98 protein-coding genes, 1 tRNA gene, 2 pseudogenes and 1 riboswitch (1 of these 102 running past the window's edge) are annotated in these 114,375 nt (G+C 72.6%); of the genes and pseudogenes, 59 read left to right on the forward strand and 42 right to left on the reverse strand.

Annotated features, from left to right (window positions below; genetic code table 11):
* Window positions 1-43: 43 nt before the first annotated feature.
* The 4 genes from IEY71_RS02680 to IEY71_RS02695 are packed head-to-tail and all read right to left on the reverse strand — an operon-like array spanning window position 44 to window position 3,916.
* Window positions 44-817: an ABC transporter ATP-binding protein gene (locus tag IEY71_RS02680; protein ID WP_189083750.1), complete on the reverse strand. Its 774-nt coding sequence runs from the start codon at window positions 815-817 to the stop codon at window positions 44-46.
* Window positions 804-1,718: an ABC transporter ATP-binding protein gene (locus IEY71_RS02685; RefSeq protein WP_189083751.1), complete on the reverse strand. Its 915-nt coding sequence runs from the start codon at window positions 1,716-1,718 to the stop codon at window positions 804-806. The genes IEY71_RS02680 and IEY71_RS02685 overlap by 14 nt, the downstream gene beginning before the upstream one ends.
* Window positions 1,708-2,688 carry a branched-chain amino acid ABC transporter permease gene (locus IEY71_RS02690; RefSeq protein ID WP_229781625.1) on the reverse strand — a complete coding sequence of 327 codons (981 nt, stop codon included), beginning with the start codon at window positions 2,686-2,688 and terminating at the stop codon, window positions 1,708-1,710. The genes IEY71_RS02685 and IEY71_RS02690 overlap by 11 nt, the downstream gene beginning before the upstream one ends.
* A 13-nt stretch (window positions 2,689-2,701) precedes the next feature.
* Window positions 2,702-3,916: a branched-chain amino acid ABC transporter permease gene (locus IEY71_RS02695; protein ID WP_229781495.1), complete on the reverse strand. Its 1,215-nt coding sequence runs from the start codon at window positions 3,914-3,916 to the stop codon at window positions 2,702-2,704.
* A 415-nt stretch (window positions 3,917-4,331) separates the two neighbouring features.
* On the opposite strand from IEY71_RS02695, the gene guaB reads away from it, so the two are divergent.
* Window positions 4,332-5,834 carry an IMP dehydrogenase gene (gene guaB, locus IEY71_RS02700; protein ID WP_189083754.1) on the forward strand — a complete coding sequence of 501 codons (1,503 nt, stop codon included), beginning with the start codon at window positions 4,332-4,334 and terminating at the stop codon, window positions 5,832-5,834.
* Window positions 5,835-5,985: 151 nt separating this feature from the next.
* On the opposite strand, the gene IEY71_RS02705 is transcribed toward guaB, so the two are convergent.
* Complete coding sequence (locus tag IEY71_RS02705) at window positions 5,986-7,137, reverse strand: MalY/PatB family protein (RefSeq protein ID WP_189083755.1); 1,152 nt, start codon at window positions 7,135-7,137, stop codon at window positions 5,986-5,988.
* Between the two features lie 153 nt (window positions 7,138-7,290).
* Between IEY71_RS02705 and IEY71_RS02710 the strand changes: the two genes are divergently transcribed.
* From IEY71_RS02710 to IEY71_RS02750, 9 genes are all read left to right on the forward strand, one after another.
* Window positions 7,291-8,991, forward strand: a complete 1,701-nt coding sequence (locus IEY71_RS02710) for an ABC-F family ATP-binding cassette domain-containing protein (protein ID WP_189083756.1) — start codon at window positions 7,291-7,293, stop codon at window positions 8,989-8,991.
* Window positions 8,992-9,013: 22 nt separating this feature from the next.
* Window positions 9,014-10,138, forward strand: a complete 1,125-nt coding sequence (locus IEY71_RS02715; protein WP_189083757.1) for a GuaB3 family IMP dehydrogenase-related protein — start codon at window positions 9,014-9,016, stop codon at window positions 10,136-10,138.
* A gap of 129 nt (window positions 10,139-10,267) precedes the next feature.
* Complete coding sequence (locus tag IEY71_RS02720) at window positions 10,268-11,998, forward strand: glycerol-3-phosphate dehydrogenase/oxidase (protein ID WP_189083758.1); 1,731 nt, start codon at window positions 10,268-10,270, stop codon at window positions 11,996-11,998.
* 87 nt (window positions 11,999-12,085) lie between these two features.
* A complete protein-coding gene (locus IEY71_RS02725) occupies window positions 12,086-12,883 on the forward strand; it encodes an SURF1 family protein (protein WP_189083759.1) in 798 nt (265 codons plus the stop codon).
* A 9-nt stretch (window positions 12,884-12,892) separates the two neighbouring features.
* Window positions 12,893-13,369, forward strand: a complete 477-nt coding sequence (locus IEY71_RS02730; RefSeq protein WP_189083760.1) for a DUF3817 domain-containing protein — start codon at window positions 12,893-12,895, stop codon at window positions 13,367-13,369.
* Entirely contained in the window at window positions 13,366-14,943 is a 1,578-nt protein-coding gene (gene guaA / locus IEY71_RS02735; protein WP_189083761.1) for a glutamine-hydrolyzing GMP synthase, read from the forward strand. The genes IEY71_RS02730 and guaA overlap by 4 nt, the downstream gene beginning before the upstream one ends.
* A gap of 114 nt (window positions 14,944-15,057) precedes the next feature.
* A complete protein-coding gene (locus IEY71_RS02740) occupies window positions 15,058-15,996 on the forward strand; it encodes an L-lactate dehydrogenase (RefSeq protein WP_189083762.1) in 939 nt (312 codons plus the stop codon).
* A 119-nt stretch (window positions 15,997-16,115) separates the two neighbouring features.
* Window positions 16,116-16,547 (forward strand): YciI family protein, encoded by a 432-nt coding sequence (locus IEY71_RS02745; protein ID WP_229781496.1) that lies wholly within the window; start codon window positions 16,116-16,118, stop codon window positions 16,545-16,547.
* 82 nt (window positions 16,548-16,629) lie between these two features.
* Window positions 16,630-17,907, forward strand: coding sequence for an RNA polymerase sigma factor (locus tag IEY71_RS02750; protein WP_189085042.1), 1,278 nt, complete (start codon window positions 16,630-16,632; stop codon window positions 17,905-17,907).
* Window positions 17,908-18,018: 111 nt separating this feature from the next.
* On the opposite strand, the gene IEY71_RS02755 is transcribed toward IEY71_RS02750, so the two are convergent.
* Window positions 18,019-18,822: a Bax inhibitor-1/YccA family protein gene (locus IEY71_RS02755; RefSeq protein ID WP_189083763.1), complete on the reverse strand. Its 804-nt coding sequence runs from the start codon at window positions 18,820-18,822 to the stop codon at window positions 18,019-18,021.
* Window positions 18,823-18,977: 155 nt separating this feature from the next.
* Between IEY71_RS02755 and IEY71_RS02760 the strand changes: the two genes are divergently transcribed.
* The 5 genes from IEY71_RS02760 to IEY71_RS02780 all read left to right on the forward strand — a co-directional run bounded on the left by IEY71_RS02760 (window position 18,978) and on the right by IEY71_RS02780 (window position 25,293).
* Window positions 18,978-20,003 carry a glycerophosphodiester phosphodiesterase family protein gene (locus IEY71_RS02760; protein WP_189083764.1) on the forward strand — a complete coding sequence of 342 codons (1,026 nt, stop codon included), beginning with the start codon at window positions 18,978-18,980 and terminating at the stop codon, window positions 20,001-20,003.
* 116 nt (window positions 20,004-20,119) lie between these two features.
* A complete protein-coding gene (locus IEY71_RS02765; RefSeq protein WP_189083765.1) occupies window positions 20,120-21,124 on the forward strand; it encodes a hypothetical protein in 1,005 nt (334 codons plus the stop codon).
* A gap of 46 nt (window positions 21,125-21,170) precedes the next feature.
* Window positions 21,171-23,639 (forward strand): ATP-dependent helicase, encoded by a 2,469-nt coding sequence (locus IEY71_RS02770; protein WP_189083766.1) that lies wholly within the window; start codon window positions 21,171-21,173, stop codon window positions 23,637-23,639.
* Window positions 23,636-24,181 carry an NUDIX domain-containing protein gene (locus IEY71_RS02775; RefSeq protein ID WP_189083767.1) on the forward strand — a complete coding sequence of 182 codons (546 nt, stop codon included), beginning with the start codon at window positions 23,636-23,638 and terminating at the stop codon, window positions 24,179-24,181. The genes IEY71_RS02770 and IEY71_RS02775 overlap by 4 nt, the downstream gene beginning before the upstream one ends.
* Entirely contained in the window at window positions 24,178-25,293 is a 1,116-nt protein-coding gene (locus IEY71_RS02780) for an FUSC family protein (protein ID WP_229781497.1), read from the forward strand. The genes IEY71_RS02775 and IEY71_RS02780 overlap by 4 nt, the downstream gene beginning before the upstream one ends.
* Here the strand turns inward: IEY71_RS02780 and IEY71_RS02785 are convergent.
* Together IEY71_RS02785 and IEY71_RS02790 are read right to left on the reverse strand one after the other, a co-directional pair.
* Window positions 25,290-26,012, reverse strand: coding sequence for a VIT1/CCC1 transporter family protein (locus IEY71_RS02785; protein WP_189083768.1), 723 nt, complete (start codon window positions 26,010-26,012; stop codon window positions 25,290-25,292). The two genes, IEY71_RS02780 and IEY71_RS02785, sit on opposite strands and share 4 nt — an antisense overlap.
* A gap of 52 nt (window positions 26,013-26,064) precedes the next feature.
* Window positions 26,065-26,904 (reverse strand): DUF72 domain-containing protein, encoded by an 840-nt coding sequence (locus IEY71_RS02790; protein WP_189083769.1) that lies wholly within the window; start codon window positions 26,902-26,904, stop codon window positions 26,065-26,067.
* Window positions 26,905-27,045: 141 nt separating this feature from the next.
* Here IEY71_RS02790 and IEY71_RS02795 point away from each other — a divergent pair, with 141 nt between their 5' ends.
* The 11 genes from IEY71_RS02795 to ddaH all read left to right on the forward strand — a co-directional run bounded on the left by IEY71_RS02795 (window position 27,046) and on the right by ddaH (window position 39,134).
* Window positions 27,046-27,927 carry an ABC transporter ATP-binding protein gene (locus IEY71_RS02795; RefSeq protein ID WP_189083770.1) on the forward strand — a complete coding sequence of 294 codons (882 nt, stop codon included), beginning with the start codon at window positions 27,046-27,048 and terminating at the stop codon, window positions 27,925-27,927.
* Entirely contained in the window at window positions 27,924-28,763 is an 840-nt protein-coding gene (locus IEY71_RS02800) for an ABC transporter permease (RefSeq protein WP_189083771.1), read from the forward strand. Before IEY71_RS02795 ends, IEY71_RS02800 begins: the two co-directional genes overlap by 4 nt.
* Window positions 28,760-29,029: a helix-turn-helix transcriptional regulator gene (locus tag IEY71_RS02805; protein WP_189083772.1), complete on the forward strand. Its 270-nt coding sequence runs from the start codon at window positions 28,760-28,762 to the stop codon at window positions 29,027-29,029. Before IEY71_RS02800 ends, IEY71_RS02805 begins: the two co-directional genes overlap by 4 nt.
* A 219-nt stretch (window positions 29,030-29,248) precedes the next feature.
* Window positions 29,249-30,412, forward strand: a complete 1,164-nt coding sequence (sucC, locus tag IEY71_RS02810; RefSeq protein WP_189083773.1) for an ADP-forming succinate--CoA ligase subunit beta — start codon at window positions 29,249-29,251, stop codon at window positions 30,410-30,412.
* Window positions 30,413-30,425: 13 nt separating this feature from the next.
* Window positions 30,426-31,328, forward strand: a complete 903-nt coding sequence (sucD, locus tag IEY71_RS02815; protein ID WP_189083774.1) for a succinate--CoA ligase subunit alpha — start codon at window positions 30,426-30,428, stop codon at window positions 31,326-31,328.
* A 132-nt stretch (window positions 31,329-31,460) separates the two neighbouring features.
* Complete coding sequence (locus IEY71_RS02820; RefSeq protein WP_189083775.1) at window positions 31,461-32,942, forward strand: hypothetical protein; 1,482 nt, start codon at window positions 31,461-31,463, stop codon at window positions 32,940-32,942.
* A 58-nt stretch (window positions 32,943-33,000) separates the two neighbouring features.
* On the forward strand, window positions 33,001-34,332 hold the full coding sequence (locus IEY71_RS02825) for a cell division protein PerM (protein WP_189083776.1): 1,332 nt from the start codon (window positions 33,001-33,003) through the stop codon (window positions 34,330-34,332).
* A 2-nt stretch (window positions 34,333-34,334) separates the two neighbouring features.
* Complete coding sequence (gene purN / locus IEY71_RS02830) at window positions 34,335-34,928, forward strand: phosphoribosylglycinamide formyltransferase (protein ID WP_189083777.1); 594 nt, start codon at window positions 34,335-34,337, stop codon at window positions 34,926-34,928.
* Window positions 34,925-36,535 (forward strand): bifunctional phosphoribosylaminoimidazolecarboxamide formyltransferase/IMP cyclohydrolase, encoded by a 1,611-nt coding sequence (gene purH / locus IEY71_RS02835; protein WP_189083778.1) that lies wholly within the window; start codon window positions 34,925-34,927, stop codon window positions 36,533-36,535. Before purN ends, purH begins: the two co-directional genes overlap by 4 nt.
* 124 nt (window positions 36,536-36,659) lie before the next feature.
* On the forward strand, window positions 36,660-37,754 hold the full coding sequence (locus IEY71_RS02840; RefSeq protein WP_189083779.1) for a Glu/Leu/Phe/Val dehydrogenase family protein: 1,095 nt from the start codon (window positions 36,660-36,662) through the stop codon (window positions 37,752-37,754).
* A gap of 90 nt (window positions 37,755-37,844) precedes the next feature.
* Window positions 37,845-39,134: a dimethylargininase gene (ddaH, locus tag IEY71_RS18575; protein ID WP_271202693.1), complete on the forward strand. Its 1,290-nt coding sequence runs from the start codon at window positions 37,845-37,847 to the stop codon at window positions 39,132-39,134.
* Here the strand turns inward: ddaH and IEY71_RS02850 are convergent.
* The 4 genes and pseudogenes from IEY71_RS02850 to IEY71_RS02865 form a co-directional block, all read right to left on the reverse strand.
* A pseudogene (locus IEY71_RS02850) lies at window positions 39,106-39,741 on the reverse strand (ABC transporter ATP-binding protein); the annotation flags it as partial. The gene ddaH and the pseudogene IEY71_RS02850 overlap by 29 nt on opposite strands.
* Before the next feature lie 299 nt (window positions 39,742-40,040).
* Window positions 40,041-40,946 (reverse strand): annotated as a pseudogene (locus IEY71_RS02855) (ABC transporter ATP-binding protein); the annotation flags it as partial.
* Window positions 40,943-43,690: an FtsX-like permease family protein gene (locus tag IEY71_RS02860; RefSeq protein ID WP_189083782.1), complete on the reverse strand. Its 2,748-nt coding sequence runs from the start codon at window positions 43,688-43,690 to the stop codon at window positions 40,943-40,945. The pseudogene IEY71_RS02855 and the gene IEY71_RS02860, both read right to left, overlap by 4 nt.
* A complete protein-coding gene (locus IEY71_RS02865) occupies window positions 43,687-46,362 on the reverse strand; it encodes a hypothetical protein (RefSeq protein WP_189083783.1) in 2,676 nt (891 codons plus the stop codon). The genes IEY71_RS02860 and IEY71_RS02865 overlap by 4 nt, the downstream gene beginning before the upstream one ends.
* 675 nt (window positions 46,363-47,037) lie before the next feature.
* On the opposite strand from IEY71_RS02865, the gene IEY71_RS02870 reads away from it, so the two are divergent.
* Together IEY71_RS02870 and IEY71_RS02875 are read left to right on the forward strand one after the other, a co-directional pair.
* Window positions 47,038-48,813 (forward strand): ABC transporter ATP-binding protein, encoded by a 1,776-nt coding sequence (locus IEY71_RS02870; protein WP_189085045.1) that lies wholly within the window; start codon window positions 47,038-47,040, stop codon window positions 48,811-48,813.
* Complete coding sequence (locus IEY71_RS02875) at window positions 48,810-50,615, forward strand: ABC transporter ATP-binding protein (protein WP_189083784.1); 1,806 nt, start codon at window positions 48,810-48,812, stop codon at window positions 50,613-50,615. The genes IEY71_RS02870 and IEY71_RS02875 overlap by 4 nt, the downstream gene beginning before the upstream one ends.
* A 112-nt stretch (window positions 50,616-50,727) precedes the next feature.
* Here IEY71_RS02875 and IEY71_RS02880 read toward each other — a convergent pair whose 3' ends face one another.
* Window positions 50,728-51,126, reverse strand: coding sequence for a peptidoglycan-binding domain-containing protein (locus IEY71_RS02880; RefSeq protein ID WP_189083785.1), 399 nt, complete (start codon window positions 51,124-51,126; stop codon window positions 50,728-50,730).
* Window positions 51,127-51,343: 217 nt separating this feature from the next.
* On the opposite strand from IEY71_RS02880, the gene IEY71_RS02885 reads away from it, so the two are divergent.
* A complete protein-coding gene (locus tag IEY71_RS02885; RefSeq protein ID WP_189083786.1) occupies window positions 51,344-52,009 on the forward strand; it encodes a response regulator transcription factor in 666 nt (221 codons plus the stop codon).
* 376 nt (window positions 52,010-52,385) lie between these two features.
* Window positions 52,386-53,831: a sensor histidine kinase gene (locus IEY71_RS02890; RefSeq protein ID WP_189083787.1), complete on the forward strand. Its 1,446-nt coding sequence runs from the start codon at window positions 52,386-52,388 to the stop codon at window positions 53,829-53,831.
* A 252-nt stretch (window positions 53,832-54,083) separates the two neighbouring features.
* Here IEY71_RS02890 and IEY71_RS02895 read toward each other — a convergent pair whose 3' ends face one another.
* The 3 genes from IEY71_RS02895 to IEY71_RS02905 form a co-directional block, all read right to left on the reverse strand.
* Window positions 54,084-55,586 (reverse strand): HNH endonuclease, encoded by a 1,503-nt coding sequence (locus IEY71_RS02895; RefSeq protein ID WP_189083788.1) that lies wholly within the window; start codon window positions 55,584-55,586, stop codon window positions 54,084-54,086.
* A 94-nt stretch (window positions 55,587-55,680) separates the two neighbouring features.
* Window positions 55,681-56,067: an MGMT family protein gene (locus IEY71_RS02900; protein ID WP_189083789.1), complete on the reverse strand. Its 387-nt coding sequence runs from the start codon at window positions 56,065-56,067 to the stop codon at window positions 55,681-55,683.
* Between the two features lie 47 nt (window positions 56,068-56,114).
* The gene (locus tag IEY71_RS02905) at window positions 56,115-56,567 is read right to left on the reverse strand and encodes a GNAT family N-acetyltransferase (protein WP_189083790.1); all 453 of its coding nucleotides are present in this window, start codon (window positions 56,565-56,567) and stop codon (window positions 56,115-56,117) included.
* 218 nt (window positions 56,568-56,785) lie between these two features.
* Between IEY71_RS02905 and IEY71_RS02910 the strand changes: the two genes are divergently transcribed.
* The 9 genes from IEY71_RS02910 (at window position 56,786) to nagB (ending at window position 68,071) form a co-directional block, all read left to right on the forward strand.
* Window positions 56,786-58,003 (forward strand): NADP-dependent isocitrate dehydrogenase, encoded by a 1,218-nt coding sequence (locus IEY71_RS02910; protein ID WP_189083791.1) that lies wholly within the window; start codon window positions 56,786-56,788, stop codon window positions 58,001-58,003.
* A 260-nt stretch (window positions 58,004-58,263) separates the two neighbouring features.
* Window positions 58,264-60,156, forward strand: a complete 1,893-nt coding sequence (locus tag IEY71_RS02915; protein WP_229781498.1) for a heavy metal translocating P-type ATPase — start codon at window positions 58,264-58,266, stop codon at window positions 60,154-60,156.
* A gap of 82 nt (window positions 60,157-60,238) precedes the next feature.
* On the forward strand, window positions 60,239-61,462 hold the full coding sequence (locus IEY71_RS02920) for an ROK family transcriptional regulator (protein WP_373292243.1): 1,224 nt from the start codon (window positions 60,239-60,241) through the stop codon (window positions 61,460-61,462).
* Window positions 61,463-61,527: 65 nt separating this feature from the next.
* Window positions 61,528-62,793 (forward strand): extracellular solute-binding protein, encoded by a 1,266-nt coding sequence (locus IEY71_RS02925; RefSeq protein WP_189083792.1) that lies wholly within the window; start codon window positions 61,528-61,530, stop codon window positions 62,791-62,793.
* Between the two features lie 182 nt (window positions 62,794-62,975).
* Entirely contained in the window at window positions 62,976-63,968 is a 993-nt protein-coding gene (locus tag IEY71_RS02930) for a carbohydrate ABC transporter permease (protein WP_189083793.1), read from the forward strand.
* A complete protein-coding gene (locus IEY71_RS02935) occupies window positions 63,965-64,879 on the forward strand; it encodes a carbohydrate ABC transporter permease (protein WP_189083794.1) in 915 nt (304 codons plus the stop codon). The genes IEY71_RS02930 and IEY71_RS02935 overlap by 4 nt, the downstream gene beginning before the upstream one ends.
* On the forward strand, window positions 64,876-66,381 hold the full coding sequence (locus IEY71_RS02940) for a glycoside hydrolase family 3 protein (protein WP_189083795.1): 1,506 nt from the start codon (window positions 64,876-64,878) through the stop codon (window positions 66,379-66,381). Before IEY71_RS02935 ends, IEY71_RS02940 begins: the two co-directional genes overlap by 4 nt.
* Entirely contained in the window at window positions 66,378-67,301 is a 924-nt protein-coding gene (locus IEY71_RS02945) for an ROK family protein (RefSeq protein ID WP_189083796.1), read from the forward strand. The genes IEY71_RS02940 and IEY71_RS02945 overlap by 4 nt, the downstream gene beginning before the upstream one ends.
* The gene (gene nagB, locus IEY71_RS02950) at window positions 67,286-68,071 is read left to right on the forward strand and encodes a glucosamine-6-phosphate deaminase (RefSeq protein ID WP_189083797.1); all 786 of its coding nucleotides are present in this window, start codon (window positions 67,286-67,288) and stop codon (window positions 68,069-68,071) included. The genes IEY71_RS02945 and nagB overlap by 16 nt, the downstream gene beginning before the upstream one ends.
* Before the next feature lie 46 nt (window positions 68,072-68,117).
* On the opposite strand, the gene IEY71_RS02955 is transcribed toward nagB, so the two are convergent.
* A complete protein-coding gene (locus IEY71_RS02955; protein WP_189083798.1) occupies window positions 68,118-68,708 on the reverse strand; it encodes a TetR/AcrR family transcriptional regulator in 591 nt (196 codons plus the stop codon).
* A gap of 134 nt (window positions 68,709-68,842) precedes the next feature.
* Here IEY71_RS02955 and IEY71_RS02960 point away from each other — a divergent pair, with 134 nt between their 5' ends.
* Complete coding sequence (locus IEY71_RS02960) at window positions 68,843-69,925, forward strand: hypothetical protein (RefSeq protein ID WP_189083799.1); 1,083 nt, start codon at window positions 68,843-68,845, stop codon at window positions 69,923-69,925.
* 33 nt (window positions 69,926-69,958) lie between these two features.
* On the opposite strand, the gene IEY71_RS02965 is transcribed toward IEY71_RS02960, so the two are convergent.
* The 9 genes from IEY71_RS02965 to IEY71_RS03005 form a co-directional block, all read right to left on the reverse strand.
* Window positions 69,959-70,321, reverse strand: a complete 363-nt coding sequence (locus IEY71_RS02965; protein ID WP_229781499.1) for a YrdB family protein — start codon at window positions 70,319-70,321, stop codon at window positions 69,959-69,961.
* A gap of 77 nt (window positions 70,322-70,398) precedes the next feature.
* Entirely contained in the window at window positions 70,399-71,277 is an 879-nt protein-coding gene (gene purU, locus IEY71_RS02970) for a formyltetrahydrofolate deformylase (RefSeq protein WP_189083800.1), read from the reverse strand.
* Window positions 71,274-73,202 carry a sigma-70 family RNA polymerase sigma factor gene (locus tag IEY71_RS02975; RefSeq protein ID WP_189083801.1) on the reverse strand — a complete coding sequence of 643 codons (1,929 nt, stop codon included), beginning with the start codon at window positions 73,200-73,202 and terminating at the stop codon, window positions 71,274-71,276. Before IEY71_RS02975 ends, purU begins: the two co-directional genes overlap by 4 nt.
* 608 nt (window positions 73,203-73,810) lie before the next feature.
* Window positions 73,811-74,980 (reverse strand): N-acetylglucosamine-6-phosphate deacetylase, encoded by a 1,170-nt coding sequence (nagA, locus tag IEY71_RS02980; protein ID WP_189083802.1) that lies wholly within the window; start codon window positions 74,978-74,980, stop codon window positions 73,811-73,813.
* 31 nt (window positions 74,981-75,011) lie between these two features.
* Window positions 75,012-75,800, reverse strand: a complete 789-nt coding sequence (locus IEY71_RS02985; protein ID WP_189083803.1) for a DeoR/GlpR family DNA-binding transcription regulator — start codon at window positions 75,798-75,800, stop codon at window positions 75,012-75,014.
* Window positions 75,801-75,802: 2 nt separating this feature from the next.
* A complete protein-coding gene (locus IEY71_RS02990) occupies window positions 75,803-76,645 on the reverse strand; it encodes a class II fructose-bisphosphate aldolase (protein ID WP_189083804.1) in 843 nt (280 codons plus the stop codon).
* A gap of 31 nt (window positions 76,646-76,676) precedes the next feature.
* Window positions 76,677-77,606 (reverse strand): 1-phosphofructokinase family hexose kinase, encoded by a 930-nt coding sequence (locus tag IEY71_RS02995; RefSeq protein ID WP_189083805.1) that lies wholly within the window; start codon window positions 77,604-77,606, stop codon window positions 76,677-76,679.
* Window positions 77,603-78,616: an ROK family protein gene (locus tag IEY71_RS03000; protein ID WP_229781500.1), complete on the reverse strand. Its 1,014-nt coding sequence runs from the start codon at window positions 78,614-78,616 to the stop codon at window positions 77,603-77,605. Before IEY71_RS03000 ends, IEY71_RS02995 begins: the two co-directional genes overlap by 4 nt.
* Entirely contained in the window at window positions 78,613-79,482 is an 870-nt protein-coding gene (locus tag IEY71_RS03005; protein WP_189085050.1) for an SIS domain-containing protein, read from the reverse strand. The genes IEY71_RS03000 and IEY71_RS03005 overlap by 4 nt, the downstream gene beginning before the upstream one ends.
* A gap of 396 nt (window positions 79,483-79,878) precedes the next feature.
* Between IEY71_RS03005 and IEY71_RS03010 the strand changes: the two genes are divergently transcribed.
* Genes IEY71_RS03010 through IEY71_RS03020 form a run of 3 tightly spaced genes read left to right on the forward strand, consistent with a single transcriptional unit; the run spans window position 79,879 to window position 83,095 of the window.
* The gene (locus IEY71_RS03010; RefSeq protein WP_189083806.1) at window positions 79,879-81,123 is read left to right on the forward strand and encodes an extracellular solute-binding protein; all 1,245 of its coding nucleotides are present in this window, start codon (window positions 79,879-79,881) and stop codon (window positions 81,121-81,123) included.
* A 40-nt stretch (window positions 81,124-81,163) separates the two neighbouring features.
* The gene (locus tag IEY71_RS03015; RefSeq protein WP_189083807.1) at window positions 81,164-82,159 is read left to right on the forward strand and encodes a carbohydrate ABC transporter permease; all 996 of its coding nucleotides are present in this window, start codon (window positions 81,164-81,166) and stop codon (window positions 82,157-82,159) included.
* Window positions 82,160-82,162: 3 nt separating this feature from the next.
* Window positions 82,163-83,095, forward strand: coding sequence for a carbohydrate ABC transporter permease (locus IEY71_RS03020; protein WP_229781501.1), 933 nt, complete (start codon window positions 82,163-82,165; stop codon window positions 83,093-83,095).
* A 107-nt stretch (window positions 83,096-83,202) separates the two neighbouring features.
* On the opposite strand, the gene IEY71_RS03025 is transcribed toward IEY71_RS03020, so the two are convergent.
* Together IEY71_RS03025 and IEY71_RS03030 are read right to left on the reverse strand one after the other, a co-directional pair.
* Entirely contained in the window at window positions 83,203-84,033 is an 831-nt protein-coding gene (locus IEY71_RS03025) for a DUF559 domain-containing protein (RefSeq protein ID WP_189083808.1), read from the reverse strand.
* Window positions 84,034-84,322: 289 nt separating this feature from the next.
* Window positions 84,323-85,999, reverse strand: a complete 1,677-nt coding sequence (locus IEY71_RS03030) for a beta-N-acetylhexosaminidase (RefSeq protein ID WP_189083809.1) — start codon at window positions 85,997-85,999, stop codon at window positions 84,323-84,325.
* A 125-nt stretch (window positions 86,000-86,124) separates the two neighbouring features.
* A riboswitch (ZMP/ZTP riboswitch) is annotated at window positions 86,125-86,205 on the forward strand.
* A gap of 56 nt (window positions 86,206-86,261) precedes the next feature.
* Here IEY71_RS03030 and glyA point away from each other — a divergent pair.
* Both glyA and IEY71_RS03040 read left to right on the forward strand, forming a co-directional pair.
* A complete protein-coding gene (gene glyA, locus IEY71_RS03035; RefSeq protein ID WP_189083810.1) occupies window positions 86,262-87,551 on the forward strand; it encodes a serine hydroxymethyltransferase in 1,290 nt (429 codons plus the stop codon).
* A gap of 12 nt (window positions 87,552-87,563) precedes the next feature.
* Window positions 87,564-88,448 (forward strand): bifunctional methylenetetrahydrofolate dehydrogenase/methenyltetrahydrofolate cyclohydrolase, encoded by an 885-nt coding sequence (locus IEY71_RS03040; protein WP_189083811.1) that lies wholly within the window; start codon window positions 87,564-87,566, stop codon window positions 88,446-88,448.
* A 159-nt stretch (window positions 88,449-88,607) separates the two neighbouring features.
* Here IEY71_RS03040 and IEY71_RS03045 read toward each other — a convergent pair whose 3' ends face one another.
* Complete coding sequence (locus IEY71_RS03045; RefSeq protein ID WP_189083812.1) at window positions 88,608-89,102, reverse strand: DUF4188 domain-containing protein; 495 nt, start codon at window positions 89,100-89,102, stop codon at window positions 88,608-88,610.
* A 52-nt stretch (window positions 89,103-89,154) separates the two neighbouring features.
* Between IEY71_RS03045 and IEY71_RS03050 the strand changes: the two genes are divergently transcribed.
* The 4 genes from IEY71_RS03050 to IEY71_RS03065 all read left to right on the forward strand — a co-directional run bounded on the left by IEY71_RS03050 (window position 89,155) and on the right by IEY71_RS03065 (window position 93,472).
* On the forward strand, window positions 89,155-89,715 hold the full coding sequence (locus IEY71_RS03050) for a TetR/AcrR family transcriptional regulator (RefSeq protein ID WP_189083813.1): 561 nt from the start codon (window positions 89,155-89,157) through the stop codon (window positions 89,713-89,715).
* A gap of 282 nt (window positions 89,716-89,997) precedes the next feature.
* Window positions 89,998-91,293: an acylneuraminate cytidylyltransferase gene (locus IEY71_RS03055; protein WP_189083814.1), complete on the forward strand. Its 1,296-nt coding sequence runs from the start codon at window positions 89,998-90,000 to the stop codon at window positions 91,291-91,293.
* On the forward strand, window positions 91,290-92,159 hold the full coding sequence (locus IEY71_RS03060) for an N-acetylneuraminate synthase family protein (RefSeq protein ID WP_189083815.1): 870 nt from the start codon (window positions 91,290-91,292) through the stop codon (window positions 92,157-92,159). The genes IEY71_RS03055 and IEY71_RS03060 overlap by 4 nt, the downstream gene beginning before the upstream one ends.
* On the forward strand, window positions 92,156-93,472 hold the full coding sequence (locus IEY71_RS03065; protein WP_189083816.1) for a DUF6716 putative glycosyltransferase: 1,317 nt from the start codon (window positions 92,156-92,158) through the stop codon (window positions 93,470-93,472). The genes IEY71_RS03060 and IEY71_RS03065 overlap by 4 nt, the downstream gene beginning before the upstream one ends.
* Here IEY71_RS03065 and IEY71_RS03070 read toward each other — a convergent pair.
* On the reverse strand, window positions 93,435-93,971 hold the full coding sequence (locus IEY71_RS03070; protein WP_189083817.1) for a gamma carbonic anhydrase family protein: 537 nt from the start codon (window positions 93,969-93,971) through the stop codon (window positions 93,435-93,437). The genes IEY71_RS03065 and IEY71_RS03070 overlap by 38 nt on opposite strands.
* Before the next feature lie 9 nt (window positions 93,972-93,980).
* Window positions 93,981-95,270 (reverse strand): APC family permease, encoded by a 1,290-nt coding sequence (locus IEY71_RS03075; protein WP_189083818.1) that lies wholly within the window; start codon window positions 95,268-95,270, stop codon window positions 93,981-93,983.
* Between the two features lie 60 nt (window positions 95,271-95,330).
* Here IEY71_RS03075 and IEY71_RS03080 point away from each other — a divergent pair, with 60 nt between their 5' ends.
* On the forward strand, window positions 95,331-95,816 hold the full coding sequence (locus IEY71_RS03080; RefSeq protein WP_189083819.1) for a YbaK/EbsC family protein: 486 nt from the start codon (window positions 95,331-95,333) through the stop codon (window positions 95,814-95,816).
* A 12-nt stretch (window positions 95,817-95,828) separates the two neighbouring features.
* On the opposite strand, the gene galK is transcribed toward IEY71_RS03080, so the two are convergent.
* Both galK and galT read right to left on the reverse strand, forming a co-directional pair.
* A complete protein-coding gene (gene galK, locus IEY71_RS03085) occupies window positions 95,829-96,995 on the reverse strand; it encodes a galactokinase (RefSeq protein ID WP_189083820.1) in 1,167 nt (388 codons plus the stop codon).
* The gene (gene galT, locus IEY71_RS03090) at window positions 96,992-98,128 is read right to left on the reverse strand and encodes a galactose-1-phosphate uridylyltransferase (RefSeq protein ID WP_189083821.1); all 1,137 of its coding nucleotides are present in this window, start codon (window positions 98,126-98,128) and stop codon (window positions 96,992-96,994) included. The genes galK and galT overlap by 4 nt, the downstream gene beginning before the upstream one ends.
* A gap of 83 nt (window positions 98,129-98,211) precedes the next feature.
* On the opposite strand from galT, the gene IEY71_RS03095 reads away from it, so the two are divergent.
* Both IEY71_RS03095 and IEY71_RS03100 read left to right on the forward strand, forming a co-directional pair.
* The gene (locus IEY71_RS03095) at window positions 98,212-99,030 is read left to right on the forward strand and encodes a DeoR/GlpR family DNA-binding transcription regulator (protein WP_189083822.1); all 819 of its coding nucleotides are present in this window, start codon (window positions 98,212-98,214) and stop codon (window positions 99,028-99,030) included.
* A 64-nt stretch (window positions 99,031-99,094) separates the two neighbouring features.
* Window positions 99,095-100,024 (forward strand): aldose 1-epimerase family protein, encoded by a 930-nt coding sequence (locus IEY71_RS03100; RefSeq protein ID WP_189083823.1) that lies wholly within the window; start codon window positions 99,095-99,097, stop codon window positions 100,022-100,024.
* Between the two features lie 54 nt (window positions 100,025-100,078).
* Here IEY71_RS03100 and IEY71_RS03105 read toward each other — a convergent pair whose 3' ends face one another.
* The gene (locus IEY71_RS03105; protein WP_189083824.1) at window positions 100,079-101,257 is read right to left on the reverse strand and encodes a MarP family serine protease; all 1,179 of its coding nucleotides are present in this window, start codon (window positions 101,255-101,257) and stop codon (window positions 100,079-100,081) included.
* A gap of 194 nt (window positions 101,258-101,451) precedes the next feature.
* Here IEY71_RS03105 and IEY71_RS03110 point away from each other — a divergent pair, with 194 nt between their 5' ends.
* The gene (locus IEY71_RS03110; RefSeq protein WP_189083825.1) at window positions 101,452-102,492 is read left to right on the forward strand and encodes an LLM class F420-dependent oxidoreductase; all 1,041 of its coding nucleotides are present in this window, start codon (window positions 101,452-101,454) and stop codon (window positions 102,490-102,492) included.
* 124 nt (window positions 102,493-102,616) lie between these two features.
* Here IEY71_RS03110 and IEY71_RS03115 read toward each other — a convergent pair.
* Window positions 102,617-102,688, reverse strand: a tRNA-Lys gene (locus IEY71_RS03115).
* Between the two features lie 6 nt (window positions 102,689-102,694).
* Between IEY71_RS03115 and IEY71_RS03120 the strand changes: the two genes are divergently transcribed.
* From IEY71_RS03120 to IEY71_RS03130, 3 genes are all read left to right on the forward strand, one after another.
* Window positions 102,695-103,231, forward strand: a complete 537-nt coding sequence (locus tag IEY71_RS03120) for a hypothetical protein (protein WP_189083826.1) — start codon at window positions 102,695-102,697, stop codon at window positions 103,229-103,231.
* A 31-nt stretch (window positions 103,232-103,262) separates the two neighbouring features.
* Entirely contained in the window at window positions 103,263-103,901 is a 639-nt protein-coding gene (locus tag IEY71_RS03125; RefSeq protein ID WP_189083827.1) for a DNA-directed RNA polymerase subunit beta, read from the forward strand.
* A 240-nt stretch (window positions 103,902-104,141) separates the two neighbouring features.
* Window positions 104,142-105,029, forward strand: a complete 888-nt coding sequence (locus IEY71_RS03130; RefSeq protein WP_189083828.1) for an aminodeoxychorismate lyase — start codon at window positions 104,142-104,144, stop codon at window positions 105,027-105,029.
* 104 nt (window positions 105,030-105,133) lie between these two features.
* On the opposite strand, the gene pstB is transcribed toward IEY71_RS03130, so the two are convergent.
* The 7 genes from pstB to IEY71_RS03165 form a co-directional block, all read right to left on the reverse strand.
* Entirely contained in the window at window positions 105,134-105,913 is a 780-nt protein-coding gene (gene pstB / locus IEY71_RS03135) for a phosphate ABC transporter ATP-binding protein PstB (protein ID WP_189083829.1), read from the reverse strand.
* Window positions 105,914-105,963: 50 nt separating this feature from the next.
* Window positions 105,964-107,073, reverse strand: a complete 1,110-nt coding sequence (gene pstA / locus IEY71_RS03140) for a phosphate ABC transporter permease PstA (protein WP_189083830.1) — start codon at window positions 107,071-107,073, stop codon at window positions 105,964-105,966.
* A complete protein-coding gene (gene pstC / locus IEY71_RS03145) occupies window positions 107,073-108,017 on the reverse strand; it encodes a phosphate ABC transporter permease subunit PstC (RefSeq protein WP_189083831.1) in 945 nt (314 codons plus the stop codon). Before pstC ends, pstA begins: the two co-directional genes overlap by 1 nt.
* Window positions 108,018-108,119: 102 nt before the next feature.
* The gene (pstS, locus tag IEY71_RS03150) at window positions 108,120-109,211 is read right to left on the reverse strand and encodes a phosphate ABC transporter substrate-binding protein PstS (RefSeq protein WP_189083832.1); all 1,092 of its coding nucleotides are present in this window, start codon (window positions 109,209-109,211) and stop codon (window positions 108,120-108,122) included.
* 139 nt (window positions 109,212-109,350) lie between these two features.
* On the reverse strand, window positions 109,351-110,298 hold the full coding sequence (locus IEY71_RS03155; RefSeq protein WP_229781502.1) for an NUDIX hydrolase: 948 nt from the start codon (window positions 110,296-110,298) through the stop codon (window positions 109,351-109,353).
* Complete coding sequence (locus IEY71_RS03160; protein ID WP_189083833.1) at window positions 110,295-112,466, reverse strand: RNA degradosome polyphosphate kinase; 2,172 nt, start codon at window positions 112,464-112,466, stop codon at window positions 110,295-110,297. The genes IEY71_RS03155 and IEY71_RS03160 overlap by 4 nt, the downstream gene beginning before the upstream one ends.
* Window positions 112,467-112,511: 45 nt before the next feature.
* Window positions 112,512-113,204, reverse strand: a complete 693-nt coding sequence (locus IEY71_RS03165) for a winged helix-turn-helix domain-containing protein (RefSeq protein WP_229781503.1) — start codon at window positions 113,202-113,204, stop codon at window positions 112,512-112,514.
* A 79-nt stretch (window positions 113,205-113,283) separates the two neighbouring features.
* Here IEY71_RS03165 and IEY71_RS03170 point away from each other — a divergent pair, with 79 nt between their 5' ends.
* From IEY71_RS03170 to ygfZ, 3 genes are all read left to right on the forward strand, one after another.
* Window positions 113,284-113,604, forward strand: a complete 321-nt coding sequence (locus tag IEY71_RS03170) for a hypothetical protein (protein WP_189083835.1) — start codon at window positions 113,284-113,286, stop codon at window positions 113,602-113,604.
* 142 nt (window positions 113,605-113,746) lie between these two features.
* Complete coding sequence (locus tag IEY71_RS03175) at window positions 113,747-114,355, forward strand: nitrobindin family protein (RefSeq protein ID WP_189083836.1); 609 nt, start codon at window positions 113,747-113,749, stop codon at window positions 114,353-114,355.
* A protein-coding gene (gene ygfZ, locus IEY71_RS03180; protein WP_189083837.1) for a CAF17-like 4Fe-4S cluster assembly/insertion protein YgfZ crosses the window boundary here: on the forward strand, window positions 114,355-114,375 show its beginning. It continues 1,134 nt past the right edge of the window; the window shows 21 of its 1,155 coding nt (coding positions 1-21); its start codon is at window positions 114,355-114,357; its stop codon lies beyond the right edge, outside the window. The genes IEY71_RS03175 and ygfZ overlap by 1 nt, the downstream gene beginning before the upstream one ends.

Below are 114,375 nucleotides of genomic sequence, written 5' to 3' on the forward strand. Positions count from 1 at the left end.
GCCGAGGCATCCACCCGCCCGTCAGCGGCGCTGAGGCGGCCGCTCAGTCGTCCTGACCGAGGGTGCCGAGGTAGAGCCCGATCACCTTGGGATCGTTCAGCAGCTCGCGGCCGGTGCCCTCGTAGGCGTCGCGGCCCTGGTCGAGCACGTAGCCGCGGTCGCAGATCTGCAGGCAGCGCCGGGCGTTCTGCTCGACCATGATGGTCGTGACGCCCGCGCGGTTGATCTCCTTCACCCGCAGGAACGCCTCGTCCTGCTTCACGGGGGAGAGCCCGGCGCTCGGCTCGTCGAGGAGCAGCACGTGCGGCCCCATCATCAGGGCTCGGCTCATCGCGACCATCTGCCGTTCGCCGCCCGAGAGCGAGCCGGCCCGCTGGCCGAGCCGCTTGCCGATCTCGGGGAAGATCGCGGTCACGAACTCGAGCCGCTCCTTCAGCCCCTTGGGCTTCTGGTAGAGGCCCATCTCCAGGTTCTCCTGGATCGTGAGCGAGGGGAACACGTTGTTCGTCTGCGGCACGAAGCCGACGCCCTTGGCGACGAGCTTGTTCGCCTTCAGGTTCGTGATGTCCTCGCCGTTCAGCAGCACGGCGCCCTTGCGCACCTTCACGAGGCCGAAGATCGACTTCAGCAGCGTCGACTTGCCGGCGCCGTTCGGGCCGATGATGCCGATGAGCTCGCCCTGCCTCGCGACGAGCGAGCAGCCGTTCAGGATGTTCACGCCGGGCAGGTAGCCCGCGGTGACCTCGGCGACCTCGACGACGGTGTCGCCGGGGGCCTCGGTCACGGCCGTGGCGCCGGCCGGTTCACTGTTCGTCATCGATGAGCTCCTTCACTGCCTCGACGTTCGACGTGTGCGCCGCGCCGAGGTCCGTGTCGTGGTGGGCGCCGAGGTAGGCGTCGATCACGGCCTGGTCCTGCATGACGGAGTGCGGGTCGCCCTCCGCCACGATGCGTCCCTCCGCCATCACCACGACCCAGTCGGCGATGTGCCGGACCATGTGCATGTCGTGCTCGACGAAGAGCACGGTCATCCCCTGCGTCTTCAGGTCGAGGATGTGGTCGAGGAGGGACTGGGTGAGCGCCGGGTTCACGCCGGCCATCGGCTCGTCGAGCATGACGAGCGTCGGGTCGCTCATGAGGGCCCGCGCCATCTCGAGGAGCTTGCGCTGCCCGCCGGAGAGGCTCGCCGCGTAGTCGTGCTGCTTCGCGTCGAGCTTGAACCGGGTCAGCAGCTCGACGGCCTTCGCCTCGATCTGCTGCTCCTGCTTGCGCCAGAGGAACGGCAGCAACGAGCGGAACAGGTTCTCGCCCGTCTGGTCCTTGGCGCCCAGCTTCATGTTGTCGAGCACGCTCAGCAGGCCGAGCGACTTCGTCAGTTGGAAGGTGCGGATGAGCCCCATGCGCGCGACCCGGTAGGCGGGCACGTGCGCGAGGGAGCGGCCGTCGAACTGCCACGTGCCCGAGTCGGGCTTGTCGAAGCCGGTCAGCAGGTTGAAGAACGTCGTCTTGCCGGCGCCGTTCGGGCCGATGAGGGCCGTGATCGCGCCGCGCGGGATCTCGACGTGGGCGACGTCGACGGCCGTCAGGCCGCCGAAGGTGCGCGTCACGCCGTCGGCGACGAGGATCGGGTCGACCTTGCGGCAGCCGGGCTCGGCGTCGCCGAGGTGGAGGCCGGTCGACTTCACCGGCTTGGACGTGGGAGTGGTCTCACTTGACAAAAGACATCTCCTTCTTGTTTCCGAGCAGCCCCTGCGGTCTGAAGATCACGAGGAGCATGATCGCGACGCCGACGAGGATGAACCGGAGCTGTCCCGCCTGCACCTCGGAGATCGGGAACCAGCCGGCCTCGACCGCGCGGGCGATGAAGCCCGAGAAGAAGGACAGCAGCACCCAGAACACGATCGATCCGAGCACGGGGCCGAGGATCGTCGCGGCTCCGCCGAGGAGCAGGATCGCCCAGATGAAGAAGGTGAGCGAGGTCGCGTAGGCGGAGGGGATCACCGCGCGCGGCATGATGAAGATCATGCCCGCGAGGGTGCCGAAGACGCCGCCGATGATGAGGCTCTGCATCTTGTAGGAGTAGACGTTCTTGCCGAGGGCGCGCACGGCGTCCTCGTCCTCCCGGATGCCCTTGATGACGCGGCCCCAGGGGCTGCGCATGAGGAGCCAGGTGAAGAGCACCGCGAGGATCACGACGCTCCAGCCGACGATGATGTTCCACCAGTCGTTCGCGCTGAACATCCAGGGGCCGAAGCCGGCCTTGCCCTCGAAGCTCAGCGGGTTCAGCGCCCGGAATCCGCCCTTGTACTCGCTGAGGCCGTTCGCCGAGCCCGTCACCGCGACGAAGGTGTTCGTCGTGAACAGGAGGCGCACGATCTCGGCCGCCGCGATCGTGACGATCGCGAGGTAGTCGGCCCGCAGCCGCAGGGTCGGGATGCCGAGGATGAGGGCGAACACGATGGACGCCCCGATGCCGACGAGCACGGCGCCCCACACCGGGAACCCGAAGGTGAGCACCGAGATGGCGTAGCCGTAGGCGCCGATGGCCATGAAGCCCGCCTGGCCGAAGTTCAGCAGGCCGGTGTAGCCGAAGTGCACCGCGAGGCCGAGCGCCGCGAGGGCGTAGGCGGCCGTGGTCGGGCTGATGAGCTCGACCGCCGCGTTCGAGAAGATGCTTCCCCAATCGATCATCGTCGGCCTCCTACCCGATCCGCTCTCGTCGGCCGAGGATGCCCTGCGGCCGGAAGAGGAGCACCAGAATCAGCACGACGAGCGCGCTGACGAACTTCATGTCGGAGGGCAGCCAGAGCGTCGAGAGCTCGACGAAGATGCCCACGATGAGCGAACCGATCAGGGCGCCGAACGCCGTGCCGAGACCGCCCAGGGTGACCGCTGCGAAGACCAGCAGCAGGATCTGGAAGCCCATGTCCCAGCTGACGCCGGGGCGGTAGTACGCCCAGAGGATGCCGCTCAGACCGGCGAGGCCGGCGCCGAGCACCCAGACGATCCGGATCACCCGGTCGACGTCGATGCCGCTCGTGGCGGCGAGGCTCGCGTTGTCGGCGACCGCGCGGGTCGCCTTGCCGATCCGCGTGCGCATCAGCAGGAACGCGACGCCGAGGAGCACCACGACGCTGACGCCCATGCTGACGAGGTCGATCCACGAGAGCGAGATCGGCCCGAGCTGCAGGTCGGCGGGGGAGGCGCCGGGCAGCTGCCTGGTCGCGCCGCCGTAGAAGAACTGGTATGTGTACCGCATCGCGAGCGAGAGGCCGATGCTCACGATCATCAGCTGGATGACTCCGACCCCTCGTCTTCGGAGGGGTTTCCAGATCACCCCGTCGAGGGACCAGCCCAGGCCGAGGCTCAGCAGCAGCGCGATGATGATCGCGATCCAGACGGGGAAGCCGAGGTCGCTGGAGAAGGTCAGCAGCATGAGCGCGCCGAAGGTGATCATCTCGGAGTGCGCGAAGTTGCTGAGGCCCGTCGTGCCGTAGATCAGCGAGAGCCCGATCGCCGCGAGGGCGAGCAGCAGGCCGAAGTTCACGCCGTTCGCCAGCCGGTTCAGCAACTGGTCGAAGAACGAGACGGTCTGCCTGGTGCCCTCGCCGAGGAAGAAGTTCACCGACTTCGTGTTGGTGAGCCCGAACTCCGCGGTGCGCGGGTTCTCCTCGTCCTCCGCGACGATGACGCCCTTCGGCAGGGTGTCCTCGTCGAGGGTCACTTTGTAGCTGGCCTTCTCGGGCACGCCGATGCGCCATTTGCCGTCGGCATCCGTCTCGGCGCTGGCTTTGAAGCCACCGCCCTCGACCGTGATCTCGACACCTTCAAGCGGTTCGTCCTCGTACTGCACATTCCCGAGGAAGAAGTACTCGTACTCTTCGGAGTCTGTGCCCGTACTCCCAGCCTCCGCCATCGCAGGGGACGCTGCGATGCCGGACAGAGTGAGTGCGGACAGTAGGACTGCGAGGAGTACGAGCCATCTCCCTGGGGAATGCCGTCGGACTGTTCGCGTGGATTCCACTGCACCTCCAAGGGGTTCCGGAGGTCGTTGTGGACCTCCGGGACCGGTCCTTTCCCGTCGACAACGTCGTTGACGGTACGTGCCGATTATGTCCCAGGTGTTTCGCCCGTGACACAAACGGCCCTCGATTGTTATCCGAGCGACGGGTCCGGCGCAACGTTCGTGCGGGGCGCGGCCCGAATACGCAGCGACGATGGGAATTCGGCGGCCCCGCCGTCGCTTAACATTGATGCACCGCGTCGCGCGCATCCCGCGCGGGCGGCATCGATCCAGGCGGCGAAACCAGCGGCGGCAGCGAAGGGCAGACATGGACAGGAACGATCCGTTCGGATTCACGGGACTCACCTACGACGACGTGCTGCTCCTGCCCGGGCACACCGACGTCATCCCGAGCGAGGCCGACACGACCTCGCGGCTCACCCGACGGATCAGCGTGGCCACGCCGCTGCTCTCCGCCGCGATGGACACCGTCACCGAGAGCCGCATGGCGATCGCGATGGCGCGCCAGGGCGGCATCGGCATCCTGCACCGCAACCTCTCCATCCAGGACCAGGCCGAGATGGTCGACCGGGTGAAGCGCAGCGAGTCCGGCATGGTCACGAACCCCGTGACGACCACCCCCGACGCCTCCGTCGCCGACGTCGACGCGCTCTGCGGCACCTACCGGGTCAGCGGCCTGCCGGTCGTCGACGAGGCGGGCAAGCTCGTCGGCATCGTCACGAACCGCGACATGCGCTTCGTCTCCGACTTCGAGAAGCCGAGCACGAAGGTCTCCGAGGTGATGACGCGGATGCCGCTCATCACCGGCCACGTCGGCATGAACCCCGATGAGGCGCTCGCGATCTTCGCCGAGCACAAGATCGAGAAGCTGCCGCTGATCGACGACGAGGGCCGGCTCACCGGCCTCATCACCGTCAAGGACTTCGACAAGAGCGAGCAGTACCCGAACGCGACGAAGGACGCCGAGGGGCGCCTGCGCGTGGGCGCGGCGATGGGCTTCTTCGGCGACGCCTGGGAGCGCGCCGAGGCCCTTCGCGACGCCGGGGTCGACGTGCTCGTCGTCGACACCGCGAACGGCGAGTCCGCCGGCGTGCTCGACATCATCCGCCGCTTGAAGGCCGACCCCTCCTTCGCGGGCATCGACGTCATCGGCGGCAACGTCGCCACCTACGAGGGTGCGAAGGCGCTCGTCGAGGCCGGCGCCGACGCCGTGAAGGTCGGCGTGGGCCCGGGCTCGATCTGCACGACCCGCGTCGTCGCGGGCGTCGGCGTGCCGCAGATCACGGCCGTGTACGAGGCCTCGAAGGCGACGATGCCGGCCGGCGTGCCGCTCATCGCCGACGGCGGACTGCAGTACTCGGGCGACATCGCCAAGGCGCTCGTCGCCGGCGCCGACACGGTCATGCTCGGCTCGCTGCTCGCCGGCACCGCCGAGAGCCCCGGCGAGCTGGTCTTCCAGAACGGCAAGCAGTTCAAGACCTACCGCGGTATGGGCTCGCTCGGCGCGCTGCAGACCCGCGGCAAGAAGACCTCCTACTCGAAGGACCGCTACTTCCAGGCCGACGTGCCGAGCGACGACAAGCTGATCCCCGAGGGCATCGAGGGGCAGGTGCCCTACCGCGGCCCGCTGTCCGCCGTGGCGTACCAGCTCATCGGCGGCCTGCGCCAGTCGATGTTCTACGTCGGCGCGCGCACGATCGAGGAGCTGAAGACCAAGGGCCGTTTCGTGCGCATCACGCCGGCGGGGCTCAAGGAGTCGCACCCGCACGACGTCCAGATCGTCGTCGAGGCGCCGAACTACACGCGCTGAGGGTCGGCGCGGCGCGGCGAAGCCGCGACGCGCTTCCCTCAGCAGGCGGCAGCAGGAGCGCTCGCGGCGCGCCAGCGCCGCGAAGCGTGCCACGGCAGATCGCCGACGCGAGCTGCACGGGCCCGTCCCGTCCCGTCCCGCCCGCCCGGCCCTACCGCGCGTCGGCCAGCCGGGTGATCGCCTCGGCGAGCACCTCGGGCGTGCACGCGAAGTTCAGCCGCACGTGCCCGCGGCCGGCCGTCGCGCCGAACTGCGGCCCGACGCCGAGGGCGACCTTGGCGTGCTCGAGCGCGTACGCGGCGGGGTCGTCGCCCCAGCCGAGCGCGCTGAAGTCGAGCCAGGCGAGGTAGCTCGCCTGCGGCATCCGGTAGCGCACTCCCGGCAGCTCGTCGGCGAGGAGCTCGGCGAGCAGCCGCCGGTTGTCGTCGAGGCTCGCGAGCACGCCGTCGAGCCAGAAGCCGCCCTCGCGGAACGCGGCGATGCTCGCGATGGAGCCGAACTGGCTCATCCGCCACTCGACCTCGTACGGCATGCCCCGGCGCACGGCGTCGCCGCGCTCGGAGGCCGTCACGATCATCGCCGCCTTGAGCCCGGCGAGGTTGAACGCCTTCGTGCCCGCCGTCACGGTGACGCCGAACTCGCGGGCAGCGTCGGAGACGTTGAGGAAGGGCGTGTAGACCGAGTCCGGCTGCGAGAGCGGGCCGTGCACCTCGTCGGACACGATCGTGGCGCCGTGCCGGGCGGCGATCTCCGCGAGGGCGGCGAGCTCGTCGCGGCTCGGCACGAGGCCGATCGGGTTGTGCGGGTTGCAGAGCAGCATCGCCTTCGCCCCGGCGGCGAAGGCGCGGTCGATGCCGTCGAGGTCGAGCGCCCAGCCGGCGTCGATGCCGCCCGTCATGGGCACCTCGACGACCGCGGCCGACGCCTCCGTCACGATGTCGAAGAACGGCGGGTAGATCGGCGGGGTCACGACGACGCGGTCGCCGGGGCTCGTGACCCGGCGGAGCACCTCGACGAGCCCCATGGCGACGTCGCCCGTGCTCGTCACGCGGGCCGGGTCGACCTCCCAGCCGAAGCGCTCGAGGGCGAAGGGCGCGAAGGCCTCGGCGATGGGGCCGCTGCCGGCGGCGTAGCCGGTGTCCGAACGGTCGACCGCCGCGTGCAGCGCCGCCGCGACCGGCTCGGGGAGCGGGTAGTCCATCTCGGCGACCGGCAGCGGCAGGACATCGGCGGGGTAGAGCCGCCACTTGGCGCTCGTGCGGGTGCGGAGGACGTCGAGGGGCTGAGCGGCGATCCGATGCATGGCTCCAGCTTGCCGCAGACGGCCGGGCTCGGCATCCCTCCGCCGCGGTCGCGTTTGCCGATCGAGTCGTCGCTCGCTAGTCTGATCGGCTGCCCACGAGGCGGCGCGGCCCCGGAGCGTCCGGCGCGGCCGCATGCGAACGGATGTCTCGACATGGGATTCATCGACGTCAACGGCGTCTCCTACTCGCTGCCCGACGGGCGGCCGCTCCTCGCCGACCTCGCCTTCCGCGTCACGGAGGGCCGCACGACGGCGCTCATCGGCGCGAACGGCGCGGGCAAGTCCACACTGCTGCGGATCGTCCGCGGCGAGCTCGCCGCCGACGAAGGCAGTGTGCGGGTCGAGGGCGGCCTCGGGGTCATGGACCAGTTCATCGGCACGGGCCGCACCGCCGAGGGAGCCGCCGAGACCGTCGCGGGGCTCCTCGTCTCGGTCGCGCCCGAGCGGATCCGCGTGGCCGCGCTCGAGCTCGAGGCCGCCGAGAACGCGCTGATCGAGCACGAGGACACCGCCGCGCAGATGCGCTACGCCGCCGCGCTCGCCGAGTACGCCGAGGCCGGCGGCTACGAGCAGGAGGTCGTCTGGGACCACTGCACCGATGCCGCGCTCGGGGTGCCCTTCGAGCGCGCCCGCTGGCGGGAGCTCGCGACGCTGTCCGGCGGCGAGCAGAAGCGGCTCGCGCTCGAGGCGCTGCTGCGCGGGCCCGAGCAGGTGCTGCTGCTCGACGAGCCGGACAACTCGCTCGACGTCCCCGGCAAGCGCTGGCTCGAGGACCGGCTGCGGGAGACGTCGAAGACCGTCTTCCTCGTCTCGCACGATCGCGAGCTGCTGGCCAGGGCCGCCGACCGCATCGTGACGATCGAGCTCGGCGGCGGAGGGAACACCGCCTGGGTGCACGGCGGCGGCTTCGAGGGGTACCACGAGGCCCGCGAGGCGCGCTTCGCCCGGCTCGACGAGCTGCGTCGGCGCTGGGACGAGCAGCACGCGGCGCTGAAGCAGCTCGTGGCGACGCTCAAGGTGAAGGCGACGTACAACGACGGCATGGCCTCCCGGTACCAGGCGGCGGTCACCCGACTCCGCAAGTTCGAGGAGGCCGGGCCGCCGGAGGAGCGCCCGCCCGCCCGCGAGGTGGACATGCGCCTGCGCGGGGCGCGCACCGGCAAGCGCGCGCTCGTGTGCGAGGGGCTCGAGCTCACGGGCCTGATGCGGCCGTTCGAGCTCGAGGTCTGGTATGGCGACCGGGTCGCCGTGCTCGGCTCGAACGGCTCGGGCAAGTCGCACTTCCTGCGCCTGCTCGCGGGCGGCGGCAGCGACCCCGACCCGATGCAGGGCCACCGGACGGAGGCGACGGCGGGGCTCGCCCGGGTGCCGCACTCGGGTCGTGCCGTGCTCGGCGCCCGGGTCGTGCCCGGCTGGTTCGCGCAGAACCACGAGCACCCCGAGTTCACCGGGCGGACGCTGCTGGAGATCCTGTTCCGCGGCGACGCCGAGCGGCCGGGCCTGCCGCGCGAGCAGGCGAGCTCGGCGCTCGACCGCTACGGCCTCGCCCGGGAGGCGCAGCAGCGCTTCGAGCACCTGTCCGGCGGGCAGCAGGCCCGCCTGCAGATCCTCCTGCTCGAGCTCTCGGGTGCGACCATGCTGCTGCTCGACGAGCCGACGGACAACCTCGACCTCGTCTCGGCCGAGGCGCTCGAGGACGCGCTGTCGCGCTTCGACGGCACGGTGCTCGCCGTGACCCACGACCGCTGGTTCGCGCGCGGCTTCGACCGCTTCCTCGTGTTCCGCGAGGACGGCGAGGTCGTCGAGGCGGATGCCCCGGTCTGGGACGAGCGCCGCGTGGCGCGCGCCCGATGAGGCGCCCGGGTAGGCTGGGACGGTGAGCCAGGAGATCGAGATCGGCCGTTCCAAGCGGGGCCGCCGTGTCTACGCGTTCGACGACATCGCCATCGTGCCGAGCCGGCGCACGCGCGACCCGGAGGACGTCTCCGTCGCCTGGTCGATCGACGCGTACCAGTTCGAGCTGCCGTTCCTCGCGGCGCCGATGGACTCCGTGGTCTCGCCGAAGACGGCGATCATGATGGGCCAGCTCGGCGGCCTCGGCGTGCTCGACCTCGAGGGCCTGTGGACCCGCTACGAGAACCCCGAGCCGGTGCTCGCCGAGATCCGCAGCCTCCCGGCCGACAAGGCCACGGCGCGCATGCAGGAGCTGTACGCCGCGCCGATCCAGCCGGGCCTCGTGCGCGAGCGGCTCGCCGAGATCCGCGCCGCGGGCGTCACCGTCGCCGGCGCGCTCTCGCCGCAGCGCACGGCCGAGCTGCACTCGACCGTCGTCGAGGCCGGCGTCGACCTGTTCGTCATCCGCGGCACGACCGTCTCGGCCGAGCACGTCTCGAAGAACGTCGAGCCGCTGAACCTGAAGAAGTTCATCTACGAGCTCGATGTGCCCGTCATCGTCGGCGGCGCGGCCACGTACACCGCGGCCCTGCACCTCATGCGCACGGGCGCGGCGGGCGTGCTCGTGGGCTTCGGCGGCGGTGCCGCCTCCACGACGCGCGCCTCGCTCGGCATCCACGCGCCCATGGCGACCGCGGTGGCGGATGTCGCGGGCGCGCGCCGCGACTACCTCGACGAGTCGGGCGGCCGGTACGTGCACGTCATCGCCGACGGCGGCGTCGGGGCCTCCGGCGACATCGTGAAGGCGATCGCCTGCGGCGCCGACGCGGTCATGCTGGGCGCAGCCCTTGCGCGGGCGACCGATGCGCCGGGCGGCGGTTGGCACTGGGGCGCCGAGGCGCACCACCCGAAGCTGCCCCGCGGCAAGCGCGTGCAGGTCGGCCAGGTGGCTCCGCTCGAGGAGATCCTCTACGGCCCGGCGCCGAACGCCGAGGGCACCGCCAACCTCGTGGGCTCGCTGCGCAAGTCGATGGCGACGACCGGCTACTCCGACCTGAAGGAGTTCCAGCGGGTCGAGATCGTCGTCGCCCCCTACCAGGGCGCCTGAGCCCGGCCGGAGCCCGCCGACCGTACCGCGTTCCGGGCTCGCCGAACCGAGTCGTGATCGCCGGACCTCCCGCCCGAGTTGTCGGGTAGCGTGGAAGCAGCGCGGTATACGACGTCTGGGGAGGCGACGATGGCGAAGCTCAAGTCGGTGGCACGGTCGGACAAGCTCGGCCCTGAGGAGCGCGCGGCGGCGATCGCGCGACTGAAAGAGAAAGAGCTCGACGTCCTCGTCGTCGGCGGCGGCATCGTCGGCACCGGCTCCGCCCTCGACGCGGTCACCCGCGGGCTCTCGACCGGGCTCCTCGAGGCGCGCGACTGGGCGAGCGGCACCTCGAGCCGCTCCTCGAAGCTCGTGCACGGCGGCATCCGCTACCTCGAGCAGCTCGACTTCCGGCTGGTCCGCGAAGCGCTCATCGAGCGGGGCCTCCTGCTGCAGCGCATCGCCCCGCACCTCGTGAAGCCGGTGCGCTTCCTCTACCCGCTGAAGAAGCGGGTGTTCGAGCGCTTCTACATCGGCGCCGGCATGATGCTCTACGACATCTTCAGCTACACGGGCGGGCGCCCGCCGGGCGTCCCGCACCACCGGCACCTGTCGAAGCGCCAGGTCATGCGGGCCATCCCCTCGCTCTCGAAGGACGCCCTCGTGGGCGGCCTGACCTACTACGACGCCCAGGTCGACGACGCCCGCTACGTGGCCTCGCTCGCGCGCACGGCCAGCTTCTACGGCGCCCACGTCGCGAGCCGCGTGAACGTCGAGGGCTTCCTGAAGGTCGGCGAGCGGGTCGTGGGCGTGAAGGCGCACGACCTCGAGACCGACGAGCACTTCGAGATCCGCGCCAAGCAGGTCGTGAACGCGACCGGCGTGTGGACCGACGACACCCAGCGCATGGTGGGGGAGCGGGGCACCTTCAAGGTGCGCGCCTCGAAGGGCATCCACCTCGTCGTGCCGCGCGACCGCATCCAGTCCGCGATGGGCATGATCTTCCGCACCGAGAAGAGCGTGCTCTTCGTCATCCCCTGGGGCCGGCACTGGCTGATCGGCACGACCGACACCGACTGGAACCTCGACAAGGCGCACCCCGCGGCGACCGCGGCCGACATCGACTACCTGCTCGAGCACGTGAACGCCGTGCTCGCGGTGCCGCTCACCCGGGAGGACGTCGAGGGCGTGTACGCGGGCCTCCGCCCGCTCCTCGCGGGCGAGAGCGACCAGACCTCCAAGCTCTCCCGCGAGCACCTCGTCGCGCACACCGTGCCCGGGCTCGTCGTCATCGCGGGCGGCAAGTGGACCACCTATCGGGTGATGGCGAAGGACGCGATCGACGCGGCCGTCGACGCGCTCGACGGCAAGATCCCGCCGTCGGCCACGCAGGACATCGCGCTGCTCGGCGCCGAGGGCTATCAGGCCGCGTGGAACAAGCGCGGCAAGATCGCCCGCGCCTTCGGCGTGCACAAGGTGCGCATCGAGCACCTGCTGAACCGCTACGGCACGATGACCGACGACCTGCTCGACCTCATCCGCAACGACCCCGCGCTCGGCGAGCCGCTGCCCGGGGCCGACGACTACCTCGCCGCCGAGGTCGTGTACGCGGCCTCGCACGAGGGCGCCCTGCACCTCGACGACGTGCTCGCCCGGCGCACCCGCATCTCGATCGAGGCGTGGGACCGCGGCGTCTCGGCCGCGCCCGTCGCGGCGAAGCTCATGGGCGGCGTGCTCGGCTGGGACGAGGCCCGCGAGACCCTCGAGGTCGAGCGCTACCTGCAGCGCGTCGAGGCCGAGCGCGCCTCGCAGGAGCAGCCCGACGACGCCTCGGCCGACCGGGTGCGGCTGGAGGCGCCGGACATCGTCCGGGTCGACTGATCGGTCCGCCCGGCGCCCCGGCATCGTCGTGGGCGCCGGGCGGGCACCCACCGCTTCCCCAGCCGCGTCCGGGTAGGCTCGGTGATCGTGTCCGCTGACTCACGCCGCGCCGTGCTGCGCATGATGGTGCGCCCGCGGTGGCTGCTCGCCCTGCTCCTCGCCCTCGGCATCGCCGCCGCCTTCGCCCTGCTCGGGCAGTGGCAGGTCGAGCGGGCGGTGGAGCAGGCCACGGTCGAGGTGCGGCCGACGGAGGAGGTGCTGCCCTTCGCCGGGCTCGCCGCCCCCGACGCGCCCACCGAGCAGCGCGCGACCGGGCAGATGGTCGAGGTCACCGGGCGTTTCGTCCCCGGCGACACGGTGATCGTCGACGGCCGTCTGAACGACGGCGTCGCGGGCAGCTGGGTCGTCGCGCACCTCGAGGTCACCGACGGCGCGCCGGGCGGACTGCCCGTCGCGCTCGGCTGGGCGCCCGACCGCGAGGCGGCCGAGCGCGCGCTCGCCGAGTTCGAGCGCGATCTCGGCTCGGAGGACACCACCCTCGTCGGCCGGTTCCTGCCGAGCGAGGCCCCGATCGCGCCCGCGGACGACGCCGATCCCTTCGAGATGAAGACGGTCGCCGTCGCGCAGCTCGTGAACCTGTGGGCCGACTTCGACGACCGGCCGGCGTACTTCGGCTACGTCACGGCGAAGGACGCCTCGCCCGGACTCGAGGCGATCCACTCGCCGCCGCCCGAGCAGTCGGTGGAGCTGAACTGGCTGAACGTCTTCTACGCGGTCGAATGGGTGGTGTTCGCGGGCTTCGCGATCTACCTCTGGTACCGGCTCGTGCGGGACGCGGTCGAGCGCGAGCGCGACGAGGCGGAGGCGCTCAGCCAGTCCGCGTAGACTGGTGGCATGCCCCTCGAGCCCAAACTCGCCGATCTGCCGCGCATCCGCGGGGCGCTGAAGTTCTACCAGGTGGCGTCGGTCATCACGGGCGTGATGCTGCTGCTGCTCTGCGCCGAGATGCTGCTGAAGTACGTCTGGCACTTCGAGCTGTACGCCTTCGGCCCGAACGGCGTGCTCAGCTTCGAGCCCGTGCTCGAGACGGCGAGCGGTCTCGAGTCGACCGGCACCGGGGTGAACCTCTCCACCGGCATCCTGATCGCGCACGGCTGGTTCTACGTCGTGTACCTCTTCAGCGACTTCCGGCTGTGGAGCCTCATGCGCTGGCCGTTCACGCGCTTCATCCTCATCGCGCTCGGCGGCATCGTGCCGTTCCTCTCCTTCTTCCTCGAGGCCAAGATCGGCCGCGAGGTCCGCAGCTACCTCGACCGCCGCGAGGCCGAGGCCGCAGATTCCGACAACCAGCCCGTGGAGGCCGCCCAGTGAGCGAGACCGAACAGCGTCCCGTCCTCGTCGTCGACTTCGGCGCCCAGTACGCGCAGCTCATCGCGCGACGGGTGCGCGAGGCATCCGTCTACTCCGAGATCGTGCCGCACACGGTCACGGCCGAGGAGGTGCGCGCCAAGAACCCGATCGGCATCGTGCTCTCCGGCGGGCCGAGCTCGGTGTACGAGCAGGGCGCCCCGCAGCTCGACCCCGAGGTGCTCGAGCTCGGCGTGCCGACCCTCGGCATCTGCTACGGCTTCCAGGTCATGGCGCAGCACTTCGGCGGCGAGGTCGCGCAGACCGGCCAGCGCGAGTACGGCGCGACGCACGCGAACGTGGTGGATGCCGAGGGCAACGCGCTGCTCGTCGACCAGCCGGCCGGGCAGACCGTGTGGATGAGCCACGGCGACTCGGTCGCCCGAGCCCCCGAGGGCTTCGAGGTGCTCGCCTCCACCGAGTCGACCCCCGTCGCGGCGTTCGCGAACGACGAGCGCAAGCTCTACGGCGTGCAGTGGCACCCCGAGGTGAAGCACACGCCGTTCGGCCAGGGCATCATCGAGAACTTCCTGCACCGCGCCGCGGGCATCCCCGCCGACTGGAACTCGGGCAACGTCATCGCCGAGCAGGTCGCGCGCATCCGCGAGCAGGTCGGCGACGCCCGGGTCATCTCGGCCCTCTCCGGCGGCGTCGACTCGGCCGTGTCGACCGCGCTCGTGCAGCGCGCCGTGGGCGAGCAGCTCACCGCGGTGTTCGTCGACCACGGTCTGCTCCGCAAGGGCGAGCGCGAGCAGGTGCAGCAGGACTACGTCGCCGCGACCGGGGTGCGCCTCGTCACGGTCGACGCGGCAGACACCTTCCTCGACGCCCTCGCCGGGGTCACCGACCCGGAGGAGAAGCGCAAGATCATCGGGCGCGAGTTCATCCGCGCCTTCGAGGCCGCGGAGCGCGACCTCCTCGCCGAGGCGGCGGCCGACGGCACGCCCATCAAGTTCCTCGTGCAGGGCACGCTCTACCCCGACGTCGTCGAGTCGGGCGGCGGCGCGGGCACGGCGAACATCAAGAGCCACCACAACGTCGGCGGCCTGCCCGAAGACCTGCAGTTCGAGCTCGTCGAGCCGTTGCGCACCCTCTTCAAGGACGAGGTGCGCGCCATCGGCCGCGAGCTCGGCCTGCCCGAGGCGATCGTCGGCCGGCAGCCCTTTCCGGGGCCCGGCCTCGGCATCCGCATCGTGGGCGAGGTCACCCGTGATCGTCTCGATCTGCTCCGCGAGGCCGATGCCATCGCGCGCGAGGAGCTGAGCCGTGCGGGCCTCGACCAGGAGATCTGGCAGTGCCCCGTCGTGCTGCTCGCCGACGTGCGCTCGGTCGGCGTCCAGGGCGACGGCCGCACCTACGGGCACCCCATCGTGCTCCGCCCGGTCTCGAGCGAGGACGCGATGACCGCCGACTGGACGCGGCTGCCCTACGACGTGCTCGCGAAGATCTCGAACCGCATCACCAACGAGGTGCGCGAGGTGAACCGCGTCGTGCTCGACGTCACGTCGAAGCCGCCGGGCACCATCGAGTGGGAGTGAGCCGGGGCATCCGGCATCCGGAGGGCGCGGTCTGCTGACCGCGCCCTCCGTCGTTTCCGGCGACGCAGTGCGCACGCACTGGCCGTCGGCGCCCGGGGAGGGCAGGATGGCGCCATGGCGAATGCGCGCACGAAACTGACCGTCGTCGGCGCCGGCAGCGTCGGGGTGAGCCTCGCGTACGCCGCGCTCATCCGGGAGAGCGCCGCCGAGGTGGCGCTCTACGACATCGCCGCCGAGAAGGTCGAGGCCGAGGTGCTCGACCTCGCGCACGGCACCCAGTTCACCGGCTCCGCGGTGTCCGGCGGCGCGGACCCGGCCGTCGTCGAGGGCAGCGACGTGGTCGTCGTCACGGCGGGCGCGAAGCAGCAGCCCGGGCAGTCGCGCATGGAGCTCGCGGCGACGAACGCGGGCATCCTCGAGCGGCTCATGCCGACGCTCCTCGAGCGGGCGCCGGGCGCGGTGTTCGTGATCGTGACGAACCCGGCGGACGTGATGACGGTCGTGGCACGGCGGGTCACCGGCCTGCCGGCCGAGCGGGTGTTCGGCTCCGGCACGGTGCTCGACACCTCGAGGCTGCGCTGGCGGCTCGCCGAGCGCGCGGGCGTCGGCACCGCGAGCGTGCACGCCGACATCGTGGGCGAGCACGGGGACACCGAGTTCCCGCTCTGGTCGAACGCGCGCATCGGCCCGGTGCCGATCCTCGACTGGCGCGGCGGCGAGCCGTTCACGATGGACGAGCTCGACCGCGTCGCCCACGAGGTGCGCGACGCGGCGTACACGGTCATCCGCGGCAAGGGCGCGACGAACCTCGCGATCGGGCTCAGCGGGGCGCGCATCGTCGAGGCCGTGCTCCGCGACGAGCACGCCGTGCTGCCGGTGTCGACCGTGCTCGACGGCGTCCGCGGCATCCAGGGCGTGGCGCTCTCCCTGCCCTCGGTGGTCGGGGCGCACGGCGCCCGGGTCGTCGCCGAGACCCCGATGTCGGCGCATGAGGAGGCGCGCCTCCTGGCCTCCGCCGAGGCCATCCGCGCCGCTGTCGAGGCCCTCGGCTGAGACGCGAGAAGATTCTCGGAGAGTTTTTCGCACTCGTGTCGATCTGCGCGGTTCCCGTTCGACGCCATGAGTGAGAGGGTCGGAACCGGCCCCGATCGATCCGAACAGGAGACGGAATCATGACCAAGTACATGCTGATCATGCGTGCGGACGAGCGCGGCGTCGCCGCCTACGAGGAGATGGACTTCACCGAGGTCATCGCCGCGATGGGCCGCTACAACGAGTCGATGATGAAGGCCGGCGTGCTGCTCGCGGGCGAGGGCCTGTCCGACGCGAGCGAGGGCTTCGTCGTCGACTTCAGCGGCGAGACGCCGCTCGTCACCGACGGCCCCTACGGCGAGATCAAGGAGCTCTTCAACGGCTTCTGGATCATCGAGGTGGGCTCGAAGGCCGAGGCCGCCGAGTGGGCGAGCCGGGCGCCGCTCGGGCCGGGCGCGTTCCTCGAGGTGCGTCGGGTGACCGACGCCTCCGACTTCCCCGCCGACAACGAGTGGGTGCAGAAGGAGGAGGGCTGGCGCGAGGAGCAGGCCCAGCGGGCCGCACAGGCCTGAGCCGGGCGGCCGCGTGAGCCACGAGACCGAGGAGCGCCGCATCGACGAGGAGTCGGTGCGGCGCTCCGGCGCGCCCGGCGAGGTGTCCGCCCCTGCTCCGGCGGTCGACCCGGCCCTCGTCGCCGAGCGCGTCGCGGCGGTGTGGCGCATCGAGTCGCCGCGCATCGTCGGTGCACTCACCCGCTTCGTCGGCGACTTCGCCCAGGCGGAAGACCTGGCCCAGGAGGCGCTCGCCGAGGCGCTCGAGCAGTGGCCGGCCGAGGGCGTGCCGCGCAACCCCGGCGCGTGGCTCACCGCGGTCGCGAAGCGCCGCGCCATCGACGGGTGGCGCCGCAGGGAGCGCTACGAGGAGCGGGTGGCGGCGATCGCGCACGACCTCGAGGCCGAGCGCGCGGCCGAGGCGGAGGCGCCGCCCTACGACCCCGACCGGATCGACGACGACGTGCTGCGCCTCGTCTTCGTCGCGTGCCATCCGGTGCTCAGCCGGGAGGCGCGCGTCGCGCTCACCCTCCGCGTGGTCGGCGGCCTCACGAGCGAGGAGGTGGCGCGCATGTTCCTCGTACCCGTCGCCACCGTGCAGCAGCGCGTCGTGCGCGCGAAGAAGACGCTCGCCGAGGCCGGCGTCGCGTTCGAGGTGCCGCCCAGGGCGGAGCTGCCCGAGCGCCTCGACGCGGTGCTCGGCGTGCTCTACCTGATCTTCACCGAGGGCCACGCCGCGAGCGGCGGCGAGGACTGGATGCGCCCGGAGCTCAGTCGCGAGGCCCTGCGGCTCGCGCGCATCGTCGCCGCGCTGCTGCCCCGGGAGCCCGAGGCGCAGGGCCTCGTCGCGCTGATGGAGCTCGCCGCGGCGCGCTTCCCCGCCAGGACGGATGCCGAGGGCAACGCGGTCCTGCTCGCCGATCAGGACCGCTCCCGCTGGGACCTCGGGGCGATCGCCCGTGGCCGCGCGGCGCTCGAGCGCGCCGATGCGATCGGGCGCGGGCGCGGGCCGTACGCGCTGCAGGCGGCGATCGCGCTCGAGCACGACCGGGCCGCCTCGGTCGAGGACACCGACTGGGCGGCGATCGTCGCCGTGTACGACGCGCTCGCGGAGCTCTCCGGATCGCCGGTGGTCGCCCTCAACCGCGCGGTCGCCGTGTCGATGGCGGATGGCCCGGCGGCCGCCCTCGAACTCGTCGACGCGCTCGCCGGTGAGCCGCGGCTGGCGCTCTCGCACCTGCTGCCGAGCGTGCGGGGCGAGCTGCTCGCGCGGCTCGGCCGCGACGAGGAGGCCAGGGCCGAATTCGAGCTCGCCGCCGAGCGCACGCAGAACGCCCGGGAGCGCGCCGTGCTGCTCGCGAAGGCGAGCGGCCGGGGCTGAGCCGCTGGCCGGGCCGAGCGGGCGGCGGGCTCCGCGGCGCATCGGGGTGCCGGAAACGACGAACGGGCCGCCCGAGGGCGACCCGTTCGTGCAGTCGAGCTGCTGCGGCGACTAGTCTCGCGCGATCGCGATGAAGCGCAGGATCTCGAGGTAGAGCCAGATGACGGTGACCATGATGCCGAAGGCGCCGGACCAGCCGTACTTCTTCGGGGCGCGGTTGCGCACGCCCTGCTGGATCGCGTCGAAGTCGAGCACGAGCGAGTACGCGGCCATCAGGATGACGAGCACGCCGATGACGAGGCCGAGCGGGATGCCCATGATCTCGACGCCGCGGAGGCCCCACGGATCGGTGTTGACGCCGGTCCACATGAGGATCATGTTGACGAGCGAGAACACCAGGTAGCCCACCATCGCGATGAGGAAGACCTTGGTGGCCTTCTTCGAGGCGCGCACCTTGCCGCTCGCGAAGAGCGCGAGCGTCACGCCGAACACGGCGAGGGTGCCGAGCACGGCCTGGGCGATGATGCCCGAGTACTGGGTCTCGTAGATCAGCGAGATGCCGCCGATGAAGAGGCCCTGCGCGGCCGCGTAGGCGAGGATCAGCGCGGGCGAGGGCTCGCGCTTGAAGATGTTGACCATCGCGAGCACGAAGCCGACGATGGCGCCGACCCAGAACACCCAGGGCATGGTCGGCGTGAGGGCGAAGCCCGCGGCGGCGCCGACGAGCAGCACGCCGAACGAGGCGACGGTCTTCGAGATGGTGTTCTCGACCGTCATGACCTCGGTGTCGGGCAGCGTGGTCGGGCGGTCGTACATCTCCTGCAGCTGCTGGGCCGACACGTCCTGCGCTGCGGCCACCGCCCCCTGCTGGGAGAATGCGGGGTTCCGCGAGAAGGCGGGATTGTCGAGTGCCATGAACGGTTCCTCTGCTTTCGGCGTTCGTCGGGTGGAGGGGAATCCGGGCGCGGCTGCATACCGGATTCCTACGAATCTACCGTGTCCAGCCGTGACGACGCCGAGAATGCGCCGGAGATCATCCCCAGGTGCCATGCCGTCGCTACGCTATGCGCATGCTGGCAGACACCGCGGGCCATCCGCTCGTCATCGGACACCGCGGCGCCTCCGGCTACCGGCCCGAGCACACCCGCGCGGCCTACGAGCTCGCCTTCGCGCTCGGCGCGGAGGCCGTCGAGCCGGATCTCGTCGCGTCGCGCGACGGCGTGCTGGTGCTGCGCCACGAGAACGAGATCTCGGGCACGACGGATGTCGCGAGCCGCCCCGAGTTCGCCGGACGCCGCACGACCCGCGAGGTGGACGGAGTTCCGCTCACCGGTTGGTTCACCGAGGACTTCACCTGGGCCGAGCTCGCGACCCTGCGGGCGACCGAGCGCCTGGGCGCGCTGCGCCAGACGAGCGCGAGCTTCGACGGCCGCTTCCCCCTGCTGCGGCTGCGGGACCTGCTCGAGCTGGTGGAGGATGCTGCGGACGCAGGCCAGCGGCTGCTCCGCATCGTGGCGGAGTTCAAGCACGCGAGCCACTTCGCCGGTCTCGGGCTGCCGCTCGACGAGCTGTTCGCCGCCGAGCTCGAGGCGGCCGGCTGGGGGAGAGGCGACGGGCGGCTCATCCTCGAGTCCTTCGAGCCGACGATCCTCGACCGCCTGGGCGATCGCGGCGTGCACGGGTCCCGGGTGTTCCTCATCGAGGAGTCGGGCGCGCCCTGGGACCTCGTGCTCCGCGACGGCGCGGCCGCGACGAGCTACGACGAGGTCGTGACCGAGGCCGGGCTGATGCGGCTCGCCGGCCGCTTCGACGGGGTGAGCGTCTCGAAGTCGCGCCTCGTCGGCGGCTCGAAGCGCCGCGGACCGCTGCACGGGGCGGAGCTCGTGGACGCCGCGCACAGCGCCGGCCTCGCCGTCTACACCTGGACGCTCCGCCCGGAGAACCGCTTCCTGGCACCGGCGTTCCGGCGGGGGACGGCCCGCGCGCACTGGGGGGACTGGCTCGGGGAGTTCCGCGCCGTCATCGACACCGGGGTCGACGGGATCTTCGTCGACCAGCCCGACCTCGGGGTCGAGGCGCGCGACGGGCGCGATTGAGGGCTCGGTCTCCGGGGGCGCGGCGTCTGTCCACAGCCCGGGCGGATGCCTCGGCGCGGCCGGGGGCGTGTCGCTAGGCTGGGGATCCCAGCACGCCGGCGTCGACAGGAGGAACGATGTCCAGCTCCACTCCGGGTCCCGATCCCGCTCAGGGATCGGTCCCAGCACCGGGGTCCGCACCGGTGCAGCGTTCGCGCACCGCGAGGATCGCACTCTGGCTCTCCATCGGCATGCTGGTGGCGGCAGCGCTGCTCGGCGGCTTCTTCATCATCGTCGGCGATCAGGCGAACGTCGCGGGGCGGGCGTGGCTCACCATGCTGCTCGTCGCGGTGTTCGCCGGCACCGTGCTGCTCGACACGACCATCGCCGACGGGCCCAACCGCTGGTACCTCGCGGCCTCGACCATCGTCAACGTGGTGCTCGTCGCGATCGGCCTGATGAAGGTGTGGAACGGCTGGCTTCAGCCGGCCAACACCGCCGACCCGGGCGTCTGGGCCGCCCAGATCGGCCGCTTCATCGCCGTCGTCATCCTGTTGCGGCTCGCGCTGCTGCTCACCCAGCTCTACGGGCTGCACTTCGTCGCGCGGGCGAAGAAGACGGCGACGCGCATCTCCGGCATCGTCACGCTGATCTTCGTCTGGGCGACGGCGCTCGTGCTCTCGATCCCCTCGGCGTTCCCCGAGCCCGATTGGCCCGACTGGTGGTGGCGCACCGCGGGCGCCACCTCGCTCGTCGCGGTCGTCGCCGCGGTCATCCCGCTCATCCTGCGCGCCTTCGAGCCGAAGGAGCCGCGACCGGCGCAGCCCGCGTACGGGCAGCCTGGGTACGGGCAGCAGCCTGGGTACGGGCAGCCGGGGTACGGCCAGCAGCCGGTCCAGCAGCCGGGGTACGGCGAGCCCGGGTACGGGCAGCCGCCGGTGCAGCCGGGGTACGGCCAGCCGGGGTACGGCCAGCCCGGGTACGGTCAGCCGGCCGCACAGCCGGGGTACCCCGCACCGCCGGCTCCTCCCGGCTACGGGCAGCCGACGACCCCGCCGCCTCCGCCCGGGTATGCGCAGCCGACGCCGCCCCCGCCGCCCGCACCTGGGCCGCAGCCCCCGGCGCCGCAGCCGCCGGCCTGAGTCAGCGGGGTCGGGTGTCCGCGGTCCCGCCTAGACTTGGAGGGACATGACGCTGATCCTCGACCCCGACGACCCGGCCGGCTGGCGCGAGGCCGATGCTCCCGCGCGCGACGGCGCCGGCAGCCGCCTCACCGACGGACTCAACCCCCAGCAGAAGGCCGCGGTCGAGTACCGCGGCCCCGCGCTGCTCATCGTGGCAGGCGCGGGGTCCGGCAAGACCCGGGTGCTCACGCACCGCATCGCGCACCTCATCGAGACGCGCGAGGCCTGGCCGAGCCAGATCCTCGCGATCACCTTCACGAACAAGGCCGCCGCCGAGATGCGCGAGCGGGTGCAGGCCCTGCTCGGCGACAGCGCGCAGGGCATGTGGATCTCCACGTTCCACTCCGCCTGCGTGCGCATCCTCCGCCGCGAGGCCGAGTCGCTCGGGCTCAGCTCGACCTTCACCATCTACGACTCGGCCGACCAGCGCACCATCCTGAAGCGCATCATCAAAGAGCTGAACGCCGACACGATGGGCTTCACCCCGGCCGGCGCGCAGAGCAAGATCTCCAAGCTCAAGAACGAGCTCGCCGACGTCGAGACGTACGCGCGCAACGTCAACACGAACGATCCGCAGGAGCTCACGTTCCTCGAGATCTTCCGTCAGTACACTCGACGGCTCCGCGAGGCCAGCGCGCTCGACTTCGACGACCTGATCGCCGAGACCGTGTACCTGTTCCGGGCGTTCCCGAAGGTGGCCGCGCTCTATCAGCGGCGCTTCCGGCACATCCTCGTCGACGAGTACCAGGACACGAACCACGCCCAGTACTCGCTCATCCACGAGCTCACCCGTCCGGTGGAGCCCGAGATCGTGGCCGAGCTCGACCAGCACGGCATCCTCGTGCGCGGGCTCACCGACCGCAACGGCCGCATCCCCGGGGCGTCCCTCACGGTCGTCGGCGACTCCGACCAGTCGATCTACGCCTTCCGCGGCGCCGACATCCGCAACATCGCCGAGTTCGAGCGCGACTTCCCGGGCGCCGAGGTGGTGCTCCTCGAGCAGAACTACCGCTCCACGCAGAACATCCTCTCCGCAGCCAACGCGGTCATCTCGAACAACTTCGACCGCAAAGACAAGAAGCTCTGGACGGCCGACGGCGACGGCGACAAGATCGTCGGCTACACGGGGTACACCGCGCACGACGAGGCGCAGTTCATCGCCGATGAGATCGAGGCCCTCCACCGCGACGGCGTCGCCTACCGCGACATCGCCGTCTTCTACCGCACCAACGCGCAGACGCGCGCGCTGGAGGAGATCTTCGTGCGCTCGGCGCTGCCGTACCGCGTCGTCGGCGGCACCAAGTTCTACGAGCGAGCCGAGATCAAGGACGCCATGGCGTACCTCATCGCCGTGGCGAACCCGCTCGACGAGCTCGCGCTGCGACGCATCCTGAACACCCCGAAGCGGGGCATCGGGCCCGCGACCGAGACCGCGATCGCGAACTACGCCGAGCAGAACGAGCTGAGCTTCCGGCAGGCCATGCGGCACGCGGGGTCGCTCGGCCTCGGTCCGAAGGTCACCGGGGCGATCACCGCGCTCGCCGACGTGCTCGACGAGGCCGCCGCGATGCTCGTCCCCTCGCAGGCCGGCATCGATGCGGGCACCAACGAGGACGCCGCGAAGGTGTCCGACGTGCTCGTGCACCTCGTGCAGCGCTCCGGCCTGCTCGACGCCCTCCGCAACAGCCGCGACCCGCAGGACGAGACCCGTGCCGAGAACGTCGACGAGCTCGTCGCGCAGACGCGCGACTTCGACCGGGAGAACGCCGGCGCCACCCTCGTCGACTTCCTCACCCAGGTCTCGCTCGTCGCGGCGGCCGACGAGATCGACGACGAGTCCGGCACCGTCTCGCTCATGACCCTGCACACCGCGAAGGGCCTCGAGTACCACGCGGTCTTCCTCACCGGCATCGAGGAGGGGCTGCTGCCGCACCAGATGTCGGCCTCCGAGCCCGGCGGCCCGGCCGAGGAGCGGCGGCTGTTCTACGTCGGCATCACCCGGGCGCGCAAGCGCCTCTACCTGTCGCTCGCGATGAGCCGGGCCCAGTTCGGCGAGGTGGCGGTCGCGATGCCGAGCCGGTACCTGCAGGAGATCCCCGACGAGCTCATCGACTGGAAGCAGTCGCCCGGCATGGCCACGAGCCGGGGCGGCACGCAGCCGCGGGCGCTCAACGCCCGGCGCGGCTCCGAGCGCTGGGGCGGCGGCTTCGAGTCCCGGCGCGACCTCGACCGCTTCAGCGTCACCCGGGCGCCGGCGACCAAGACCGAGTGGGCGAACAAGGTCACCGGCACGGTGCGCGACAACGGCGACCTCACCCTCGAGGCCGGCGACCGCATCCGTCACACCGACTTCGGCGAGGGGCGCGTCACCCAGGTGACCGGCGAGGGCACCAAGCGCATCGCGCACGTCGCCTTCGACACCGCGGGGCAGAAGAAGCTCCTCATCAAGATCGCCCCGATCGAGAAGCTGTGAGCTGGCCCGTGCGCGCCAGCCGCGCCGTGTACGAGAACGCCTGGATCCGGGTCCGCGAAGACGAGGTGGTCCGGCCCGACGGCAGCGACGGCGTGTACGGCGTCGTCGAGCTGCGGCATCCTGCCGTCATCGTCATCGCGATGACCGACGACGACGAGGTGCTCCTCGTCGACCTCGACCGGCACACCGTCGGGCGCACGCTGGAACTCCCCGCCGGCGGCAGCGACGGGCAGCCGTTCCTCGACGCCGCGCGCCGCGAACTCCTCGAGGAGACGGGCTACACCGCCTCGTCCTGGCGCGAGCTCTCGCCGATGTCCATGCTGAACGGCGTCACGGTCGCCGAAGTGCGCCCGTTCCTCGCGACCGGGCTCCAGCGCGCCGTCGACGGCGAGCTCTCGACCCAGCGTGAGGAGGGCATCGCCGAGGTGCGGGCCATCGCCTGGCCCGAGGTCCTGCGCATGATCGGCACGGGCGAGATCGACGACGGCGAGTCCGTCGCGGCCCTGTTCCGCGCGGCCCTGGAGCTCGGGCGCGTCTCGTGAACCGCGCGACCGCCGCGATGGGCGGCTGGTGGCGTTCGGCTCGGGAACTCGACCTCGAGGTCGCCTTCCGCGCGGCCGTCGCGGCCGCGGTCCCGCTCGCGATCCTCGTCGCGGCCGGCCGCATCGATTGGGCCGCCTACGCCGCGTTCGGCGGGATGACGGCGATCTTCGGCCGCAGCGAGCCGTACCGCACCCGGCTGCGCACCGTCACCACCGCGGCGGTCGTGCAGCTCGCGGCGACCGGACTCGGCATCCTGCTCTCCGTCGGCGGTGCCGGACCGCTCGTGCAGGCCGCCGTGCTCGCGCTCGTCGTCGCGGCCGTCATCGTCGCGTACAACATGCTCGGCGTGACGCCCTCGACACCGCTGTTCGCCGTGTTCGGGCTGCTCGTCTGCGCGGCGCTCCCGGTCGACGACGGCACCGGGTGGCAGCGCTGGGGCGTCGCAGTCGCGGCGACCGTCTTCGCCTGGCTCCTGGCCATGTCCGGCTGGCTGCTGCGGCGGCTCGCCGGGCGTCGGGCGCAGCGGCTGTTCCGCCCGCTGCCGCGCACCACGCCGGTCCGGGGACGCGGGCACACCGACCCCCGGCTCTGGCTGAACGTCGCGCAGAACGTCCTCGCGGCGCTCGTGGCCGGCGCGATCGCGCTGGCGCTCGGCACCGGGCATCCGTACTGGGCGGTCGTGAGCGCCGTGGCGGTGATCCCGCCGGCACGGGCCGCCCACACCGTCTCCCGTGCCGTGCACCGGGTGCTCGGCACGGTCGCGGGCGTCGCGGTCGCCGCGCTGCTGCTCTGGCCGGAGCCCTCGGTGTGGCTGCTCGTCGCGGCGGTCGCGATCTGCCAGTTCGGCGCGGAGGTGCTCGTGACCCGGCACTACGGCACCGCGCTCGTCTTCATCACGCCGATGGCGCTGACGGTGGCGCACCTCGCCTCGCCGGCGCCGCTCATCGGACTGCTCGGCGACCGGGTGCTCGAGACCGTCATCGGGGCGGCGGTCGGCGTCGTCGCGGTGCTGGCCGCCCGGCGCTTCGTCGAGGCGGTGCCGATGCCACCGCCGACGACGGCGACGCCCAGCGTCGCCCCGAAGGGCCCCGACCGGCCGTCGCGCGGCTAGACCGCGCCGCCGATGAGCCAGCCGATCAGCCAGGTGACGGCGAGGGCGAGCGCGCCCCCGACGACCACCCGCACGACGGCGCGCTCCCTGGGCGAGCCGCCGATCCAGGCCGACAGCCAGCCCGTGACCGCGAGGGCGACGACGACCGCGGCGAACGTCGTGGCGATCCGCCACTCGGGCGGCGGCAGCAGGATCGCGAGCATCGGCAGCACCGCGCCGACGAGGAACGACAGCGCCGAGGCGCCCGCCGCGTGCCACGGGTTCACGACGTCGGCCTCGGCGATGTGGAGCTCGGCCTCGAGATGCGCGGCGAGCGCGTCGTGCGCCGTGAGCTCGCGGGCCACCTGGTCCGCCGTCTCGGCGCTCAGCCCCTTCGAGCGGTAGATGCCGGCGAGCTCGGCGAGCTCCTGCTCGGGCATGGCGGCCAGCTCCCAGCGCTCCTTCGCGATGAGCGCGTGCTCGGTGTCGCGCTGGCTCGAGACCGAGACGTATTCGCCGAGTCCCATCGAGATCGCGCCGGCGACGACGGACGCGACGCCCGCGACGAGGATGGGGCCGCTGTCGCTCGTCGCGGCGGCGACGCCGACGACGAGCGCGGCGACGGAGATGATGCCGTCGTTCGCGCCGAGCACGCCGGCGCGGAGCCAGTTCAGCCGCTCGTGCACCCGAGGGTCGTGCGGCTCGTCGCCGTGGAAGGGAGCTGCTTCGCCGTCCGTCATGCCTGCAGTCTCGCAGCGCACGCGCGCGACCGCCAGGATGCCGAGGCTGTCCTCAGCCGCGCAAGCGGGCGATGAGGGCCATCGCGTCGACCGGGGCGCGCACCTTCGCGTCGTTGTCGAAGTAGAGGTACGCATCGCGGCCGGCATCGAGGTGAGCCGAGGCCCACGCGGCCCAGCGGTCGAGGGCCGCGTCGTCGTAGCCCGAGACGTAGAGCTCCTCGTCGCCGTGCAGCCGTGCATAGGCGAAGTCGGCCGTCGTCCGGTCGATGCGGGGGTACCGTCCGGCGGTGTCCGCCACGACGCTCGCGACGCCGTGCCGGGCGAGCAGCCCGGCCCACTCCTCCTCCGCCTCGGCGAAGGACGGGTGCCGCACCTCGACCGCGTGGCGGAGCGGGCCATCCTCCTCGACGGCGAACGCGCTGCGTCCCTCCATCCGCTCGTCGTGCGCCGCGGCGAGCCGCGCCGCGGCTCGCCGGGTCCGCGGCAGCCGCTCGAGGAATCCCTCGAGCAGCGCCTCGTCGTACGCGAGGGTCGGCGGCAGCTGCCAGAGGATCGGCCCGAGCTTCGCCCCGAGCTCGAGCACGCCGGAGGCGAAGAAGTTCGCGAGCGGGGCGTCGACGTCGCCGAGCCGTTTGATGTGGGTGATGAAGCGCGGGCCCTTCACCGCGAAGACGAAGCCGTCGGGCGTCGCGTCGCGCCAGCGATGCCAGCTCGCGGGGCGCTGCAGCGCGTAGAACGAGCCGTTGATCTCGATCGAGGTCATCCGCGCGGCCGCGTAGCCGAGCTCGCCGGCCTGCCGGAGGCCCTTCGGATAGAAGGTGCGCCGCCACGCCGGGTAGACCCAGCCGGAGATGCCGACTCGGGCCTGCGGGCGGGGTGCTGGCTCGCTCATGCCGCCAGTCTTCCGAGGCCGCCGCGGTCGTGGAAGGGGGTGACGAGCGGGCGCCGCTCGGCTACCGGGGTGGCGCCGACGAGCGAAACATGTAGCATAAGTGCTACATCTGATAGCGATTCAACGACGAGAGGATGCCCCATGGTCACCGCTCCCGTCGTCGAGGTGCAGGGGCTGCGCCTGCGCTACGGCGCACGCACCGTGCTCGACGGCATCGACTTCCGACTCGATCGCGGCGAGGTGGTCGCGCTCCTCGGGCCGAACGGCGCCGGCAAGACGACGACGATCGAGGTGCTCGAGGGCTTCCGGCGGCCCGACGCGGGAGCGGTCCGCGTGCTCGGCGAGTCGCCCGAGACCGCGGGCGACGCCTGGCGAGCCAGGATCGGGGTCGTGCTGCAGTCCTGGCGCGACCACGCCCGTTGGCGGGTCGGCCCGCTGCTCGAGCAGTTCGCGACGCTGTACGAACCGTTCGCGGCGAGCACCGGGCGCCGTCCGCACGACGTCACGGAGCTCCTCGACCTCGTCGGGCTCGGCGGGCACCGCGGTGCGCTCGTCCGCTCCCTCTCGGGCGGTCAGCGCCGTCGCCTCGACGTCGCGATCGGCCTGGTCGGGCGACCCGAGCTGCTCTTCCTCGACGAACCGACGACGGGCTTCGACCCCGTCGCCCGGCACGAGTTCCACGAACTCGTCCACGCCCTCAGCGACTTCGACGACACGACCGTGCTGCTCACGACGCACGACCTCGCCGAGGCGGAGAAGATCGCGGGACGCATCCTGATCCTCGACCGCGGCGCCATCGTCGCCGACGGCAGCCCCGCCGAGCTCGCCCGCGCCGTGCCGAGCGCGAGCGAGATCAGCTGGCGCGAGGACGGCGTCCGGCAGGTGCACAGCGCCGCCGACCCCGAGGCCTTCGTGCGCGAGCTGCTCGCCCGCACCGACGTGTCCGTGACCGAGCTCGTGGTCCGCGCGCAGACCCTCGAAGAGACCTACCTCGCGATGATCGACACGGAGGACGCCCGATGATCACCGCCGTCCGCGCCGGCCTGCGCCGGGGCCTGACCGAGTTCGGCATCTCGCTGCGCACCCCGTCCGACGTGGTGTTCATCCTCGTCGGCCTCGTCGCCGTCGGCGTCACGCTCTGGCTGTACCGCGACGTGGAAGCGGCCCCCGGGGTGCCGCTCACCTGGTTCATCCTGCCCAGCATCCTCACGATCCAGCTCGTGTTCATCGTCGGCTACGGGCTCGGCACGGTCGTCGTCACCGAGCGCGAGGACGGCACCCTCCTCCGGGCCCGCACCCTGCCGCGCGGGCTGCCGGTCTACGCGAGCGGGGTCGTCACCAAGACGCTCGCCGAACTCGTCTGCACCTTCGTGCCCACCCTGGTGATCGCCGCGATCACGCTCGGCGGGCGCTTCGGACTGGACGCCGGGGACCTCGCGATCGTGCTGGCCATGCTCGTGCTCGGCACGCTCGCGCTCACGCCCTTCGGCTTCGTCATCGGCACGGTCTTCCGCAATCCGCGCTCGGTGAGCGGCTGGGGCTTCCTCGTCGTCGGCCTCCTCGCCTTCGTCTCGGGCCTCGTGCAGCCGCTCGCCGCGCTGCCGGTCTGGGTGCAGCCGATCGGGCTCGCACTGCCGCTCTATTGGATCGGCCACGCGCTGCGCGGGGCGTTCCTGCCCGGCGAGTTCGGCGCGTTCGAGATGTTCGGCGACTGGCAGTTCGGCCTCGCCTTCCTCGTCGTCGGCGTGTGGGCCGTCGGCGGCCTGCTGCTCGCGCCGCGGCTGCTGCGCCGCGTCGCTCGCCGGGAGACCGCCTCGGGCATCGAGCTGCGGCGTCAGGCCGCACTGCAGCGGGCATGAGCGGCGCCGCAGGGGAGGGCGGGCGCAGCGACCTCGTGCACAACCGGGTCGCCATGCTGCGCGCCGAGCGACGGGTCACGAGACGGGAGCTCGCCGAGGCGATCGGCGTGCACTACCAGACCGTCGGCTACCTCGAACGGGGCGAGTTCAACCCGAGCCTGCACCTCGCGCTGCGCATCGCGCGCTTCTTCGAGGTGCCGCTCGAGTTCGTCTTCTCGCTCGAGGAGTTCCCCAGGATCGCACCGGACGGGATGCCTCGCGGCTGACCGCGCCCGCGGGCCACGCGTCGGGCCCGGCGTCGGGCCCGGCGGCGCTTCCGGCGCCGCGTCGAGCGACGCCGGGCGACCCCGGTTCGGCGGCGTCGAACAAGGGGAGTAGCATGGCAGGCGGCCCGTGCCGATAGCTCGACATCGAGAGAGTTTCGGGGCCGGGTCCCTCACCCACCATCCCTGCGCGAACCAGCGCGGACCGATTGGAAGCAGAGCGTGGATCTTTACGAGTACCAGGCCAGAGACCTCTTCGAGCAGTACGGGGTGCCGGTGCTCCCCGGCATCGTGGCCGACACCCCCGAGGCGGTGCGTGCGGCGGCCGAGCAGCTCGGCGGCGTCGTCGTGGTCAAGGCCCAGGTGAAGACGGGCGGCCGCGGCAAGGCCGGCGGCGTCAAGGTCGCGAAGACCCCCGACGAGGCGTACGAGGCGGCCAAGGCCATCCTCGGGCTCGACATCAAGGGCCACGTCGTGAAGCGCGTCATGGTCGCCGGCGGCGCCCGCATCGCGCAGGAGTTCTACTTCTCCGTGCTGCTCGACCGCGCCAACCGCTCCTACCTGTCGCTCACGAGCGTCGAGGGCGGCATGGAGATCGAGCAGCTCGCCGTCGAGAAGCCCGAGGCGCTCGCGCGCATCGAGATCGATCCGATCGCCGGCATCTCGCTCGAGAAGGCCAAGGAGATCGCCGTGGCCGCGAACTTCCCGGCCGAGCTCGTCGACCGCGTCGCCGAGGTGTTCGTGAAGCTCTACGAGGTCTACGACAAGGAAGACGCGACCCTGGTCGAGGTCAACCCGCTCATCCTCGACGAGGACGGCAAGATCATCGCCCTCGACGGCAAGGTCAGCCTCGACGAGAACGCCGAGTTCCGTCACGCCGGCCACGCGCTGCTCGAGGACAAGGACGCCGCCGACCCGCTCGAGGCGAAGGCCAAGGCCCTCGACCTCAACTACGTCAAGCTCGACGGCGAGGTCGGCATCATCGGCAACGGCGCGGGCCTCGTCATGTCGACGCTCGACGTCGTCGCCTATGCCGGCGAGAACCACGGCGCGGTCAAGCCCGCGAACTTCCTCGACATCGGCGGCGGCGCCTCGGCCGAGGTCATGGCCAACGGCCTCTCGATCATCCTCGGCGACCCGCAGGTGAAGAGCGTCTTCGTGAACGTCTTCGGCGGCATCACCGCCTGCGACCAGGTCGCGAAGGGCATCGTCGGTGCGCTCGCCGAGCTCGGCTCGGCGGCGAACAAGCCGCTCGTCGTGCGTCTCGACGGCAACAACGTCGTCGAGGGCCGCCGCATCCTCGAGGAGGCGGCGCACCCGCTCGTGACCCTCGCCGAGAACATGGACCAGGGCGCCGACAAGGCCGCCGAGCTGGCGAACGCGTAAGGACAGCAGAACCATGACGATCTTCCTCAACAAGGACTCCAAGGTCATCGTCCAGGGCATCACCGGCGGCGAGGGCTCGAAGCACACCGCCCGCATGCTCGCGGCCGGCACCCAGGTGGTCGGCGGCGTGAACGCCCGCAAGGCCGGCACCACCGTGCTGCACCAGGACGCCTCGGGCGCCGACGTCGAGCTGCCCGTGTTCGGCACGGTCGCCGAGGCCATCGCCGCGACCGGCGCCGACGTCTCGATCGCTTTCGTCCCGCCGGCCTTCACGAAGGACGCCGTGATCGAGGCCATCGATGCCGAGATCCCGCTCCTCGTCATCATCACCGAGGGCGTGCCCGTGCAGGACTCGGCCGAGTTCTGGGCCTATGCCAAGGAGAAGGGCGGCTCGACCCGCATCATCGGGCCGAACTGCCCCGGCATCATCAGCCCCGGTGAGTCGCTCGTCGGCATCACCCCGGCGAACATCACCGGCAAGGGCCCGATCGGCCTCGTCTCGAAGTCGGGCACGCTCACGTACCAGATGATGTACGAGCTGCGCGATCTCGGCTTCTCGACCGCGATCGGCATCGGCGGCGACCCCGTCATCGGCACGACGCACATCGACGCGCTCGCCGCGTTCGAGGCCGACCCCGAGACGAAGGCGATCGTCATGATCGGCGAGATCGGCGGCGACGCCGAGGAGCGCGCGGCTGACTTCATCAAGGCGAACGTGACGAAGCCGGTCGTCGGCTACGTCGCCGGCTTCACCGCGCCCGAGGGCAAGACCATGGGCCACGCCGGCGCCATCGTCTCCGGCTCGGCTGGCACCGCCCAGGCCAAGAAGGAGGCCCTCGAGGCCGCGGGCGTCAAGGTCGGCAAGACTCCGAGCGAGACCGCCCGCCTCCTGCGCGAGGTGTACGCGGCGCTCTGATCGCCCGGAGCCCCCGGCTCCGCTCCGCACGAAGGCCCCGCCGGCATCGACCGGCGGGGCCTTCGTCGTGCCGTGGATCCCACTCTGTCGCCAGCGCTGCTCCACCCGCTATCGTCGTGCCCAGGGGGGAACATGGCGAAGACGCAGGCGGACCTCGAGGCGCGCATCGCGCTGCTCGAGGCGGAGAACCGCGAGCTGCGCTCGCGCGAATCGGCCCGCACCGCGGGCGGCGACGAGGCGGATGCCTCGGCCGGCACCGGGGGGCGCCGCAAGCCCGGGCGCTGGCGCTCGGTGGTGTCCGGCATCCTCGTGGTGCTCGCCCTGCTGCTCACCCCGGTCGCGCTGCTCAGCTCCTGGGCACGGCTCGAGCTCGTCGACACCGACCGCTTCGTCGCGACCTTCGCCCCGCTCGCCGATGACCCGGACGTGCAGGCGTTCGTCGCCGACACGGTCACCGGGATCATCGAGGAGCAGGTCGACATCCCGGAGCTCACCTCCCAGGTGTTCGACGGCATCCGCTCGCTCGACCTGCCACCCCGCGCGGCCGACGCGCTCGGCCTCCTCGAGGGGCCGGCGGCCCAGGGGCTGCAGGCCCTGGTCGCGCAGACGGTGAGCCAGGTCGTCGCCTCCGACGCCTTCGCCGACACCTGGGCGACGGCGCTGCGGGTGAGCCACCGGCAGGCGATCGCCGCGATCCAGGGCGACCCGAACGCCGCCCTCGAGATCGGCCCGGGCGGGCAGCTGTCCGTGCAGCTCGGCCCGATCATCGAGACGGTGAAGCAGCAGCTCGTCGACCGCGGTGTCGGTTTCGCGAGCGCGATCCCGGTCGTGGACCAGAGCATCGCGATCGCCCAGGCCGACTCGCTCGTGCTCGTGCAGACCGTGTACGCGCTCGCCGTGGCGGTCGGCACCTGGCTGCCCTGGGTGGTGCTCGCGATGCTCGTGGGCGGCGTGCTGCTCGCCCGCAACCGGCCGCGGGCGTTCGTCTGGACCGCCGCGGGCTTCGCGCTCGTGATGGCGACTCTCGCCGCCGGGGTCGGCATCGGCCGGCTCTTCTTCGTCGGCACGGTGAGCCCCTCGATCATGCCGGCGGGCGCCGCGGGCGCACTGTACGAGCAGATCATCGAGCTCATCCGCTCCACGATCGTCGCCGGGCTCGTGCTGGGCCTGCTGACGGCGATCATCGCCTGGTGGGCCGGCCCGTTCCGGCCGGCGCGGGCGCTCCGCGGCTTCTCCAACGCGATGTTCGCGTCCGTCCGGCGGCAGGCCGCGAAGCACGGCGTCACGACCGGCGCGTTCGGCGTGGCCCTGGACCGCTTCCGCTCGGCGGTCTACCTCGGCATCGCCCTCATCGCGGTGCTCGTCGTCCTGTTCGGCCGGCCGCTCACAACGGGCCTCGTGGTGACGACGGTGCTCCTGGCGCTGCTCGCCATCCTGCTGGTCGAGCTGCTGCGACGGCCCGCGGAGGAGCGGCCGGACGCGCCGCCGGCGGACGGTGAGGCGGACGGTGAGGCGGACGAGGGCCCGGATGCGTCGGCGACGGGCCGCCCCGTCGAAGTCAAGGGCAACGCGGCCGCCGACCACGCCGCCGCGACGGCACGCGGACGGGAGTGACGCACCCCCGTCGTGGCGAGCGGCGACGCCGGCCCGGTCCGCTAGGCTCGACCGGGTCATGAGACGCACCACGGTCGCCCTGCTCGCCGCGCTCGAGGCGCTCGTCTCGGCGCTCGTCGGCTACGGCATCGCCCTGGTGCCGCTCATGCTGCTCTGGGGCATGCACTTCCAGCTGGGCCTCGGCCTCGATGTCGTGTTCCGCGCCGCCGCCGACGTCTGGCTCCTCGGCCACGGGGTGGACCTCACGGTGCAGCTCGACGCGGTCACGGCCGCCCGCACCGGCGTGCCCGGAGCGGAGGCGGCCTTCCCGATCACGATCGCCCTGCTCGGCTTCGCCCTGCTCACCCTCCTCGTCGCCCGACGCATCGGCCGCCGGGCGGTCGCGGCGGGCGCGCCCGTGGCCGGGCTCGTGGCCGCCGTCGTCGTCTCGGGCGGCGTCGGGCTCGTCGCCACCCTCGCCGCCCGCCATCCGGCCGCGCACGCATCGCTGTGGCAGGGGGCGCTGCTGCCGGCGGCGATCACCGCCGCGGGCGTCGTGATCGGCCTGCTGAGCTCGGAGGAGCTGCGCGACCGGCTCCTCGACCGTCTGCCCGCCCCGGTGCCCGACGAGTGGCTCGAGCTCGCCGGGCGGGCGTGGCGCGTCGGCGTCGGCTCGGCCTTCGCCGTGCTCGCCGTCGCCGGGCTCGTCGTCGCGTGGGCGATCGTGTCGAGCTACGCGACGATCACCGGGCTGCACCAGGTCCTCGGTGCGGGCTTCGACGGCGGCGTCGCCATCTTCGTCGCCGAGCTCGCCCTCCTGCCGAACCTCGTGCTCTGGGGCGCGTCCTGGCTCCTCGGTCCCGGCTTCGCGATCGGGACCGGCACCCAGGTCACCCCGGCGGGCACGCTGCTCGGGCCCGTCCCGGGGCTGCCCATCGCCGGCGCCTTGCCGAGCGACGGCGCGCCGATGTCGGCGCTCTGGCTCCTCGTCCCCGTGCTCGCGGCCTTCGTGGGCGCGTACCTCGTCACCCGGATCGCGCGGCAGGGTGCGGATGCTTCGGCGGTCCTCGCCGCCGGGCGCGACGCGAGCTCCGACCACCGAGCGGAGGACGGCCGGCGCCCCGAACCCGACCCCGGGTCGGCATCGGCGCCGTGGTGGCATCCGCTCGTCGTCGGACTCGCAGCGGGCGTCCTCGCCGGCCTCGTCCTCGGCCTCGGCGCCTGGTGGTCGGGCGGCGCGATCGGACCGGGCCGGCTCGCTGACACCGGCCCGAACGGCTGGGCCGTCGCCGGGGTGGCCGCGCTCACCGTGGCCGTCGGCGCCGTCGTCGGCGGCTTCACCGCGAGGGCCCGCACCGCTCGCCGAGCGTCACCGACCGAATCGGCCGCCGCCGAACCCGATACACTCTGAGCGTGCTGAAGCTCGTCGTGCTCATCTCCGGCGGCGGCTCGAACCTCCGCGCGCTGCTCGAAGCCTCCCGTGATGCCGAGTTCCCCGCTCGCGTCGTCGCCATCGGCGCCGACCGCGAGGCCGACGGGCTGGCGCTCGGCGAGGAGTTCGGCATCCCGACCTTCACCGTGCCGTACACGGCCTACGAGAGCCGCGACGCCTGGGGCGACGCCCTCATCGAGGAGGTGCGCCGTTGGGACGCCGAGCTCGTGGTGCTCTCCGGCCTCATGCGGCTCGTGCCGCCCGCGGTCGTCCGCGCCTTCTCGCCGCAGCTCATCAACACCCATCCCGCGTACCTGCCGGAGTTCCCGGGCGCGCACGCCGTGCGCGACGCGATCGCCGCGGGCGTCAGCCAGACGGGCGCGAGCCTCATCGTCGTCGACGACTCCGTCGACGGCGGTCCGATCGTCGCCCAGGAGCGCGTGCCCGTGCTGCCCGGCGACACCGAGGCCAGCCTGCACGAGCGCATCAAACCCGTCGAACGCCGCCTCCTCATCGAGGCCGTGCTCGACATCGCCAACGCCCACCTCGATCTGAAGGATCTCGCGCGATCATGAGCGGCCCCGCCATCGACCCCAGCCTGTACCGCGAGCGGGACGTCGTGCCCGTGCGCCGCGCCCTCATCGCCGTGAGCGACAAGCGCCGGCTCGCCGAACTCGCCTCGGCCCTCGTCGAGGCGGGCGTCGAGATCGTCTCGACCGGCGGCACCGCGAAGGCGATCGCGGAGGCCGGGCTGCCGGTGACGCAGATCGCCGAGGTCACCGGCTACCCGGAGCACCTCGACGGACGCGTGCGCACCCTGCACCCCGCCGTGCACTCCGGCCTGCTCGCCGACCTGCGGCTCGAGCACCACGAGCGCGAGCTCGAGGGCCTCGGCATCGCCCCGTACGAGCTCGTCGTCGTGAACCTGTACCCCTTCGTCGAGACCGTCGCCTCCGGGGCGGAGCCCGCCGCCGTCGTCGAGCAGATCGACATCGGCGGCCCCGCGATGGTGCGCGCCTCCGCGAAGAACCACGCGAACGTCGCCGTCGTCGTCTCGCCCGACCGCTACGAGGACGTCATCGCCGCGGTCGCGGCCGGGGGCACGACGCTCGCGCAGCGCCAGGAGCTCGCCCGCGAGGCGTTCCGGCACACCGCCAGCTACGACGTCGCGGTCGCGAGCTGGATCGGCAGCGCGGTCGCCCCGGACCAGGATGCCTCGGTGTCGCCGTTCCCCGCCTGGGTGGGCGGCACCTGGCAGAAGCAGGCCGACCTCCGCTACGGCGAGAACAGCCACCAGCGCGCCGCGATCTTCGCGACGGACGGTGGCCGCCCCGGCATCGCCCAGGCCGTGCAGCTGCACGGCAAGGAGATGAGCTACAACAACTACGTCGACGCCGACGCCGCCGTCCGCGCCGCGTTCGACTTCGACGAGCCCGCGGTCGCGATCATCAAGCACGCGAACCCCTGCGGCATCGCCGTCGCCGCCCCCGGCGCCGCGGACCCGATCGCCGACGCGCACCGCCGCGCCCATGAGTGCGACCCCGTCTCCGCGTTCGGCGGCGTGATCGCCGCGAACCGCACCGTCACCCGCGAGATGGCCGAGACCGTCTCGGGCATCTTCACCGAGGTACTCGTCGCACCGGCCTTCGAGGCGGAGGCGGTCGAGCTGCTCAGCCAGAAGAAGAACCTCCGCCTGCTCACCCTGCCCGAGGGCTTCGCGCCCACCGCGGTCGAGCTGAAGCAGGTCTCCGGCGGCATGCTGCTGCAAGAGGCCGACCGCAGCTTCGCGCCGGTCGCCGAGTGGACGCTCGTCTCCGGTGAGCCGGCCGATGAGGCGACCCTCGCCGACCTCGCCTTCGCCTGGACCGCGAGCCGGGCCGTGAAGTCGAACGCCATCCTGCTCGCCTCGGGCGGCGCCTCGGTGGGCGTCGGCATGGGGCAGGTCAACCGGGTCGACTCCTGCCGGCTCGCCGTCGAGCGGGCGGGGGAGCGCGCGGCCGGTTCGGTCGCGGCATCCGACGCCTTCTTCCCCTTCGCCGACGGCCTGCAGATCCTGCTCGACGCCGGCGTGAAGGCCGTCGTGCAGCCCGGCGGATCGGTGCGCGACGAGGAGGTCGTCGAGGCGGCGAAGGCCGCCGGCGTCACCATGTACTTCACCGGGGAGCGGCACTTCTTCCACTGATCCCTCGCCGGCTCCTCCCCGGATCCGGGGCGCTCCGCCGGGCGGTACGCTGGGAGCGACGGGCGCTCACGAGGCGCTCGCACCAGCATGCCCACGAGGCGTCAGAGTCGAGGAGAACCGATCGATGTCGATCACCCCTGCACCGGCCGCACCCGCGACCGAGGTCCACGTCCAGTTGCCCCAGGCGGCCCCCGAACATGAACGGGTGCTCATCACCCGCGGGGCGCGATCCGGGCTCACCATCATCGTCGCCGTGCACTCCACGGTGCTCGGCCAGGCGCTCGGCGGGGCCCGCCTCTGGCGCTACGAGCACTGGACCGACGCGCTCGGCGACGCGCTGCGGCTCTCCCAGGCGATGACGATGAAGAACGCCGCGGCGGGACTCGCGCGCGGCGGCGGCAAGTCGGTCGTCGCGATCCCGTCCGGGGTCGAGCTCGACGAGGCCGGCCGACGCGACGCCATGCTCGACCTCGGCGACGCGGTCGAGGCGCTCGGCGGTGCGTACATGACCGCCGAGGACGTCGGCACGAGCGCGGAGCTCATGGCCGTCGTCCACGAGCGCACCGAGCACGTCTGCGGCCTGCCCGCAGAGGCCGGCGGCGTCGGCGAGCCCGCCGACGCGACCGCCGCGGGCGTCTTCGCCGGCATGCTCGCGACGCTCGAGCACGTCTTCGGCTCCGCCGATCCCGCCGGCCGCCACTTCGTCGTGGCCGGGCTCGGCCAGGTCGGCGGACGGCTCGCCCGCATGCTCGCCGCCCGCGGCGCCCGGCTCACCGTCACCGACGTGTTCGAGGGCAAGCGGGCGCTCGCCGAGGAGCTCGGCGCCGCCTGGGTCCCGGCCGCCGAGGCGCACCTCGTCGAGGCCGACGTGTTCGTGCCGTGCGGGCTCGGCGGCGTGCTCACCGGCCAGGTGGTCTCCGAGCTGCGGGTGCGCGCCGTCGTCGGCGCGGCGAACAACCAGCTCGCGGCGCGCGGCGTCGCCGATCGGCTCCGCGAGCGCGGCATCGCCTGGGCGCCCGATTTCGTCGTGAACGCCGGCGGCGTCGTCTACCTCGACCTGGCGTCCACCCCGGGCGTCACGGCCGCCGAGCTCGACGAGCGCATCGCGGGCATCGGCGACACGATCGGCGCGATCCTGCGCGAAGCGGATGCCTCGGGCACGACCACCCTCGAGGCCGCCGAGCGACTCGCCCTCGCCCGGCTGCACGCCGCCGGCTGATCGGGTGACCGACGGCACGAAGGAACGGCCGGGAGCGCGGGCGGCTGCGGTGACGCGCCGCCCGCGGCCCGGCCGCTAGGCTCGGTGACCATGACGTCCCCCGCGCCCGCCGATCCCGCCGCCGAATCGAGCGGCGACCCCGCCGAGCCCGCCGCGAGACCCGCGCCGGCCCGCCGCACCGGCGGCGGCCGGCAGGTGCTCGCCGTGCTCGGCTCGGCCGCGGCCGTCGGCGCGCTCGGCTTCCTGGGCGCACTGCTCGCCTTCTTCATCGGCAATGGGCACACCCCCGAGGTGTTCATGCAGCTCACCGGGCACTTCGCGCTCGCCGGGTTCTTCGCCGCCGCCCTGCTCGCGATCTCGAACGCCGCCGGCGCCCTGCGCACCTGGTTCCTCGCGCTCATCTCGGGCTTCGCCGCGGCGGTGCTCGCCGCGATCCTCGCCACCACGGTGACCGTGCTCGCCACGGGGCGCGGCATCTCCGGCGAACTGTTCCTCTTCGTCGTCGGCTCGCTCGTCAGCCTGAACCTCGTCTTCGTGCTCCTCGTGACGTTCGGGGAGCTCTGGCTCGCCCCCTTCGTCGCCCGGGCCATCCAGTCGTACCAGCCGGAGCGGACGCCCCGGCGCATCGCCCTCGTGCGCATCCCCGCCTCGAACCTCGCCGACGGCGAGCTCACCCACCTCGAGCGACTGCCCGTCGACCAGGCCAAGGCCGACGAGCAGTGGGACAACTACTGCGCCACGCTCGTCGCCGAGGGCTGGGAGACCGTCGAGATCGACGCGGCGCCCGAACTCGCCGACTCGGTCTTCGTCGAGGACACGGTCGTGCTCTTCGAGGACCTGGCCGTCATCACGAGTCCGGGCGCGGTCTCGCGGCGCGGGGAGATCGAGGGGGTCGAGCGCAGCGTCCGCGACCTGCCCGGGCTCGAGCTCGCCCGCATCGAGGCGCCGGGCACCCTCGAGGGCGGCGACGTCCTGAAGGTCGGCCGCACGGTGTACGTCGGGGCCTCCAGCCGCACGAACGCGGAGGGGATCCGCCAGCTCCGCGCCCTGCTCGAAGGCCGCGGCTACACCGTCGTCGCCGTCCCCGTGACGCGCGCGCTCCACCTGAAGAGCGCGGTCACGGCGCTGCCGGACGGCACGGTCATCGGGCACCCGGAGCTCGTCGACGCGCCGAGCCTGTTCCCGCGCTTCCTGCCGGTGCCGGAGCGCGAGGGCGTCGCCGTCGTGCTCGTCTCGGACGACACGCTGCTGATGTCGGCGGCCGCGCCTCGCACCGCCGAGCTGCTGTCGGGGCTCGGCTATCGCGTGCTTACGGTCGACATCAGCGAGTTCGAGAAGCTCGAGGGCTGCGTCACGTGCCTGTCGGTGCGAGTGCGCTGAGCCCCGGCACCGGGCGGGTCGTCCCGACGCCGTCGTGCAGCTCCAGCAGCTGATCCGCCCGCTTCACGAGCGAGGGATCGTGCGTGGTCACGACCGCGGCGACGCCGTGCTCGTGGACGAGCTCGCCGATGAGGTCCATGACCTGCGCGGCGGTGCCGCTGTCGAGCTGCCCGGTCGGCTCGTCCGCGAGCAGCAGCTGCGGACGGGCGACGAGGGCCCGGGCGATGCCCACACGCTGCTGCTGACCGCCGGAGAGCTCGTACGGCCGCTGGGCCGCGTGCTCGGCGAGCCCGACGAGCCGCAGCGCCTCGGCGACGCGCTCCTCGCGTTCGGCGGGGTCGATCCGCTGCAACCGGAGCGGGACCGAGACGTTCTCGGCGGCCGAGAGCACCGGGATGAGTCCGAACGACTGGAAGATGTAGCCGAGGCGGTCGCGCCGCACCTCCGCGAGGGCGGCCTCGTCGAGGGCGGAGAGCTCGAGCTCGCCGAGGTGCACGCGGCCGGCATCGGGGCGGTCGAGGCCGCCCAGCAGGTTGAGCAGCGTCGTCTTGCCGGCGCCCGAGGGGCCGGTCACGACGAGGAGCTCGCCGGGCCGGACCTCGAGCGAGACCTCGCGGACGGCGTGCACCTCGCCGGCCCGAGCCGAGAAGGTGCGGGTGATCGCTTCGGCGCGCAGCGCGGCGGTCATGCGGCTCCTCCGTTCGGGTCCGGGTGCTCGCCCGGGGCGGGGTCGGCGGGCTCGCCGTGCGCGGGCTGTTCGGCGGGGTCCGGCGCGGCGTGCCGGCCGCGGCGGCGCGGAGCCTCGTCGGCGGATGCCTCGGCCCAGGATGGCTCGGAGCCGGATGCCTCGGCCCCGGGTGGCTCGGCCCCGGATGGCTCGGAACCGGATGCCTCGGCCCCGGCGGCCTTGCGCGGTCGCGGCGGCGGGGCGCCGTCATGGCCGGGCCAGACGCCCACGTGGTCGGGCTCGAGTGCGAGCCGCACGCGCTCCTGGAGTTCGAGCGAGGCGACGAAGTCGTGCGGGAGCTGCAGCCGTCCGACCCGGTCGAGCACCGCGAACTCCTCGGCCACCGCCTGCTCGGCACCGTGCTCGTCGAGTCGCGTCGAACGCAGCACCTCGGTGGACGTGCGGCCGTCGCGGATCTGCACGGTGCGCCGGACGTGCTCGGACACGGTCGGGTCGTGCGTGACGATGAGCGTGGTCACACCGAGCTCCTCGTTCACCCGTCGCATCGCCTCGAGCACCGACGCGCTCGTCGCCTCGTCGAGCTCGCCGGTCGGTTCGTCGGCGAGCAGCACCCGTGGCGCGTTCGCGAGGGCCACAGCGATGGCCACCCGCTGCTGCTGACCGCCGGACAGCTCGCCCGGACGGCGGTCGGCGAACTCCGCGACCTCGAGGAGCTCGAGGAGCTCGGCGATCCGCGCGGTGCGCGCGCCGCCCTTCGCGGTGCCCGCGACGTTGATCGCGAGCGCCAGGTTCTCGGCGGCGGTGAGGTACGGCAGCAGGTTCCGCGAGGTCTGCTGCCAGATGAAGCCGACCGTGCGGCGCTGGTACTGGACGCGCTCGCGTCCGCCCATCGTCAGCAGGTCGTGGCCTGCGACCCTGGCGACGCCGGCGGTGGCGGTGTCGAGCCCGGAGAGGATCGTGAGCAGGGTGGACTTGCCCGAGCCCGACGCCCCGACCACGGCGACCATCTCGCCGGCCTCGACCCGGAGGTTCAGGCCCTGCAGCGCCTGCACCTCGACGCCGTCGGCGCTGAAGATGCGCACGAGGTCGACGCAGAGGATGTGCGGTTCGGCGACGTCGGTCATGATTCCTCCTCCTTGCGGAGCGCTCTGGCGGCATCCACCCGGCCCCCGATGCTCGCCGCGACCCAGGCGCCGATCGCGGAGACCGCGATCGCACCGGTGAGCACCCCGCCGACGAGCAGCGGGTCGATCGAGATCGGCGGTTGGACGATGGCGCCCGTGAACGCCGCGATGTTGATGGCGGGCAGTACGACGGCCGGCAGCAGCAACCCGAGCGCGGCGCCGGCGACGACCGCGGCGACGACGACCGGCCCGATCTCCCACGCGACGAGGGCGCGTTCCTCGCGGCGGCGCAGGCCGAGCGTGGACAGCAGCGGCAGCAGCCGCTCGCGGGCGGGCCGGCCGACGACGAGGGTGAGCACGATCGCGAGCGCCGTCGCGAGGCTCGTCAGCACGATGGCGATCGCGAGCGCGACCATGAGGCCCCGCGCGGCCGGACTCGCCGCGAGCGCCGCGGCCAGCGAGTCCGGGGTGTCGGCGGTCGCGCCGTCGCCGGCGATCTCGACCGCGGCGTCCGCGACCGCCCGGGCGGAGGCGTCGGGTGCCACCCGGATGAGCACGGTGCGCGGCACGAGGGTGTCGGTGAACGGCCGCGCCTTCGACCGGTCGACGAGCAGCCAGTCGCGTCGCGGGGTGAACGCCGTCTCGGCGGTGACGCCCTCGACGACGTCGATCTCCTGCCCGTCGAGCCGGACCCGGTCGCTGCCGGCGAGCCGTTCGGCGAGCGCCCCGGAGGCCAGCACCGCCACCGGGCGGTCGGCGGCGTCGCCCGCACCGAGCTCGGCCGGCAACGGCACGACGCCGCTTCGCCCCTCCTGCACGGCCGTCATCTCGGCGACGTCCACCACGACGACCGTCGTCGGTCGGCGCTGACCGTCGACCTCGAGCGGCGCGGAATCGGTCGAGTACACGGGCGCGATGGCCTCGACCCCGTCGAGCGCGCGGAGCTCGTCGAGCTGCGCGGTCGTCAGCGGCCCGGAGTGCAGCTGCACGTCGGCACCGACCTGCACGGCGGCGGATGCCTCGATGCCGCCCCGCACGGTGCCGAGCAGCACCGCGGAGAACACGGCGACGGCCACGCCCACCACGACCGCGAGCACGGGGACGAGGCCGGCCGACGGGTCGCGCAGCGCACGTGCCGCACCGAGGAAGGCGACGAGCGATCGACGTCGCTCGAGCGCGGTCACCAGGCGGCGCAGCGGAATCGGATAGAGGCGGAGCACGACGACGCAGACGACGAGGGCGAGCAGCAGCGGCACCGCCGCGAGCAGCGGGTCGACGCTCGCCGGGCCCGCCGGGTCGGTGCCCGCGAGGCCCCGACGGAACAGCAGCACGACGGCGGTCGCGGCGACGAGGACGACGGCGAGCTCGGCGATCCAGCGTCCCCGGGCGGGAACCCCGCCGAGGTCGACTCTGGCACGCCGCAACGGGCTCAGCTGCCCGGCCGAGGCCGCGAGCAGCACCCCCGGCGCGAGCGCGAAGGCTGCGGCGAGCCACCATCCGCCGCTGCCCGCGTCGGAGCTCACGGCGAGGGTGCCGGCGACGCCCCCGGCGAGGAGCGCGGGCAGGCCGATGATCGCGCCCTCCGCGCCGAGCACGGCGCGCAGCTGCCCAGTGGAGCCGCCGCGTGCGGCGGCGAGCTCGAGGCCGGTGCGGCGGCGCTCGAACACCACGAGCGCGCCGAGCACGAGCACGGCGACCGTGACGCCGATCGGGCCGGACGCGACGGTGGCGAGCACGGCGTCGACCGCGACCGCTTCGCTGCGCGCCTGGATCAGCACGTCGCGCAGGCCGCTGCGGAAGGTGATGCTCTCCGCCGTGCGGAAGGACAGGGTCTCGGCGCTCTGATCGAGCGGCTCCATGCGGGACTCGACCTCGCCGAGCTGGTCGATGAGGGTCGACATCTGCTCCGCGCGGACAGCGCCGGGCTCGAGCGGGAACCACACCTGGAGCTGGATCGGGAGCGAGACGGACTGGACGGTCTCCCACGAGCTCGGATCGAGCATCCCGACGCCGGTGATGATGGGCGGGCTGAGGCCGACCTGCTCCCGGTTCGCGCGGAGCGCCGTCGGCACGTGGCTCCAGAACGGATCGGCGGGATCCACCGCCGTGTAGGTGCCGGTCACGATCGCCGGCACCTGACCGGTCGGGAAGTCGAGCGTCCGCGTCTCGCCGACCGCCCACTCCAGGCGTTCGGCGACCGGGACGGAGAGCACGATCTCGATCGGCTCCGCGCCGGGCACCGCGCCGTCGAAGGGGACCGGCCACTCGCCCTCGCTGAGCTCGGCGTGCTCGCGCAGTCGTGGGTCGAAACCGGGCTGGATGCGGAAGACGGTGCTGCCGACCCCCTGTTCCGCGGTGCTCGCGATCACCGGGTCGCCGACCACGACGGCGCTCGGCGGGCCGAGGACCGCACGGAGCTCGTCGGGCAGCCGCTCCCGGATCTGCTCCGCCTGCTCGGCCTGCGAGCCCCAGACGGCGGCGACGTCCTCGGGCAGGGCGGACTCGCCCGGCCCGACCGGCGGGCGGTCCCTCGTCGACGCGGTCAGGTCGAGCTCCCGCGGCTCGACGGCCGCCATCGACTGCTGGAGCGACTCCGTGTGCAGCGCGGTGATCGCCCGGGGCAGGGCGACCGCGGCGAAGGCGGCGACCGCGACGAGGACCGCCAGTAGGACCGAGGCCGTGGGGGAGGCCTGGAACTGCCGGCCGACGAGGCCCGCGGAGGACAGCCGGGAATGCCTGCTCATCGCACCTCCTCCCGCCCGGGACGGCCGGCGGCGACCGTGACCGCACGCGCCGCGACCAGGGCGACGGCGGCGGTCGCCAGCGCGAACGCGCCGAGCGCCGCGAGCAGCGGCCACCAGTCGAGCACGATGGCCGGGGCGAGCGCGGCCGGCGCGCCCGGCACGGCGGCGCGCGCGAGCTCGGCCGCGGTCGCCCAGGCGGCGACGGCGCCGATCGCCGCGCCGAGGACGATCGCGGTGCCGACGGCCGCCGCGAGCTCGGCGAAGCGCGCCCGCCCCTGCATCGCGGCGGGCGCCCCGAGGGCGCGGAGCACGAGCACCTCGCCCCGCCGGGACGAGCCGAGCGCGGCGGCGAGGGCGATGAGCGCCGCGAGGGCGGCGGCGAGCGCGCCGATCGCGCCGAGCCAGAGCGCGGTGATCGCGGGGGCGACGAGGCTCGCCGTCGACGAGGCGTCGCGGGCGAGCGCCACGGCGCCACCCGGGCGCTCGCGGTCGAACGCGGCGACGACGGCGTTCGGATCGGCGGCGCCGATCCACAGCTCGTCGGCGCTCGGCGTGCGTGCGCCGGCCTCGGTCACGGCGGCGTCGAGCTCGGCTCGGTCGGCGAGCACGCCGAACTCCCCGGCACCGGGAACGGCCTGGACGACGGCGGCGACGCGCGCGTCGATCGTGCCGTCGGCGCTGCCGAGCCGGAGCGAGATGCGATCGCCGGGGCCCGCACTCGTGCCGGCGGAGAGCCGCTCGTCGATCGCGACGGGGAGGAGCGAGGCATCCGCCGCCTCGATCGCTCCGATCGCGTCCTGCACGTCGTCGGGAAGCCCGGGGGCCACCTGCGGCAGAAGATCGAGCCCGGTGGCGACCAGCGTCGCGGTCTCGGGGCCGACACGGATCTCGCGCCGCACGACCGGCTCGACGACCACCTCGGGCAGTGCCGCGGCGGCCTCGGCCGCGGCGGCCGGGTCCGCGGCGCCGACGACCCGGACCTCGCCGCCCGTGGCGAGTGCGGCGGCGTCGGCGTCGAAGCGCTGCCAGCTGCCGGCGACGGCCGCGGTGAGCACGATTCCGGCGACGCCGAGCATCGCGGTGAACGAGGCCGCGGCGAACATGGGCGCCCGCCGGGCGAGCTGACGCAGGGGGAGCGACGGGACGAGCCCAGGCCGCGCCGAGGCGACGCGCTCGAGCAGCCGGGAGACGAACGGCGTGCAGGCGAGGGCGCCGAGCGCGAGGGCGAGCAGCACCAGCACGGGCGCGAGCACCGCGAGCGGGTCGACCGCCGTGCCGCCGTCGGCGGTCCGCACGAGCGGCGAGCCGTAGAGTCGGAACTGCCAGAGCGACACCGCCGCGGCCACCGCGACGAGGATGGTGCCGCCCAGGGCGGCGGCACGGGTGCCGCGGCCGCTGTCGTCACCGGTGGAGCGGGTGACCGGCCGCCTCGCCTCGCCCCACGCGCTCGCCGCGAGCAGGACGACGGCGACGAGCACCGAGGCGGCGGCGACCGCGGCGGCGATCGCGAGCGAGCGCGGCTCGCCGGGGCGGAGCAGCAGCAGGCCGAGTTCGCCGGCCGCTGCGCCGAGGACCGCGGCGGGCGCGCCGACCGCGGCCGCCTCGCCCGCCTGCCAGCCGACGAGCTGCCGGGTCGCGGCGCCGCGGGCGCGCAGGAGCACGGTCTCGCCGCGTCGGGCGCCCGCGAGCAGCGTGCCGAGCCGTCCGAGCGCGGCGATCCCGGCGGCGGCGAGGAGCAGCAGCGGCAGCGGGGTGATGGCGCGCACGGCGTCGAGCCCCGCCGTGGCCGCGTCGATCGTGGCTGGCAGGCCGCCGAGCCGGCTGAGCCCGTCCTCGCCGATGCCCGGTTGCGCGGCGAGCGCCGGCGCCGTGCGCGCGAAGTCGCCGGTGAGCTCGCGAGCCGTGTCGGGCGTGAGCGCGTCGATGATCGGGGTCGCCGTCCAGCGCACCCGGACGGCGACCGGCAGCCCGTCGAGCGCCGGCTCGTCGACGAGGAAGGGGCCCGCGGCTCCGTCGGCCGAGCCCGTGGCGACGAGCGGCTCCCCGAACCACGAGGGCGCTCTGGCATCGTCGGGCAGCCAGGTACCGACGATCTGCAGGCGACGGTCGACGAGCTCGATCGTGTCGCCGATCGCGAGACCGAGCGCGTCCGCCGCGCCCTGGTGGACCGCGGTCGGGACGACGGCGGATGCCTCGTCGGCGCTCGCCGCATCGGGCCAGACCCCCTCGACGAGTCGCGCCCGTTCCGCGATCGCCGGGTCGGCGAGGAGCACGAGCCTCGTCTCAGGGGAGTCGTCGGTGCCGTCGGGCTCGCTGCCGGCGGCCGTGTCGATGCCGTCGGCCGCGTCGGTGGCAGCGGCGATGGGCACCGGCGCGCTCTCGGCCGAGCGCTCCCACTCGATCGTCTCGGCGGGGAGGGTGCGGTCCAGCACCGCCGCGCCGGCCTCGGCCTGCGCCTCGGGATCGGTCGAGCGGCGGATCTCCCAGCGCACGGCCCCGTCGGCTCCGGCAGCGGCGGCCACACGATCCCGGAGCCCCGTGACGGCGGCCCCGGCGGTCTGATCGATGATCGCGGTGCCGACCCCGGCGAGCACGAGGACGACGGCGGCGACGCCGGCGAGCACGCCCGAACGCGCGTAGGCACGAGCCAGTGCCAGCCGGGCCGATGCCACGCGCGGAGCCTCCTCGATGCAGGGTTCGGGTCGCCGCGGCGATCGGTGCAGCGGTGCGCCGGCGTCGAATTCGGACAGCTTACCCCGCACCGGGGACTTGCATACCACTCCGATCTCTGAATAGTCTGTAAGGCTGTCGCACCACGAGTTCGGCAGGCCATGGATCACGAGACGATGACGCAGGAGGACCCGATGTCAACAGCCCACACTTCCGCCCGTTCGGTCGCGGTCGCTGGCGCTGGCATCCGCGCCCCGCGCCGTCCCGCTGCCACGCCGGAGCACTAGCTCCGACCCGTCGCGCCGGACTCGGTCCGGCCGAAGCGCCGCTCCCGCGGCCATCATTCCCGGGCTCCCCCGGATCGCGATTGCTCCGCTTGAGCCTCGCCCTCCGGCGCTCCGCCCCCGCTCCCAGGCATCGGTTCCGCTCCGGATCCGACTCCGCTTCGCCTCGGCACCGTTCGCCGTCGACGACGACGCTCCGGTCCGCCATCCGCATCTCATCGCACGCCTCCGCGTGCGCGGCCTTCGCTGCCGCACGCCGTTCCGAAAGGGCCATCCTTGACCACCCCACCCACCCATCCGCCCGGTCACGTCGCCGAGGCGCCCCGCCTCGGCGCGGTGCGCGCGCTCTGGCGCCTCCGCGAGTACGCGGGGCCCGCGCTGCCGGCCTTCGCGATGAGCATGGGCGCCGCGCTGATCGCCCAGCTCTTCGCGCTCGCGATCCCGCAGGTGATGCAGCAGATCGTCGACGGGCCGCTCGCGCAGCGCGACGCGAGCGCCGTCTGGCCGCTCGCGATCCTCGTCTTCGTGCTCGGGGCGATCGAGTCGATCCTCTACGCGCTCCGCCGCTGGCTCGTCGTCGGCCCCGGCACCAAGGTCGAGGCGCGCATGCGCGACGCCCTGTACGCGAAGCTGCAGGATCTGCCCGTCAGCTTCCACGACCGCTGGCCGAGCGGGCAGCTGCTCTCGCGCGCCGTCAGCGACCTGAGCCTCATCCGCCGCTGGCTGAGCTTCGGCCTCGTGCTGACCGGCGCGAACCTCGTCATCATCGTGGTCGGCGTCGGCATCCTGATGTCGATGAACTGGCTGCTCGGGCTCATCTTCCTCGTCTGCTCGCTGCCGCTCTGGTGGGCCGGCTACCGCTTCGAGGGGGAGTACTCCGAGAAGTCGCGCCTCAGCCAGGACCAGCAGGGCGACCTCGCGACCGCGGTCGAGGAGTCGGTGCACGGCATCCGCGTCCTCAAGGCGTTCGGTCGGGGCAAGCACGCCCTGTCGACGTTCCGGGCGCAGGCCGAGTCGCTGCGTCGCACCGAGATGGAGAAGGCGCGCCTCGACGCGAACATCTGGGTGTGGATCATGGTCGTGCCGGCCATCGCGCTCGGCGCCTGCCTCGTCGTCGGCATCTGGCTCGCGGCGAACGGGCAGCTGACGGTCGGCGAGCTCGTCGCGTTCTTCGCGACCGCGACGGTGCTCGCGTGGCCGATCGAGTCGATCGGCTTCATGCTCGCGTTCGCGCTCGACGCGCGCACCGCGACCGACCGCTTCTTCGACATCATGGACAGCGAGAACACGATCCTCGACCCGGAGGCGCCGCGCACGCTCGAGCGCCCGCGCGGCGAGCTCGCCTTCGAGGGCGTGCACTTCCGGTATCAGGATGCCCCGTCGCGGTTCCCCGACCTGCTGGACGACGTCGAGCTCGTCGTCCGGCCGGGCGAGACCATGGCGCTCGTCGGCCTCACCGGCAGCGGCAAGACGACGATGACCGCGCTCACGACCCGCCTGTACGACGTGACCGGTGGCGCCGTCACGCTCGACGGCGTCGACGTGCGCGCGTTCAGCCGCGAGGAGCTGCGCCGGCACATCGCCATGGCGTTCGAGGACGCCACGCTGTTCAGCGCCTCGGTGCGTGAGAACGTGCTGCTCGGGCGTCCCGAGCTCGCCGGGGACGACCCGGCCGTGCAGGCGGAGGCGCAGCGCGTGCTCGAGGAGGCGCTGCGCATCGCGCAGGCCGGCTTCGCGTACGAGCTGCCCGATGGGCTCGAGACGAAGGTCGGCGAAGAGGGCATGAGCCTGTCCGGCGGCCAGCGTCAGCGGCTCGCCCTCGCGCGCGCGGTCGCGGCGAAGCCGGCCGTGCTCGTGCTCGACGACCCGCTCTCCGCGCTCGACGTCACCACCGAGGCGAAGGTCGAGGAGGAGCTGCGCAGCGTGCTCGCCGACACCACCGCGCTCATCGTCGCGCACCGCCCCTCGACGGTCATGATGGCCGATCGGGTGGCGCTGCTCGAGGCCGGACGGATCACCGCCGTCGGCACGCACTCCGAGCTGCTGCGGGAGTCGGAGCACTACCGCTTCGTCATCTCCAGCCTCGAAGAGGAGGAGCGGGCCGGCAGCGACCCCGTCGACACCATGCGAGAAGAACCCGAGACCGATCGAGAGGAGGTCGCCCGATGAGCGTCACCGGCGTTCAGGGAGAAGAGCGCGAGCACTACACGCGCGCTGAGTCTCGGCAGATCCGCCGGCGGTCCATGCGGCTGCTCGGCTCGCTGCTGCACCCGCTGCGGCCCACGCTGTGGCTCACCGTCATCGCGGTGATGCTCTCGTCCGCCGCGCAGGTGGCGGGCCCGGCGATCATCGCCTACGGCATCGACACCGGCATCCCGGCTCTGATCGGGCAGAACTGGTGGCCGGCGGCGCTCTCGGGCGCCGCGTACGTCGTGACCGGCCTCGTCGGCGCGTTCCTCATCGCGGTGTACATCCGGCTCTCGGCGCGGATCAGCCAGGCCGTGCTCATCGACCTGCGCACGCGGGTGTTCCTGCACACGCAGAAGCTCTCGCTCGAGTTCCACGAGTCCTACACCTCGGGCCGGATCATCTCGCGCCAGACGAGCGACCTCGACGCCATCCGCGAGCTCATGGACGAGGGGCTCACGCTGCTCGTGCGCGGGCTCATGTACATGGTGTTCACCGCGGTCATGCTCATCATCCTCGACTGGCCGTCGGGCGTGGTGCTGCTCATCGCGCTCGTGCCGCTCGGCATCCTGACGCGGTGGTTCCAGCTGCGCTCGCAGCAGCTGTTCCGCCGCTCGCGCGTCGCCTCGGCACGGCTCATCGTGCAGTTCGTGGAGACGATGACCGGCATCCGCGCGGTGCAGGCGTTCCGCAAGGAGCGCCGCAACGAACGGGAGTTCGGCGCGCTCGTCGAGGACTACCGGGACGTCAACGCGAAGGTGCTCGGCCTGTTCGCGGTGTTCAACCCGGGGCTCGCGCTCATCGGCAACACGGCGGTGGCCGCGACGATCGTGCTCGGCGGCTTCCGCGTCGTCGACGGCTCGCTGCAGGTCGGCGTGCTGCTCGCGGCCGTGCTGTACACGAAGCGCTTCTTCGACCCGATGGAAGACCTCGCGATGTTCTACAACGGGTACCAGTCCGCCGCGAGCGCGCTCGAGAAGATCTCGGGCGTGCTCGAGGAGGAGCCGAGCGTTCCCGACCCCGAGCGACCGGTCGACCTGTGGAACGCGAACGGCCGCGTGCGCTTCGACGGCGTCGAGTTCGCGTACACGAAGGACCGGGTCGTGCTGCCGCGCTTCGACCTCGACATCCCCGCCGGGCAGACGATCGCGCTCGTCGGCTCCACGGGGGCCGGCAAGTCGACGCTCGCGAAGCTGATCGCCCGGTTCTACGACCCGAGCGACGGCGCGGTCACGCTCGACGAGCTCGACCTGCGCACCCTGCACCCCAAGGACCTGCGCCGCGCGATCGTCATGGTCACGCAGGAGGCGTACCTGTTCTCGGGGTCCGTCGCGGACAACATCGCGCTCGGCAAGCCGGATGCTTCGTTCGACGAGGTGGTCGCGGCGGCGAAGGCCGTGGGGGCGCACGAGTTCATCGAGGGGCTGCCGAACGGCTACGACACCGACGTGAACAAGCGCGGCGGCCGCGTGAGCGCAGGGCAGCGGCAGTTGATCTCGTTCGCGCGGGCGTTCCTGGCGAACCCGGCGGTGCTGATCCTCGACGAGGCGACCAGCTCGCTCGACATCCCGAGCGAGCGGCTCGTGCAGGAGGGACTCACGAAGCTGCTCGCCGACCGGACGGCGATCATCATCGCGCACCGGCTGTCGACGGTCGCGATCGCCGACCGGGTGCTCGTGATGGAGCACGGGCGGATCGTCGAGGACGGCTCGCCCGCGGAGCTGATCGGCGGCGACGGCCGCTTCGCCGCGCTGCACGCGGCGTGGCGCGACTCGCTCGTGTGAGCGGGCGCTGAACAGCGGAAGGCGGGTGACCCGATCGGGTCACCCGCCTTCTTGCGTTCTTGCGTTCGTTCGTGCGTGCGTTCGTGAGTTCGTGTGCTCGTGCGGTGCCGGGCTAGATGCTGCAGCCCGCAGCGCGGGCCGCGGCGTAGGGGAAGCCGGGGATGGGGCCCGGGCCCTTCTGCGGGTAGCAGATGATGTTCCAGGTGCGCGGTCCGACGATGCCGTCGGCGGTGAGGCGGAAGATCGACTGCACCCGGATGACGGCGGACCGCGTCTTCGGCCCGAAGTTGTTGTCGACCGCGAGTCCGGCGCCGGTGTGGTAGTTGACGAGCTGCTGGATGTAGCCGATGCAGCTCGAGTAGCCGCCCTGGGAGTAGTTGTAGTCGACGCATCGGCCGGCCGCCTCGGCGGGCGCGGCGCTGGTGCCGACTGCGCCGATCGTGCCGGTGGCGGCGAGCGCGAGCGCGGAGAGGGCGAGGGCGAGCTTGTGTCGCCGGGTGCGAAGTTTCACGGTGATCTCCTGTCGGTACGGAAACGGTCGAGCGTGGCGATCGTACGTACGGCCGTCCGCCGGTGTCGATGGGCAGCGGTGCCCATCGTTCTCGTACGGAGATCCGCATCAGGTCCCCCGGATTGGGACCTGCCCTGCCGATTCCAGCGCGATACAGTGAGCGGGGCGGTGTGTGCGCCCATGGCCGCGCGCCCGAGCGCCGTCGAACGGAGGAGCAATGGGCGATTCGACCACGCCCCTGCGAGTCGTCATCGCGGACGACGCGATGCTGCTCCGCGAGGGAATCCAGAAGGTGCTGGAGGACGCGGGCATCGAGGTCGTCGCCTCCGTCGGGACCGCCGACGAACTCCTCGGGGTGCTCGACGAGACGCCCGTCGATGCCGCCGTCCTCGATATCCGCATGCCGCCCGGACACAGTGACGAGGGCGTCGTCGCGCTCGAACGGATCCGCGCCGGCGGATCGACGATCGGCGTGCTGCTGCTTTCCATGTACGCGACCCCGGAGTACGCGCTGCGCGTCATGGGGGCGGGGAGCGGCACGGGTTATCTGCTGAAAGAACGCGTCGCCCAGCCGCAGACGCTCGTGCGCGCCGTCGAGACGGTCGCATCGGGTGGCTCCGTCGTCGACCCGGAGGTCGTCGAGCAGCTCGTCGGTCGGAGTCGAGTCGACGACCCGATCTCACGACTGACCGAACGCGAGCGCTCGGTGCTCGAGCTGATGGCGCAGGGGTACTCGAACGGCGGCATCGCGCAGTCCCTGTTCCTCGGGCTCAAGACCGTCGAAACGCACGTGCGCAGCATCCTGCAGAAGCTGGGGCTCGAGGAATCGCGCGACCATCATCGTCGCGTGCTCGCCGTGCTCGCGCTCCTCGGCGAGCGGTGACCGCGAGGTGATGGCTCCGGGCCGGAACGGCCGGATCGTTTGACGGGGCATCACCCTCGCCGTCGCTGTCGGACTGAGTCTGGCGATGGCGATCTCCGGATACTGGTCGACGCCGGCCGAGGCGCGCCCCGAGACCTCCTACGCGACCCTGCACGCGCTCGTCCCCCTCGTCTTCGCCGCGTGCGCCGGCGTGGCGTGGGCGATCAGCGAGAGCCGATGGCCGGCCCGCTTGATGGTCGCGTTCGTCGTGCTCTGGATTCCGCAATCGATCTACGCCGTCATCGGGGGCGTCGGATGGCTCTGGCCGGTCGTCCGCGGACTCGACCTCGGGTGGGCGGTCGTCACCGGCATCATCGTGCTCATCTACCCCCGCGGCGTGCTGCGCGAACGGTTCGACCGATGGGTAGTCGGGATCGCGGCCGTGGCGTCGGCAGTGAACCTCCTCGCGGTGCTCCTGCTCGCCGCACCGGGCGACGGGGTGTGCGCGTGCAGTGCGCCGAACCCGTACCGCGTGGCCGCGCTCCCGGAACTCTTCGCTGCGATCGACGTCGGGTATCGCATCATCGGCGTCGGCTTGGCGCTGGCCATCGCGGTGCGTCTGCTCTTCCGGTGGATGCGGGGCAGTGTCCCGGCCCGGACGGTCGCCTTCCTGATGCCGCTCGCGCTTCTCGCGTGGGCGACGACACTCACCGCCCAAGCGGTCAGCTACGCTGCCGAGGCTCGGAGCGACCAGATGCTCGCGACGATCTCGTTGATCGCGATCGCGTCCATCCCCGTGAGCTTCGTCGCGGGCGTCTCGCACGCCCGGAACATGCGGGCCCGGGTCGCCGACCTGATGCGGATCACCCGCGAGGGCGCCGATCGGGGGCTCTGGGCGGAATCGCTCGCGCGAACGCTGCGGGATGCGTCGGTGCGGGTGTACTGGTGGGATGAGGAACGCGGCGTCTACGCCGACGCCTCGGGTACGCCGATCCCCAAAGGCGACGCCGACCCCCGGGGGAGCCAGAGCGTCCTCCCGGTCGCCTCGCCCCTCGGTGTGCCGATCGCGCTCATTCGACATGACCGCGTGCTGACGGACAACATGCGCTTGCTCGACGGGGTCTCGAGCGCGCTGAGGCTCTCCGTGGACAACGGCCGGCTTCGCTCCGAGATCGAGCGGACGCTCGCTCATGTGCGTGAGTCTCGTCAGCGCATCGTCGAGGCCGGCGACGCAGCCCGGCGGCGCATCGAGCGCGATCTGCACGACGGGGCCCAGCAGCAGCTCGTCTCGCTCGCGATGCGACTCCGGCGGACGTCCGACCAGGCGAGGGACCGCGGCATGCCGGCCATCGCCGACGAGGTCGATGCCGAGATCCTGCTCTTGAACGCCGCACTGAAGGAGCTTCGGGAACTCGCCCAGGGCCTCCACCCGAGCCTGCTCGCCCAAGGAGGCCTGTCGCTGGCACTGCCCGAGCTCGCCGGACGGTGCTCGGTGCCGACGGAGGTGCGGGTCGACGTCGCCGGCAGGCTGCCGGAACTCGTCGAAGCGACGGCGTACTTCGTCGTGGCCGAGGCGCTCGCGAACGTCGACAAGCACGCCGGGGCGACGCGTGTGTGGATCGATGCGAGCTCGGACGGCCGGGAGCTTCGGCTGACCGTCCGGGACAACGGCGCGGGAGGCGCTCGGCTCGATGCCGGAACCGGCATCGTCGGAGTCCTCGATCGCGTCGAGGCGGTTGGCGGGACGCTCGAGCTCGTCAGCGAGTCAGGGCACGGGACGACGATCACCGTCCGCCTACCGCTCGTCGACGGCGTCGATGGAGCGCCGCCCACGCTGGGCTGAGTCTGGCGCGCGCTGAGACCGGCGTGGGCTGAGAGCGGCGCGGGCACTGAGACTGGCGTTGGCGTTGGCGTTGGCGTTGGCGTTGGGCGCTGGCGCTGCCGCTGGCACTGGCACGGCACCGGCATGGCCGGCCCAGGCCCGAGCCCCGGCACGGCACGGCGGCACGGCGGCACGGCGGCACAGCACAGCACAGCACAGCACAGTAAGGATCCCCCTCGACGCCACGCGCGCTAGACCTGCTTGGGTTCAGGCTCAGCTCGGGGCGAAGGGATCCAGCACATCTGCCGGAGTCTTCGAGGGCATCGCGCGGGGTCGTTGCTCGGGGTCGACCCGAGGCGGCGGGATCAGCCAGTACTCGGTGCCCTCGCGCCGGACTTCCCAGCCCTCGTTGTGATAGCGGAGGTGGTCCCGCCGGCACAGCAGGATGCCGTCCGCGAGATCGGTGCGGCCGTCGTCGCGACGCCAGTGGTCGATGTGGTGCGCCTCGGTCCAGGAGGGCGGACGATCGCATTCGGGGTCGCGGCATCCGCCGTCTCGCACCGCCATCGCGGCCTTCTGCGCCTCGCTGAACAGGCGTTCGTCTCGTCCGAGGTCGAGCACCGCCCCGCCGTCGAAGCGGACCGGGAGGTAGCCCTCGCAGAGACCGGCGACGGTCGTCGCGAGCGGCACGCGATCGCCGTGCCCCTCCAGGGCGCCGCTGCCCCTGCCGCGTTCGAGCGATGCGGCGTTCACGACGAGGTGCACCGCGGGTCTGCGGTCGCCGAGGACGCGGTGCGGGTTCACCGAGGCACCGGCTCGAAGCAGCTGCGCGAGCCCTTCGGCGGCGTTGCGCTCACGGCTCCTCCGCGCCTCGGCGTACGCGCGCTCGCCGTGGACCGGATGACCGAACGTGCGCCGGACGCGTCGATCGAGGCGACGTGGATGGCTCAGCCGGTCGAAGAGCGCCTTGACCTCGGCTCCGGCGACGGGCTCGAGCTCGAACTCTCCGCGGTACATGCCCGATTCGGTCTGCCACATGCGCCAGAACTGCGCACGCCGCTGGCCCTCCGCGCGTCGTTCGACGCCGGCGGGGTCGAGTCGGTCGCGCAGCGAGCGGGCTGCTCGTCTCGCCTGTTCCGGAGAGCGGGTGCGGCAGGTGGCGATGAGCTCGGGGAGCGCCCGGGCGATGCGGGCGGAGAGCGCTTCGGCGCCCGGCTCGCCGTCGGCAGGGGAGGGGTCGTCGAGCTCCTCGATCGGACCGATGCCCCAGCGGAGCGCGTCGGCGACGGCGACGGTCAGCTCGCCGCGCGCGACCGCGAGACCGATGGCCGCATGCCAGGGAGCCTCGACGGGCATGGCGCTGGCAGCACGCGCGCCAGTCCCGTCGAGCAGGGCCCCATTCGTCTCATCTGCGTCGGCGTCGCCGTCGGGTCGGCCGGCGCCTGCCGAGGCCGCGGCCTCGGCGGCGATGCGCCCCACTTCGAGCAGCGCCTCCGCCTCGCGCCTCGTGGCGCCGGTGACGTGCTGCACGAGGGCCGTCGTCGTCGCGTGGCCGTCGCGGCGGGCGAGTCCCTGCGCGCCGAACACGGTCCGCGAGCGCCGCGCCGCCTCGGCCGCGGCGAGGGCTTGCAGCCGCTCGATCTCGTGACGGAGTTCGCTGAGCGCGCGAAGGCTCTCGAGCAGCTCGCGGTCGGAGCGATCGGCCGGGTGCCAGGAGCGGGCCGCCGTGCGCACGGCTTCGCCGAGTTCGGCGAAGGGCGGGAATGCGGCGGACATGGGTCCATGCTGCGTCGAGATAGCGCGGTCTCGGGACGGGGTGCCCCGGACGGTGGAGGAAGGCGGACGGGTGCGGGGTGTGGAGGACGGCTGCTCAGCCGCGCCAGCGGCACGCGGCGAGGTCGACGCGGTAGCCGTCCTGAGATTCGACGGCGATCAGTGGTGTGCCCTCGCGCTCGTAGTGCGCACGGGCCTCCGCTCCGTGCCCGCTCGGCGGGTGCCCGCCGGCGCGGATGACCCGCCACCACGGCACGGTGCCGCCCGAGAGCGCCATGACGCGCCCGACCGCGCGCGCCCCGCGGGTGCCGAGGATCGCGGCGACATCGCCGTAGGTCGCGACGTAGCCGGAGGGGATGTCGGCGACGACGGCGAGCACCGCGTCCGCGAAGCTGCCGAACGGCTCGCCGGAACCGGCCGTCGCCGGACGGGTGCCCGCCGAGTCGGCACTCGCCGCACCGGCGCCCGCTGCGCGAGAACGCATCGCGCGAGCGCCTCCCGGGCCGGTGCCCGTGCGAGGCATCCGCTCGTTCAGAGCTCGAGCGCCCCGATGATGTCGCCGTACGCGGTCTCGCCGATGTCGGTGAACCCGACCCGGTGGAAGAACGCCTCGGGGCCTTCGTCGCCGGGCTCCCAGAGCACGGTGATGCGGTCGAAGCCGCGGCGCTTGGCCTCTTCGGCGAGGGCGGTCGCGAGGAAGCGGCCGACGCCCTGGCCCTGCACCTCGGCGTCCACGTTGATGCGCCAGATGCAGGCGCGGAACTCCTCGTGCACGTTCTCGGGGTCGAAGTTGCCGTGGATGAACCCGACGACCCGGTCGTCGAGGAGCGCGACCCGCTGCCACGCGGTCTCGGGGTTCACGACGGAGGCCTCGGCGGAGTAGGTGACGGGGGCGATGAACTGCTCCTGCCCGGGCTTCAGCGACAGCGTGTTCGCCGCGACGATGTTCGAGGCGGACAGGTCTTCAAGTCTCAGCGCACCCATGCGAACAGGCTAACGGCTCGCGGCCCGTGCCGGTATCCGCCTCTGGTCCCATCCGCAGCGCCCCCGTCGTTCCGCGGAACGACGGGGGAGGATCTCTCGATGTCGAGATATTCGCGCGACACGGTAAACTGTCCGGCGGTGCGAACTCTCGCGCCCCGCCGGTTCTCGAGCCCGCACGACGGGCCCGCTTCCCCGCCCGCATTCAAGGAGACATCCCTTTGTCGAAGATCAAGGTTGAAGGCACCGTCGTCGAACTCGACGGCGACGAGATGACGCGCATCATCTGGCAGGCCATCAAAGACCAGCTCATCCACCCCTACCTCGACGTGAACCTCGAGTACTACGACCTCTCGATCCAGAAGCGCGACGAGACCGACGACCAGATCACGATCGACGCCGCGAACGCCATCAAGAAGCACGGCGTCGGCGTCAAGTGCGCCACCATCACCCCCGACGAGGCCCGCGTCGAGGAGTTCGGCCTGAAGAAGATGTGGCGGTCGCCGAACGGCACGATCCGCAACATCCTCGGCGGCGTCATCTTCCGCGAGCCGATCATCATCTCGAACATCCCGCGCCTCGTGCCGGGCTGGAACAAGCCGATCATCGTCGGCCGCCACGCCTTCGGCGACCAGTACCGCGCCACGGACTTCAAGTTCGAGGGCGAGGGCACGCTCACGATGACCTTCACCCCGAAGGACGGTTCGGAGCCGCAGTCGTTCGAGGTCTTCCAGGCCCCGGGCGCCGGCGTCGCGATGGGCATGTACAACCTCGACGACTCGATCCGCGACTTCGCGCGCGCCTCGCTGAACTACGGCCTCTCGCGCAACTACCCGGTGTACCTCTCGACGAAGAACACGATCCTGAAGGCCTACGACGGCCGCTTCAAGGACCTGTTCCAGGAGGTCTTCGACACCGAGTTCAAGGACGCGTTCGACGCGGCCGGCCTCACCTACGAGCACCGCCTCATCGACGACATGGTCGCCTCCTCGCTGAAGTGGGAGGGCGGCTACGTTTGGGCGTGCAAGAACTACGACGGCGACGTGCAGTCCGACACGGTCGCGCAGGGCTTCGGCTCGCTCGGCCTCATGACGAGCGTGCTCACCACGCCCGACGGCAAGATCGTCGAGGCCGAGGCGGCGCACGGCACGGTCACGCGCCACTACCGCCAGCACCAGCAGGGCAAGCCGACCTCGACGAACCCGATCGCCTCGATCTACGCCTGGACGCGCGGCCTCGCGCACCGCGGCAAGCTCGACGGCAACCAGGAGCTCATCGACTTCTCGAACACCCTCGAGGACGTCGTCGTGAAGACGGTCGAGTCGGGCGCCATGACGAAGGACCTCGCGCTCCTCGTTGGCCCGGAGCAGGAGTACCTGACGACCGAGGGCTTCCTCGACGCGATCGACGCGAACCTGAAGGCGCGCCTCGCGGCCTGATGACGCGGGCCGCGATGCGGCCGACGGCGAAGGGCGGATGCTTCGGTATCCGCCCTTCGTCGTGCCGGGAGGAGGCGAGCCCGGCGGACGAGGTGGGCGGATGAGGCGGGGTGGCCGAGGCGGGCGGATGAGGCGGGGCGACCGAGCGACCCGGTGGGCGGATGCCACGTGCAGCCGGGCGGATGCCGGGCGCGGATGCCGCCGGCGTCGTAGGCTGGGCCCGTGACCGGCGCGGGGGAGCCGGCGGGAGGAGCGGGCTCGTGACACGGATCCTGCACGTCGCCAGGCGCTACTGGGCGGTCACGCTGACGGTGATCGTCGGGCTCGCGGGGCTCGTCCTGTGGGCGGCCGGCGCGGGGGCGGCGGTCCCGTGGCTGTTCAGCGTCTACGCGCTCGCGATCGCGGCCTGGCAGGGCGTCGGCATGGTGCGCGATCTGCTCCGCGGCCACTGGGGCCTCGACGTCCTCGCCATCACGGCGATCGTCGCGACGGTGCTGGTCGGCGAGTACATCGCGGCCGTGGTCGTCGTGCTCATGCTGACCGGCGGCGAAGCGCTCGAGGACTACGCGAACCGTCGGGCGAAGCGCGAGCTCGACGCCCTGCTCACCCGGGCCCCGCAGCAGGCGCACGTGCGCCGTGACGGCGAGATCGTCGATGTGCCCGCCGACGCCGTGCGGCCGGGCGAGGTGCTGCTCATCCGTCCCTCCGAGCTCGTCCCGGTCGACGCGGTGCTGCTCTCGCCGGAGACGACGATGGACGAGTCGCAGATCACCGGCGAGAGCGTGCCGGCCGAGAAGCGCTCGGGCGACCCGGTGCTGAGCGGCTCGGTGAACGGCAGCTCCGCCGTCGAGGTGCGGGCGACCGCGACCGCGGCTGACAGCCAGTACCAGCAGATCGTCGCGCTCGTCGCCGAGGCGTCCGAGTCGAAGGCGCCGGTGGTGCGCCTCGCCGACCGCTACGCCGTGCCCTTCACGGTCTTCTCGCTCGCGCTCGGCGGTATCGCCTGGTGGGCGTCGGGCGATCCGGTGCGCTTCGCCGAGGTGCTCGTGCTCGCGACCCCCTGTCCGCTGCTCATCGCGGCGCCGGTCGCGTTCCTCGGCGGGATGAGCCGGGCCGCGAAGAACGGGCTCATCGTGAAGTCCGGCGGGGTGCTCGAGCTGCTGGCGAGGGTGCGCACGGCGGTCTTCGACAAGACGGGCACCCTGACGAGCGGCGAGCCGGAGCTCGCGGAGATCCGTCCGGAACCGGGCTTCGACGAGCGCGAGCTGCTGCGCCTCGTCGCGAGCGCCGAGCAGTACTCCTCGCATGTGCTGGCCGCCGCCATGCTCCGGGCGGCCGCGGATCGGGGGCTCGTGCTCGCCGAGGCGGATCGCGCGGGCGAGACGGCCACGAACGGCGTCGTCGCCACCATCGAGGGCCGCGAGGTCGTGGTCGGCAAGTTCCGCTTCGTCGCCGAGCACGCGCCGGAGGCCCGTCGGACCGAGATCGCCGCCGGCCAGCTCGCCGTCTACGTCGCGGTCGGCGGCCGGTACGCGGGCGCGGTGCTCGCCGCGGACCACGTGCGCCCGGATGCCGCGGCCACCCTCGCCGAGCTGCGCCGCCTCGGCGTCGAGGAGACCATGATGCTGACGGGCGACGCGGAGGCCACCGCCCGGCACATCGCGGAGGAGCTCGGCATCACCCGGGTGCACGCGGAGTGCCTGCCCGGCGACAAGGTGCGCGATGTGCAGGCCGTCGAGCGTCGCCCGGTGATGATGGTCGGCGACGGCGTGAACGACGCCCCGGTGCTCGCGGCGGCGGATGTCGGCGTCGCGATGGGGGCGAAGGGCACGACGGCGGCGAGCGAATCGGCGAACGTGGTCGTGCTCGTCGACGAGATCTCGCGGGTGGCTCGCGCGGTGCGCATCGGGCAGGACACGGTGCGGATCGCGCTGCAGAGCATCTGGCTCGGCATCCTCGTGAGCGTCGGGCTGATGCTCGTCGCGGCGTTCGGCGTCATCCCGGCGACCCTCGGCGCGGTGCTGCAGGAGGTCGTGGACCTCGTCGCGATCCTCGCCGCGCTGCGGGCGATCGGCGGGCGCCTGGACCGTGCGAAGGTCGTGCCGGGCGAACCGCGCGCGGCTGCGGCGGCGTCCGAGCCGGAGCTTCGCTGAGGCGGATCACAACTCGGTAACGAGGGGCTCGCATCGGGAATTCCTCTTGCGCGAAGTTTGTTCGTAAGCTTTACTAACTTTCGTGACTGCTACGGAAGCACCTCGTGGAACGGCGCAGGCGGAGCTCGCGGGCCCCGCCACCGCCGCCGGTCCCGGCGCGCTCGCCGGGCTCTCGAGCCGGAGCCGCGCACTTCGCCCCTCGGGCAAGGTGCTCCCCGAGCACGCGCGCAGCCACAACCGGGCGCTCGTGCTGCAGACCCTCTACACGACCGGCGCGCAGAGCCGCGCCGACCTCGCCCGCGGAACCGGGCTCACCCGGGTCACGGTCTCCGACCTCGTGGCCGAGCTGATGGCCGAGGGCCTCGTGGTCGAACTCGGCCAGCGCGAGGACGCCCGGCCGGGCAAGCCCGCGACCCTCCTCGACGTCGCCCGCGGAGCCTTCCGCATCGTCGGCATCGACGTCTCCGGCCACCGCGTCGTCCGCGGAGCCGTGCTCGACCTCTCCGGCACGATCCTCGAGCGCGCCGAGTCGCCGCTCGGCGGGGCGACGGGCGAGCGGGCCTTCGAACTCGTCGCCGAGCTCGCCGCCCGCCTCGTCGGGCTCGCCACCGCGCCCGTGCTCGGCGTCGGCATCGGCACCCCGGGTGTCGTCGACCCGCGCGGCACCGTCCGCTCGGCCCCCAACCTCGGCTGGGCCGACCTCCCGCTCCAGGCGCGGCTCTCGGCCCGCCTCGGCCTGCCGGTGCACGCCACCAACGACGCCAACGCCGCGGTGCTCGCCGAGCACGGCGCGGCCGAGGCCGACGACCTCATGCTCGTGAAGATCGGCCACGGTGTCGGTTCCGGCCTCATCGTCGGCGGCCGCCTCGTCACCGGATCGGGCTTCGCCTCCGGTGAGATCGGCCACGTCGTCGTCGGCACCGACGGCGGCCCCCGCTGCGTCTGCGGCCGCGACGGCTGCCTCGAGGCCTGGCTGTCCGTGCCGCGCCTCACCCAGCAGCTCGACGCCCTCGGCGCCGACGCCGACGAGGCAGCCCGCGCCGAAGTCCTCGCCGAAGCTGGCCGCCGGCTGGGCATCGTCCTCGCGCCCGTCGTGGGCGCCCTCGACCTGCCGGAGATCGTGCTCAGCGGTCCGGCTCACCTGCTCGACGGCCCGCTCATCGACGCGGCCCTCGAAACGCTCCGGAAGCGGACGATGGCGGAACAGACCCGCGATCTGAGGCTCCGGATGACCGCGCACGGGCAGGACATCGTCCTGCACGGCACGGCCGTCATGGTCCTGTCCGGAGAACTCGGGGTCTCGTAGACGAGCCCTCGCACTGAGAGAACAGCGTCCTGCTGCTCCTTCACCCCCAGAAAGGAAACAACGCAATGCGGAAACTCGGCATCGTGGCCCTCGGCGCCGCTGCTGCGCTCACCCTCGCCGGCTGCGCCTCGGGAGACGCCGGCGGCGGATCCGACGAGAACGCGACCATCCGCGTCTGGCTCGTCGGCACCGACACGCCCGACACGGCTCGCGACTACCTGGTGAAGACCTTCGAAGAGGAGCACCCCGGCTCGAAGCTCGTCATCGAGGAGCAGGCCTGGGACGGTCTCGTCGACCGCCTCACCACGAGCCTCTCCGGCTCGGACAGCCCCGACGTGGTCGAGGTCGGCAACACGCAGGCCTCCGCGTTCACCTCGGCGGGCGCATTCCTCGACCTCACCGACCAGTACGAGGACCTCGGCGGCGACGACCTGCTGCCGGGCTTCGTCGAGGCGGGCACCTACGACGGCAAGTTCTACGCCGCCCCGCTCTACTCGGGCTCGCGCCTCGTGTTCTACAAGAAGGACGCCATGGAGGCGGCCGGCCAGACCGTGCCGACCACCCTCGACGAGTACGTCGCGACCGGTGCCGCGCTCGCGGCGGCGAACCCCGGCAAGTCGGGCATCTGGTGGCCCGGCCAGGACTGGCGCAACGCGCTCCCCTTCATCTGGGAGAACGGCGGCGAGGTCGCCGTGCCGGACGGCGACAAGTGGGACGCGCAGCTGAGCTCGCCCGAGTCGATCAAGGGCCTCGAAGAGGTCCAGCAGGCCATGGCCACCGCCTCGGTCGCGCCGAAGGACGCGAACGAGACGAGCCCTGAGGTCGGCTTCTGCGACGGCACCACGCTGCAGCTCTCGGCCCCGAGCTGGGTCAAGTTCTCGATCCTCGCCCCGGTCGACGCCGAAGCGCCCGGCTGCCCCGACCAGGAGGCCAACCTCGGCGTCTACGCCCTCCCGGGCAAGGACGGCGGCGCGGCGCAGGTCTTCGCCGGCGGCTCGAACATCGGCGTCTCGGCCAAGTCGGCGCACCCCGACCTCGCGGTCGACGCGCTGAAGATCATCCTCTCGGACGAGTTCCAGACGATCTACGCCGAGGGCGGCCTGGTTCCGGCCAAGCTCTCGCTCGCCGACAAGCTCGGCACCGACGAGGTCGCTCAGGCGATCGCCGCCGCGGCCGGCAACGCGAAGCTCACGCCGGCCTCGCCGCGCTGGGCCGACGTCGAGGCCGCCCGCATCCTCGAGGACCTCTTCGTGAACATCGCCCAGGGCGGCGACGTGAAGACCCTCGCCGAGGAAGCGGACAAGCAGATCGAGGACATCCTCAACAGCTAGTCGGCACCCCACCGACGAAGCGAGTCGGTACCCGCCGACTGCGCGGTGCCGCGGGCCCCATTCCCCCGCGGCACCGCACCCGACCGGGGTCGGCGACGACCACACACGTCGCCGGCCCCGATCCCCGGGGGCGAGACCCGAACCCGCCCCCGGACATCCCTCGATCTTTCAGGAGTACCAGCATGACCACGGTCGATCAGGACCTCGAGCCGGCCGCCCCGAGCGCCGTCGAGGGCGAGCGACTCACCGCTCCGAGCGGCGGGAAGCCGCAGCGGCGCGGCCGTCGCGCCGCCGGCTTCACCCCCTACGCGCTCATCACGCCGGCCATCATCGTGCTGGCCGCGATCGTCGGCTGGCCGCTCGTCCAGCTGATCATCACGTCCTTCCAGGAGTTCGGCCGGGCCCAGGTCTTCGGCGCCCCGCCGAGCTGGGTCTGGTTCGACAACTACATCGACGTCTTCACCGACCCGGTCTTCTACGGCGTCCTCGGCCGCACCCTCCTGTTCGCCGGCGCGTGCGTGGCGGTGACGATGGTGCTGAGCACGCTCATCGCCCTCATGCTCGTGCGCCTGCCCAAGGGCTTCCGCATGCTCCTCACCGTGGGCATGCTCCTCGCCTGGGCGATGCCGGCCCTCACCGCCACCATCGTGTGGGGCTGGATGTTCGACACGGCGTACGGCGTCATCAACTACGCCCTCGTGAACTGGTTCGGCCTCGCGGAGTTCGACCAGCACCAGTGGCTCATCAACCCGCTGAGCTTCTTCATGGTCGCGGGCATCATCGTCGTCTGGGGCGCCGTCCCGTTCGCGGCGTTCACCCTCTACGCGGGCCTCACCCAGGTCCCTGGCGAGGTGCTCGAGGCGGCCCAGCTCGACGGCGCCGGCGGCTTCGCCCGCTTCCGGCTGATCATCTTCCCCTACCTCAAGCCGATCTTCATGATCGTGACCATGCTGCAGGTGATCTGGGACCTCAAGGTGTTCACGCAGATCTTCGCGCTGCAGGACATCGGCGGCATCCGCGCCCAGACCAACACGCTCGGCGTGTACATCTATCAGACCTCGATCGCCGGCGGCGACTTCGGTCACGGCGGCGCGATCGCCGTCATCACCGCGGTGCTGCTGATGGCGATCTCCATCTACTACATCCGTCAGGTACTCAAGGAGGAGGAGCTGTGAGCGCCGCCGTCACCCCGACCACCCGCGCGGTCACCGCGCCCGGCTCGCTCGATCGCGCGCGGCGCGGCGGCGGCCGCCGCCGGGTCACGACGTGGCTGCTCTCGGCGCTCTCCGTCGTGCTGTTCGCACTGTTCGTGTTCCCCGTGTACTGGATGGTGAACACCTCCTTCCAGCCGAACAACGACGTGCGCGGCTCCGAGGTGCACTTCTTCCCCGACAACTTCACGCTCCGCAACTACGAGACGGTCATCTTCGATCCGGGCCGCACGCCGTTCCTCCCCGCGGCGGCGAACTCGCTCATCGTCACGCTGCTGACGGTGATCATCGCGCTCGTCTTCGCGTTCCTCGCCTCGGTCGCCGTGACCCGGTTCCGGTTCAAGAGCCGCCGGGCGTTCATCCTGACGATCCTCGTCATCCAGATGATCCCCGGCGAGGCGATGATCGTCTCGGTGTTCCGCGTCATCGACGGCTGGCAGCTGCTGAACACGATCGCGGGCCTCACCATCGTGTACATCGCGACCGTGCTGCCGTTCACCATCTGGACGCTGCGCGGATTCGTGAACGGCGTGCCCGTCGAACTCGAGGAGGCCGCCATGATCGACGGCTGCTCGAGAGCTGGCGCCTTCTGGCGGGTCACGTTCCCGCTGCTGGCCCCCGGCCTCATCGCCACCGGCGTCTTCGGCTTCATCCAGGCGTGGAACGAGTTCATCATGGCGCTCGTGCTGAACGCCCGCCCCGAGATGATGACGCTGCCCGTGTGGCTGCGCACCTTCCTGGTCGCGAACGGCACCACGAACTGGGCCGGCATCATGGCCGGCTCGACGCTGATGGCGATCCCCGTCATCGTCTTCTTCCTCATCGTGCAGGGCCGGATGACGAGCGGACTCGTGAGCGGAGCCGTCAAGGGATGAGCGAGCAGATCCGACCCGACGCGGCCGAGACGCTGCGCCGGGACATCCTGACGACCCTGCTTCCGGGCTTCGACGGGCCAGTGGCGCCCGAGTGGCTGCTGCGCCGGCTCGCCGACGGGCTCGGCGGCGTGTGCCTCTTCGGCATGAACGTCGAGGGCCCGGAGCAGCTGGCCGCCCTGAACGCCTCGCTCCGCGCGGCGAACCCCGCCGCGGTCATCGCGATCGACGAGGAGGGCGGCGACGTCACCCGGCTCTTCTACGACCGCGGGGCGCCCTATCCGGGCAACGCCCTGCTCGGCCGGCTCGACGACGTCGTCCTCACCGAGGGCGTCGCCCGGGCGGTCGGCGAGGCGCTCGCCGCCGCCGGCTGCACGCTCGCCTTCGCCCCGGACGCCGACGCGAACTCCGACCCGGACAACCCGGTGATCGGCGTGCGCAGCTTCGGCAGCGACCCCGAACTCGTCGCCAGGCACACCGCGGCGTGGGTGCGCGGCATCCAGTCCACGGGTGTCGCCGCGAGCGCGAAGCACTTCCCGGGGCACGGCGACACCGCGACCGACTCGCACCTCGCGCTGCCCGTCGTCGACGTCGACCTCGAGACGCTGCGCTCGCGGGAGCTCGTGCCGTTCCGTGCGGCCGTGGCCGCGGGCACCGCGACGATCATGACGAGCCACATCCTGCTCCCGCAGCTCGATGCGGAGAACCCGGCGACCCTCTCCCCGCACATCCTGCATCGCCTGCTCCGCGGGGAGCTGGGCTTCGAGGGCGTCATCGTGACCGACGCCCTCGACATGCAGGGGGCGAGCGGCGTGCACGGCATCCCCGAGGCGGCCGTGCGCGCCCTCGCCGCCGGCTGCGACCTGCTCTGCATCGGCTCGGACAACGACGACGCCGAACTCGAATCGATCCTCGTCGCGGTCGAGGCTGCGGTCGCCGCAGGCCGGCTCGGCGCCGATCGGGTGGCCGAGGCGGCGGCCCGCGTGCGGGCGCTCGCCGAGCTGCCGCTCGCCGGGGATGCCGCAGCCGGTCGCATGCCGGAGCCGGCCGAGCTCGTGCCCGCCTTCGAGGTCTCGCCCGCGGCCGCCGCGGTGCTGGCCGGCGGCGTCGGCACGGTGGTGCGCGTCGAGACGGAGGCGAACATCGCCATCGGCGAGGCGCCCTGGGGCGTGTTCGCCGCGGAGGCCGAAGCGGCGCGACCGGGCTGGGTCAGCCTCGCCCGACGCGAGCGGCTCGCCGACGGCGAGGCCGAGCCCGACTGGGCGGCCCTGCCCGGCCCCGTCGTCGTCATCGGCAAGGACCTGCACCGCCACGACTTCGCCCGCCGGGCGATCGACGCACTGCGGGCCCTGCGGTCCGACGTGGTCGCGCTCGACATGGGGTGGCCGTCGGACGACCGGCGCTACGCCGACATCGCCACCTTCGGGGCCTCGCGCCTCGTCGGCGACGCCGTGATCGGGCTCGTCGAGGAGGCGGGCCGGGCGACGCCCGCGAGCTTCGCGTGAGGCTCGGCATCGACATCGGCGGCACGAAGACCGCCGCCATCGCCCTGGACGAGGCGGACGCGCTCAGCGAGATGCTGCGCATCCCGACCGCGATCGGCGCGGAGGGCGTCCTCGAGACGGCCTACGCGACCGCGGAGCGGATGCGCGAGCTCGCCGGCGCCCCCGCCGGCGGATTCAGCTCGATCGGCATCGGCATCCCGGGCGCGGTCGACACGAGCACCGGACGGGTCGCCCACGCGGTGAACCTCGGCGTCGAGGGGCTCGACCTCGGCCCCCGTCTGAGCGACCGGCTCGGCGTCGAGGTGCGCGTGGAGAACGACGTCAAGGCCGCCGCGCTCGGTGCGCAGCACCTGCTCGCGGCGAGCGGCGAGGCGCCCCGTTCGATGGCGTACGTGAACCTCGGCACGGGGCTCGCCGCCGGGATCGTGCAGGACGGCGTGCTGCTGCGCGGCGCGAGCGGGGTCGCCGGCGAGGTCGGGCACGTCCCGGTCGATCCGGACGGCGTGCGCTGCGCCTGCGGCCAACGCGGATGCCTCGAGACGCTCGCCTCCGGATCCGCCATCGCCCGGATGTGGCCGAGTCGGCATCCGTTGCCCGCGCTCGAGCTCTTCGACGCCGCCGACGCGGGCGATCCTCGCGCCGTCGAGGTGCGCGACCGCTTCCTCTCGGGCGTCGCGGCGACCGTGCGGACGCTCGTGCTCACCGCCGATGTGGAGCAGCTCGTCATCGGGGGCGGGCTCGCCGCCCTCGGTGGCCGACTCGAGGCGGGCGTGCACCGTATCCTGGGGGAGTGGTCCGCCGAATCGGCGTTCCTCGACTCTCTGGACCTCGCCCGACGGGTGCGGGTCATCCCCCTCGGATTCCCCGCGGCCGCCGTCGGCGCCGCGCTCGTAGGAGAACAGCTATGGCCGAAGTCGTGATCGTCTCCGACCAGGACGCCGCGGGCGCCCTGGTCGCCGATGCCATCGTGCAGCTCATCCGTCGGACGCCCGACGCGGTGCTCGGGCTCGCGACCGGCTCGACCCCGCTCGCCACGTACCGGGCCCTCGCGGCGCGCATCGAGGCCGACGGGGTGGATGTGCGCGGGGTGCGCGGCTTCGCGCTCGACGAGTACGTGGGGCTTCCCGCGGGCCACCCGGAGAGCTACCGCTCGGTGATCACCCGCGAGGTCGTCGAGCCGCTGGGGCTCACCCCGGAGCTCGTGCGCGTGCCCAACGGCGACCCGGCCGAGGTGCAGCACGCCGGTGCGGACTACGAGGCCGCGATCACGGCGTCCGGCGGGGTCGACCTGCAGATCCTCGGCATCGGCCGGACCGGGCACATCGGCTTCAACGAGCCCGGCTCCTCGCTCGCCTCGCTGACCCGGGTGAAGACGCTCACCGAGCCCACGCGCGCCGACAACGCGCGCTTCTTCGACTCGCCCGACGACGTGCCGATGCACTGCATCACGCAGGGGATCGGCACCATCCTCCGCGCGAAGCACCTCGTGCTCCTCGCCTTCGGCGAGGCGAAGGCCGACGCGGTCGCCGCGGCCGTGGAGGGGCCGGTCTCGGCGAGCCAGCCCGGCTCGGCGATCCAGCTGCACCCGCACGCGACCGTCGTGATCGACGAGGCGGCGGCGTCGAAGCTGCAGCAGACGGCGTACTACCGGCACGCCTGGGCGAACAAGCCGGCCTGGCAGGGCATCTAGCCGGGCCGCTCGCCTCACGCCTCCGTGCGTCGGGGGCGCGCCCGCGTCAGTGCGGCAGCACCTCGGCCACCATGGCGAGGTAGCGCTCCTCGTCGAAGTCGTCGAAGAGCTGCCGCTGGATCATGAAGCCCTGGCCGAGCGCCATGGCGAGCGGGATGCATCGGGTGAGGGCTTCCTCGGCGGGGGCGCCGCCCTCGGCGGCGCGCGCCTCGAACCAGGGGCGCATCGCGCCGGTGAAGGTGGCTCGGATCGCGGCCACCGGTCCGCGCACGGCCTCGCCGACCTCGGTGTCGGTGGCCGCCGCCGCCCAGAGCTGCACGAGCAGCCCGGTGTCGAAGGTGTCGCGCATGCCGCGCAGGAGCAGCCCGAGCACATCGGCCGGGCTCAGCAGGCGGCCCGCCGCCTGCTCCTCGGCGAGCTCACGGCTGCGACTGGCCAGGGTGCGTTCGGCCACGGCGGCGATGAGCTCGCGCTTGCCGCGGAAGTGCCCGTAGATGGCGCCGGCGGAGAGCCGGGACTCCGCGATGATGTCGGCCATCGAGGCGCGTTCGAGGCCCTTCTCGGAGAAGGTGCGCAGCGCCGCGTCGAGGATCTCGTCGCGGCGGGCGATGCGGTGCTCCTCGCTCACCTTCGGCATCGTCGCTCCTCTCGTCGCGATCGTCGTGTCGGGTGTCGAGCCGGTGCCGGCCCCAAACAGAACGATCGTTCTTGACAACCCTAGCAATGCGAGCGCACCATAAAGAACGAACATTCGTTTTTCTTGGAGGAATCATGGCGCACCCAGCCGTCCCGCCCACCCCGATCGGCCGCGTGACCGCCCTCGGCCTCGGCCTCGCCGCGATCGTCGCGGTCATCGTGCTCGCCTTCTCCTGGCCGTCGGTCACGGCCGACCCGCACGAGCTGCCGGTCGTGATCTCCGGGCCCGCCGCAGCGGTCGACGCCGCCGAACAGGCCCTCGAGGAGGCCCAGCCCGGTGCCATCGCCTTCACGGAGGTCGGCGACCGGGCCGCGGCCGTCACCGCCATCGAGCACCGCGAGGCGTACGGCGCGATCGTGCTCGGCGAGACGCCGGAGGTGCTCACCTCCTCCGCGGCGAGCCCGGTCGTCGCGCAGCTCCTCGGCACCGTCGCGACGAAGCTCGAACAGGGCGTGAACGCGCAGGCCGCCGCCGCCGCGGCCGCCGCTGGCGCGCCCGGCACACCACCGCACGTCACCGTCGCGGTGAGCGATGTCGTGCCGCTCGCCGAAGCCGACCCCCGCGGCACCGGCCTCACCGCCGCCATGTTCCCGCTCGTGCTCGGCGGCATGCTGGGCGGCATCGCGATCTCGCTCGGTGTGATCGGCGCCCTCCGCCGGGTCTACGCCGTCGTGCTCTACGCAGCGGTCGGCGGGGCCGTGCTCGCGGGGATCCTCCAGGGGTGGTTCGGTTCGCTGCAGGGCGACTACTGGGCGAACGCCGCCGCGATCGGCCTCGCCCTCGCCGCCATCGCGGCCCCCATCACCGGCTTCGTCGCGCTCATCGGCCGCGCCGGCATCGCCGTCGGCCCGGTCGTCATGCTGCTCATCGCGAACCCGATGTCGGCTGCGGCGATGCCGAAGGAGTTCCTGCCCGCCCCGTGGGGTGAGGTCGGCCAGTGGTTCCCGCCCGGCGCGGCCGCGACCCTCGTGCGGGACCTCTCGTACTTCCCCGCGGCCGACGCGACATTCCCGTGGCTCGTGCTCGGTGCATGGACCCTCGGCGGTGTCCTGCTCTCGGTGCTCGGGCACTTCCGCACTGCGGGCGGCGCCGAGCCCGACGCGGAGGCGGCGCTGGCCGACGGACCCGAGCCGCAGGCCGTCGTCGGCGCGGCCTGAGCCGGAGCGGCCGCGGTCAGCCGCGGACGCCGCTCAGGCGCTGAACTCGCGGCGACCGTTGATCACGCCGCTGACGGCCGCGACGACGGCGAACACGATCGCGACGATCGGCTGACCCATCAGCCACCAGGCGATCGCGGCCGAGGAGAACACGGCGATCTCGACGAGGGCCTTCACGAACGGGTCGACGGCGAAGACCGCCTTCGGCGAACGGAACAGCGCCCAGAGCAGGATCGCGAAGAGCGGCGCCCCGATGCCGATGAGCACGCCCGGCCAGGGCAGCGGGAACGCGGTGAAGCCGAAGATGCCGAGCGTGACGATCGCGAAGAGCTCGAGGACGAAGCGGAGCAGCTCGTTGAAGCCGATCTTGGGCTGGGCGGTGCTGGGGGCGTTCACGACGATCAAGCCTAGTCGCGCCACGAGGCATCCGCTGCCGGCGCAGCCCGCCGCCGGCGGCGACCGCGGTCGCGAGCTCAGCGGAAGATGATGGTCCGATCGCCGTCGGCGAGCACGCGTCGCTCCGCGAACCACTTCACGGCCTGGCTGAGCGTGCGGCTCTCCTCGTCCTGCCCGATCGCGACGAGTTCGGCGACCGACCGCGAGTGGTCGACGCGCACGACGTTCTGCTCGATGATGGGGCCCTCGTCGAGATCACTCGTCACGAAGTGCGCGGTCGCCCCGATGAGCTTCACGCCACGGGCGTGCGCCTGGCGGTAGGGGTTCGCGCCCTTGAAGCCGGGCAGGAAGGAGTGGTGGATGTTGATGCAGCGGCCGGCGAGCGCCTCGCAGAACTCCGGGGAGAGGATCTGCATGTAGCGGGCGAGCACCACGAGCTCGATGTCGTGCTCCTCGACCGCCTCGAGCACGCGCCGCTCGAACGCCGCCTTCTCGTCGGCGTTCGTGACCGCGAGCGACTCGAACGGCACCCCGTAGAAGTCGACGAGGTCGCGCAGCGTGCCGTGGTTCGAGAGCACGAGGGGGATGTCGACCGGCAGCTGCCCGGCGCGCTGGCGGAACAGCAGGTCGTTCACGCAGTGCCCGGCGGTGGAGGCCAGCACGAGCGTGCGGAGCGGCCGGGCGACCTCGTCGAGGTGCCACTCCATGCCGTAGCGCTCGGTGACGGGCAGGATGGCCCGCTCGAATTCCGCGCGGTCCGCGGGCGACTCGACCTGCAGCCGCATGAAGAAGCGGCCGGTGTCGAGGCTCGCGAACTGCTGGCTCTCGGTGATGTTGCCGCGCGCCGCGACGATCGCCCCGCTCACCGCGTGCACGATGCCCGGTCCGTCGACGCAGACGAGGGTCAGCACCCAGTGGTGCAGGTGCGCGGGAGCGAGGTCGGCGGCGGAGGTCATCCCGCCAGAGTACCGGGTTCCTCCGGTGCGACCGGCGCGAGCTGACCGCTGTCCGGGGCGGCCGCATCGGCGAGCAGGCCGCCCTCCTCGCCGAGGTTCCGCAGGCCGGGGGAGAAGACGCCCGTGCGGTCTCCGACGACGTAGCGGACGCCGATCGTGGCGGGGTCCTCGACGAAACCGAGATACTCCCGACTGGCCCAGCCGCCCTCGTCGAGCTCCACGCGATCGACGACGCGCCCATCGGCGATCAGTTCCACCGTCGCGCCGGGCGCGCCGGCGAACAGGCCGAACCAGGTGGTGCCGAGGAATCCGCCGTAGTACAGGGAGGGCGCCTGCAGCCAGAGCCCGATCTCGGTCGGAGCTGAGACGTTGCCCGCCACGTCGCGCTGCACCACGGCCACCCGGCTGTCGCCGGCCGGCAGCGTCGTGAGCTCGAGCATCCAGCGCCCGTCGGGACCAGCCACGGTGCTCATCGAGCCGTCGGCGGCGGATGCCTCGGCGCCGCCGTCGCTCGCGGCGAGCACGGTCGCGACGTCCCGGCGCACGGGCGTCGCCGTGACCGTCGCGCCGGGCTCGGCGGTGCCCGTGAGCCGGGGGAAGACGAGCCCGCCGGCGGTGTCGACGTCCTGGTCGACGGTCGGCGGCAGCGCGACCGTGTCCGGGGGTTCCGGACTGGGCGTCGGTGTCGGGGTGGGCGTCGGTTTCGGCGCGGGCGGCGGGGCGGCGGGTTCTGCCGGGGCCTGCGGCGCGGGCGACTCGACGGGCGGGGCGTCGTCTGCGGGCGGCGTCTGCACCGTCGGCGGGACGAGCGGCGGCGCGGCCGGCGGAGCGACGACGGGGGCGCCATCGGCCCCCGCGGCCGGGGCCTCGACGGGGGGCGCTTCGGCGACGGCCTGCGGCTCCGGGGTGCCGGCGGTGAGGCCGGGCAGCACGACGGCCGCCGCGACGACGGCGGAGACGAGCACCAGCGCGCCCACGCCGGCCCCGACCGCGACGCCGGCCCCGCCGACGCCTCCGGCCGCTCCGCCGGCAGCGGCGCCCCCGGCACCGGCTCCCGCGCCACTTGCGCCGCCCGCGGCTCCGCCGGCGACGCCCACGGCGATCCCCGCGCCGCCGACGCCCAGGGCGACGTCGACGACCGGCGTGTGCTGCTGCAGCCACGCGGAGTACGCGGTGGCGCCGCCGATGCCGGCCGCGAGCGGCAGCAGCACCAGCGCGAGCCGGGAGCCGACCTCCTTCGCCTCCGCGGCGACGATCGTGCACTTCGCGCAGTCGTCGAGGTGCCGTTCGAGTCGGGAGGTGTCGCGCTTGCCGAGCTTGCCGCGGGCGTAGCCGCCGAGGTGATCGATGGTCCAGCGGCACTCCGGCTCGCTCGCCGACTTCAGGTGGGCCCGGATCCACGCCTGCCGCAGCCCCTCGCGGGCACGGTAGGCGAGGGCAGCCGTCGAATTCGCGCTCATGCCGACGAGCGGCGCGATCTGCGCGGGCGTCATCTGCTCGACCTCGGAGTACCAGAGCACTTCCTGCCATCGCGTCGGCAGCGAGCGGAACGCCTGCGCCGTCGTGCTGCGGTCCAGGGCATCGAGCGTCGACTGCTCGTTCGACTCGGGGTCCTCGAAGGACTCGAGCGTCTCGAGGTTCGTCTCCTGGCGGGCCCGGCCCCAGCCGGCCGCCGTGTTGCGGATGGTCGTGAAGAGGTACGGGCGGAACGCGCCGCGCGGACCGCCGCCGGCGAGGATCGCGTCGTAGATCTTCGTGAAGGACTCGGAGACGAGGTCGTCCGGGTCGAGGCTGCTGTACGAGCGCGCCACGGTGCGACCGGACGCCGCGTGGCGCTGCCACAGCTCGGCGTACGCGGCCGAATCGCCCTGCCTCGTCTGCTCGACGAGGTCGAGGTCCGAGACCTCGCTCACGGCGTTCCGCATCGTCATCCTCTTCCCGGGCGCATCGCATGCAGGCCCGATCGAGAGACGGTGGAGCAGCCGCGTCATGACGCGGAAAATGATCGGGTCACAGCATTTCAGCAGATTTCTCTGGAAATCGCGTCATGATCGCGTCCAGACTGCATCTGTTCAGCGAAGGCATCCGCACGGATCGCGGCGCCGGGAGACCCGAACCCCGGCGAGATCCGCTTCGTGCGGAGGCTCTGAACCGGGCGGGGGAAGCCCGGTTCGGTACCCGGCCGGGCTTCGGAGGCGATGGGGAACACGCCTCCGAACCCGGTCCACCGGGCACTGGTTCCCTGAGCTCTCTGGTTCCCTGACCTCGTCGAAGGGAGCGCGGCGCTTCGACAGGCTCAGCGGGCCAACCCTGGTTCCCTGAGTTCGTCGAAGGGAGCGCGGCGCTTCGACAGGCTCAGCGGGCCAACCCTGGTTCCCTGAGTTCGTCGAAGGGAGCGCGGCGCTTCGACCGGCTCAGCGAACCACCCTGGTTCCCTGAGCTCGTCGAAGGGAACGCGGCGCGCTTCGACGAGCTCAGCGGGCCACCCTGGCGCTTCGACGAGCTCAGCGAGCCACGGCGGTTCCGCGACGGCTCAGCCGGCGAACGGCACCAGCGCGCGGCCTGCGCCCCACACCGCCTGCACGGCGAGCTCGTCGTCGAGCAGCACGGCGTCGGCCGCGAAGCCGCGGTCGAGGCGGCCGAGCTCGTGCGCGCGGCCGATCGCGGCGGCGGGCGTGGACGTCAGGGCGCCGATCGCCTCGTTCAGCGGGATGCCGCAGTCGAGCACGGCGCGGCGCAGCGCCACGTCCTGCGTCAGAGTGGACCCGGCGATGGAGCCGCCGTGCTTCAGCCGGGCGACCCCGTCGAGCACGACGACCTCGAGCGAGCCCAGGATGTACTCGCCGTCGGCCGCGCCCGTGGCTGCCATGGCGTCGGTGATGAGGGCGAGTCGCCCCGGCGCGCCCGAGAAGGCGAGTTTCACGACGTCGGGGTGCACGTGCACGCCGTCGTTGATGATCTCGAGGGTCACGTGATCGGCGTGCATCGCGGCCACCACTGGCCCGGGGGCGCGGTGGTGGATGCCGCGCATGCCGTTGAAGGCATGCGTCAGGATCGAGGCGCCCGCGTCGAAGGCGGCAAGCGCCTCCTCGAAGCCCGCGCCGGTGTGCCCGACGGCGACCGCGACGCCCCGGTCGACGAAGCGGGCGATCGCCTCGGCGGCGCCCTCGTGCTCGGGCGCGATGGTGATCTGGCGCAGCGTGCCGTCCGAGGCATCCAGCAGCGCGTCGACGTCGGCGAGGCTCGCTCGCCGCAGCAGCTCGGGATCGTGCGCGCCGCGGAACTCGTGGTCGAGGAACGGCCCCTCGAGGTGCGAGCCGAGGATCCGCGGGTCGTGCGCCGCCAGCTCGGTGATCATGCGCATCCGCTCGGCGAGGGCGTCGACGGGGGCGGTCACGAGCGAGAGGACCGAGCGGGTCGTGCCGTGCGCGGTGTGCACCGCGAGCGTGCGCTCGACGCCCTCCGGCCCGTCGTCGACGGAGGCGCCGCCGGCGCCGTGGCAGTGCAGGTCGATGAAGCCCGGGGCGAGCCATCCGCCCGCCGCGTCGACCACCGCGGTGCCGGCCGCGAGCTCGTCGCGCCAGCCCTCGCCGAGTCCGCGCGCCGCGACGACGCCGCCCTCGAAGCGCACCCAGGCGTCGGGGGTGGTCTCCGCGTCCGTGACGAGACGGGCCGAGTGGATGACGACGGGCGCAGTGCTCACGCGTTCAGCCTAGTTGCGCGGGGGACGACGCTCATTCGGCGACCATCACCTCGTAGCCGTGCTCGGCGAGCGCGGCGCGCTGCTCCGACGTGATGCCCGAGTCGGTGATGACGAGCGGGAACAGCCGCGGCCCGCCCATGGTCGCGAACGCGGTCCGGCCGAGCTTCGAGGAGTCCGCCACGATGATCGCCCGCCCCGCGCGGGTGGCCATGAGCCGGTTCACGGCGGCCTCGCGTTCGTCGTGGGTCGTCGGGCCCTTGACGGGGTCGATGCCGTTGACGCCGATGAACGCGATGTCCACGGTCACCGAGTTCAGCACCTGCTCGGCGTAGCTGCCGACCAGCTCGTAGCTGCGCGGGTGCAGCACGCCGCCCGTGACCACGAGCTTGATCTGCGGCCGGGTCGCGAGTTGGGTGGCGATGTTCACCGCATTCGTCACGACCGTGAGGTTCGGCGTCGGCGAAGGCTCCATGATGTCGGGCCGCATCGCGAGCGCGTTGCCGATGGCGGTCGTCGTCGTGCCGCCGGACAGGCCGATCACGGCACCGGCGGGCACGAGCCGGCTCGCGGCCTGGGCGATCCGCTCCTTCTCGTCGGTGCGCTGGTGGTTCTTGTAGCGCAGCGGCAGGTCGTAGGCGACGGTCTGCGCGACGGCGCCGCCCCGCGTACGGGTGAGCAGCTGCTGCTCGGCGAGGGTGTCGAGGTCGCGGCGGGCGGTGGCCGGCGAGACGCCGAGGCGCTCGACGAGCTCCTCGACCTCGACCCGTCCGCCGTCCGCGAGCAGGTCGAGCACCGCGTTCAGCCGCTCGGCACGATTCATGGTCACCCCTCGGTCAGCGCGAAGTTCCGCAGCATCCGCGCCGCTTCGGCGGCGACGGCCTCCCGGCCCTCGCCCACGTACTTCCGGGAATCGACGATATCGGGCCGCGCCGCGAGGAACTCGCGCACGGCGCGCGTGAAGTGGCCGTTCAGGTGCGTCGAGACGTTGATCTTCGTCATGCCCGCGGCGATCGCCCTGGCGATCTCCGCGTCGGCCACGCCGGAGGAGCCGTGCAGCACGAGCGGCACGGGGAGCGCCTCGTGCAGCCGTGCGATGAGCTCGAGGTCGAGCGCGGCCGTGCGGTCGGTCATCGCGTGCGAGGACCCGACGGCCACGGCGAGGGCGTCGACGCCGGTCGCCTCGACGAAGGCGACGGCCTCGGCGGGGTCGGTGCGGACGCCCGGCGCGTGCGCGCCGTCCTTGCCGCCGACCTCGCCGAGCTCGCCCTCGACGAAGACGCCGGCGGCGTGCGCCTTCGCGGTCACGCGCGCGGTGGCCGCGACGTTCTCCTCGTACGGCAGGGCGCCGCCGTCGAACATGACGGAGCCGAAGCCGAGGGCGATCGCCTCGTCGGCGAGCTCCTCGCGCTCCGCGTGGTCGAGGTGCACCGCGACGGGCGTCGCCGCCCGCCGTGCGACCGCGAGCGTCGCGAGTCCGATCGGCTCGAGCGCGCCGTGGTAGTCCGCGCAGTTCTGGGAGAGCTGCAGGATGACCGGCAGCCCGGCCCGCTCGGACGCGGCGACGAGCGCCTCGGCGGTCTCCAGGTGGATGACGTTGAAGGCGCCGAGGCCGGTGCCTGCGGCTGCGGCGGCGCGGACGAGCTCGGCGGCGGGGACGAGGGGCATGCGTGGCCTTTCCGGTGGGATGCCGGGAGCGTCAGGCTCCGGCGGGACGGTCGACGAGGAGCCGGTCGGCGAGCTCGGGATGCCGCGGCGAGATCTCGCCGGCACCGGGCGCGAGCACCGCCGCAGCCGACCAGGACGCCGCGGCGACGAGCAGTCGCTCGTCGTCGACGTCCGGGTCGTCGTGGAGCAGGACGGCGGCCGCGGCGACCGCGGCGTCGCCGGCGCCGGTGGGGTTGCCGGCGAGCGGTTCGGGGAGGCGGGCGCGGAGCGGGGCGACGCCGGCGCGGACGAGGAGCAGGCCCTCGGCGCCGAGGGAGCAGAGCACGCGCCGGGCGCCGAGCCGGAGCAGTTCGCGGGCGCCCTCGAACGGATCGTCGAGGCCGGTCGCGTCGGCGAGCTCGGCCCGGTTCGGCTTCAGCAGGGCGGCGCCCGCCGACGCGGCGGCGAGCATCGCGGGGCCGGAGACGTCGACGACCGCGGGCACGCCGCGGTCCGAGGCGAGGCTCAGGAGTCGCAGCACGAGCCCGGGATCGGCGCCCCGAGGCAGGCTTCCTGAGACGACGAGCACGCCCGCGCCGGGCAGGGCCGCCTGCACCTCGTCGAGGAGGGCGGCCCACTCGGCGGGGCTCGGGCTCGTGCCGCGTTCGTTGAAGATCATCGTGTCGCCGAGCGCCTCGTCGACGATCGCGGCGCTGCGCCGGGTCTCGGCCGCGACGGGCACGAGCCGGTGCGGCACCCCGCTCCCGCGCAGCTCGTTCGCGAACTCCTCGCCGACGGGTCCGCCGGCGGTCGTGACGGCGAGGACGTCGGCGCCCTGCGCGTGCGCCACCCGGGCGACGTTCACGCCCTTGCCGCCGGCGCGGGCGAGCGCGGCGTCGACGCGGTGCGAGCCGCCGGGCACGACTCGCTCGGCGCGCCAGGTCAGGTCGAGCGCGGGGTTCGGCGTGACGGTGACGATCATCCGGCGGCCTCGGCATCCGCGTCGCCCGTGACATCCGGGTCATCCGCCGCCGTGTCGCCGTCGAGCTCGCGGGCGATGAGCGCGGCGCCCAGGAGCCCGGCGTCCTCGCCGAGCTCCGCGGGGACGAGCTCGGGCCGACGGTGGAAGCTCAACCGGGCGTCGAGCCGCTCGCGGAGCGGGCCGAACAGCCCGTCGCCGGCGCGGGACAGCCCGCCGCCGATCACGACCGCGCGCGGCGCCAGCACGGCGGTGAGCTGGGCGATCGAGAACGCGAGCGCGTCGAGGGCCTCCGACCAGACCGCGGATGCCTCGGCGTCGCCGTCGGCCGCCAGGGCGAGCACCTCGCGGGCGCCGTCCACCGGGCGTCCGGAGCGCTCGGCGTAGTGCCGCGCGATGGCGCCGGCCGAGGCGATCGCTTCGAGGCAGCCCATCGCGCCGCAGGCGCAGCGCGGCGAGTCGGCGACGGGGGAGTGCCCGATCTCGCCCGCGTAGCCCCCGGCGGTGTGCGGGCGGCCGTCGAGGATCAGCGATCCGGCGATGCCGGTGCCGATGACGAGCACGACGACGTCGTCGAAGGCGCGGGCGGCGCCGAGCCGGTGCTCGGCCCAGCTCGCGGCTCGGACGTCGTGATCGAAGGCGACGGGCAGGCCGATCTCGCGGGAGGCGAGCGCCCGGATCGGGGCGTCCGCCCAGCCCAGGTTGCTCGCGAAGACGCCGACGCCGCGCTCGGCGTCGACGATGCCCGGCACGACGACGCCCGCGGCGACCGGCTCCACCTCGGGGAACCGTGCGCGCAGCTCACGGGAGAGCTCGCCGAGCCGGCGCGTCACCGAGGCGGCGGTGCGCCCGGGCTCGAGCGGCGTCGGGGTACGGCTGAGGCCGAGCACGCGCCCGGCGTCGTCGAAGAGCGCCGCCTTGATGTCGGTCCCGCCGACGTCGAAGGCGAGCACCGCCGGACCGGTGCCCACTGGGGCCGGCCCGACGGCGGGAAGGTCGGAGGATCGGTTCACGGATTCAGGATGACCGATCGCGAGAGGTTCCGGGGGCTGTCGGGGTCGAGTCCCTTGGCGCGGGCGCGGGCGAGGGCGACGCGCTGGGCCCGGACGAGGTCGGCCATCGGGTCGAGCGTGCTCGTCTCGAAGCGGGCGCCGGTCGCGGCGACGTCGGCGGCGAGACCCTCCGGCGCCGTCCCGAACTGCCACGTGACCCGGCCGGGCGCGGCGATCGCGATCGGCCCGTGGCGGTACTCCATCGACGGGTACGACTCGGTCCAGGACTGGGAGGCCTCGCGCATCTTCAGGGCGGCCTCGTGGGCGAGTCCGACGGTCCAGCCGCGGCCGAGGTAGCTGAACTGCTCGGCGTCGACGAGGGCGGGGTCGAGCTCGGCGGAGACGGCGGCCGAGGCGTCCGCGATCGCACCGTCGAGGTCCTCGCCGAGGCTCGCGCGGAAGAGCGCGAGCGCGGTGGTCGCGAAGCGGGTCTGCACGACGGACTGCTCGTCGGCGAAGGGCAGGAGCACGGCGTCGTCGACGAGCGAGACGAGCGGGGAGTCGGCGTCGCCGATGACGCCGATCGTGCGCACCCGGCCGCGGAGGCCCTCGACGAGCTCGAGCACCTCGGTCGTCGTGCCGGAGCGGGTGAGCGCGACGACCGCGTCGTAGCCCCGGTCGACGAACGCTTCGGATGCCGCGAACGCGTCGGTCTCGCCCTGGCCCCCGCGCTCGCGGAGGGCCGCGTAGGACTGGGCCATGAACCACGAGGTGCCGCAGCCGACGACGGCGATCCGCGCACCCGCCGCGGGCAGCAGCGCCTGCTCGGCGCGGAGGCCGGCGGCGCGCGCCCAGGTCTCCGGCTGCGAGGCGAGTTCGGCGGCCATGTGCGCTCCGCCGGCGGGCTGGGGGGTGGTGGGGTCGGTCACCGTGTCGCTCCTCCGTGGTCGGTCGTCGGCCCTGCTCGTTCGGCACAGCTGACGACGCATCAATGCTCGCGGATGATCGTTTCATGCATCTTGCAATCATGTCAATGCAAGCAGCGCTGGTGTTGTGGCCGAATGAGACGGTATGTATAGTTTCCGAACAAATTCGGATAACGATCCGGGGACGCCTCTTGACGGGCGCTGACGGCCGCGGCCATCATTTCGAGCACCGTCTGGGCGAAACTGATCGGTTCTCCGGAGGGACATTCACCACCCGTCATCCGACGGACTGAATGCACGCACTGTCGCGTGAAGCGTTCTGCGGCTGTGCACCACCAACACAGTGAGGAAGCACACATGAAGAAGTCCCACCGGTTCGGCGCGATCGCGCTGGCCGCCGCGGCGACGCTGACGCTCGCCTCGTGCGGCTTCGGCGGCGGATCGAGCGGGGGCGACGCCTCCGGCAAGACCACCCTGAACCTGCTCGTGCCGAGCTATTCCGACAACACCCAGGGCCTCTGGGAGGACGTCATCTCGGGCTTCGAGAAGGCCAACCCCGACATCGCGGTCGAGCTCGAGGTCCAGTCCTGGGACAACCTCGAGTCGGTCATCGCCACGAAGATCCAGGGTGGAGAGGCGCCCGACATCTACAACGGCGGCCCCTTCGCCGGCTTCGCGGCCGACGATCTGCTCTACCCGGCCAAGGACGTCGTCTCGTCCGACACGTACTCCGACTTCCAGGACGCGTTCCTCGCGAACGCCGAGGTCGACGGCACCGCCTACGCGCTGCCGCTCATCGCCTCGGCGCGCGCGCTGTTCGTGAACAACGCCCTGCTCGAGCAGGCCGGAGTCGCGGCCCCGCCCACGAACTGGGACGAGCTGCTCGACGCGGCGACGAAGGTCTCCGCGCTCGGCGGCGGCGTCGCGGGCTACGGCATGCCGCTCGGTTCGGAAGAGGCGCAGGCCGAGGCGGCCGTGTGGCTGTGGGGCGGCGGCGGCAGCTTCGGCGACGCGTCCGAGATCACGGTCGACGACCCGGCCAACCTGCCGGGCGCCGAGCAGATCAAGAAGATGATCGACGCGGGCGCCACGCAGGCCGACCCGGGCTCGACGAACCGTTCGCCGCTCATGGACATCTTCGTCCAGGGCAAGATCGGCATGCAGGTCGGCCTCCCGCCGACCGTCGGCCAGATCGCGGAGAACAACCCCGAGCTCGACTACTCGATCGTGCCGATCCCGACCAAGGACGGCTCGGCGTTCACCCTCGGCGTCATGGACCAGCTGATGGCGTTCAAGAACGACGACAGCAAGAAGGACGCCATCACGAAGTTCTTCGACTACTACTACTCGGCCGACGTGTACGTGCCGTGGGTGCAGACGGAGGGCTTCCTGCCCGTCACGAAGTCGGGCGCCGAGGCGCTCTCGGGCGAGGAGGCTCTGAAGCCGTTCCTCGACGTGCTGCCGGACGCGCAGTTCTACCCGTCGACGAACCCGAAGTGGTCCGCCACGGACGGTGCGTTCAAGTCGCTCTTCGGTCAGATCCAGACGAAGCCGGCGCAGGACGTCCTGACCGAGATCCAGGCGCAGGCCGACGCGGGCTGAGCCCCGACTCACCACGGAAGGGTTCGGTGACCACCGCACCATGAGCTCCACAACCGATACGTCATCGAACCCCGCGGGGGCGGCCTCGGGCCGCCCCCGCCCCGGGGGAGCTGGCCGCGCGGGGAACGCCCCGGGCGGCGCCGCCCGCGGCAAGCCGGGCGGGCGCGACCTCGTCAAGGCGCTGCCCTGGATCGCCCCCGCGCTCGCCCTCATCCTCGGCGTCGTGCTGTTCCCCGCCGGGGTCATGTTCTTCAACTCGACCCGGGACATCTCGCAGTCCGGCGTGGACAAGGGGTCCGTCGGCTTCGACAACTACGTCGAGGTGTTCTCCTTCCCCTACTTCTGGCCGATCTTCCTGCGCACGATCGTGTGGGTCGTCGTGGTCGTCGTGTTCACCGTGCTGATCTCGCTCGGCATCGCGCAGATCCTGAACAAGGCGTTCCCCGGCCGGCGGATCGTCCGCCTCGTCGTGATCATCCCGTGGGCGGCCTCGGTCGTCATGACGACGATGGTCGTCTACTACGGGCTCGAGCCGTACTTCGGCGTGATCAACAAGTTCCTCGTGGACGTCGGGCTCATCGACACGCCCGAGGGCTACGGCTGGACCCGCAACCCCATGACCGCCTTCATCTGGTCGATCGTGATCGCGATCTTCGTGTCCCTGCCGTTCACGACCTACACGATCCTCGCCGGCCTCGCCACGGTGCCGAGCGACACGATCGAGGCCGCGAAGATGGACGGCGCGAGCCCCGCCCGCACCTACTTCACGGTCGTGCTGCCGCAGCTGCGCGGCGCGCTCTCGGTCGCCGTGCTGATCAACATCATCAACGTGTTCAACTCGCTGCCGATCCTGAAGGTGATGACCGGATCGATCCCCGGCTACGACGCGGACACGATCATGACGATGATCTTCAAATACATCCAGAACCAGCACAAGGTCGACGTCGCCTCAGCGCTCTCGGTCGTCGCCTTCCTCATCGTCATCGTGATCGTCGCGGTGTACGTGAAGGTCGTCAAGCCCACCAGGGAGGTCTGAGCGATGACCGTCACCGAAACCCGCGCCATGCTCTCCGTCGACGCCGAGCGCTCGCCCGGCGGCCGCGACCGGGGGCCCGCGCGCAAGCGCCGCTACACCGAGGATCAGGTCCCGCTCGGCCGCGTGCTGCTGCGCATGCTCGCCGGCCTCGTGGTGCTCGCGATCTTCATCCTCCCGTACACGATCATGTTCTTCGGCTCCGTGAAGACGAAGGCGCAGATCCGCTCGGTCGATCCCACCTACTTCCCCACGGAGTGGCACTGGGAGAACTACATCAACATGTGGTCGACCCCCGAGACGCCGCTGCCGCAGAACCTGATCTCGACCATCGTGATCTCGGTGTTCGCGACGCTGCTGGTGCTGCTGGTGGCGCTGCCGGCGGCGTACTACACGGCAAGGTTCCGCTTCCCGGGGCGGATGGTGTTCCTCTTCCTCGTGATCGTCACGCAGATGCTGCAGCCCGCGGTGCTCACCTCCGGTCTGTTCCGTCAGTTCGCGACGCTCGGGCTGATCGACACCTGGGCGGCGATGATCTTCATCAACGCGGCGTTCAACCTCTCGTTCGCGGTGTGGATCATGCACTCCTTCTTCGCGGGCATCCCGAAGGAGGTCGACGAGGCGGCGCAGATCGACGGCGCCGGACGGCTCACGGTGCTGTTCCGGATCAACCTGCCGCTCGTCTGGCCCGGCATCGTGACCGCCATCGTGTTCACCTTCGTGGCGTGCTGGAACGAGTTCGCGGCCTCCCTCGTGATCCTCTCGACGGCGGGCAACCAGCCGCTCTCGGTCGCGCTGACGAAGTTCGTCGGCCAGTACGAGACGAGCTGGCAGTACGTGTTCGGCGTCTCGATCGTCGCAATCGTGCCAGTCGTCATCCTGTTCATGCTCATCGAGAAGCGCCTCGTCGGCGGCCTCACGGCCGGCAGCGTGAAGTAGGCGCGGCCCGGCGCGGCTGGTCCCGCGCCCGCGCGGAGGCGATCCGCACGGAGGGAGGATGAATCGGCGAGATTCATCCTCCCTCCGCGTCATCCCCCTCCGGCGGCTCATCGACGGGCCGCGGTCTGCGCGAAGGCGAGCCGCACGTGCTGCTCGACGATCTGCCAGGCGAACATGATGCGTGCGTAGTCGAATCGGAGCACGGTGTAGCCCGCGAGCGCCAGGCGGCGATCGTGGTCGAGATCGCGGCGCCGGTCGGCCGCACTGCGGTGGTGGGCGAAGCCGTCGAGCTGGCAGACGAGTCGATCGCCGACGAGCGCGTCGACTCGGTGCCCGAGCAGCGGCACCTGCTGGCGGACCGGGATGCCGGCGCGTCGCAGGCGCGAAACGAAGACGCTCTCGAGCCCGGAGTCGGAGAGCTCCGAGCAGGCCTCCAGCAGCGCCTTCGCGCGACGCGAGCGCAAGGGGAGCCCGGCGATCACGGCGAGGCTCACCGTGCCTGTTCGGACGGCGGACTCCCAGATGACCAGGGACTGTTCGAAGGGCAGGCAGTCGGCGGCGTGGGCGAGCAGGTTCTCAGCCGGTTCGACGAGCGCGTGCGGGTGCACCGGGACGGGTCCGCGCGACCAGTGGCGGATCGCGACGGGATCGCTCCTCCCCGAGTGCGCCGGGACGGAGAGGTGCAGGCGCGTCTCGGGGAACGTCCAGAGGCCGAGTTCCTGCGCCGCGCTGGCGCAGGTGAGTCGGCCGCCAGCTCTGATCGCCTCGGCTCTGCGTGATCCGCTCGCCTCCGGCGTCGCGAGCCATCCCGCCCGGATTCTCACGACCCCGCCCGAGTCGATCGCTCTGCAGAGGGCGGTGCGGAGGTAGCCGGCGTCTTCGAGCTGGGTGCGGTGCGCGAGGCCGCCAGCGCGGCGCAGCCAGTCGGTGAGTTCCATCCGGCGAGTCTGCCGAGCGGCATGCGTCCAACCATCCGCGCGTGCGATCGTTGTGGAGAAGGGGCGTCCATTGGCGGTTGTGGAGGCCGGAGCCGTCGCCCCGCTCGGGAGGAGAACTACCGTGCGGGAGGATCGGATGCCGCGAAGGAACCTCCGGACGCGACAATCTCCTCCGCAGTGCAGTGCAGTGCAGTGCAGTGCAGTGCAGTGCAGTGCAGTGCAGTGCAGTGCAGTGCAGTGCAGTGCAGTGCGGTGCGGCGCAGCGGGGCGGGGCGGGGCGCGGCTCAGCTCAGTCCAACCAGGGCACCTCGGGCATGCGGTGGTACGGCACCGACATCGCCTCCAGGCGCTCGCCGTAGCCGGCGACGGCGCCGAAGAACGCGGCCTCGTCGCGTCCGTCGGGCGCGGCCGGCGACCAGGCGATCTCGGCGATCGCGAGGATGCGCGGGAACGCCATGAACTCGACCTCGTCGAGGGTGCGCATCGTCTCGGTCCAGATCGGCGCCTCGACGCCGAGGATGTCGTCGTCGCCGACACCGGGGACGATCGCCGCCGGATCCCAGCCGTACGCCTCGGCGAGCGAGGTGTCGCCGTCGGCCCAGTCCTGGCCGAGCTCGCGGCCCTCGAAGCTCGGCGCGTCGGGGTAGACCATGTCGAGGTAGGCGACGTCGGCGGGGGAGAAGACGATGCGGCCGCCCTGGTCGAGGAACGAGCGCACGTCGGCCTCGGAGCCGGTCTCCTCGCGCGGGGTCGCGTAGTCCCAGTACTGCCCGACGGTGCCGGGAGGCAGCTCCGGCGAGGCGCCGAGCTCGTGCCAGCCGATGATCGTCTTGCCGGTGGCGGCGCCCGCCGTGGTCATCCGGCGCACGAGGTCGAGATAGTCGGCCTCGCTCGTGGCGAGCGATTCGTCGCCGCCGAGGTGGATCCACGGGCCGGGGGTGAGCTCGGCGAGCTCGCGGGTGACGTCGGCGAGGAAGCGGTCGGTGGCCTCGGCGCGCTCGGGGGCCGCGCAGAGGGAGGAGAAGCCGACCTCGACTCCTTCGTACGGGGCCGGCGCGACGCCGTCGCAGTTCAGCTCGGGGTAGGCGCTGAGGGCCGCGTTGGTGTGCCCCGGCAGGTCGATCTCGGGCACGATCGTCACGTGCCGCTCGGCCGCGTACGCGACGAGGCGGCGGAAGTCGTCCTTCGTGTAGAAGCCGCCGCCGTCGCCGCCCGTCGAGGTGGACGCGCCGATGCCGGTGAGCTCCGGCCAGGCGTCGATCTGCAGCCGCCAGCCCTGGTCGTCGGTGAGGTGCAGGTGCAGCACGTTGAGCTTCAGCATCGCGAGCTGGTCGACGTAGCGCTCGACGTCGGCAACGGGCAGGAAGTGCCGGGCGACGTCGAGCATCGCGCCCCGGTAGGCGAAGCGCGGGGCATCGTCGATGCGCACGGCGGGTGCGGTCCAGCCGCCCTCCGGCGTGCGCGCCGCCTCGCCCGCCTCGCCCGAGGACAGGATCGCGGCCGGCAGCAGCTGCAGCAGGCTCCGGCTCGCCCAGAAGGCGCCGGCCGGGCTCGCCGCCTCGATGCGGGCGCCGTCGGCGCCGGTGGTGAGCCGGTACGCCTCGGCGGCGGGCGCGGCGGGGACGGATGCCTCGGCCGCCCCGGCCTCGACGGCGATCAGGACATCGGCCGGGCCGGCCTCGTCCTCGCTGCCGGCCACGACCGGCACCTCGGCGCCGGTGGCGAGGCGCAGTTGGGCGGCGAGCAGCGCGGGGGCGGTGCCGGCGTCGCCGACGACGAGCACCCGGCTCGTGTCGTCGAGGCGGAACGGCTCGGCGTCGAGCCGCTCGAAGGAGGCCGGGGCGGGGATGATGCGGGGCACGTCGGCTCCGTTCGACTGCGGCGCGCAGCCGGCCAGAGCGACCGAGCCGAGCGTGATGGACAGGGCAGCGGCGAGGAGGCGTGCGGTGCGGGCGGCGATGCTCATGCGCGGTTTCCTCGTCGTCGAGCGGTCGGTGCGACCATTTGTGAGGGATCTTTACTCCCACGCCCCATCCTGCCACGACGTCGCCGTTCGCAACACCCGCGGCGAGGCGGCATCCATTGCTATGCTTGCTCCGTCGCGACTGGCGTTGAGATGGTCACCATCGGGGAGCGACTGGCACGCATCGACCGCACGCCTGGGCCGGTACGGATGCCTCGTGGCGCGAGTCGCGCGAGGCAGCACCCTCGTTTGGTCCGTACCTGTCATGAAGGAGCCAGTCTTGGCCGAATCCGTCTTCAACGCCCCGCTGTCCGAGGTCGATCCCGAGATCGCCGAGGTGCTCGAGCTCGAGCTCGGTCGCCAGCGCGACTACCTCGAGATGATCGCGAGCGAGAACTTCGTTCCCGTCTCGGTGCTGCAGTCCCAGGGCTCCGTGCTCACGAACAAGTACGCCGAGGGCTACCCGGGCCGCCGCTACTACGGCGGCTGCGAGTTCGTCGACATCGCCGAGTCGCTCGCGATCGAGCGGGCGAAGAGCCTCTTCGGGGCCGAGTACGCCAACGTCCAGCCGCACTCGGGCGCGAGCGCCAACGCCGCCGTGCTCGGCGCGATCGCGACCCCGGGCGACACGATCCTCGGCCTCGAGCTGGCCCACGGCGGCCACCTCACCCACGGCATGAAGCTGAACTTCTCCGGCAAGCTCTACAACGCCGTCTCCTACGGCGTCGACCCCGAGACGTTCCGCGTCGACCTGAACGTCGTCCGCGAGAAGGCGCTCGAGCACAAGCCGCAGGTCATCATCGCCGGCTGGTCCGCGTACCCCCGTCACCTCGACTTCGCCGCGTTCCGCGAGATCGCCGACGAGGTCGGCGCCAAGCTCTGGGTCGACATGGCGCACTTCGCCGGCCTCGTCGCCGCGGGCCTGCACCCCTCGCCCGTGCCCTACGCCGACGTGGTGTCCTCGACGGTGCACAAGACCATCGGCGGCCCGCGCTCGGGCTTCATCCTCTCGCGCGACACCGAGCTCGCGAAGAAGCTGAACTCCAACGTGTTCCCCGGCCAGCAGGGCGGCCCGCTCATGCACGTCATCGCGGCCAAGGCGACGGCGTTCAAGATCGCCGCCTCCGCGGACTTCAAGGACCGTCAGGAGCGCACCCTGCGCGGCGCGGCGATCCTCGCCGACCGTCTGACCGCCGACGACTCGCGCGCCGCGGGCATCGACGTGCTCACGGGCGGCACCGATGTGCACCTCGTGCTCGCCGACCTGCGCAACTCGAAGATCAACGGCCAGGAGGCCGAGGACCTGCTGCACGAGGCGCTCATCACCGTCAACCGCAACGCCGTGCCGTTCGACCCGCGCCCGCCGATGGTCACCTCGGGCCTGCGCATCGGCACGCCGGCGCTCGCGACCCGCGGCTTCGGCGACGCCGAGTTCACCGAGGTCGCCGACGTCATCGCCGAGGTCCTCATGGGCGGCGCCGACGTCGCCGCGCTGCGCGAGCGGGTGCAGAAGCTCACCGCCGCGTTCCCGCTGTACCCCGGCCTGCAGCAGTAAGGACGCACCCGGATGACCGCCATCACCCTCGACGGCGTCGCGACCGCGGCCGCCGTGAAGTCCGAGCTGGCCGGCCGCATCGCGAGCCTGCGCAGTCACGGGATCGTGCCGGGCCTCGGCACGCTCCTCGTCGGCGACGACCCCGGCTCGCGCTCGTACGTCGCGGGCAAGCACCGCGACTGCGCCGAGGTCGGGATCGAATCGATCCGCATCGACCTGCCCGCCTCGGCGACGCAGGCCGACGTGATGGCGGCCATCCGGGACCTCAACCACGCCCCCGAGGTCACCGGGTATATCGTGCAGCTGCCGCTCCCGGCCGGCCTCGACGAGCACGCGGCGCTCGAGGCGATCGACCCGGGCAAGGACGCCGACGGCCTGCACCCGACCAATCTCGGCCGGCTCGTGCTCGGCATCGAGGGCGAGCTCGCCTCGCCCCTGCCCTGCACGCCGGCCGGGATCGTCGAGATGCTGCACCGCTACGAGGTGCCGATCCGCGGGCGTCACGTGACCGTCATCGGTCGCGGGCTCACCGTGGGTCGGCCGCTCGGGCTGCTGTTCACCCGCAAGGGACTCGACGCCACGGTGACGCTCACGCACTCCCGCACGAGCGACCTCGCCGCCGAGGTGCGTCGCGCCGACATCGTCGTCGCGGCGGTCGGGGTGCCGCACCTCGTGCAGCCGGACTGGATCAAGCCCGGCGCCGCCGTGCTCGACGTCGGCATCACCCGGGTCCAGGACGAGGAGACCGGCAAGGGCCGGCTGACGGGCGATGTCGACCCGGCGGTCGCCGAGGTCGCGGGGCACCTGTCGCCGAATCCGGGCGGGGTCGGCCCGATGACCCGGGCCATGCTGCTCGCCAACGTCGTGAAGGCCGCCGAGCTGCGTCTCGCCGGCTGAGCCCGGTCCGCTGAGCCCGCCATGGTCCGCTGAGCTCGTCGAAGCGCCGCATGGTTCGCTGAGCCGGTCGAAGCGCTTCGTGGTTCGCTGAGCCCGTCGAAGCGCTTCGTGGTTCGCTGAGCCCGTCGAAGCGTCGAGCCCGTCGAAGCGCCCCCGGACTCAGGCCGCCCGCTGCCCCGAGCGCCCGAGCCGCTGCTTCGCCGTGTTCTGGCCAGGTCCGACGGGCACGTGCGCGGTCGCCTTGGCGAGCCCGAACGCGGGCATGTCGGCGTAGACCGCCTCGGCGTCCGCGACGGGCACTTCGTACGTCTCGTGCCACACGCCCACGTGGCCGGTGCCGAGCGCCGTGCGCATGAACTCGCGCCAGGGCTCGAGGTGCGGCGCGTCGCGGTCGGCGGCGAAGCGCTGCAGGTGCTCGGGGCTCTCCCAGTACGAGAGCAGGATGGTCGTTCGGCCGACCCAGCTCTCGAAGCCGAGCATGCCGGCCTCCGGATGCGTCGCGAGGTGGCGGAGCATGCGCGGCATCTGCTTCGCGACCCGCTGCACCCGCGGTACGCGCCACCAGCGGTTCGCGCGCATGCCGATGAGGAACACCGTGATCGTCTCCCGCTCGGGCGCGGCCGTGTACCGCCCCGGGAACACCGTTCGAGTCATCCCACGCCTCCATAACATCGTTACGAAACGATGTTATGACTAGACTGGCGACATGGCAAGACCCCCCGTGTACGACGACGCGCTCCGCGAGCGGCTGCTCGAGGTCACCGCCGAGATCGTCGCCCGCGACGGGGCGTCCCGCGCGGCCCTCCGCGACATCGCGAGCGCCGCCGGCACCTCGACCTCGGCCGTGTACGCCCTGTTCGGCGGCAAGGGCGAGCTCCTGGCCGCCGTCATCGAGCACGGCTTCGCCTCCTTCGCGGCGGCCCAGCAGGAGGCCGCCCCGGACGGACTGCGCGCGCTCGGCGTCGCCTACCGCGAGTGGGCCCTCGGGCATCCGGCGCTCTACCGTTTGATGTTCGGGGGAGCGCTCGAGTCCGTGGCCGACTGCGAACCCGACCCGGCCTCGGCATCCGCCTCTCTCGCCCCGCTGCAGGCGGCGATCGCCGCCCGCGGCGCCGCCGAGGTCGGGGTGAGCGTCGTCGCCGTCTGGGCGCAGGTGCACGGTGCGGTGAGTCTCGAACTCACCGGGATGGCCGGGCACGGCACGTCCTGGGACGAGGTCTACGACGCCGTGCTCGACGCGGTCGAGCGGAGTCTACCGACGGGCTGAGGGCGGCGCTTCGACGGGCTCGCTTCGACGAGCTCAGCGAACCAAGGCGCTTCGACGGGCTCGCTTCGACGAGCTCAGCGAACCAAGGCGCTTCGACGGGCTCGCTTCGACGGGCTCAGCGAACCAAGGCGCTTCGACGGGCTCGCTTCGACGGGCTCAGCGAACCACCGGGCGCTTCGACGGGCTCAGCGAACCAGGCGCGTCGACGGGTCAGGGGGCCGCGGCGCGGAGTGTTCACCGGGCGGCCACCCCACCGCCACGACGGCGACGTACCGTCGCCCCATGGCACGCGAGCGCACCGACCCCGCCGACCGCCCCTCGGTGGTCGCGGTGATCCCGGCGCGCGGCGGCTCCAAGGGCCTGCCCGGCAAGAACCTCGCGCCAGTCGGCGGGGTGCCCCTCGTCGCCCGGGCCGTGCGTGCCGCGTCGGCGGCCGCGCTCATCGACCGGGTCGCGGTCACGAGCGACGACGCGGCGATCGCCGGGGCCGCGCGCGACGCCGGCGCCGAGACGATCGCCCGGCCGGTCGAGCTCGCCGGCGACTCGGCCAGCTCCGAGCGCGCGCTGCTGCACGCGCTCGACCAGCTCGCCCTCGCGGGCAGCGACCCCGAGGTGCTCGTCTTCATCCAGGCCACCTCGCCCTTCATCGACCCGGACGACCTCGACCTCGCGGTCGCCCGCGTGCTCGCCGGCGAGGCCGACGTCGTCTTTTCCGCGGTCGAGAGCCACGCCTTCCTCTGGCGGCGGGATGCCTCGGCCGGCGCGACGGGCGTGAACCACGACACCGCCCGGCGACTCCGACGGCAGGACCGCGAGCCGGAATTCCGTGAGACGGGCGCCTTCTACGTGCTGCGGGTCGAGGGCTTCCGCACCGCCGGGCACCGCTTCTTCGGCCGCGTCGAGGTGCAGCTCGTGCCCGAGGCGCACGCGCTCGAGATCGACGGCCCCGCCGAGCTCGCCATCGCCGAGGCGCTCGCGCCGACGCTCGACGGCGGCGCCTGGCGCCCGCGGCTCGACGTCGACGCCGTCGTCACCGACTTCGACGGCGTGCACACCGACGACACCGCGATCGTCGGCGGCGACGGGGTCGAGTTCGTCCGGGTGAGCCGCAGCGACGGCGCCGGCGTCGCCCGGCTGCGCGCGGCGGGCGTCCCGGTGCTCATCCTCTCGGCCGAGCGGCACCCCGTCGTCGGGGCCCGCGCCGCGAAGCTCGGCGTCGAGGTGCTGCAGGGCGTCGCCGACAAGGGCGCCGCGCTCGCCGACTGGGCCGAGCGCCGAGGCATCCGGCTCGATCGCATCGCCTACCTCGGCAACGACCTCGGCGACGTGCCGGCCCTCGCCCTCGCGGGCTGGCCGGTCGCGGTCGCCGACGCGATCCCCGAGGTGCGCCGTCTGGCGCGCCTCGTCCTCAGCCGGCGGGGTGGTGACGGCGCGGTCCGAGAGCTGGCCGACGCCGTCCTGGCTGGGCGCGCGGCCGTGGGGGCGGCCGCCGATGCCCCCGCCGCCCCGCCCACCCCGTCCGGAGGCTCGGCCGTCGAGGCCGAGCCCGACCCCGCAACTGAAGGAGCCCTGACATGAGCGTGCGCATCGGTCGTCACGAGGTCGGCACCGGCCTGCCCGTCTACGTCATCGCCGAGATCGGCCTGAACCACAACGGCGAGCTCGACCTCGCGAAGCGGCTCATCGACGTCGCGGCCGAGGCCGGCTGCCAGGCCGTGAAGTTCCAGAAGCGCACGCCGGAGCTGGCGACGCCGGAGCACATGAAGGACGTGCCGCGGGAGACGCCCTGGGGCACCATGAGCTACCTCGACTACCGACGTCGGGTGGAGCTCTCCCGAGACGACTACCTCGAGATCGCCCGCTACGCGGACCTCCGCGGCCTCGACTGGTTCGCCTCGCCGTGGGACGAGCCCTCCGTCGCCTTCCTCGACGAGCTCGACGTGCCGGCCTTCAAGGTCGCCTCCGCGTCGGTCACCGACGTCCCGCTGCTGCGCGCGATCGCCGCGACCGGCAAGCCCGTGATCCTCTCGACCGGCATGTCGACGCTCGAGGAGATCGACCGCGCCGTCGTCACCCTCGGCACCTCGCAGCTGCTGCTCATGCACGCCACCTCGAGCTACCCGATGCCGGCCGAGGAAGCGAACCTGCGCACGATCGACACGCTCGCCCTGCGCTACCCGGTGCCGGTCGGCTACTCGGGGCACGAGCGGGGCCTGCAGATCTCGCTCGCCGCGGTCGCACTCGGCGCGGTGGCCGTGGAGCGGCACATCACGCTCGACCGGGCGATGTGGGGGAGCGACCACGCCGCCTCCCTCGAACCGCAGGGCCTCGAGCACCTCGTCCGAGACATCCGCATCATCGAGACCGCGATGGGCGACGGCGTGAAGCGCGTGTTCCCCGGCGAGGAGGCGCCGAAGGCGAAGCTGCGCCGGGTGCTCGTGTGAGCGGCGACGGGGAGGCGGCGCCGGCGCGCCGGCTGCTCGTCGTCGCCGACAGCGACTCGTACGCGAAGTGGGGCGCGGCCCTCGCCGGCCGCGTCGCGGGAGCCTGGGCGAGCGAGGTCGTGCTGCTCGCCTCACCCGTGCTGCCGAGCGCACGGCAGCTCGACGCCGCGCTGGCGGGATCCGGCTTCGCCCCGGCCGAGGTGCGCACGCTCGAGCTCGACGCACTGCTCGCCCGGCTCGCCGCCGATCCGCCCGACGCGGTGCTGCTCGCCCTGCGCGGGCCGCTCGTGCGCGTCGTCGCGGGGCGCATCGCAGGGCTCCCGAACCGGCCGGTGCTCGTCTCCGGCTTCCCCGGTCTCACCATCCCGGCCGAGCCGAAGGCGATCGTCTACCGCGAGCTCGTCGACCTCGTCGTGCTGCACAGCCGCCGCGAGCTGCGCGAGTTCGCCGCCAACGCACGCGCGCTCGGCGTCGCCATGCGCTTCGGCCTCGCCACGCTGCCGTTCCTCGCGGCCGTTCCGCCGAGCGCCTGGGTCGGGCCCGAGCGGAACGAGCTCCTCTTCGCCGTGCAGGCGAAGGTGCCGGCCGGCTTCGAGGAGCGGGTGCGTCTGCTCGGCATGCTCGCCCGCGCCGCACGCGCCCACCCCGACCATCACGTCGTGCTCAAGGTGCGGGCGCGGCCGGGCGAGGCGCAGACGCACGCCGAGGAGTTCGACCTCGGCGAGCTCCTCGCCGACCCGCCCCCGGAGCTCCTGGCGCTGACGGGCGGTGGGCTGCCGCCGAATCTCGTCGTCCGCGACGGCCCCATGTCCGGCCACCTCGAGTCGGCGGCGGCGCTCGTCACCGTCAGCTCGACCGCGGTGCTCGAGGCGATCGCCGTGGGCGTGCCGGTGCTGCTGCTCGAGGACTTCGGCATCGGCCCGAAGCAGATCAACACCGTGTTCGAGGGCAGCGGGCTCTTCGGTGACGCGGCGGAGCTCGCCGCGGGCCGGTGGCGGCAGCCCGACGCCGGATGGCTCGGCGACAACTACTTCCATGGCGAGGAGCACGACGACTGGGAGGACGAGCTCGACCGGCTCGTCGCCGCCCGCGAGCGCGGGCCGCTGCCCGTGCCCAGGCGGCGGCACAACCTCGTCGGCGGGGCGCTCCGTCGGGCCTACGAGCGCAAGCGGATGCTCGGCGACTACGACCGCACGCCGGCAGGAGCGGCGGCGATGGTCGTCGCCCTCCCGGCGCGCTGGCTGCTGCGACGGGCGCGGCGGCTGCGCGCCGCCGTCACGCGTTCGGCGCCGTATGCTCCGCGAGGTGCGTGAGGTAGGCCTCGCCGTTCCGGCGGATGCCGGCGCGCTCCTCCTCGCTCAGCTCCCGGCGCACCTTCGCGGGGACTCCGGCGACGAGCGAGCCGGGCGGCACGACGGTGCCCTCGAGCACGACGGCGCCGGCGGCCACGAGCGAGCCCTCGCCGATGACGGCGCCGTTCAGCACCGTCGCGTTCATGCCGACGAGGCTGTCCCGTTCGATCGTGCAGCCGTGCAGCACGGCACCGTGCCCCACGGAGACGCCCTCGCCGACGGTGAGCGGGAAGCCGGCATCGACGTGGCAGACGACGGTGTCCTGCAGGTTCGCTCGCGCGCCGAGCACGATCGGGGCCGCCTCGGCGCGGAGCACCGCGTTGTACCAGACGCTCGACTGCGCCTCGAGACGCACGTCGCCGACGATCACGGCGCCGGCTGCGACGAAGGCGGTGTCGTCGATCGAGGGGCTGCCGATTCCGGCGAGCGGGCGGACGAGGGCGGCGGCATCGACGGGCATGCTCGAATCCTACGGGGCCGGGCGCGCGAGGCGGAGTCGGATGGCCCGGAACAGCGCCCCCAGGGCGAACACCGCGACGCCGCCGGCGACCGCGAGCGGCGGCAGGGTCACGACGAGGACGACGCAGCCGAGCGCGCCGACGACCGCGAGGCCTTGGCGGGCACGGCGCGTGGCGGGCGATCCGCTGGAGCGGCCGAGCAGCCGGAGGGCCGCGAGGTTCGCGACGAGGTAGTAGAGGAGCACGCCGAAGGAACTGAAGCCGATGGCCTCGCGGAGGTCCGCGACGAGCAGGACGGCGATGATCGCGGTCGCCACGACGAGTTCGGCGGCGTACGGCACCTGCGTCCGCGACTGCACGGCCGCGAGGCCGCGCGGCAGCTCGCCGTCGCGGGCCATCGCGAGCGCTGTCCGGCCGATGCCCGCGATGAGGGCGAGCAGGGCGCCGAGCGCCGCGAGTCCCGCGCCGACCCCGACGACGGGCACGGCCCAGCCCCAGCCGCTCCGGCCGACGAGCTCGGCGAGCGGGGCGGCGCCCGCTGCGGAGAGGCCGCCGGCACCGAGGGCCTGCAGCAGCACCACCGCGAGGAGCGCGTACAGTGCCACGACGACGCCGAGGGCGATCGCGATGGCCCGGGGGATGGTGCGCTCGGGCGCGCGCACCTCCTCGCCGAGGGTCGCGATCCTGGCGTAGCCGGCGAAGCCGAAGAACAGCAGTCCGGCCGACTGCAGCACCCCGTAGGGGCCGGTGGCTGCTTCGGAGGCGAGCGGTCCCGCCGCGTCGCCCGAGGCGAGCCCGGAGAGGCCCGCGAGGACGACGAGGGCGAGCACGGCGAGCACGGCGGCGACGATGACGGTCGCCGCCCGCGCGGTGCGGGTGATGCCGAGCAGGTTCAGCCCGGAGAGCAGCACGACGGCGGCGATCGCGACCGGCTTCTGCCACTCGGCGGGCACGAGGTACGCGGCCGCGGTCATGGCCATCGCCGCGCAGCTGGCCGTCTTGCCGATGACGAAGCCCCAGCCGGCGAGGAAGCCCGGCCAGACTCCGAGCTCCTCCCGCCCGTAGCGGTAGGCGCCGCCGGACTCCGGGTAGCGGGCGGCGAGCCGTCCCGTCGAGCTGGCGTTCGCATAGGCCACGAGCGCGGCGAGCGCGAGGCCGAGCAGCAGCCAGTCGCCGCCGGCCCGCGCAGCCGGCGCCCACACCGCGAACACGCCCGCGCCGATCATCGAGGCGAGGCCGATGGCCACGGCGTCGCGGAGGCCGAGTCGGCGGGCGAGCGGCGAGGGGGAGGGGGCGGTCACGCTCGCACCTTAGTGCACCGGGGTGTCCACAACGCGGCGTGCGCTCCGTAGGATCGTGCCATGACCGACCCCACGCATCCCGCCGTCGATCGCGTCGCCGCCGCCCTCGCCGCCCAGGGCGTCGAGCCGCGCATCCAGTGGTTCGACGACGCCGTCACGACCGCCCAGCTCGCCGCCGACGCCCTCGGCATCGAGGTCGGCCAGATCGCGAACTCGCTCGTGTTCACGATCGACGAGGAGCCGATCCTCGTGCTCACCTCGGGGGCGCACCGGGTCGACACCGAGTGGCTGGGCGAGGCGCTCGGCGGCACGATCCGGCGCGCCTCGAAGGAGACCGTCAAGGAGGCCACCGGTCAGGTCATCGGCGGGGTCGCCCCGGTCGGCCATCCCGCGCCCGTGCGCACCCTGGTCGACGTGCACCTGGCCGAGTATCCGGAGGTGTGGGCGGCCGCCGGGCACGCGAAGACCGTGTTCCCGACGACGTTCGAGGAACTCGTGCGCATCACCGGCGGCACGCCGCACCCGGTCGAGCCGCCCCGGTCCTGACCGCCTCCCGGGTCAGCGCTCGCGCCGCGCGCCCGGCGAGGGCACGACGGTGAAGGTGCCCGGCTCCCGGTGGCCTGCGGCCGCGAACGCGGCGCGCACCGCGCCCGCCGCCTCCTCGACGCGGGCGAGCGGCACGAGCGCGATGGCGGAGCCGCCGAAGCCGCCGCCCGTCATCCGCGCGCCGATCGCCCCGGCCGCCCGGGTCGTCTCGACGGCGAGGTCGAGTTCGGGCGTCGAGATCTCGAAGTCGTCCCGCATGGAGGCGTGCGAGGCGTCGAGGAGCGCGCCGATCGTGGCCGGACCGCCCTCGTGCAGGGCGCGCACCGTGTCGAGCACGCGCCGGTTCTCGGTGACCACGTGCCGCACCCGGCGGAAGGTCTCGTCGTCGAGGAGCTCGCGCGCCCGGGGCAGCTCGCGCTCCGGCAGCTCGCGCAGGCTCGGCACGCCGAGCGCCCGGGCGCCCGCCTCGCAGGAGCTGCGCCGCGCCGCGTAGCCGCCGGTGGCGTGCGCGTGCTCGACGCGGGTGTCGACGACGAGCACGGCGAGCCCGGCCTCGGCGAAATGGAGCGGCACGACCTCGGCGTCGAGGCTGCGGCAGTCGAGGAAGACGCCGGCGTCGGCCTCCGCGAGCAGGGCGGCGGACTGGTCCAGGATGCCGGTGGGCGCACCCACGACCCGGTTCTCGGCGAGCCGGCCGACCTGGGCGAGCGTCGGCCGGTCGAAGCCGAGGCCCCAGTGCTCGTTCAGCGCGAGCGCGACGGCCGACTCGATCGCGGCGGAGGAGCTGAGGCCCGCGCCGACCGGCACGTCCGACTCGAGGTGGAGGTCGACCCCGCGGGCGTGCGCGAGGTCGGCGCCGAACTCGCGGAGCGCCCACACCACCCCGAGCGGGTAGGCGGACCAGCCGTGCTGCGCGTCGGGGTCGAGCTCGTCGAGGTGCACGACGACCGGATCCGGTGCGAACGAGCTCGACACCCGGACGGCGCGGTCGTCCCGGTCGCCGAGGGCGACGGCCGCGCGCCGGTCGATCGCGAAGGGGAAGACGAAGCCGTCGTTGTAGTCGGTGTGCTCGCCGATGAGGTTCGCCCGGCCGGGCGCGCTCCAGACTCCGGCGGGCGGGCGGCCGGAGCGGTCCTTCAGCCCGGCGGCGGCGCGCTCGACGAGATCGGTCCCGGTCATGCATCCACTCCTTCGATCGCGGCGCGCAGCGCCTCGGCCTGCGCCTCCGGCGGCACGTCGCCGATCCATGCTCCCATCGCGGCCTCCGAGCCGGCGAGGAACTTCAGCTTGTCGGCGGCACGGCGCGGGCTCGTGAGCTGCAGGGTGAGCCGCACCTCGTCGCGGTGCTCGTGCACGGGCGCCTGGTGCCAGGCCGCGATGTACGGCGTCGGAGTGCCGTAGCGCGCGTCGACGCCGCGCAGCAGCCGCCGGTAGACCACGGCGAGCTCGTCGCGCTCGGCGAGGGAGGTCTCGGCGAGGTCGGGCACGTGCCGGTGCGGCACGAGGTGCACCTCGATCGGCCAGCGCGCGGCGAACGGCACGTACGCGCTCCAGTGCTCGCCCCGGAGCACGACGCGGGGGCCGTCGAGCTCGCGGGCGACGACGTCGGCGATGAGCCCGGGGCCCGCGGTCGCGATCGCGTCGAGCAGCCGCTGGGTGCGCGGCGTCACGTAGGGGTAGGCGTAGATCTGGCCGTGCGGATGGCCGAGCGTGACGCCGATCGCCTCGCCCCGGTTCTCGAAGGGGAACACCTGCTGCACGCCGGGCAGCGCCCGCAGCTCGGCGGTGCGGTGCGCCCAGGCCTCGATGACGGTGCGGGCGCGGGAGATGGACTGCGTGCCGAAGGAGCCCTCGTGCTCGGGGCTGAAGCAGACGACCTCGCAACGGCCGAGGGAGGGCAGCGTGCGCTCGATGCCGATCTCGCGCGTCGCGGCGAGCGCCGCCGCCGGGTCGGCGTCCGGCGCGGCGAGCGCGGGCCCGAAGGAGGGGGAGCGGTTCTCGAACACCGCGACGTCGTAGCGGCTCGGGATCTCCGAGGGGTTGCCGGGCGATTGCGGTGCGAGCGGGTCGAGCTCGGCCGGCGGGAGCACGACGCGGTGCTGGCGGGCGGCGGCGATGGAGATCCAGTCGCCGCTCAGCGGGTCCTGACGCATCTCGGCGGTCGCCGGGCGCGGGGCGAGCTCGCGCTCGTCGACGGCCCGACCGGGCGGCAGCGTCGTGTCGGCGTCGTCGAAGTAGAGCAGTTCGCGGCCGTCGGAGAGGGTGCTGCGGTGCACGGCGATGCGCGGATCGGAGACGGGGAGGGCGGTCACGGCGCTACTGTACGGAACTTTCGTTTGGCAAACAAGTGACTTGCGTATTGCAAAGGTCTGCCGGGCGCGGAAGAATGGCGACCATGCCTGCCGAGCCGAGCGACGCCGCGAACCGCCACGACGTCGCCGAGCGCCGCGAGCTCACCCGCGCGCTGCTCGACGAGCGCGGATTCGTGCGGGTCGCCGACCTCGCCGCCGCGTTCGGCGTGACGAGCGTGACCGCCCGCGCCGACCTCGACGCGCTCGAACGCGTCGGCGCCGTGCGCCGCGTCCACGGCGGCGCGGTGCCCGCGGGGGAGGCCGTGCGCGCAGCCCGCGAGCCGAGCCTGGAGGAGGCCCTCGAGACCTCGGTCGCACCCAAGCAGCGCATCGGCGAGGCCGCGGCCGCACTCGTGTCGAGCGGCCAGAGCCTGCTCCTCGACGTCGGCTCCACGTGCCTGCAGTTCGCGCGCGCCCTCCGGGCCAGGCGGGACCTCGAGGACGTCACGATCTTCACCAACGGGCTCGCCATCGCCCTCGAGCTCGAACCGGAGATCCCGCGGTTCTCCGTCGTCGTCACCGGCGGCACCCTCCGGCCCCGGCAGCACTCGCTCGTGCATCCGCTCGCCGCGTCCATGCTCGACGAGGTGCACGTCGACCTCGCCTTCATCGGCTGCAACGGCGTCCACCCGGAGCGCGGCGCCACGAACCAGAACCTCCCCGAGGCGCAGGTCAAGGCCCTCATGGTGCAGGCGTCCGCGCGCAGCATCCTGCTCGCCGACGGCTCCAAGCTCGGCGAGGTGCATCTCGGCCGCATCGCCCCGCTCGAGGCGTTCGACGCGCTCGTGACGGATGCCTCGGCCCCCGCCGCGCTCGTCGCCGAGCTCGAGGCGACCGGCCTGCCGGTGCGGCTCGCCGGCTGAGCGCGCGGGCAGCCGGCGCCGGGCGGGGCGGCGCCGACCCGGCCGGTCCGCATATGGTGGAAGCATGACCCTCCCAACGGGCGAACAGCTCGTCCTCGAGACCTCGACGTCGAGCGGAGAGCTCACCGCCGTCGTGACCACCGTCGCAGCCGGGCTGCGCGCGCTCAGCCTCGACGGGATCGAGCTGGTGCCCACCTTCGGCGAGGACCGCACCCCGCCGGCCGCCGCGGGCATCGTGCTCGCCCCGTGGCCGAACCGCATCCGCGACGGCCGCTGGAGCCACGACGGCGTCGATCATCAGCTCGCCATCACCGAGCCGGCCCTCGGCAACGCGATCCACGGCCTGCTCCGCTTCACCGAGTACCGGGTCGTCGCGCAGGACCGCGACTCCGTGACCCTCGAGGCGACGATCTTCCCGCAGACCGGGTACCCGTTCCTCATCGAGACGGCGGTGCACTACGAGCTCGTCTCCGACGGGCTGCGGGTCACCCACCGGCTCGAGAACGTCGGCGCGGAGGCCGCGCCCGTGGCGCTCGGCACCCACCCCTATGTGAAGATCGGCGGCGTGCCGACGGCCGAGCTCGAGCTGCGCATCGAGGCCGACAGCCACATCGAGGTCGACGAGCGCAAGTTGCCCACCGGCGAGGTGCCCGTCGACGGCACTCCGTGGGACCTCCGCGACGGCCGGCGCGTCGGCGAGCTCTCGCTCGACGACGCCTTCGGCGAGCTCGCCTCCGACGAGGACGGCGTGATCGAGCACGTGCTGACCGCGCCCGACGGCCGCAGCGTGGCCGTGTGGGCCGACGACGACTTCGCCTACGTGCAGGCGTACACGACCGACCGCTTCCCCGGCGAGGAGCTCGCGATCGCGATCGAGCCGATGACGGCGCCCGCCGAGGCGTTCAACTCGGGCCGTGGGCTGCGCTGGCTGGGGCCGGGCGAGCAGTGGGAGCTCAGCTGGGGCATCCGCTTCCGGGGCTTCACCGCCGACTGACGCAGGCGGTCGCCGGGCGCCGGTGCGCGGCGTCGTCCGCGCCGGAGCTCGCCCTCAGCGCGCGCAGCTGCCCGTGCCGACCGGGTCCTCGAGCGAGGGCGCCGCGTCGGCGAGCGGGCTCAGCACGTCGATCGGCACGGCGAAGCCGACGTTCTGCACCGACTCCGACTTCGCGAAGACGACGCCCGCGACCTCGCCGGCGCCGGTGAGCAGCGGGCCGCCAGAGTTGCCGTGATCGACCTGCGCCGCGAACGTCGTCACCTCACGGGTCGTGGTGCGGTCGCCCTCGACGATGGTGAGCGGCCCCGTCGACATCACCGAGCCCGAGCGCAGCGTGAAGGGGCCGCCGAAGGGGTAGCCGGCGACGCCGACCGCCGTCCCGGGCTCGGGCGTGCCGGCGAGGGGCAACGGTGCGACGTCGAGCGGATCGGTCGCGATGAGCGCCAGGTCGGCCTCCCGGTCGAAGGCGACGACCCGGCCCGCGACGGCGCCCCGACCCGGCGCTTCGACGATCGGCTCGTCGATGCCGGCGACCACGTGCGCGTTCGTCACCACCCGGTTCGGCGCGACGACGAAGCCGGAACCGGTGAGCGTGCTGCCGCACTGGAACGCCGTGCCGGTGATGCGCACGACCGAGGCCGTCGCCGCGTTCACCGCGTCGCCCGACGGCCCGTCGCTCGGCAGCGCCGGCGCCGCCGTCGGACCGCCGATCACGTCGACGAGCCACGGCACGCCCTGCCCGAGCGCCGCGGTGCGGATCTCCGCGAGGAGCGCCCGCGCCGGCTCTGGCGTGACCCGCTCGAGGCCGCGCAGCACCTGCGAGCCGGCGACCGCCGGCGACAGCACGGGCACGCCCATCGATTGGACGGCGGAGCCGAGCAGCGCGACCACGAAGGCCGTGACGAGCAGATTGCCGAGCGCCCCGAGGATGCGGTCGACCACCCCGAGCTTCACGGCCCGGGCGCCGCGGCGCAGCAGCCGGCCGAGCGCCGCGCCGATCGAGGCGCCGATCGCGAGCAGCAGCACCGCCGTCGCGATCACCGCGGGCGCGCGCCACTCGGGCGCGGCGACAAGCGAGCCGACCCACGGCATCGCGAACCACGAGGCGACGCCGCCCGCGACGAGCCCGACGAGTCCGGCGGCCGTGCGCAGGAGCCCGGCGCGCCAGCCGTTCACCAGCGCGCCGATGCCGATCAGCACGAGCAGCACGTCGAGTAGCAGGCTCCAGCCCATCCGTCACCTCCGTTGCGCACACGGCGCGTTTGTGGGTTCCACCCTCTCGCACCCGGCTCGGGAACCGCTGAGGACGCGGCGGTCGACAAGGCGGATGCCTCGGCGCGGGCGCTCGGCTATCGTCGTGGTGCCCGGGGCCGCGTGCCTCGGGCGTGCCCCGGACCGGCCGGGGCGCACCCGGCGAGGAGGCTTGGATGCGGGTCGGCATGTTCCTGAACTACGCGGGCGGATTCGCGGAGGTCGCCGACGAGGTCGGCGAGCTCGAAGCCGCCGGCGTGGACCTCGTCGCCGTCCCCGAGGCGTACTCCTTCGACGCGGTCAGCCAGCTCGGCTTCCTCGCGGCGCGCACCTCGACGATCACGCTCGCCTCCGGCATCCTGCAGCTGTACACCCGCACGCCGACGCTCACCGCGATGACCGCGGCGGGGCTCGACTACGTCTCCGGCGGCCGGTTCGAGCTCGGCATCGGCGCCTCAGGGCCGCAGGTCATCGAGGGCTTCCACGGCGTGCGCTACGACGCCCCGGTCGGCCGCACGCGCGAGATCATCGAGATCTGCCGGGCGACCTGGCGGCGCGAGCCCGTCGTGCACGAGGGGCGGCACTACCGCATCCCGCTGCCGGCGGGGGAGGGCACCGGGCTCGGCAAGCCGCTGAAGCTCATCAACCACCCCGTGCGCGAGCGCATCCCCATCACGGTCGCCGCGCTCGGCCCGAAGTCGGTCGAGCAGACCGCGGAGATCGCCGACGGCTGGCTGCCGATGTTCTTCCACCCGGAGCGGGCGGGCGCGGTGTGGGGCGACGCGCTCGCCGCGGGCACCGCCCGGCGCCCGGCGGGGCTCGCCCCGCTCGACGTGTTCGCGAGCCCGGCGCTCGCCATCACCGAGCGGCCGGAGGACGTGCTGCCGCTCGTGAAGCCGCAGCTCGCCCTCTACGTCGGCGGCATGGGCGCGAGGGGCAAGAACTTCTACAACGACCTCGTGGCGAGCTACGGCTTCGCCGAGGAGGCGGCGCGCATCCAGGAGCTCTATCTCGCGGGCCGGAAGGAAGAGGCGGTCGCCGCGGTGCCGGACGAGCTCGTGCGCGCGATCTCGCTCATCGGCCCGGCGTCGTACGTCGCCGAACGGGTCGCCGCCTTCGCCGAGGCCGGGGTGACGACGCTCACGGTCACGCCGCTCGCGCGCAGCTCGGCCGAGCGCGTGGCGCTCATGGCCGGCTTCCGTCGCCTCGTCGGCTGAGGGCCGGGTGTCGGTGGTCGAAGATACGTTCGATCCAGGAGGTGGTCGCTCTGGACGACTGCAGAAGGATCGAAAGCGCACCGACACGATCGGAGCTCGGTCGGCGGATCCGGGCGGTACTCGGTGCCCCCGGGGAATTCCGACATCCCGACCCACTGATTAAAAGTCAGTTGCTCTGCCTCTGAGCTACGGGGGCTGATGCATGGCGCAGAAGACCTGCACGAGCTGCAAGCAGTCTAAGCCACTCGCCGAGTACACCGTTCGCCGGGCCTCCAGAGACGGGCTCGCGACGATCTGTCGCGAGTGCAATCGGCTGAAAGCCCGCCGGTATTACGCGAAGAACCGGGAGTACCACGTCCGCGTGATCATGGCGCGAAAGGCGGTGCAACGCAGCCTCGCGCTCGAGGCGGTGGGAACGTACCTGCTCGCGAACCCCTGCGTCGACTGCGGCGAGGGCGACGTGCGCGTGCTCGATTTCGATCATCGCGAGAACTGCGACAAATCCGCAGAAGTCATGCGCCTGGCTCAGAACGGCTACTCCGTCGCGCGGGTCATGGTCGAGATCGCGAAGTGCGAGGTGCGCTGCCGGAACTGCCACGCGAAGGTCACCTACGAACGGCTCGGCAACGACTGGCGCACGGCGCTCATGCAGCGGGTGGCCGACGAGGGCGAAGGCGAGGCCGCGTCCGAGGAGGGCGAACGCGACGACGAGCTGCGCGATCTCCCCGATCCCGGGTGAGCGGCCGGCTGCGGCGAGTATCCTTGCCGGAATGGCCTCCAGCTTCCACCGCCCTACCAAATTCCCGCCCGGCATGTTCGAGGCGTTCCTCGGCGGTGAGGACCCGGCCCAGCTGAACCGGGTCGCCCACGACACCGCGGCGGCGCTGCTCGCCCGCGTGCGCAGCGATCCCGACCCCGAGATCGTGTCCCGCCTCGTGGCGTACACCGACCGTCACGGCATCGACGCGATCGCCGAACTGTGGTCGAGGTCGTCCGCGAAGAGCCTGCCCGGGGCGCTCTGGCGCATCTACCTGCTGCGCACCCTCATCCGGCAGGATTCCGAGACGCTGAGCCTCGCCTACCGGCGCGGCAGCGAGGTCTCGCACACCATCGACCAGGTCGTGGCCGGTGCACCGGTCCCGGCCGGCCCCGGTGAGGTCATCGAGCTCGCCGACCGGATCCTGCACGGCGTCTTCGCGGGCGACTTCGCCGTCGCGCTCGACCGGGCCGCAGCGTTCGGTCGCGTCGCCGCGGCCGGCTTCGCGAGCCTCGCCGACGATGCGGACGCCGCCGACGCGGTGCACCCCGACCGTCCGGCGTCGTTCACCCGCCGCGCGCTGCGCCTCACCGAGCTCTCCGACGAGCTGACGGCGTGCGCGAAGCTCTGGCGCCGCGACGCGCTCGACTGAGCGTCCGGCGGGTGCGCCGCGTCCGGCGGGTGCGCCGCGCCCGGCGCGAGCACTCCGCGGGCGCGGAATACCCGGCCCCCGAGGTCCGTTACACTCGATGTGCCGGGCCGCAGTAACCCCGGGCTCCAATATTCGCCGCTTCGAGCGGCCTCGCGCCGAGAGGCGTTCTGCGGCCCGGCATTTCCCGTCTTCGGGGCCTGCGCCGTCGGCCGTGGGGCAGGCGGCGCGTACGATCGGAGCATGCCCGCCACCGTGACGCTCCTCATCGAGCCGCTCGCCGCCGACGACCTCACCTCCGACCTCGAGTCGACGTTCCGCGAGGTGGACGCCTCGGCGCCCGCGCTCCGCGTCGGCGAGCTCTCGACGCAGCGCGGCGACGGCATCTTCGAGACCCTCGCGGTCGTGAACGGGCACGCCCAGGAGGCCGAGCCGCACCTGCAGCGGCTGCGCAACTCCGCCGCGATCTGCGAGCTCCCCGAGCCGAACCTCGCGCAGTGGCACGCCGCGATCGAGCGCGCGACCGCGGCGCTGCCCGCCGAGGGCGAGTTCGCGATGAAGCTCGTGCTGAGCCGCGGGGTCGAGCACGGGCCCGCGCCGACCGCCTGGCTCTCGGCCGCTCCGGCGGCGGACTTCAGCGCACCGCGCGAGCGGGGTGTCCGCGCCGTCACCCTCGACCGCGGGCTCGCGCACGACGCGGCGGCGACGGCCCCGTGGCTGCTGCTCGGCGCCAAGACGCTGAGCTACGCGACCAACATGGCGGCGCTGCGCGAGGCGAAGCGGCGCGGCGCGGACGACGCGATCTTCGTCTCCTCGGACGGCTTCGTGATGGAAGGGCCGACCTCGAGCGTCATCCTCCGCCACGGCGACGAGTACTCGACCCCCGCGCCGAGCGGGGCCATCCTGCACGGCACGACGCAGCTGAGCCTCTTCGAGCACCTCGGCGAGCTCGGCCACCGCACGGCGTACCGCGACATCCCGGCGGCGGAGCTCGCGAGTGCCGACGCCATCTGGCTCGTCTCGAGCGTCCGGCTCGCCGCGGGCCTCACCGAGCTCGACGGCGTGCCCGTGCCGTTCGACGCCGAGGAGACCCGCGCCTTCAACGAGTACCTGCTGAGCCCGCGCGACTGACGCCGCACCGCCGCACGCACGCGGCGCGGCGGGCGCCCCGGAGACGACGGATGCCTCGGCGCCGATCGCGCCGAGGCATCCGCTCGAAGTGCCGGATGGCCGGTTCAGCCGAAGCGGCCCGAGACGTAGTCCTCGGTCGCCTTGACGGTCGGGTTCGAGAAGATCGTGGTGGTGTCGGCGTACTCGATGAGCTTGCCCGGCTTGCCGGTGCCCGCGATGTTGAAGAACGCGGTCTTGTCGCTCACGCGCGAGGCCTGCTGCATGTTGTGGGTCACGATCACGATCGTGTACTCCTGCTTCAGCTCCTCGATGAGGTCCTCGATGGCGAGGGTCGAGATCGGGTCGAGCGCCGAGCACGGCTCGTCCATCAGGATCACCTCGGGCGACACGGCGATCGCGCGGGCGATGCAGAGGCGCTGCTGCTGGCCGCCGGAGAGGCCGGAGCCAGGGCGGTCCAGACGGTCCTTGACCTCGTTCCAGAGGTTCGCGCCCTGCAGCGACTTCTCGACGAGGTCGTCGGCGTCCGACTTGCTCAGCTTGCGGTTGTTCAGCCGCACGCCCGCGAGCACGTTCTCCTTGATCGACATCGTCGGGAAGGGGTTCGGCCGCTGGAACACCATGCCGACCTGGCGACGCACGAGCACGGGGTCGACGCCCGGGCCGTAGAGGTTGTTGCCGTCGATCAGCACCTCGCCCTCGACGCGGGCGCCGGGGATGACCTCGTGCATGCGGTTCAGGGTGCGGAGGAAGGTCGACTTGCCGCAGCCGGAGGGGCCGATGAACGCCGTCACGGTGCGCGGCTCGATCTCGAGGGTGATGCCCTCGACGGCGCGGAAGCTGCCGTAGTACACGTTCAGGTCGTTGACTTCGATGCGCTTGGACACGTGGCTTCGATTCTCTCTGGGGGCTCGGGCGGATGGCGGTGGGCGGCCGGTCAGCGGCCGGTCTTCGGCGAGAAGAGCTTCGACACGACGCGGGCGACGATGTTCAGCAGGGCGACGATGAGGATGAGCGTCAGCGCACCGGCCCAGGCGCGGTCGATGTACGCCTGCACGTCGGTGCCCTGGTTCATGTACTGGGTGTAGACGAAGACGGGGAGCGTCATCATCCGGCCCTCGAACAGGTTGTAGTTCATGCTCGTGGTGAAGCCGGCGATGATGAGCAGCGGCGCGGTCTCGCCGATGACGCGGGCGATGGCGATCATGACGCCCGTGATGATGCCGGCGATCGAGGTGGGCAGCACGACCTTCACGATCGTCAGCCACTTCGGCACGCCGAGCGCGTAGCTCGCCTCGCGCAGCTCGTTCGGCACGAGCTTCAGCATCTCCTCGGAGGAGCGCACGACGACGGGGATCATCAGCACCGAGAGCGCGACCGCGCCGCCGAAGCCCATCCGGATGCCGGGGTCGCCGGTGAACAGCGCGAAGAGGGCGAAGGCGAACAGGCCGGCGACGATCGAGGGGATGCCGGTCATCACGTCGACGAAGAAGGTGATGCCGTGCTTAAGTTTGCCGCGGCCGTACTCGACGAGGTAGATCGCGGTGAGCAGGCCGACCGGCACCGAGATGAGCGCGGCCATGCCGGTGATCAGCAGGGTGCCCATGATGGCGTGCAGGGCGCCGCCGCCGGCGCCGACGACGTTGCGCATCGACTCGCTGAAGAACTGCACGTCGAAGCGGGGGATGCCGTTCGCGATCGTCGTGTACGCGACCGAGATGAGCGGCAGCAGGGCGATCGTGAACGCGGTCGAGACGAGCGCGGTGACGAGGCGGTCCTTCGCCTTGCGGGTGCCCTCGACGACCCGGGAGAGCACCCAGATGACGATGCCGTAGAGCACGACGCCGAGGAACACCGCGGCCGCGATGTTGAAGCCCGTCCCGCTCGCCGCCGCGAGGATCACGAAGAAGGCGGTGGTGACGGCGAGGCAGCCGAGGAGCACCCAGAGGGCGGCGAAGCGGGGCAGCTTGCCCGCGGTGAGCGTGTTGGCGATGGGGCCGGTGCTGCGGCCCGTCGGCGCCTGCTGCGGGGTGACGGTGAGGCTCATCAGTTGGCTCCCGAGAAGTCCTTGCGGCGCTCGACGATGTACCGCGCGAGCATGTTGACGGCGAGGGTGATGACGAAGAGGATCAGACCCGTCGCGATGAGGATGTTGACGCCGATGTCGTGGGCCTCGGGGAAGTTCAGGGCGATGTTCGCGGCGATCGTGGTCGGGTTCTGCGACTGCAGCACCGCGAAGCTGATGACCGCGGCGGGCGAGAGCACCATCGCGACGACCATCGTCTCGCCGAGCGCGCGGCCGAGGCCGAGCATCGAGGCCGAGATGATGCCGGGGCGGCCGAACGGCAGCACCGCGAGCTTGATCATCTCCCAGCGGGTTGCGCCGAGCGCGAGCGCCGCCTCCTCGTGCAGCACGGGCGTCTGCAGGAAGACCTCGCGGCTGAGGGCGGTGATGATCGGCAGGATCATCACGGCGAGCACGATGGCGACGGTGAGGATCGTGCGGCCGGTGCCCGAGACGGGCCCGGCGAAGAGCGGGAACCAGCCGAACCACTCGGTCAGGCTGGTGTAGAAGGGCTGCACGGCCGGGGCGAGCACGGTGATGCCCCAGAGGCCGAAGACCACCGAGGGGACGGCGGCCAGCAGATCGATGACGTAGCCGAGCGCCTGGGCGAGCCGGCGCGGCGCGTAGTGCGAGATGAACAGCGCGATGCCGATCGCGACGGGCACGGCCATCAGCAGGGCGAGGGCGGCGGCCCAGATGGTGCCGAAGACGAGGGGGCCGACGTACTGCCAGAAGTTCTCGGCGTCGCCCTTGAAGGCCGTCGGCTCCGCGGTGAAGGCGGGCAAGGCCTGGGCGACGAGGAAGATCGCCACCGCGGCGAGCGTGACGAGGATGAGGCTGCCGGACACGACGGTCGCGGTGGAGAACACACGGTCGCCGGGGCGCTGCTTCGCTTTGATGGCGGGGGCCGCGGGGGCTGTCGTCATGGCCGGGTTCTTTCCAGGAGGTGGGCCGTCGGGGGAGGTGCCGCGTGACCGCGGCGAGCCGGCCCGGCCGGAGCGGAGGCTCCGACCGGACCGGCGATCGCGTTACTTGACCGACTCGAGAGCGGCGGCGACCTTGTCGGCCAGCTCGCTCGAGAGCGGGGCGGAACCGGCCTGCTCGGCGGCGGTGGCCTGGCCGGCCTCGCTCGCCAGGTAGCCGACGTAGTTCTTCACGAGCTCGCCCTGCTCGGCGTCCGCGTACTCCTGGCAGACGATCGCGTAGCTCACGAGCACGAGCGGGTAGTGGCTCGGGTCCGTGGTCTTGCGGTCGAGCGCGATGGCGAGGTCGTTCGCCTCGCGACCCTCGACGAGGGGCGACTCGGCGACGACCGCGGCAGCGGCCTCGGCGGTGTAGCCGACGAACTCGTCGCCGACCTTGATGTTCGCGACACCGAGGTCGCCGGCGCGCGAGGCGTCCGCGTAGCCGATGGTGTTCACGCCGTTGGTGACGGCGTCGACGACGCCCGAGGTGCCCTGGGCGCCCTCACCGGCCTGGTACGGGAACGTGTCGGACGGCTTCTGGTCCCAGGCCTCGGGGGCGTTCTGGTTCAGGTAGTCCGCGAAGTTCTTCGTGGTGCCCGAGTCGTCCGAGCGGTGCACGGCGGTGATGTTCGCGGCGGGGAGCGTCGCGCCCGGGTTGAGCGAGGCGATCGCCGGGTCGTTCCAGGTGGTGATCTCGCCCTTGAAGATCTTCGCGAGGGTGGCCGCGTCGAGGTTCAGCTCGTCGACGCCTTCCACGTTGTAGATCACGGCGATCGGGGAGATGTACACCGGGAGGTCGATGGCCTTGGTGTCGGGGGCGCACGCGGCGAAGGTGCCGGCGAGCTCGTCGTCGTTGAGGAACGAGTCCGAGCCGGCGAAGTCGACGCCGCCGGCGATGAAGGCCTCGCGGCCGGCACCCGAGCCCGAGGGGTCGTAGTTGATGGTGACGTCGGGGTTCTCCGTCTGGAAGGCGGCGACCCATGCCTCCTGGGCCGAGCCCTGCGACGAGGCGCCCGCAGCGTTGATGGTGCCCGAGAGCGACGAGGCCGACTCCGAGGGGGCGGTCGAGCCGCCCTCGTTCGCGGCACAGGAGCTGAGCGCAACGGCGGCGACAGCGGCAACGACCGCGGCGCGGCCGAGACGTGAGACGTTCACTGTGTTCCCTTCAGGGGATCGTTTGCAGGTTCCGGGTCGGTGCTCCGGCCCGATGCTGGTGACGCTAAGCGCCTCGGATGACCAGCATTCGCCCCATTGGTGAACGGCAGGTGAACGGGACGTCAACGCGCGATGCGGTTCATCCGCGCGGCGCGTGCGTCTCGATGGAGATGATGCCCGACGACGGGTTCGTCGCCGAGAGGTGGACGACGCTGAACGCGCCCGGTTCGAGCTTCGCCGCGTCGCTCGCGTAGTCGCCGATCGGGGTGCCCGTGGCGAGCGCGAACTCGCGCAGCACGTCCGGCAGCAGCGGGCGGTGCGTGCACAGCACGGCGGGCTTGCCGACGCGGACGCGCTTGCCGACGACGCGGCGGATCTCGGCGGTCCCGGCGTCCCAGGCGTCCTGGGAGAGGCCGGCGTCGCGCTTGATCGGCACGCCGATCGCCGCCGAGAGCGGGGCGACGGTGGTCACGCAGCGCACGGCGGGGCTCGAGACGATCCGCTTCGGGCCCCACGCCGCGAGCGTGGCGGCGAGGCCGGCGGCCTGCTGCACGCCGCGCTCCGCGAGCGGGCGCGCCTCGTCGGGGCCGTCCCACTCGCTCCGGCCGAGCGCCTTCGCGTGGCGCAGCACCGTGAGCGCCACGGTGCCGAGCACCCCCTGATCGACGAGCGCCGCGAAGGCATCCAGGATCTCGACGTCCGGCTGGTAGCTGAGGTAGCCGCGCGCCCGCTTGATCGTGACCCACTCGAGCGCGGCGACCTCGCCGTTCGGGCGGAACGTCGAGCGCTGCACCGCGCGCTCGCTGACCTCGGCCGCCCAGTAGTGCACGACCTTCTCGCGGCCGGACGGCAGCGGGTAGCGGGAGATGCCGAGCGGCACGCCGAGCGCGACGCCGAGCCCCGTCTCCTCCGCGATCTCGCGCACGGCGGTCTGCGGCAGCGTCTCGCCCGGGTCGACCTTGCCCTTCGGGATCGTCACGTCGCCGTAGACGGTGCGGTGGATGACGAGCACGTGCACCCGGCCGTCGATGAGGCGCCAGCACACGGCCCCCGCCGCGTACACCGCCGTCTGCACCGCCGGGCTCACCGGCGCTTCCCGGAGCGCGGACGCTGAGCCATCTGCTGCATGAGGCTATTCTGCAGGTCCTCGAGCGGTCGCCCGTCGGCGTCGAGGGAGTGGCGCGTCCACACCCCCTCGCCGTCGAGGTGCCAGGAGCTCGTGCGCTCGTCCATCCCGCGGTCGAACAGGGACTCGATCTCGAGCAGGTGCTCGGGGTCGACGAGCCGCACGAGCGCCTCGACGCGGCGGTCGAGGTTGCGGTGCATCATGTCGGCCGAGCCGATGTAGACCTGCGGGTCGCCGTCGCCGAGGAAGGAGAAGATGCGCGAGTGCTCGAGGTAGCGGCCGAGGATCGAGCGCACCGTGATGTTCTCGCTGAGCCCGGGGATGCCGGGGCGGAGGCTGCAGATGCCGCGCACCCAGACCTCGACGGGGACTCCCGCGTTCGAGGCCCGGTAGAGCGCGTCGATGATCGCCTCGTCGACCATCGAGTTGACCTTGATGCGGATCCGGCTGGGGCGCCCCGCCTCGGCTGCGCGGGTTTCGGCCTGGATGAGCTTCAGCAGCCCCTTGCGGAGGTGCAGCGGCGCCACGAGCAGCCGCTTGAACTTCTTCTCGATCGCGTAGCCGGAGAGCTCGTTGAAGAGCCGGGTGAGGTCCTTGCCGACCTGGTCGTCGGCGGTCAGCAGCCCGAGGTCTTCGTAGATGCGGCTCGTCTTGGGGTTGTAGTTGCCCGTGCCGATGTGGCTGTAGTGGCGCAGCCCGCCCTTCTCCTGGCGGATGACGAGCGCGAGCTTGCAGTGCGTCTTCAGCCCGACGAGGCCGTAGACGACGTGCACACCGGCCTTCTCGAGCTTGCGCGCCCAGCTGATGTTCGCCTGCTCGTCGAAGCGCGCCTTGATCTCGACGAGGGCGAGCACCTGCTTGCCTGCCTCTGCGGCGTCGATGAGCGCCTCGACGATGGGGCTGTCGCCCGAGGTGCGGTACAGGGTCTGCTTGATCGCGAGCACGTCGGGATCGGCGGCGGCCTGCTCGAGGAAGGCGACGACGCTCGTCGAGAACGACTCGTAGGGGTGGTGCAGCAGCACGTCGCGCCGCGAGACGGCCTTGAAGATGTCGGCCGGGCGGTTCGGCTCGCTCGGCTGCAGCTGCGGATGCGTCGTCGGCACGCGCGGCGGATAGTGCAGCTCCGGGCGGTCGATCCGCGCGAGGTCGAACAGGCCGCCGAGGTCGAGCGGCGCGGGCAGGCGGTAGACCTCGCGCTCGGTGATGTCGAGCTCGCGCACGAGGAGGCCGAGGGTGACGTCGTCCATGTCGTCGGTGACCTCGAGCCGGATCGGCGGGCCGAATCGGCGTCGCCGGAGCTCCTTCTCGAGCGCCTGGATGAGGTTCTCGGTCTCGTCCTCCTCGACCTCGACGTCCTCGTTGCGGGTCACCCGGAACACGTGGTGCTCGACGATCTCCATGCCGGGGAACAGGTCGCCGAGGTGGTTCGCGATGAGGTCCTCGAGGGTGAGGTAGCGGCCGTCGTCGGAGCCGTCGCCCGTGCCGACCGCGACGAAGCGGGGGAGCATCTGCGGCACCTTCACGCGGGCGAACTCCTGGCGGCCCGTCTTCGTGTTGCGCACGCGCACCGAGAGGTTCAGGGAGAGCCCCGAGATGTAGGGGAAGGGGTGCGCCGGGTCGACCGCGAGCGGCATCAGCACGGGGAAGATCTGCAGCGAGAAGTACTCGCGCAGCCGAGCCCGCTCCTCGTCGGCGAGCTCGGTCCAGCGCACGACTCGGATGCCCTGGTCGGCGAGGGCCGGGCGGACGAGCTCCTGGTAGGCCGCGGCGTGGCGCTCCTGCAGCTCGTGCGCGGCGCGGGAGATGTCGTCGAGCACGTCGACGGGGGAGCGGCCGACGTTCGTCGGCACGGCGAGCCCGGTGTCGATGCGGCGCTTCAGGCCGGCGACCCGCACCATGAAGAACTCGTCGAGGTTGGAGGCGAAGATCGCGAGGAAGTTCGCGCGCTCGAGGACGGGCTGCAGCGGATCCTCGGCCAGCTCGAGCACGCGCTGGTTGAAGGCGAGCCAGCTGAGCTCGCGATCGAGGTAGCGCTCGGCGGGCAGCTCGGGGGCGCCCTCGAGGTCGAACGGCTCGAAGTCGTCGTCGAAGTCGCTCGACGTGCGGTCCTCGTCGATCATGTCCGTCATCCCGCCATCATGCCACCGGGCGGTGTCCGCGAGGCATCCCGCGGGTCAACGCGCGGTGACCTGCTCGCCGGCGGGCTCGTCGTCCTCGTGCACGTTGAAGCGGTAGCCCACGTTGCGCACGGTGCCGATGAGGCTCTCGAGCTCGCCGAGCTTCGCCCGGAGCCGGCGGACGTGCACGTCGACCGTGCGGGTGCCGCCGAAGTAGTCGTAGCCCCACACCTCGCTGAGCAGCTGCTCGCGGGTGAAGACGCGCGAGGGGTGGCCCGCGAGGAAGCGGAGCAGCTCGAACTCCTTGTAGGTGAGGTCGAGCGGGCGCCCGTGCACCTTCGCCGAGTAGCTCGCCTCGTCGATGACGACGCCGGAGGCCTGGATCTTCTCGCTCGGCAGCGCGTCGCGGCTGCGTCCGAGTGCGAGCCGGATGCGCGCGTCGAGCTCGGCAGGCCCGGCGCCCTCGAGCACGAGGTCGTCGACGCCCCACTCGGGGGTGACGGCCATGAGGCCGCCCTCGGTGCAGATGAGGATGAGCGGGACCGAGAGGCCGGTCGTGCGGAGGATCTGGGAGAGGGCCTTGGCCCCGGCGAGGTTGGTGCGGGCGTCGAGCAGGATGAGGTCGCAGTCGGGCGCGTTGACGAGCTGCTCGGGCGAGGCGGGGATCACCCTCGTCCGATGCGCCAGGAGCGCCAGAGCCGGGAGGACGTCATCGTCGGCGGCCGGCGACAAGATCAGCAACTGCGCCACGCACACCCTCCAGTAGTAAGGTGCGGTCAATACTACGGGCAACGGCGAGCGGTCGTCGCGAACGGGGAGACGGAGCGGGATGGACAGCAGCGAGGCCGAGGGCGGACGAGTCGGCATCGTCCTGATCTGGCTGATCGCGCTCGCGGGATCGGTGCTCGTCGTCGCCCTCGCGTACGGCGGTCAGCGGGTCTGGTTCGGCGACAGCAGCGCGCTCGGCGTGTACCGCGCGCTCGGCGTCGTCTTCGCGGCATCCGTGCTCGGTGCGCTGCTCGCGCAGCTCGCCTCCCGCCGTCCGGCCGGCTACGTCGCCAGGGCGAGCGTCTCGGTCGGCGGGGCCGCGGTGCTCGTCGCACTCGCGGCCGCGGCGGTCGCGCCCCTCGCCGTCGGTCTCAGCGGGTAGACTGCTGGCATGGATCAGCTGGTCGCTCTCGAACTCCTCTTCATCGGTCTGCTCGGCCTCGCGACCGTCACGATCGCCTGGATCTCGGGCGTCGTCGTCTACAAGCTCTTCAAGGGCCAGCGCTAGGCGCTGAGGCATCGCGATGATCGAGCTGCCCGTCGGCCTGCCCGCCGAGCTCGTGCCGCTGTCCTGGCTCCTCGGGGTCTGGGAGGGCTCGGGCGTCATCGACTACACGATCGGCGACGAATCGGTCACCCGGGAGTTCGGCCAGCGCGTGAGCTTCAGCCACGACGGCCTGCCGCACCTGAACTACACCTCCTACACCTGGCTCTTCCCGGCGGAGGAGGGCGGTGACCCGGTGCCGCTCACGACCGAGACGGGCTACTGGCGCCTCGCCCGTCCGCGTGGTGAGGGCGACCCCGGCCCGGCGATGCTGCCGGCGAGCGCCGAATCCGCGTACACCGACGCCGAGCAGGTCGAGGCGCTCCGCAACGCCGACGGCGGCTTCGACCTCGAGGTGCCCATCGTGCACCCCGACGGCGTCACCGAGCTCTACCTCGGCCAGGTCAAGGGCCCGCGCATCGACCTCGCGACGGACGCCGTGATCCGCACGAGCGGGGCGAAGCCCTACGCCGCGGCCACCCGCCTCTACGGCCTCGTCGACGGCCACCTGCTCTGGGCCTGGGACATCGCGGCGCTCGGGCAGGACCTGCGCACGCACGCCTCGGCACGCCTCGCGAAGGCCGACTGATGAGCGATCCGTTCCTCTCC

Source organism: Agromyces mediolanus, from assembly GCF_014648575.1.
Classification (GTDB): Bacteria; Actinomycetota; Actinomycetes; order Actinomycetales; family Microbacteriaceae; genus Agromyces; species Agromyces mediolanus.

Bases quoted from the DNA above. Each gene is read 5' to 3' on its own strand.
- IEY71_RS03100 (WP_189083823.1), top strand. From the start codon at position 99,095: ATGACCCTCCCAACGGGCGAACAGCTCGTCCTCGAGACCTCGACGTCG.
- IEY71_RS02895 (WP_189083788.1), bottom strand. From the start codon at position 55,586: ATGTCCGCCGCATTCCCGCCCTTCGCCGAACTCGGCGAAGCCGTGCGC.
- IEY71_RS02860 (WP_189083782.1), bottom strand. From the start codon at position 43,690: ATGAGCAGGCATTCCCGGCTGTCCTCCGCGGGCCTCGTCGGCCGGCAG.
- purU (WP_189083800.1), bottom strand. From the start codon at position 71,277: ATGACCTCCGCCGCCGACCTCGCTCCCGCGCACCTGCACCACTGGGTG.
- pstA (WP_189083830.1), bottom strand. From the start codon at position 107,073: ATGAGCCTCACCGTCACCCCGCAGCAGGCGCCGACGGGCCGCAGCACC.
- glyA (WP_189083810.1), top strand. From the start codon at position 86,262: ATGAAGGAGCCAGTCTTGGCCGAATCCGTCTTCAACGCCCCGCTGTCC.
- IEY71_RS02925 (WP_189083792.1), top strand. From the start codon at position 61,528: ATGCGGAAACTCGGCATCGTGGCCCTCGGCGCCGCTGCTGCGCTCACC.
- IEY71_RS02770 (WP_189083766.1), top strand. From the start codon at position 21,171: ATGACGCTGATCCTCGACCCCGACGACCCGGCCGGCTGGCGCGAGGCC.
- IEY71_RS02900 (WP_189083789.1), bottom strand. From the start codon at position 56,067: ATGCGTTCTCGCGCAGCGGGCGCCGGTGCGGCGAGTGCCGACTCGGCG.
- IEY71_RS02975 (WP_189083801.1), bottom strand. From the start codon at position 73,202: ATGCGGAACGCCGTGAGCGAGGTCTCGGACCTCGACCTCGTCGAGCAG.
- IEY71_RS03060 (WP_189083815.1), top strand. From the start codon at position 91,290: ATGAGCGTGCGCATCGGTCGTCACGAGGTCGGCACCGGCCTGCCCGTC.
- IEY71_RS02825 (WP_189083776.1), top strand. From the start codon at position 33,001: ATGAGACGCACCACGGTCGCCCTGCTCGCCGCGCTCGAGGCGCTCGTC.
- IEY71_RS02705 (WP_189083755.1), bottom strand. From the start codon at position 7,137: ATGCATCGGATCGCCGCTCAGCCCCTCGACGTCCTCCGCACCCGCACG.
- IEY71_RS02960 (WP_189083799.1), top strand. From the start codon at position 68,843: ATGGCGCACCCAGCCGTCCCGCCCACCCCGATCGGCCGCGTGACCGCC.
- IEY71_RS03175 (WP_189083836.1), top strand. From the start codon at position 113,747: ATGATCGAGCTGCCCGTCGGCCTGCCCGCCGAGCTCGTGCCGCTGTCC.
- IEY71_RS02740 (WP_189083762.1), top strand. From the start codon at position 15,058: ATGGCGAATGCGCGCACGAAACTGACCGTCGTCGGCGCCGGCAGCGTC.
- IEY71_RS03025 (WP_189083808.1), bottom strand. From the start codon at position 84,033: ATGGAACTCACCGACTGGCTGCGCCGCGCTGGCGGCCTCGCGCACCGC.
- IEY71_RS03130 (WP_189083828.1), top strand. From the start codon at position 104,142: ATGCCCGCCACCGTGACGCTCCTCATCGAGCCGCTCGCCGCCGACGAC.
- IEY71_RS02940 (WP_189083795.1), top strand. From the start codon at position 64,876: ATGAGCGAGCAGATCCGACCCGACGCGGCCGAGACGCTGCGCCGGGAC.
- IEY71_RS02995 (WP_189083805.1), bottom strand. From the start codon at position 77,606: ATGATCGTCACCGTCACGCCGAACCCCGCGCTCGACCTGACCTGGCGC.
- IEY71_RS02795 (WP_189083770.1), top strand. From the start codon at position 27,046: ATGGTCACCGCTCCCGTCGTCGAGGTGCAGGGGCTGCGCCTGCGCTAC.
- IEY71_RS03040 (WP_189083811.1), top strand. From the start codon at position 87,564: ATGACCGCCATCACCCTCGACGGCGTCGCGACCGCGGCCGCCGTGAAG.
- IEY71_RS02805 (WP_189083772.1), top strand. From the start codon at position 28,760: ATGAGCGGCGCCGCAGGGGAGGGCGGGCGCAGCGACCTCGTGCACAAC.
- IEY71_RS02760 (WP_189083764.1), top strand. From the start codon at position 18,978: ATGCTGGCAGACACCGCGGGCCATCCGCTCGTCATCGGACACCGCGGC.
- IEY71_RS02885 (WP_189083786.1), top strand. From the start codon at position 51,344: ATGGGCGATTCGACCACGCCCCTGCGAGTCGTCATCGCGGACGACGCG.
- IEY71_RS02985 (WP_189083803.1), bottom strand. From the start codon at position 75,800: ATGAATCGTGCCGAGCGGCTGAACGCGGTGCTCGACCTGCTCGCGGAC.
- IEY71_RS02930 (WP_189083793.1), top strand. From the start codon at position 62,976: ATGACCACGGTCGATCAGGACCTCGAGCCGGCCGCCCCGAGCGCCGTC.
- IEY71_RS02955 (WP_189083798.1), bottom strand. From the start codon at position 68,708: ATGCCGAAGGTGAGCGAGGAGCACCGCATCGCCCGCCGCGACGAGATC.
- IEY71_RS02800 (WP_189083771.1), top strand. From the start codon at position 27,924: ATGATCACCGCCGTCCGCGCCGGCCTGCGCCGGGGCCTGACCGAGTTC.
- guaB (WP_189083754.1), top strand. From the start codon at position 4,332: ATGGACAGGAACGATCCGTTCGGATTCACGGGACTCACCTACGACGAC.
- IEY71_RS03125 (WP_189083827.1), top strand. From the start codon at position 103,263: ATGGCCTCCAGCTTCCACCGCCCTACCAAATTCCCGCCCGGCATGTTC.
- IEY71_RS03105 (WP_189083824.1), bottom strand. From the start codon at position 101,257: ATGGGCTGGAGCCTGCTACTCGACGTGCTGCTCGTGCTGATCGGCATC.
- IEY71_RS02695 (WP_229781495.1), bottom strand. From the start codon at position 3,916: ATGGCGGAGGCTGGGAGTACGGGCACAGACTCCGAAGAGTACGAGTAC.
- IEY71_RS03110 (WP_189083825.1), top strand. From the start codon at position 101,452: ATGCGGGTCGGCATGTTCCTGAACTACGCGGGCGGATTCGCGGAGGTC.
- IEY71_RS02710 (WP_189083756.1), top strand. From the start codon at position 7,291: ATGGGATTCATCGACGTCAACGGCGTCTCCTACTCGCTGCCCGACGGG.
- IEY71_RS03050 (WP_189083813.1), top strand. From the start codon at position 89,155: ATGGCAAGACCCCCCGTGTACGACGACGCGCTCCGCGAGCGGCTGCTC.
- IEY71_RS02720 (WP_189083758.1), top strand. From the start codon at position 10,268: ATGGCGAAGCTCAAGTCGGTGGCACGGTCGGACAAGCTCGGCCCTGAG.
- IEY71_RS03055 (WP_189083814.1), top strand. From the start codon at position 89,998: ATGGCACGCGAGCGCACCGACCCCGCCGACCGCCCCTCGGTGGTCGCG.
- IEY71_RS03045 (WP_189083812.1), bottom strand. From the start codon at position 89,102: ATGACTCGAACGGTGTTCCCGGGGCGGTACACGGCCGCGCCCGAGCGG.
- IEY71_RS03030 (WP_189083809.1), bottom strand. From the start codon at position 85,999: ATGAGCATCGCCGCCCGCACCGCACGCCTCCTCGCCGCTGCCCTGTCC.
- IEY71_RS03010 (WP_189083806.1), top strand. From the start codon at position 79,879: ATGAAGAAGTCCCACCGGTTCGGCGCGATCGCGCTGGCCGCCGCGGCG.
- IEY71_RS03160 (WP_189083833.1), bottom strand. From the start codon at position 112,466: ATGACGGACATGATCGACGAGGACCGCACGTCGAGCGACTTCGACGAC.
- IEY71_RS02680 (WP_189083750.1), bottom strand. From the start codon at position 817: ATGACGAACAGTGAACCGGCCGGCGCCACGGCCGTGACCGAGGCCCCC.
- galK (WP_189083820.1), bottom strand. From the start codon at position 96,995: ATGACCGGGACCGATCTCGTCGAGCGCGCCGCCGCCGGGCTGAAGGAC.
- IEY71_RS03170 (WP_189083835.1), top strand. From the start codon at position 113,284: ATGGACAGCAGCGAGGCCGAGGGCGGACGAGTCGGCATCGTCCTGATC.
- IEY71_RS03020 (WP_229781501.1), top strand. From the start codon at position 82,163: ATGACCGTCACCGAAACCCGCGCCATGCTCTCCGTCGACGCCGAGCGC.
- IEY71_RS02755 (WP_189083763.1), bottom strand. From the start codon at position 18,822: ATGGCACTCGACAATCCCGCCTTCTCGCGGAACCCCGCATTCTCCCAG.
- IEY71_RS02990 (WP_189083804.1), bottom strand. From the start codon at position 76,645: ATGCCCCTCGTCCCCGCCGCCGAGCTCGTCCGCGCCGCCGCAGCCGCA.
- pstC (WP_189083831.1), bottom strand. From the start codon at position 108,017: ATGACGACAGCCCCCGCGGCCCCCGCCATCAAAGCGAAGCAGCGCCCC.
- IEY71_RS02870 (WP_189085045.1), top strand. From the start codon at position 47,038: ATGAGCATGGGCGCCGCGCTGATCGCCCAGCTCTTCGCGCTCGCGATC.
- IEY71_RS03070 (WP_189083817.1), bottom strand. From the start codon at position 93,971: ATGCCCGTCGATGCCGCCGCCCTCGTCCGCCCGCTCGCCGGAATCGGC.
- IEY71_RS03080 (WP_189083819.1), top strand. From the start codon at position 95,331: ATGACCGACCCCACGCATCCCGCCGTCGATCGCGTCGCCGCCGCCCTC.
- IEY71_RS02790 (WP_189083769.1), bottom strand. From the start codon at position 26,904: ATGAGCGAGCCAGCACCCCGCCCGCAGGCCCGAGTCGGCATCTCCGGC.
- purH (WP_189083778.1), top strand. From the start codon at position 34,925: ATGAGCGGCCCCGCCATCGACCCCAGCCTGTACCGCGAGCGGGACGTC.
- IEY71_RS02905 (WP_189083790.1), bottom strand. From the start codon at position 56,567: ATGGGTGCGCTGAGACTTGAAGACCTGTCCGCCTCGAACATCGTCGCG.
- IEY71_RS03005 (WP_189085050.1), bottom strand. From the start codon at position 79,482: ATGGCCGCCGAACTCGCCTCGCAGCCGGAGACCTGGGCGCGCGCCGCC.
- nagB (WP_189083797.1), top strand. From the start codon at position 67,286: ATGGCCGAAGTCGTGATCGTCTCCGACCAGGACGCCGCGGGCGCCCTG.
- IEY71_RS02730 (WP_189083760.1), top strand. From the start codon at position 12,893: ATGCCCCTCGAGCCCAAACTCGCCGATCTGCCGCGCATCCGCGGGGCG.
- ddaH (WP_271202693.1), top strand. From the start codon at position 37,845: ATGACGTCCCCCGCGCCCGCCGATCCCGCCGCCGAATCGAGCGGCGAC.
- IEY71_RS02820 (WP_189083775.1), top strand. From the start codon at position 31,461: ATGGCGAAGACGCAGGCGGACCTCGAGGCGCGCATCGCGCTGCTCGAG.
- IEY71_RS02785 (WP_189083768.1), bottom strand. From the start codon at position 26,012: ATGACGGACGGCGAAGCAGCTCCCTTCCACGGCGACGAGCCGCACGAC.
- IEY71_RS02765 (WP_189083765.1), top strand. From the start codon at position 20,120: ATGTCCAGCTCCACTCCGGGTCCCGATCCCGCTCAGGGATCGGTCCCA.
- IEY71_RS03095 (WP_189083822.1), top strand. From the start codon at position 98,212: ATGCCTGCCGAGCCGAGCGACGCCGCGAACCGCCACGACGTCGCCGAG.
- IEY71_RS03015 (WP_189083807.1), top strand. From the start codon at position 81,164: ATGAGCTCCACAACCGATACGTCATCGAACCCCGCGGGGGCGGCCTCG.
- sucD (WP_189083774.1), top strand. From the start codon at position 30,426: ATGACGATCTTCCTCAACAAGGACTCCAAGGTCATCGTCCAGGGCATC.
- IEY71_RS02875 (WP_189083784.1), top strand. From the start codon at position 48,810: ATGAGCGTCACCGGCGTTCAGGGAGAAGAGCGCGAGCACTACACGCGC.
- IEY71_RS03120 (WP_189083826.1), top strand. From the start codon at position 102,695: ATGGCGCAGAAGACCTGCACGAGCTGCAAGCAGTCTAAGCCACTCGCC.
- IEY71_RS02840 (WP_189083779.1), top strand. From the start codon at position 36,660: ATGTCGATCACCCCTGCACCGGCCGCACCCGCGACCGAGGTCCACGTC.
- IEY71_RS02745 (WP_229781496.1), top strand. From the start codon at position 16,116: ATGACCAAGTACATGCTGATCATGCGTGCGGACGAGCGCGGCGTCGCC.